This is a genomic window from Rhodococcus sp. WS3 (assembly GCF_003797085.1).
In the GTDB taxonomy this organism is placed as follows: domain Bacteria; phylum Actinomycetota; class Actinomycetes; order Mycobacteriales; family Mycobacteriaceae; genus Rhodococcus_F; species Rhodococcus_F globerula.
The window spans coordinates 459,689-575,031 of sequence record NZ_RKMA01000001.1 but is presented as its reverse complement, the minus strand read 5'-3'; the positions used below and the strand labels follow the sequence as shown (position 1 = coordinate 575,031).

Sequence of the window (115,343 nt, the reverse complement as noted above, 5' to 3'; positions counted from 1 at the left end):
GATGGCGCTCGGCGTGGTCATCTACTTTGCGTACAGCCGTCGGCATTCGTTGATCGGAAAGCGCGAGCGCGGCGAAATCGACTGAGTGTACAAATTTAAGGATTTGTATAGTTTTTTTACAATGTTGGCAGTATTGTCTACCTCATAGTGAAGTGACTCACAGCCGTGAGTCGTTCCGGATGGAGGAGGCACGCAGTGTCGACACACGTGAGCGCAGAATCCGATCAGATATCGGGGGAGTGGCGAGACAAGAAGCGGCATCTCTGGCTGCTCGGCTTGGTTCCTCCGGTCGCGATTTTCATCGCGGTGGGAATGGTGGCCCTGTTCAACAACATTGGTTTGGGCGTCGTGTCGCCGATCTGGTGGTGGATCGGGCCGCTACTCGTGTACCTGGTGTTGCCGGTCCTCGATATCTTCTTCGGGCCGGACGGTGAGAACCCGCCCGACGAGGTCATGGAGAGGCTCGAGAACGACAAGTACTACCGCTACTGCACGTACGTCTACATTCCGTTCCAGCTGGTCAGCCTCGTCATGGCTTGCTACTTGTGGTCGGCTACCGACCTCTCGTGGCTCGGTATCGACGGCGGGCTCGGATTGGTGTCGAAGATCGGTGTGGCGATCACCGTCGGGTGTGTTGCGGGCATCGGAATCAACACGGCACACGAACTCGGCCACAAGAAGGACGATCTCGAGCGGTGGTTGTCCAAGATCACTCTGGCGCAGTCCTTCTACGGTCACTTCTATATCGAGCACAACCGTGGTCATCACGTCCGGGTGGCAACTCCGGAAGATCCCGCGTCGTCGCGATTCGGTGAGAGCTTCTGGGCTTTCCTGCCGCGCAGCGTATGGGGATCCCTGCGATCGTCGTGGGAACTCGAAAAGGCGCGTCTCGATCGATTAGGAAAGAAGCCGTGGACAATTCGCAACGACGTCCTGCATTCGTGGTTGATGTCGGTAGTGCTGTTCGCTGTACTCGCCGCCGTGTTCGGGCTGTCGATTCTGCCGTTCCTCGCATTGCAGGCCGTCTTCGGATTCTGCCTGCTCGAGACGGTCAACTACCTCGAGCACTACGGACTGAAGCGGACGAAGTTGGCCAGCGGCCGGTACGAGCGCGCCGCGCCGGAGCACAGCTGGAACAGTGACCACATCTGCACCAACATTTTCCTGTACCACCTGCAGCGGCACAGTGATCATCACGCCAACCCCACCCGTCGCTATCAAACGCTCCGGAGCATGGACGGCGCACCCGATCTTCCGAGTGGTTACGCCAGCATGATCATGCTGGCCTACGTGCCGCCGCTGTGGCGAAAAGTGATGGACCCCAAGGTCGTTGCTCACTATGGCGGCGATATTACCCGGGTCAATATCCAGCCGGGCAAGCGGGAGAAGATCCTCGCGCGGTACGGAGCGAGTGCATGAGTGCCTACAAATGCCCCGTGTGTGACTACGTCTACGACGAAGTGAACGGCGCACCGCGAGAAGGGTTTCCGGCAGGCACGCCATGGGATGCAGTCCACGACGACTGGTGCTGCCCAGACTGTGGTGTCCGGGAAAAGGTGGACTTCGAAGCTGTATCGGCAAGGGCAGGAGAGTGAATGATGAACGACTACAAGCTGTATCAGTGCGCGCAGTGCGGATTCGAGTACGACGAGGCGCAAGGCTGGCCAGACGACGGTATCGAACCAGGTACTCGCTGGGATGACATTCCGGACGACTGGAGCTGCCCGGACTGCGGCGCGGCGAAGAGTGATTTCTTCATGGTGGAGATCGAGCGGGCCTGAATGGGTCGGCGGGAGCGGCGGTAATGTCGTCATCATGATGTCGACGCCCACCCGCTTGCCTCAGAAAGAGGCGTCCCGTCTGCTGCTGCGCGGTGCGGTGCTCGATTCGATGCGGGAGTTGCTGACCGAGCGGGACTGGTCCGAGGTGAGTCTGACCGTTCTGGCCAAGCATGCGGGTGTCAGTCGGCAGACGCTCTACAACGAGTTCGGTTCGCGGCAGGGCTTGGCGCAGGCGTACGCGCTGCGGCTCGCGGACGGGTTTGTCGACGCTGTGGACGACGCCGTTGCAGCAAACGAGGGTCGGAGCGTCGACGCCCTGATGTCAGGGTTCGGGGCGTTCTTTGCCTCCAGCGCGATGGACCCGTTGGTGCGTTCGCTCCTGACGGGGGAGGCGAAGCCCGATTTGTTGCGTTTGATCACGACGGACAGCGCCGTGATCATCGATCGGGCATCAATTCGGTTGTCGGAGAGTTTTCAGCGTGGGTGGATTCAGGCGTCGGCCGCTGATGCGGGCATCCTGGCCAGGGCAATTGCGAGGCTTGGCCTGAGTTATATATCGATGCCGCCCGAGTCCGGGGCGTCGGTGGCGGAGGATCTGGGTGCCTTGCTCGGACCGTTCATCGATGTTGCCCGAGGTGCGCGCGGCACGGTGTGAGGTTCGCCGCAATCACGGTGATGTCCTACTGCGTGGGTCGAGCGGATAGCCTTGAGTGGAGTATGCACGTCAACCAGGAGAGGGACGATGACGACCTCAGTTTCAACAACGCCCGTGGCCGACAACCGTAACGGTGTCGACTTCAAAGTTGCAGATCTTTCGCTCGCCGAATTCGGTCGCAAGGAAATCCGACTGGCCGAGCACGAGATGCCGGGCCTCATGGCGCTGCGCCGTGAATACGCAGAGGTCTTGCCACTCAAGGGCGCTCGCGTTTCCGGTTCGCTCCACATGACCATTCAGACTGCAGTTCTGATCGAGACGCTGACCGCGCTCGGCGCCGAGGTTCGTTGGGCTTCGTGCAACATCTTCTCCACCCAGGATCATGCTGCCGCCGCTATCGTCGTCGGTCCCCACGGCACCCCGGAAGAGCCCAAGGGCGTTCCGGTGTTCGCGTGGAAGGGCGAAACCCTCGAGGAGTACTGGTGGGCAGCCGAGCAGATGCTGACGTGGCCGGGTGAGCCTGCCAACATGATTCTCGACGATGGTGGCGACGCCACCATGCTCGTCCTCAAGGGCGCGCAGTTCGAGAAGGCCGGCGTTGTTCCGCCGACGGACGACGATCAGGATTCCGACGAGTACAAGGTCTTCCTGGCTCTCCTGCGTCAGTCCCTCGAGGCCGACAAGGGCAAGTGGTCGGCAATCGCCGAATCCGTCCAGGGCGTCACCGAAGAGACCACAACGGGCGTTCTGCGCCTGTACCAGGTCGCTGCTGCCGGTGAACTCACGTTCCCCGCGATCAATGTCAACGACTCGGTCACCAAGAGCAAGTTCGACAACAAGTACGGCACACGCCACTCGCTGCTCGACGGCATCAACCGCGGCACCGACGTCCTGATCGGCGGCAAGGCTGCACTCGTCTGCGGTTACGGCGACGTCGGCAAGGGCTGCGCCGAGGCGCTTCGTGGCCAGGGCGCTCGCGTCGCGGTCACCGAGGTCGACCCGATCAACGCACTCCAGGCATTGATGGACGGCTTCGAGGTCAAGACCGTCGAGCAGGCCATCGGCTGGGCCGACATCGTGATCACGTCCACCGGCAACAAGGACATCATCACGTTCGAGCACATGAAGGCCATGAAGCACCAGGCCATCCTGGGCAACATCGGTCACTTCGACAACGAGATCGACATGGCCGGACTCGAGAAGTCCGGTGATGTCACGCGGATCAACATCAAGCCGCAGGTCGACGAGTTCACCTTCGCCGACGGTCATTCGATCATCGTGCTGTCCGAAGGTCGTCTGCTCAACCTCGGCAACGCGACGGGCCACCCGTCGTTCGTGATGAGCAACAGCTTCTCCAACCAGGTCATCGCGCAGATCGAACTGTGGACCAAGCCGGAGGAGTACGACAACGAGGTTTACCGTCTCCCGAAGCATCTCGACGAGAAGGTCGCCAAGATTCACGTCGAGGCCCTCGGTGGCACACTGACCAAGCTCACCAAGGAGCAGGCAGAGTACATCGGCGTCGACGTCGAGGGCCCGTACAAGCCCGAGCACTACCGCTACTGATGTAGCAGTGCCGGTCTGAAGTAACAGTGCCGGCCTGAAGTAACAACGCCGTCCCCCGGTCTGACTCGACGGACCGGGGGATCGGCTTGTCAGGCTGCGGGATAGGCTTGTCAGCCGTGGGAATACTCGTGGCGTTGGAAGGGCTCGACGGAGCCGGCAAACGGACGTTGATCGGCAAAGTGGTGGACGAGCTTCGGCGCTCGGGGACCACCGTCGCCACGCTCGATTTCCCCCGCTACGGACAATCGATCCATGCCGATCTTGCGGCCGAAGCCCTCAAGGGAGCGCACGGAGACCTGGCGCAGTCCGTGAACGCGATGGCGGTGCTGTTTGCGCTCGACCGCGCGGGAGCGGCAGAGAAGGTCGCAGAGTTGTTGAGTACCAACGACATTGTTCTGCTCGATCGGTACGTCGCGTCCAATGCGGCGTACAACGCGGCGCGGATGCATCAGGGCGTCGACGGCGAGATGGTGGCGTGGGTTGGTGATCTGGAACTGGGTCGCCTCGGCCTCCCGGCGCCTGATTTGCAGATGTACCTCGACGTGCCGATCGCACTGGCAAACGAGCGTGCGCGCAGTCGTGAGGTGGAAGATTCGACGCGCGAGCGTGACGCCTACGAGCGCGACGGAGACCTCCAGGTCCGAACTGGCGAGCTGTACTCACAGCTCGCGGCAGCCGAGTGGGTATCACCGTGGTGGGTCATTGGTCCCGATACGGACCCGTCGGACCTTGCCCGCAAACTGGTCGATTTCGGGTGATGCGTCACGATAGCCACCCGATTCGGAAGTTTCCGGCACAGTAGAGGGAACACGCGGCACGCCGCACAGTCACGTAACGGTCTTAATTACGACTCGAAGATGCAACGATAGGGATATGAAACCAAGGATTCTGGTTGTCGACGACGACACGGCACTCGCCGAGATGCTCACGATCGTGCTGCGGGGTGAGGGTTTTGATCCCTACGTGGTAGGCGACGGAACTCTTGCACTTGCTGCGGTGCGCGAGACTCGGCCCGACCTTGTCTTGCTCGATCTGATGCTGCCCGGCATGAACGGCATCGACGTATGTCGGGTCCTGCGTGCGGATTCCGGCGTTCCCATCGTGATGTTGACCGCGAAGACCGACACCGTGGACGTTGTCCTCGGCCTCGAGTCCGGCGCGGACGACTACATCATGAAGCCGTTCAAGCCCAAGGAACTCGTCGCTCGGGTTCGCGCTCGCCTGCGCCGGACCGAGGAAGAACCGGCGGAGCTGCTGAGTATTGCCGACATCGTGATCGACGTGCCGGCGCACAAGGTCAGCCGAGGCGGCGAGCAGATTTCGCTCACACCCCTCGAATTCGATCTCCTCGTCGCTCTTGCGCGCAAGCCCCGACAGGTGTTTACCCGTGAGGTGCTCCTCGAACAGGTGTGGGGTTACCGTCACGCCGCTGACACCCGCCTGGTCAACGTCCACGTCCAGCGTCTGCGCGCCAAGGTCGAAACCGATCCCGAGAATCCCGAAGTGGTTTTGACGGTGAGGGGTGTCGGCTACAAGGCCGGACCGCCGTGACCGGTGGCGTTTCCCGTTGGCGTCGCCGCCTCAATCGGTGGCTGACGCCTTTTCTCCGGTGGTGCCACTCACTGAGTAACACCCTCGCCCACATGTGGCGACGATCACTGCAATTACGGGTTGTCGTCTCCACGTTGTCGTTGTCGCTGATTGTGATCGTGATCCTCGGTGTTGTGCTCACGAGCCAGATCACCGACCGGCTGCTCGAAGCGAAGATCACCGCCGCCACGGAGGAGATGGATCGCGCCCGAGGCGTCGTCGAAGATCAGTTGGCCGGCGTCGACGGCAGTGCAGCCCTCAAAGACCAACTCGAGAGTGCGGCGTCAAGTTTGACGAGCCGCAATCAGGCGGGCGGTCAAGCATCGGGTTCTGCGGGCACCTTCGATCCCGCACTGATCGTCGAGCAGGACGGGCCCCGAGATCCGGTGTTTGCCGGGCCGGCTGATCAGATCCCCGACAACTTGCGTGAGTTCGTTCACAACGGACAGATCGCCTACCAGTTCGCAACGGTCTCGGATCCCGAAGGGTATTCCGGCCCGGCCTTGATCATCGGCAGTCCCACGGCGTCGTCGATCTCCGGCCTCGAGTTGTATCTCGTGTTCCCACTTGCCAGTGAGGATCGCAGCCTGTCGCTGGTCCGCAGCACCCTGTTGATCGGTGGCGCTGTCCTACTGGTCCTGTTGGCAGCGATTTCTCTGCTCGTCGCGCGGCAGGTAGTGCTGCCGATCCGATCGGCGTCGAGGATCGCGGTGCGCTTCGCCGACGGCCGACTCAAGGAACGTATGCCGGTTCGCGGTGAGGACGACATGGCTCGTCTCGCAATGTCTTTCAACGAAATGGCGGAGAGTCTCTCGAAGCAGATCACGCAGCTCGAGGAGTTCGGCAATCTGCAGAAACGCTTCACATCGGATGTCAGCCACGAACTGCGCACCCCGCTCACCACAGTGCGGATGGCCGCGGACCTCATCCACGACGGCAGCGAGAGCCTCGATCCGATACTCCGCCGCTCGTCGGAACTGCTTGTTGCCGAACTCGACCGGTTCGAAGGTCTGCTGGCCGATCTGCTCGAGATTTCCCGGCACGACGCCGGTGTTGCGGAACTTGCGTCCGAGCAACTCGACGTCCGTATGTGTGCGCGGGCCGCAGTGTCCACCGTCCGCCACCTCGCCCGTGAATCCGGCACCGAATTGATAGTCGACATGCCAGACGACCCGGTGATCGCCGACGTCGATCCGCGGCGGGTCGAACGGGTCCTGCGGAACCTACTGGCCAACGCCATCGATCACGGAGAAGGAAAACCCATCCTGCTGCGCTTGCGAGCCGACGACGACGCTCTGGCCTTCATCGTTCGCGACAGTGGTGTCGGACTGCGTCCCGGCGAGGAGAAACTTGTGTTCAACCGCTTCTGGCGATCCGATCCGTCGCGGGTCCGTCGTAGCGGCGGCACAGGTCTCGGCTTGGCGATCAGCGTCGAGGACGCCAATCTGCACGACGGCAAACTCGAAGCCTGGGGTGAGCCCGGTGTCGGCGCGTGCTTCCGTCTGACGTTGCCGCGAGTGCGCGGCAAGAAGCTGGTGTCCAGCCCGCTACCGCTGAAGCCGACGACGGCCAAGTTCGTGCGCACACCCTCCAACGCGGACATCGTCGCCGAAGAGGTCGGTGAGGTCACGTCGTCGATTCCGACGCCGCACGAGACCGAATCACGAACCGGCTCGCAAGGGGGTGAGCGTTCGTGATGCAGCGATACCGCCGTGGTCTCTTGGCGCTGAGCCTGAGCGCGCTGCTGTTGACCGGTGCGTGCGCGAGCTTGCCTGCCTCGTCGTCGCCGCAGGCGATCGGGACGCTTGCCACTGTGGCGCCGGGGACTCCCGTTGCTCCGCCGGCCTCGGGGCGTGAGCCCGATTTGTTGGTGCGGGACTTCGTGAAAGCGAGCACCGAACCCGCGAACCGGCACCTCGCGGCACGGCAGTACCTGACTCCCGAGATGTCCGCAAAATGGGACGACGCAGCAAGCGCCATCATCGTCGACAAGGTCGACACGCTCTCGGAGTCGCGGACCGATCAGGAAGCGATCTACACGATTCGAGTCAACAAGGTCGGGCGTCTCGAAGCCGGGGGAATCTACGTTCCCGAGGACGGCAGTTACGAAGCCAAGATGACGCTGACTCTGGTCGACGGCGAGTGGCGGATCAGCGATCTTCCTTCGGGTGTGATCATGGAGCGCGCGGCGTTCCTCGGTGCGTACCAACGGAAGTCGTTGTTCTTCCCGGATCCCAGCGGACAGACCATGGTTCCGGATCTGCGGTGGATATCGGGTTCCCAGGACCAGATGACATCGCAGTTGGTCGGCCTGCTGATCGAGGGGCCCAAGCAGGCGCTCGCGTCGGCGGTCCGCAACGAACTGGGCGCAGGCGTCGCGGTGATCGGGCCCATCACGAAGGCCGACGGTCGATCCGGTCAGGTGGGAGTCGGTCTCGGGGGCATCCGCATCGATTTCCGGATCGGTCAGTCGATGGACCCCGAAACTCGCGCTTTGTTTGCCGCCCAGATCATCTGGACATTGGCCGGCGCCGACATCGCCGGACCCTACGTTTTGCTGGTGGACGGGGCGCCTTTGGACGCAGCGCATCCGGAAGGCTGGACAACGGCCGACGTCGCCTCCACGAATCCGCTGGCGACGACCGGTGCGACGGTCGGGTTGCACGCCCTACGCGACGGTTCACTGGTCAGTGTCGGTGAACAAGCGGTCACACCCGTGCCCGGATTTGCCGGAACTGCAGGCAATCTTGCGTCTGTTGCGCTCTCTCGCGACGGCAAGACCGTCGCCGCAGTGGCGGATACCGCGAATCCTGATCCTGCAAAACGATTTTCGCTGACACTCGGTCCATACACCGAAGGTGCAGCCCCGGTCCTCGACGCCCCGGTGATCACCAGGCCGACGTGGGAAATCGACAACAACACGATCTGGGCGGCGGTGAACGGCAACACCGTGGTGCGCGTGGTTCGCGAGCCCACTACCGGTCGGACGTCGGTCATGAACGTGGACGTGGGCGCTTTGATCCCACTGGGATCGAACATTACCGAGCTGCGCCTGTCCCGCGACGGAGTTCGAGCGGCGATGATCATCGACGGCAAGGTGTACCTGGCGACCGTGGTCCGCCTGCCCAGCGGCGTTTTCGCGTTGACCAGTCCGCGGGCTGTGGCTCCGGGATTGGGCAGCACAGCGCTCTCACTCGACTGGAGCAACAGCGACACCATTGTGATCGCACGCAACAACTCCGATGTACCCGTTGTGCAGGTCGCGATCGACGGTTCTCGAATGGACTCGTTGCCCCGGGGCAATCTCACGGCGCCGGTGGTGTCCGTCGACGCGTCGCCCACCACCGAGTACGTTGCCGATGCCCGAGCAGTTTTCCAGTTGAACAACAACGATCCCGCGGGCGACAGGTTGTGGCGTGAGGTGCCTGGATTGACGGGGCAGAGGGCGATTCCGGTACTGCCCGGCTGAGTTTCCCGGTGGTGCACGGGGGTTGCTGTCGGTGGGCGCATGCACACTGACAGGCATGGGGGTCGGCGGTTTTCGGACATGGAGCAGTATCGGTGGGGCAGCGCTCGATCTGGTGTTGCCGCGTGAGTGTGGGGGATGCGGACGGATCGGTGTGCAGTGGTGCGAGGACTGCGTCGCCATGCTTCGCGATCATCCGATCCGGCTCACACCTCGAGTCGATCCCGGCGCGCCGGCGTGGGCGCTCGGTCCATACAGTGGCGCGAGACGGCGCAGTGTGATCGAGATCAAGGAGCGCGGCCGACGCGACCTCGCGGCGCCTTTGGGAGTCGCTGTGGCCGAAGCGTTGACGCATCTGGCGCGGTGGGGTGAGCTCCACCATCCGACGCGTCGGACTTTGGTCCTGATCCCGGCCCCGTCCCGTTCGCGCGCCGCTCGTTCGCGCGGCGGGGATCCGGTCCGCCGCATTGCTCATGCGGCCTGTGAGGTCTTGCCGCCGCGCCGTGCCGAAGTTCATTCGGCATTGGCCATGACGCGTGGCGTCCGCGATTCCGTCGGGTTGTCTGCCGCTGCTCGGGCCACCAACGTTGCCGAGAAAATCGTCGTGACACGCGCGGGGGCCGGATTGGTGGATCGAGACGTCGACGTAGTGCTCCTCGATGACGTGCTGACGACGGGAGCGACTGCGGCAGAATCGATTCGGGTGCTCGCGAGGATCGGAATCCGGACAACTCTCGTGCTCGTTGTTGCCGGTGTGTAAATGAATTTCGGGCTAACAGTGGCACTCGCGCGGATTACGTACTAGCGTCGGCGGCACACCCGAAAACAGGTGGGAGGTGGTACTTCAATCCTGATGCCGGGCGGATCCCCTCTCGGTACTTGAAGAACTTGCCGCCGCTCAAACACTGAGCGGGGCCGTAATTGGGAGGTACGAGTGACGACCCCTTCGCAAGCCTCGTTTTTCATCGAGGACGCCACGACCGAGCGTTCCACGCAAACCACCGTTCCGAAGTCCGACATCGTCGTCAAGGGACGCAATGTCGAGATACCCGATCACTTCCGAGTTTATGTTTCGGACAAGCTGGCGCGACTGGAACACTTCGACCCCTCCATATTCCACTTCGACGTGGAACTTCAGCACGAACGCAATCGACGTCAGTCCAAGAACTGCCAGCGAGTCGAGATCACGGCCCGCGGCAAAGGACCGGTAGCGCGAGCAGAAGCCGCCGCAGACAGCTTCTATGCCGCATTCGAATCGGTGATCGACAAACTCGAGAGCCGCCTCCGTCGAACCAAGGACCGCAAGAAGGTCCATTACGGTGACAAGCGACCGCTGTCCGTCGCCGAGGCAACCGCCTCGCTAGTCGACGCAGACTCACTCGGTGCCACGCCCGATATTTCGCTGAACGGTCAAGAACCGGACGAATACGACGGCCCGGGCCGCGTGGTCCGCACCAAGGATCACCCAGCCGAGCCGATGAACATCGACGACGCTCTCTACGAGATGGAACTGGTCGGTCACGACTTCTTCCTCTTCCATGACAAGGAGTCCGACAAGCCGTCCGTCGTCTACCGTCGGCACGCATTCGACTACGGCCTGATCCGCCTGACGTGACCGATCTGTAGGTGGGTTGCCTCGCAACCTCGAGTTAGCGCCTACCATGGAATCCGGCCGGAGTTTTCGGACCCCGGCCGGATTTTTACTGTGTCACCCATTTGTTGCCGAAGATTGAGGACGAACAAGACTGTGCCGTCGCTGTCGCTATCGAAGCTGCTCCGTGTTGGTGAAGGTCGCATGGTCAAGCGCCTCAAGCACATTGCTGAGCATGTCGAATCACTGTCGCCCGAGGTAGAAGGCCTGACAGACGATCAACTCAAGGCCAAGACCGACGAGTTCCGCGAGCGTTACGCCGCTGGTGAGACGCTGGACGAGTTGCTGCCCGAGGCCTTTTCCGTCGCGCGTGAAGCGTCGTGGCGAGTCATCGACCAGAAGCACTTCCACGTGCAGATCATGGGTGGCGCGGCACTCCACTTCGGCAATGTCGCGGAGATGAAGACCGGTGAGGGCAAGACCCTTACCTGTGTGTTGCCGGCCTATCTCAATGCCATCGCGGGTGACGGTGTTCACGTTGTCACGGTCAACGACTACCTCGCCAAGCGCGACTCCGAGTGGATGGGCCGTGTTCACCGCTCGCTCGGACTCGAAACCAGCGTGATCCTCTCGGGTATGACGCCGGCCGAGCGTCGAGTCGCGTATGCAGCCGACATCACGTACGGCACCAACAACGAGTTCGGGTTCGACTACCTGCGTGACAACATGACGCACTCCCTGGACGATCTGGTCCAGCGTGGACATGCGTTTGCCATCGTGGACGAGGTCGACTCCATCCTGATCGACGAGGCCCGCACGCCGCTGATCATCTCGGGTCCGGCCGACGGCTCCAGCAAGTGGTACAGCGAGTTCGCACGTATCGCGCCGCTCCTGAAGAAGGACGTCCACTACGAGGTGGACATCCGCAAGCGCACCATCGGTGTCCACGAGGCCGGCGTCGAACTCGTCGAGGATCAGCTCGGCATCGACAACCTATACGAGGCAGCGAACTCGCCGCTGGTGAGCTACTTGAACAACGCCATCAAGGCCAAAGAGCTCTACACCAAGGACAAGGACTACATCGTCCGCGACGGTGAAGTCATCATCGTCGACGAGTTCACCGGCCGCGTGCTGGTCGGCCGTCGATACAACGAGGGCATGCACCAGGCAATCGAGGCCAAGGAAAAGGTCGAGATCAAGGCTGAGAACCAGACCCTCGCCACGATCACCCTGCAGAACTACTTCCGTCTGTACGAAAAATTGTCCGGCATGACGGGTACCGCCGAGACCGAGGCCGCGGAGCTGCACCAGACGTACACCCTCGGTGTCATTCCGATCCCGACCAACCGCCCTATGATCCGTGTCGACAACGGCGACCTCATCTACAAGACCGAGGAAGCCAAGTTCGACGCAGTGGTCGACGACGTCGTCGAGCGTCACGAGAACGGTCAGCCGGTTCTGATCGGTACCACCAGCGTCGAACGCTCGGAGTACCTGTCCAAGCAGTTCACCAAGCGCGGAGTGGCGCACAACGTCCTCAACGCCAAGTTCCACGAAAAGGAAGCGACGATCATCGCCGAGGCCGGTCGTTCCGGTGCGGTGACTGTGGCCACCAACATGGCTGGTCGTGGTACCGACGTGGTGCTGGGCGGTAACCCGGACATCATCGCCGACATCGCACTGCGCAAGAACGGCCTCGACCCGGTCACCACGCCGGAAGAGTACGAAGCCGCGTGGGACGACGTCCTGAACCGCGTCAAGGAAGACGTCAAGGCCGACGCCGAGAAGGTTCGCGATGCCGGTGGCCTGTACGTGCTTGGCACCGAACGCCATGAATCGCGTCGTATCGACAACCAGCTTCGCGGCCGTTCCGGACGCCAGGGCGACCCGGGAGAATCCAGGTTCTACCTCTCGCTCGGTGACGAGCTCATGCGCCGATTCAACGGTTCCGCACTCGAGTCGATCATGACGCGCCTCAATCTTCCGGACGACGTTCCGATCGAAGCCAAGATGGTCTCCAAGGCCATCAAGAGCGCGCAGACTCAGGTCGAGCAGCAGAACTTCGAGATTCGCAAAAACGTCCTCAAGTACGACGAGGTCATGAATCAGCAGCGCACCGTGATCTACAAGGAACGCCGCCAGATCCTCGAAGGTGAGGATATGGAGGGCCAGGTCGAGCAGATGATCACCGACGTGGTCACCGCGTACGTCGACGGCGCGACTGCTGAAGGATATGTCGAGGACTGGGATCTCGAGCAGCTGTGGACGGCACTCAAGACCCTCTACCCGGTGGGTATCGACTACAAGGCTCTCGTGGGCGAGGACGGTGGGATCACCAGCGACCTCACCCGTGACGAGCTGCGCACCGCACTGCTCGACGACGCACATGCCGCGTACAAGAAGCGTGAAGCCGAAATCGACGCGATTGCCGGCGAGAACGGAATGCGCGAACTCGAGCGCCGGGTATTCCTGTCCGTGCTCGACCGCAAGTGGCGTGAACACCTCTACGAGATGGACTACCTCAAGGAAGGTATCGGCCTGCGCGCGATGGCGCAGCGTGACCCGTTGGTCGAGTACCAGCGCGAGGGCTACGACATGTTCATCGGCATGCTCGACGGCTTGAAGGAGGAGTCCGTCGGATTCCTCTTCAACCTTCAGGTCGAAGCCACTCCTGCGCAACCTTCTTCGGGTATCTCGGTCACGGCCGGTTCCGCTGCCGCGGCGTCCGCGACCGCACCGAAGCCGCTGCCGACGCAGCAAGCGGCGGCAGGTTCCACGGGTACGGCAGCTCCATCGGCCTTGCGCGCCAAGGGACTTGACGACGACGGCCCGTCGAGGCTGACGTACACCGGCCCGGACGAGGACGGGAAGGCAAAGGCCACACGCGATCCGGCTGTCGACGCGGGGGACACCGCGTCGCGTCGTGAGCGTCGTGAAGCCGCTCGCACGCAGGCAAAGGGCAACCGCGCACCCAAGTCCAAGCGCAAGCGCTGATTCTCAGGCGCTGACTTTTCCACCCGACAAAGGCTGGATGCTCACACCACGTGTAGTGCGGTGACCATCCAGCCTTTGTTGTCGGTGTTCTCGATCCTGGCGGCAATCGCAAAGGTTCGTGGGCCGCGTCGAAAGGTCGCGCACACTTCGGCCGCGTGGGGCGAGGCGGTGTTCACGTGTGTGCGGTGGGTTCGAGCGGCGCCGAGTCCGCGCGTCGGATCATGCGAAATGGAAAGGCGCTGAACAAGTTCCATCACCGTTGGAGACAGTACTGATTTGAGGTGTGCGGGACTTCGTCGTTGGTCGAGGACTTCGAGGACAAGGCGCAGAGACGTGTTCCAGAAGACATCGGCACCGGGTGCGACGGGCTCGGCAGTGAGGCTGGATTGCCCCGATGTTCCACTGTGCCCTGATGTTCCACTGTGCCCGGATGTTCCACTGTGTGGTGTTCTGCGTGCGGTGCCCAGCACTCGTTCGGTTCGGGCAGACGGTCGCCTGATCATCAGGGAATCGGCAGGCGGTTCGCACTGCGGCGCGGGTTGGAGAAAGCGTTGTGGTGTGTGGAGTTGGTCGATGGTCATGATGTATCCCCCGGATATTTTTTGCATCGCTCCCCCGAACGATGGTGAGAAGTATGACACGAACCCCTGCAGATGTCGCAGAGATCACGGCCGCACCCTAATGTAATTCTGGTGCGGGGACTTCTGTTGGATGTGGGTGGCGTGCTGTTCGGTCCGGGGTCCGACCTGGACGGTCTCAGCGCGGTGGTTCGGCGGGCTCGTAGCGCGGGCATCGCGACGGGAATCGTGAGCAACGACCCGGGCGGAGCGGACGCCCAGTGGCTCCGTGACCTCGGCGACGGGGTGTTGGTGGACGACGTCGTGCTCTCCGGTGACGCCGGCATGGCAAAGCCGGATGCCGATATCTACCTTCTGGCCGCAACACGGTTGGGTCTGCGTCCGGCGGACTGCGTGTTTGTCGACGACCTCGAGGTGAATGTTCGAGGCGCCGTCGACGTCGGCATGGTGGGTGTCCATCACTACGACGCGGCCGACACGATCGAGGAGTTGTCGATCCTGCTCGATGTGGACGGTGCGGCGAGTTCGGATGGTGTTGCTTTGAAAGACACGCCGGCGGGTGATCAATCATGGTGAACAGATTGACGACTCAGGACGCAGCCTTCTACTTCCTCGAAGCCGGCAGCACTCCGATGCACGTCGGTTCGTTGGGGATCTTCCGGCAGCCGGGCACCGGGATCGATCACAACGAATTGCTGCGGCTTGTCGAAGAGCGACTCAGTCTGGTGCCGCGGTACCGGCAGAAGGTCCGGGAAGTTGTTCTGGGTCTGGCACGTCCGGTGTGGGTCGACGATCGAGATTTCGACATCACGTACCACGTGCGTAGGTCGGCCCTTCCGAAACCGGGATCGGCCGAACAGTTGAACGATCTGATCGCGCGCCTCATTTCCCGGCCGCTGGACAACACCCGGCCGCTGTGGGAGATGTACCTCGTCGAGGGGCTGGCGGACGACAGGTTTGCCATCTTCACAAAATCGCATTCGGCTTTGGTCGACGGTGAAACCGCGCTCGAGATCAGTCAGGTCTTGTTCGATCCGCAGGAGAAGCGTCAGCCCGGCGCAGAAGAGTTGTGGATGCCTGCCCCACCGCCCAGTGATCTGAATCTGCTCATCGGTGCGCTCGCTGATCTGGTGACGAGTCCGGGTGAAGGGGTGGCTCGCGCGAGGGCCGCGTTGGGCGACGTGACGACGTCGATGACGGAGGCGGTCAGTGCTGTCGGCAAGATTGCCGCAGTGGTGCGTACGGCCGCGCAGGTCGCCCCTAACAATCCACTCAACGCGCCGATCACGCGCAGTCGACGATTATCCGTCGCCAAGACTCCGCTCGACGACTACCGACGGATTCGGGCGAAGTACGGGTGCGAGATCAACGACGTGATCCTCACGGTGGTCGCCGGGGCATTGCGGAACTGGCTGTTGTCGCGGGGGGAGCCGGTTACCGAGGCGAGCGTTGTCCGCGCGCTGGTGCCGATGTCCGTGTACATCGACGGGCCGGACAACCCGGACGTCGAAGACCCGCAGGCGCCCGGCCATGTGTCGTCGTTCCTGATCGACCTGCCGGTGGGGGAGCCCAATGCTGTCGTCCGGTTGTCGCACGTCGCGCATGCAACGGAAGCTTTCGCGCGTCAGGGCCGTCGGGTGACCGCTCAGACCATGGTGAAGATGTCCGGGTTCGCGCCCGCCACACTCCATGCGATGAGTGCGCGCGCGGCGAGCAGTCTCTCGCAGCGCATGTTCAACCTCATGATCACCAACGCGCCGGGTCCGCAGTTTCCGCTGTACATCGGTGGCGCGCGGATGGAGGAGATGTATCCGGTCTCGCCATTGCTGAAGAATCAGACACTCAGTATTGCCTTGACGTCGTATGACGGGAATGTCTACTACGGTTTGAATGCCGACCGTGACGCGATGTCGGACGTCGACGTGGTGCGTTCGTTGCTCTTCGAGTCTCTCGAGGAGTTGACCGACGCCAGTCGGTAGGTGTTTCTCGCGCGTCGTGACAGTCCAACGAAGGTGGTCTCATGAGGGTGTACGTACCGGCAACTGTGGAAATTCTGCAGCGTTTGGTTGCCGATCAGGAGTTCGACGCGATGAGTCGGACTGCGTTTGCCGTCACTCCGGCACTGCGTGAGGCCTATGCGGCCGGGGACGACGACGAGTTGGCGGAAGTCGCGATGAGTGAGGCGGCGCGGGCGTCGTTGCGCTTGATTGCCGGCGCTGACGGACCGGTGACGTTCCGGCGTGCGGTGGTTGCCGCGGATGTCGACGACGCGAAGTTGCGTCCGGATCTCGATGACGCGGTAGTCCGCTTGGCCGGCCCGGTCACGATGGCGCAGGTCGCGTCCGTTCATGTTGATCTTGCGCAAGCCGAACCCGATATCGAGCGGGCGGCGGCGATTGTCGATGCTGCCGATCTCGGCGACACGGATGCCGAGTTCACCCTCGGTGACGCGGAAGATCACGAGTTGGCGTGGTACGCGGCGCAAGAGTTGCCGTTCCTGCTCGACCTGCTCTGAAATCGGACACCCGCTGTCCTTACTATGAAGTAACCTACGGTACCGTAACCTGATAACCTACGATAGCGTAGGCATAGGTAGTGCGGGTGAGCATTGCAGGTGAGAGGTGGAGGTCTGATGGGTCTGAAGGACTGGATCGAGGCACCGGCAGCGTCGGTAGTTCCGGCAGCGCGGTCGAAGCTCAATTTGCTGCGCGGTGCCGCAGCGCGATTGACCACACCTCTCTTGCCTGACGACTACCTTCATCTGGCAAATCCGTTGTGGTCGGCGCGCGAACTGCGTGGCCGGATCGTCGAGGTTCGACCGGAAACTCAGGATTCCGCGACGATCGTGATCAAGCCGGGTTGGGGTTTCGACTTCAATTACCAGCCGGGGCAGTACATCGGTATCGGCTTGCACATCGACGGGCGATGGCATTGGCGGTCGTACTCGTTGACGTCGCCGCCCAACTGGGAGAACAAGAAGATCTCCATCGCGGTGAAGGCGATGCCCGAGGGTTTCCTTTCGAGCCACCTGGTCAGCGGAGCTGTTCCGTCCGGCACGATCGTCCGTCTGGCCACGCCGGCCGGTAACTTCGCGTTGCCGGACCCGCCGCCGGAGAAGGTCCTGTTCATCACCGCCGGCAGCGGAATCACGCCTGTCATGGGCATGCTGCGCACGATGAATCGTCGAGGGCAGTTGCCCGACGTCATGCACGTGCACTCCGCTCCCACGGAATCCGATGTCATGTTCGCGGACGAACTGACGGCACTACATGCCGAGCATGAGGATTTTGTCAGCCACATTCAGCTGACGCGCCGCGACGGAAAGTTCAAGCTCAGTTCACTCGATCAGGTGTGCCCGGATTGGCGTGAGCGTCACACCTGGGCCTGTGGACCCCTGCCGTTGCTCGACGAGATCGACGACGTGTGGAAGGCCGAGGGGATCGAAGACCGCCTGCACATGGAGCGGTTTGCGGTGTCGAGGATCGATGCGTCCGCAGACGGCGGCACTGTCACGTTCGAGAAGTCGGGAAAGACCGTCACGGTGGACGGTGCGACAACACTTCTCGAAGCCGGGGAACAGTCCGGCGCTCTGATGCCTTTCGGTTGCCGAATGGGCATTTGCCAGACTTGTGTTGTACCTCTCGTTTCCGGTCATGCAATCGACCTACGCTCGGGAAAGCAGCATGTCGAGGGTGAACGCATCCAGACATGCATTTCCGCCGCGGCGGGCGACTGTACGCTGGACGCATAGCTTCTAGGCACACGGAGGACAACGGTGGCAATCACCGACATCAAAGAGTTTTCGCACCTCACCGCAGCTGATGTCGAAGCGCTCGGGCGTGAACTGGACCAGATTCGACTCGATGTCGAAGACTCTCGTGGAATCCGGGATGCTCGCTATATTCGTCGGGTCATTCGCGTCCAGCGCGCCTTGGAACTCGGCGGTCGTATCGCCCTGTTCGGTAGCAAGTACCGTCCCGCCTGGTTGGCGGGCACGGCGCTGCTGAGTATCTCGAAGATCATCGAGAACATGGAACTCGGGCACAACGTGATGCACGGGCAGTGGGACTGGATGAACGATCCGGAGATTCATTCCTGTTCGTGGGAATGGGATCAGACGGGCCCGTCCGAGCACTGGAAACGTGCCCACAACTACCAGCATCACACGTACACCAATGTTGTCGGGATGGACGAGGATCTTGGCTTCGGGATCCTGCGGATGACGCGGGACGAGGCGTGGAAGCCGATCAATCTTCTGCAGCCGATTGCCAATGTCATTCTTGCGGCGACGTTCGAGTGGGGCATCGCCCTGCATGACCTGACTGCGGCTTCCGAGTTGGAAGGTGCTGCGAAGGGGCAGCTGAACTCCCAGGCCAACAAGGATTTTGCACGCAAGATCGTCCGACAGGTCGGCAAGGATTTTGTGGTGTTCCCCTTGCTGACCGGGCCCGCGTGGAAATCGACGCTGACGGCTAATGCGACGGCAAATCTCGTTCGTAACCTCTGGGCGTACGTGGTCATCTTCTGCGGCCATTTTCCCGATGGTGCGGAAAAGTTCACCGTCGCAGAGTTCGAGCAGGAAACACGTCACGAGTGGTACCTGCGTCAGATGCTCGGTAGCGCCAACTTCAATTCCGGAAAGCTCATGGGGTTCATGAGCGGCAACCTGAGTTACCAGATCGAGCATCACGTCTTCCCGGATCTGCCGAGTAATCGCTATCCGGAGATTGCTGTGAAGATGCGTGCGCTGTGCGAGAAGTTCGATCTTCCGTACACGACAGGTTCGTTGTTCAAGCAGTATCTGCTTGCGCTTCGCACCATTCACAAGCTGGCCCTGCCGGACAAGTGGTTGATCGCGACCTCGGACAATGCGCCGGAGACTTCCTCGGAGCTGCGGTTCCGGGAGCCGGGACTCAAGGGTGCTGCGATGGCGATGGTCGACGATCTGCGTACCGATTCGGTGACCGGCAAGCGCTTGGGTCTGTTGACGGCTTTGAAGTCGCAGGCGCGTTCTCGCCTGCCGAAGCGCAAGAAGTGATATAGATTACATCGAGCAAAAGCTAACCTACGGTGCCGTAACTTACGCTAGAGTAGGTCGTGTTGAATCCGTTCGGCATGAACTTTTCGACAAGAACTCACCGTAGGAGGCCCGCATGGCGATTGCAGACGTCAAGGAATATGCGCATCTCACCGAAGCCGACGTCGAAGCGCTCGGTCGTGAACTCGATGCGATCCGTCGCGACATAGAGGATTCGCGTGGCGAGAAAGACGCACGCTACGTCCGTAACGTCATTCGTCTTCAGCGGACCCTCGAGGTCAGTGGTCGCGCTATCCTGTTCGCCAGCCGCAAGCGCCCGGCGTGGCTGCTCGGCACCGGCGTTCTCGGTGTCGCGAAGATCATCGAGAACATGGAACTCGGCCACAACGTCATGCACGGGCAGTGGGACTGGATGAACGATCCGGAAATCCACTCGAGCTCGTGGGAGTGGGACGTCACCGGCCCGTCGGCGCACTGGAAGCAGACCCACAACTTCCTGCACCACAAGTACACCAACGTCCTCGGCATGGACGACGACGTCGGATACGGACTGCTCCGCGTCACCCGCGACCAGCGATGGAAGCCGTTCAATGCCGGCAACCTCGTGTACAACACCCTGCTTGCGCTCTTCTTCGAGTGGGGCATCGCCGCGCAGCATCTCGAACTCGGCAAGGTGGCCAAGGGCCGCGCGGACATGGACGACACGCGTCGTAAACTGCGTGAGGTCGGCGAGAAGGTCGGCAAGCAACTGGTCAAGGACTACGTCGTCTACCCGGCACTCACGGGACCGGCATGGAAGAGCACTCTCAGTGCGAATTTCACCGCGAACATCATTCGCAATCTGTGGACCAACGCCATCATCTTCTGCGGGCATTTCCCGGACGGCGCCGAGAAGTTCACCAAGGCAGACATCGACGGCGAATCGCAGGCGCAGTGGTACCTGCGTCAGATGCTCGGTAGCGCCAACATCGAGGGCAGCAAGCTGATGGACTTCATGTCCGGCAACCTCAGCTACCAGATCGAGCATCACCTGTTCCCCGACCTGCCGAGCAACCGGTACCCGGCCATCGCGGTCAAGGTTCGTGAGCTCACCGACAAGTACGACTTGCCTTACACGACCGGGCCTTTCCTGGTGCAGTACGCCAAGTCGTGGCGCACCATCGCCAAGTTGTCGCTGCCAAACAAGTACCTCAAGGACACCGTCGACAATGCGCCGGAAACGGCATCCGAGTTGATGTTCGACGGCAACGCCGCCTCGAGCGTCGATCCGGTCACCGGCCGTCGTCGTGGACTCAAGAGCGCCATAGCGCAAAAGCGTAAGAGCGGAAAGCTGCGGAGCCTGCTCGGCTTGCGCTGATCAACTACCGAAAAAGCCCAGACACCGAAATCGGTGTCTGGGCTTTTCTCGTTTGTCAGTACTGGTCGTTGGATTTGATGGCCTCGAGGAGTTGCCGCACGGCAATCACACGACGGGCCGATTTTCCTTCGAGAAGATCCAGCTTGCACTCCGGGTCCGCGGGCGGGCCGAGGTGCGTGCATCCGCGAGGGCAATCCTCGATCTGTGCCGCGAGGTCGGAGAAAGCGGCGACAACATTCTCCGGTGAAATGTGGGCCAAGCCGAACGATCGGATGCCCGGCGTGTCGATCACCCAACCACCCTCGGCGAGGGGGAGGGCCACAGACTGCGTCGACGTGTGCCGTCCCTTGCCGACGCCCGAGACGATGCCGACGGCTCGATTGGCGTCGGGGACAAGGCGATTCACCAACGTCGACTTACCGACGCCCGAGTGCCCGATCAGGGCCGTCAACTTGTCGTGCAGGATGGCGGTGAGTTCGTCCAGCGGATCGTCACGACCGGCCACGACCACTTGGATGTCGAGGTCGGCGAAGGTGCTGGCGAACTCCTCCGGCGGTTCGAGGTCGCTCTTGGTGAGGCACACGATCGGCGTGAGACCGCCCACATATGCCGCGACCAGGGCGCGCTCGACAAATCCGGTGCGCGGCGGCGGATCAGCCAAGGCAACCACGATCAGTAACTGCTGCGCGTTGGCGACCACGATGCGCTCGAACGGATCCGTATCGTCAGCGGTGCGTCGAAGCACGGTCGAACGCTCGGAGACCCGGACGATGCGAGCGAGGGTGTCGGTCTTGCCAGACAGATCGCCGACGATGTCCACCTGATCACCGACGACGATGGGCGTGCGGCCCAGTTCACGGGCGCGCATCGTCACGATCAGCCGGTCGGGATCGCCGCCGAGGACGCAACCCCACCGGCCACGATCCTTCGAGACCACCATCCCCGACTCGGCAGAGAGATGCTCAGGGCGGGTCTTGGTGCGGGGGCGTGATCCGCGACCGGGGCGGACCCGGACGTCGGACTCGTCGTACTGCCGCGGACTCAGAAGCTTGCCTTTCGCGCGGAGGGTGCCAGCATGTCTGTCCACATGTTCTCGAAGCCCGGCAGCGTCTTGGCCGTGGTTGCGACGTCGTCGACCTCCACGCCGTCGACGACCAGGCCGATGATCGCGCCGGCCGTGGCCATGCGATGGTCTGCGTACGAGAGCCATTGCCCACCATGCAGTTTCGCGGGGACAATGGTCAGGCCGTCATCGGTTTCGGTGACGGACCCGCCCAGCTTGTTGATCTCGTCCGCCAGTGCCGCCAGTCGATCCGTCTCGTGGCCCCGCAGGTGTGCGATGCCGCGCAGATGAGACGTTCCCTCTGCCAGCGCGGCGAGCGCCGCAACCGTCGGGGTGAGTTCACCGACGTCGTGCAGGTCGATGTCGATGCCGCGCAACGTTTCGGGACCTCGCACAGTAAGGATGCCGTCGGCGAGGGTGACCTCGGCTCCCATCGAGGCGAGAATATCGCGGATCGCGTCGCCGGGCTGCGTTGTCGACGACGGCCACAACGGCACGCTGACGGTACCGCCGGTAACAGCCGCTGCTGCCAGGAATGGTGTGGCATTCGACAGATCGGGTTCGATGACCCAGTCGATAGCGCGCACCGGTCCGGGTTCGACCCGCCAGGTGTCGGCGTCGCCGCCCGTGGCCGGAGTCGTGACGGACACTCCGGCTTCGCGCAGCATCTCGACGGTCATGTCGATGTGTGGCATCGACGGAACCGGCTTGCCGGTGTGGTGCACGGTGACGCCCTGCTCGAACGCTGCGGCCGAGAGCAGCAGGCCTGAGACGAACTGTGACGAACCGGACGCGTCGATGGTGACGGTTCCGCCGCGCAGCGACCCGGTTCCGGTCACGGTGAACGGCAGAGCGTCGCCTTCGATCTGCGCGCCCAGGCCTCGCAGAGCATCGAGGATAGTGCCGAGTGGCCGCGTCCGGGCCTGCTCGTCGCCGTCGAAACGGACGACGCCGTCAGCCGTTGCAGCCAGGGGCGGGAGGAATCGCATGACGGTACCGGCGAGCCCGCAGTCGACGTCGGCGCCGCGCAGCGGTCCGGGTGTGACGGCGAGCGTGCTGGGATCGCCCGCTTCCTCGATACCGATCCCGAGGTTACGCAATGCCGCGATCATGAGGTCTGCGTCACGGCTGCGGAGGGCGCCGGTGAGGGTGGACGGACCGTCCGCCAACGCTGCCAGGATCAGGGCTCGGTTGGTGATGGACTTCGATCCGGGCAGTGTCACCACTGCGTCGACCGGCGTTTGGGCTAGAGGGGCGCTCCACAGACTCAGACTCACGAGGTCTATCTTCTCTCATCAGTGGGAGATTGGTCGAAACCGTGCCACCCTGGGTGTCATGTGCGGAAGGTATGCGACCACAGCGGACCCGGCGAGCCTGGCAGTCGAACTCGATGCGATCGACGAGACCGATCACTCGTCAGCCGTCGCCGAGGATTTCAACGTGGCACCGACGACGCCGGTGCTGACGGTTGTCGAGCGCCACGATCGCGAGAACCCCGACAGCGATCCGGCCAAGCGGATTCGGCAGATGCGATGGGGGTTGGTGCCCTCGTGGACGAAAGAATTGGGCAAGGGCCCGGTTCTGTTCAACGCGCGCGCCGATTCCCTGGCGGAGAAACCGGCATTCCGAACGTCATTCAAATACAAGCGCTGTCTCGTCCCGATGGATGGTTGGTACGAGTGGCAGACCGAACCGCAGGGCGGCAAGAAAGCGTCGAAGATCCCGTACTACATGCACCGCGGCGACGGATCGAGGCTGTTCATGGCCGGAGTGTGGTCGGCGTGGCGCGATCCACGGATCGAGAACGCCGATCCGGTTCTGAGCTGTTCGATCGTCACCGTGGACTCGCTCGGCCACCTCGAACAGGTACACGACCGGATGCCACTCGCCCTGCCCCGGGATCGTTGGGACGCCTGGCTCGATCCCGATCACGGAGCGAACCCGTCACTGCTCGAACCGGTGCCCGAACTGTTCTCGGGGATCGAGATCGACCGAGTGAGGCCCCTCGTCAACAGCGTCAAGAACAACGGGCGCGAATTGATCGAGCCGGACGTCGACCGCGCAGGGGAGCAGATCAGTCTGCTCTAGTCGAGCGCCACGTCATTCAAGGCCACGTCATTCCAAAGCCACGTCATTCCAAGGCCCACGTCACGGTGACCTCGAAGGATACCTGCTGGGTTCCCGGTGCAATGGCCATGTCGAGCATCGCGCCACCGGGCGCCCTCATTGTCTGGTCGCCGGTGGTGCCGGGTGCTTCTGTGATGGTGATGACGTTCGACAGCGAGGTTCCGGAAAGATCGGCGTATTGCTCCGCGCGGTTCTGTGCGTCCTCGAAGGCCCGAGTCCGAGCGTCGGCGAGTAGCGCCGAATCGTCGTCGATGTCGAAGGCGACGGTATTCAGGCGTGCCGCATCACCGCCGGCGGCGATCCCCGCGTCGAGCACGGCCGACGCTTTACTCAGATCCCGGACGACGATCCGCACCGAGTTGGTCGCGCGGTAACCCGTCACTGTTGCGCCGCCGAAGGGCCCACCGGATCCGTCGTACTGCGGCTGGACGGACAGATCACTGGTCTGAATGTCTTCGGCAGCCGCACCCGCGGCGACCATCGCGTCGATCATCGCCCGGGCCTTCTCGTTCGCTTGGGATACCGCTCCCGACACATCCGGCGCAACAACCTCGACGCCGATGCCCGCACTGAGAATGTCAGGGGCCCCGCGAACTTCACCTGTTCCGACGACGGTGACCTCCTTGGTTGTGTTGTCGCTACTTGCGCAGGCGGTGAGCGAGATCGCGAGCGCAGCGGCCACTGCAAGCGTTGTCAGGTGTGGTCGGACAGACGTGAGGTTCATGGCCCAGAGGCTAGCGACTCCCACTACGCCGCGTGGTCGAATCCCTCATCGAGCCAGGGCGCCGGTGATCTCGGCGTAGGCAACAAAGTTCTTCGACGACAGCGTTGTTCCGTTCTCCAGGTAGCACGTCACGAGGACGAGCCGTCCAGGCTGTCGAAGGCGTAGTTCCGGCGACTCCTGCGCTTCGCCGAACTTCTCGTACAGCGCAGTCGAACGCACTGTGTACTCGAGTGTGCCGGAATCCGTTTCGATCAGCACCCGGCTGCCGGCCACGATGTCCGGCAGGGTGTCGAACACTGCCGCAGTCCCGGCGCCGGCGTGGCCGATCACGAAAACCGTTCCGTCACTGTCTGTTCCAGGCTCGCTGCGGCAGCCGACCCAATACGCGTCCGCCAGGGTCGGTGGATCGAGCACGGGGCAGGCGCCTGCAGGCATCGGGAGCACTGTCGTGTCGATCCCCAGATCGGCGATGGATAACCGTGTCGGCTGGGCCATCGGGACCGACTGCGATTGCAGAGAATCGGCAGGAATCGTGTCGACCGATGTGTGCGCGGCCTCGAGGCGAGCCTGTCCGGAGACCGCGCACCCTGGCAGTAGCAGAAAGAGCATTGCCAGGATCAGGACACGACACTGATCAGTGCTGGTTCGGCGCATTCTTACGGCGCAAAACAAATGCACCCGCGGCGGAGACCAGCAATGCCGCGCCGCCGATTCCGGCGATCAGCACACCGGACGGTCCGGTGGACTCACTTGCCCCGGTCTGGAACACCAGAGCGTCGTCGTAGGCCAGGGGTACAAATGTGCCCTGCGGATCGTCGTAACCGTGGACCTTGTACCCCTCGGGGGTAGTGACCACGTACACCGGTTCCTTCGACGGTCCCGTCGTGGGCGCCGGGGTCCCACCGTCGATCTTCGGGATTCCCACGAGAATCGGGGGAAGAACGATCACCCGAGTGGTGGTTGTGGGAATCGACGTTGCCGACGGTGTCGACACTGCGGAGGACGTGGTGACTCGCGCAGACGTCGTGGTAGTCGGTTCCGTCGTCGTTACTTCGGTGGTGGTCGGTTCGGTGGTGACCGTGGTGGTGGTCGGTTCTGTGGTCGTTACTTCGGTGGTGGTCGTGACGGGTGTTGTTGTGACGGGGGTTGTCGTCACCGTTGTGGTGGTCACGGGTGTTGTTGTGCTGGTTGTTGTTTCGGGTGTCTTGGGATCGGAGGGCATCGGCGGTTCACCGTGCTCGCCGTAGTGGTAGTTCTGGCCGTCGACCTGCACCCAGGTGATATCGAAGTTCTCCCACCCCGGGAAGTTCGGGTGTGAGGAAATATCGAGCACCCAGGGGGATTGGCCGATGAACTTTTCGGTCCACTGCCCGTTGCCGTCGATGTGTGTTCCCAGTTGCATGGTCTCGCCGGTGTCGGGGTTCGTGATCGTCAGGTTGATGTGCTGGCCCATCGCAGCGCTCTGGCCGTCGGGGTAGTAGACCGTCACAGTTCCGGGAGAGACGGAATATTCACGCCCACCTGCGGCGATGCCGTCTGTCGGCGTGGTCCATGTCGGGGTCGACTTTGCGGCAACCGACGGCGTTGTTGTGCTTGCCGAGGGGGTTGTGGTCGCTGCCGTTGTGGTCTCCGAAGTTGCCGACGACGTTGCTGGAGTTGTTGCTGGCGTGGACTCGGAAGGCGTTGCCGACTCGGTGGTGGAGGGTGACTCGGCGGTTGTCTGCGCCGTTGTCGCCTCGCCGTTGTCGTCATCTGTTGCCGCTGCCGGAGCCGCAGCCGCGAATGCGGTGAAACTGGCGACGGCTACTGCTGCTGCGTAGATCTTGGTACGTCCGCGCTGATTGTTCACGACAGTATGGCCTTTCGGTCCCGAAAGCGGCGGCGCACAGGCTCGGATGGACGCACGGCACAGCAAGGCCGGGCAGGTCGAATCGAAGAGTGTGCCGATGGCGGTGGGTAGTTGATCAATCCTTCAATTACTAGGTAACTCGATGGTCGCTATGTCCGTCAAGTCCGATTTGCTGATCGTGCGCCATTTCACAGAAATGCGCTAATCCATTGCGTCGGAACATATTTCGGATGCGTCGCAAAGGGTGATTTCGGGGGTGAATCTCTCCGGGAAACGTCCCGCCGACTGGCTATCGACGGGACCTTAGGTGTAGGCGGGTTCGGGACTTTAGGCCCACGGCTCTGTTCGAGTAATTGTCAGCCGGCAGTAATCGACGCTGTCGTCGCGCCGCACAGATCGACAAGGTCGCCAGGTGCCAGTTCGATTTCGAGTCCGCGCCGGCCCGCGCTGCACAGGACGCGATCCCACTCGAGTGCTGACGCATCGATCACCGTCGGCAGTTTCTTGCGCTGCCCCAGCGGGGAGATGCCACCGAAGACGTAGCCGCTCGAGCGCTCTGCGTCGGCGCGGTCGGCCATGACGGCTTTGCTTGCGCCGAGCGCGGCGGCAGCGGCTTTCAGCGAGAGTTTCTTCGGGACGGGGAGCACGGCAACGGCCAGTTTCCCCGTGTCGAGTTTGACGACCAGAGTCTTGAATATCTGACCTGCGGTGACACCGACAGCCCCGGCGAGGGCGGTGACCGCCTCGTCGCCGAAGGATTCCGCGCGCGGGTCGTGGTCGTAGCTGTGAACCTGATGGGCGGTCTTCGACTTCTCGAGGAGTTTGGTCGCAGGGGTCGCAGTTCCGGCCATTGCGACACTCTATTCCAGAGGGGGCTGAGCGAAGCGGGGGGAATGTTGTCCGAGGTCGAGCGAAGCGAGGGGGAATGTTGTCCGGGGTAGTGGTGTTGGTACTGGTTGATCCATCCGGAAAAAGTGAAGGAGCGACCGTGCTGGCTGTGTGCGAGCCACGACCGGCCCATAGGTCGGAACTGACGATGGCGGTAACCTTGATCCCCACGGCTAGTGAAGGGATCAGAGTGCTGGAACACGACCGGCCCAAGGACGAACAGTCGGAGGTCACCGAACCTGCCGATGCCGTTGCGTCCGAAACGCCCGAAACTGCGGATGAGTTGATTGCCCGTTTCGAGCGGGACGCGCTGCCTTTGCTCGACCAGCTCTACGGTGCCGCGCTGCGTATGACGCGTAATCCCTCGGATGCCGAGGATCTGGTTCAAGAGACGTACATCAAGGCGTACACGGCTTTCCGATCGTTCCGTGACGGAACCAATCTCAAGGCGTGGCTGTACCGGATTCTCACCAACACGTACATCAACTCGTATCGGAAGAAGCAGCGTCAGCCGGCGCAGTATCCGACCGACGAGATCACCGACTGGCAGTTGGCTGCTACGGCGGAGCACACGTCGACCGGGCTGCGTTCCGCTGAGGTCGAGGCGCTCGACGCGCTTCCCGACGACGACATCAAGGCCGCTCTGCAGGAGCTGCCGGAAGAGTTCCGCATGGCGGTGTACTACGCGGACGTCGAGGGTTTCCCGTACAAGGAAATCGCGGAGATCATGGGCACGCCCATCGGAACGGTGATGTCACGGCTGCATCGCGGACGTAAGCAATTGCGCGGATTGTTGGGCGACGTCGCGAAGGACCGCGGGTTCAACCGGGGCGAGAAGGACGTAGCTGCCGAAGCGGAAGGTGTTACCCGATGAGCACGCAGGACGAATTCGAAAGGCTCGACTGCTCAGCGGTCATTGCCGACGTGTGGTTGATGCTCGACGGTGAATGCGACGATGCCAGTCGTGCGCGTCTGCAGCGGCACATCGACGATTGTGGTTCCTGCCTCGCAGCGTATGGAATCGAGGAGAAGGTCAAGAGTTTGATCAGTCGCAAGTGCGGTGGCGAGCATGCGCCCGAGAGCCTCCGTCAGAGGCTCACCATCGAGTTGCGACGCACGATCATCGTGACGACTACCGAAACCGACAAATAGTCCGGCTGGGGGCGTCTGAGACGTCAACAACAACAAGGGGCGGGGAAGCAATGATTGCTTCCCCGCCCCTTGTTGTCGGTGCACTACATGTCAGGCGTTTGGACGCTTGCCATGGTTAGCTGCACTGCCCTTACGGCTACGCTTCTTACGACCGCGCTTACCCATGATTGGTCTCCCTTCTGTTTCTTTCGCGTCATTCTTTCACGCCCACCTCGGTGTGGTTCCATTGGCAGGTCGATCGGGTCTCCCGGCGGCGGAAGTCCTACCGGTTCTCGGCAGAAGTGAGGTTCACGATGGCAGAAGACGTGCGCGCGGAAATGGTTTCCACGGTGTTCCAGGTTGTCGTGAGTGAGGGCGATGTTGTCGCGGACGGCGACACGCTGGTCATCCTGGAGTCCATGAAGATGGAGATTCCGGTGCTGGCGGAGGTTGCGGGCACCGTCACCACCGTGGGAGTCAAGGTCGGCGATGTCATCCAGCAAGGCGACTTGATCGCCGTGATCTCCTAAGCGTTCGCGAATGTCCACTCTCAGCGACCTCCTGGCAGAACACACCGACCTACCCGGCACCGCCGTCGATCATCTGCAACGGGTGGTGGGCGAGTGGCAGCTCCTCGCCGACCTCTCCTTCGCCGACGTCCTGCTGTGGGTGGCCGCCGAATCGGATCAGTCCGCGCCGTCCGGAAGCGTGATCTGCGTCGCGCATTGCCGCCCGACCACCGCGTCGACGGCATTCCCGGAAGACGCTGTCGGGACCCTTGTGTCGGAGTCCGAGCATCCGCAGGTTCTGCGCGCGTTGGTCGAGGGACAGGTGGTGCGGACGGAGGACGCTGACTGGCGCGAAGGTATGCCGCCGCGCCGGGAGGCATTGCCGGTGCGATTGGACGGCCGTGTCATTGCCGCCCTGAGTCGCGATACCAACCTCTCGCATCAGCGGGCGCAGAGTCCGTTGGAAGTGGCGTATCTGGATTGCGCTGCCGACCTGTGTCAGATGATCAGCGACGGCACGTTCCCGGTTCGGGAATCGCGTTCGGATACCAACTCGAGTCCGCGTGCGGGCGACGGTTTCATCCGGCTCGATACCGAGGGGCGGGTGGTGTACGCGAGCCCGAATGCGTTGTCCGCCTATCACCGCATGGGGTTGAGTGCGGACCTGGTGGGCCAGGATCTCGCCGCGGTGACGCGGATGTTGGTGACCGACCCGTTCGAATCGCAAGAGGCTGCCGGCTACATCCGAGACACTTTGGCGGACAAGCCCGGTCGACGGATGGAGATCGAAGCGCGTGGTGCCACGGTGTTGCTGCGTGCATTGGTCCTCAAACCGGGTGGACGCCATGTGGGGGCTGCTGTTGTCGTCCGCGACGTCACCGAGGTGAAGCGGCGAGATCGTGCCCTGCTCAGCAAGGACGCGACCATCCGCGAAATTCACCATCGTGTGAAGAACAACTTGCAGACCGTCGCGGCGCTGTTGCGCTTGCAGGCTCGGCGAACCGGCAATGACGAAGCACGCCAGGCCTTGACCGAATCGGTACGGCGCGTTACGTCGATCGCGTTGGTGCACGACACGTTGTCGATGTCGGTGGACGAGGAGGTCGACCTCGACGAGGTGATCGACCGGTTGGTTCCGATGCTCTCCGATGTCGCGGGAGTCGGTGCGCCCGTGACGATCCGGCGTGAGGGTAGTTTCGGTGTGTTCTCCGCCGAGCGAGCGACGCCGCTGGTGATGGTGCTGACGGAGTTGGTACAGAACGCGATAGAGCACGCGTTCGATCCTGGCGTCGCGGGCACCGTGACTCTCAGCGCGGAGCGTTCGGCGCGGTGGCTGGACGTGATCATCCACGACAACGGGCGTGGTTTGCCTGCGGGTTTCAGTCTCGAGAAATCCGACCGTCTGGGCTTGCAGATCGTGCGGACACTGCTCGGTGCAGAGCTCGGAGGTTCACTCGGATTGCACCCGGGAAGTGGTGGCGGAACCGATGCGGTTCTCCGTGTGCCGCTCGGCAGGCGAAGTGCGCGTTACTGATTCGCCTCGATCGCGATATTTCGAGCAGACAAAAAGCCCGGCACCATGGTGTGCCGGGCTGTCGTCTTCGACGGCAAAACGGGAGGAGCTGTACTCGCGTTCGCGTCGGACGTCTGAAGTACTCGAGTACTTGCCTAGACGGAAGTGCGTGCGCGAGTGCGTGCGTTGCGACGCTTGAGTGCGCGACGCTCGTCTTCGCTCATTCCGCCCCACACGCCTGCATCCTGACCGGACTCGAGAGCCCAGGACAAGCATTCGGCGGTGACGGGGCAGCGGTTGCAGACAACCTTGGCATCAGCAATCTGTGCGAGGGCCGGTCCGCTGTTTCCCACGGGGAAGAACAGTTCGGGATCCTCGTCGCGACAGATTGCGTTGTGGCGCCAGTCCATCTTTTTCGCTCCTTAAGCCGGGTGTGAATACACCGTTTGGTACCAATGAGTTTGTGTGTGCGTAATCAATGTTTCCGCACTGTTACTTGTGAATGCTTTCACGAACTCGCGGTATGTCAATAGATTTGGACAGGTTCGTGGGCCAACTCACTAAAATCGGACGTACCGATTGGCAACCTTGTAGTCATCGGCATTTTACCCGAGAGTAACGACGGTTTTCCACTGTTTTTGCAGGTCAAGACAGTTGTGTGGATCACGCAGGCAGTGGAGCGAAGACCTCGAGTGCGTCCGGTACAGCGGTAAATTCGACCGATTTGCGAAGTCCGATGAAATCTCCGTCCATTTGAAAACCGATCGGCCGTGACGACTCGATGGTGATGGCCGCGACGTCGTCGGTCCGTACGAGGACTTTCGATTTCGGCTCTGCGCCCTTCGCCAACAGTTGCCGGACAACCTTCAGGGAGGGAAGGACTTTGGTGCTCGTCATCGCGAAGAGTCCGAGCCCGGAGTCGAAAGTCGTTCCGGGATTGGTGTGTACGGGGCGCGCTTCGAGATAGGTCCACGGGCTGGAATTGGACACGAATGCATAGTGGACGCCCGGAATGGGATCCTGACCCGGAAGCTGGACCGTCAGTGCAGGTTCGGCTCGCTTGGCCCGGAAGAACGCGGCGATCGCGGTGCGCACGTATCGGCTCGGCGTCGCGGGATCACCGTTCTTACGACTGGCGTCGACGGCCTCGCACACATCGGCGTCGAGGCCCATCCCGGCGTTGAACGTGAACCATCGGTTGTCTGCGTGGGCAAGTCCGATGCGTCGACGAGTCCGCTCGCTCAAGAGATCGATCAGTTGATTGGTGGCATCGACAGGATCGGGTGCAATGCCCAGTGAACGGGCAAACACGTTGGCGGATCCACCGGGAACAACCGCGACGGTCGGAATGGGTCCTACGGGCACGGCTTTCATCGATGTCGGATGCGGCGATCCGAGGAGGCCGTTGACCACTTCGTTGACGGTGCCGTCGCCGCCGTGGACGATCACCACACCGAAACCGTCTTCGTGCGCTTGCCGCGCGAGTTCGGCGGCGTGACCACGATGGGTTGTGTGCGTCACGGTCAGTCGCACCCGACTCTCGAGAGCGTGAGCCAACAGATCACGACCGGCCGCGGTGGTCGAGGTGGCATTGGGATTGACGATCAGCAGTGCGCGCACGGGGCATGAGCCTATCCGGTGTCGTGTTCTAGGCTGGTCTCGTGCCGAATACTGCCAGTCCGAATACCCTTCCCAACACAGTCAGGTGGGCGGGTGCCCTCGTGACGCTGCAAGGTCTGGTTGCGGCCGGCTTTGCCGTAGTCGCCGTAATTCGGGGTCTGACCGGGCACGACCAGAGCGTGACCAACGGTTACGGGTTTGCCGCGTGGGTGGCAATTCTCGGTGGTGCCGTGTTGGCTGCCGGTATCGCGCTGCTGACGGGTCGGCGGTGGGGACGCGCGATTGCCGTCGTTGCGCAGTTGCTGCTTCTGCCGGTTGCCTGGTCGCTTTTGACCGACTCGCACCAGGTATTTCTCGGTGTTGTCCTCGGAGCGGTTGTTCTCGTGACGCTGGTTTTCCTGTTCTCCGCGCCCACGTCCAAATGGATGGCACTGGAGTACGGATCATTCTCCGACGAGATCGCGACCGAGGAGACCGAATCGACCGAGGGTCGGGACAAGACCGACAGCTGACGCTCTAGCGAGCCTGCGCGGCCAACGAACCCAGGTGGTCGCCCGTCAGTCGGTAGGTGGTCCACTCGGTTTTCGCCTCGGCGCCGAGTGATTCGTAGAACCCGATGGACGATGTGTTCCAGTTGAGCACCGACCACGACAGGCGTGAGTAGTTGTTGTCCGTGCATTCCTTCGCGAGAGCAGCCAACAAGGCTTTGCCGTGGCCTGATCCGCGCTCGGAGGGCTTCACGTACAAGTCTTCGAGGTAGATGCCGTAGACGCCTTCCCAGGTCGAGAAATTGCGGAACCACAGCGCCATACCGACAACATCTCCGCTCTCGGAGACCGCGACATGGGCAAAAGCGGACGCCGCATCACCGAAAAGTGCTTCGCCGATCTGAGCGGGTTTGACGGTGCACTCGTCGAGCGCCTTCTGATAATCGGCAAGTTCGTAGATCATGTCGGTGATCGGCTGGACGTCGGCGGGAGTGGCGCGTCGGATCATGGCACTCAGCCTTCCACGAGCGGTGGCACGTTGTGGTGCAGGAGATGCGTCGATCCGTGTTCGTACCCGAGCACCGAGTAGGCGCCGGGGGAGAGGGCAAATCGTCGGCCCTCGGAGACGGGCAGTTCGAGCCACCGCGCGATGAGAGCGCGGGAGAAATGCCCGTGCCCGATCAGGATGACGTCCCGTTCGGCCAGCTGAGACGTCACCAGGCTGAGCACCATGTCCGTGCGGGCGCCGATCTCGTCGGCATGCTCGCCGCCCGGGCAGGGATGACTCCACACCGTCCAATCGGGGACGCTTGTGCGAATTTCAGGCGTGGTGAGTCCCTCGTAGTCACCGTAATCCCACTCGGACAATGCATCCCAGGTCTGCTCGTCCGGCAGCCCTGCGAGCTCGCCCGTGCGCTGGGCGCGCAGCCGTGGGCTGGTCAGGATCATGGGATTGCGGAGGCCGAGTGCTCGAATGCGATTACCGGTGGCGGTGGCCTGGATCTCGCCGAGCGCGGTGAGCGGGACTTCGGTGCGACTGGTGTGCTTACCGCTGCGGGCCCATTCGGTTTCGCCGTGACGCAAGAGAATGACGCGGGGATTGGACGTGACGGTGCTGCGAACCGAGGAGGCCATGTGCCCATCATTGCAGGACAACTCGTGACACGACATCCGCGTGTAGCGTTCGCCTCTTCGCTCGAAATGCGCAAGGATCTATCTGTGACGACGGTTCTCGCAGTGGCAAATCAAAAGGGCGGCGTGGCCAAGACCACGACCGTCGCCTCCCTCGGTGCGGCTCTGTCCGCTCTCGGTCAACGTGTACTGGTGGTGGATCTTGATCCTCAGGGGTGCCTGACGTTCTCGCTCGGGCACAATCCCGATCGGCTCGAACGTTCGGTCAACGAAGTCCTGGCGGGTGATCTCGACGCCGCCGATGCGATCCTGTCTACCGGTGACGGCATGGATCTTCTGCCGGCAACCATCGATCTGGCGGGAGCGGAAGCGCTCCTGCTGATGCGTCCGGGCCGAGAGTTCGCGCTCAAGCGTGCGCTGTCTCCGCTGCTCGGGAACTACGACGTCGTCATCATCGACTGCCCGCCCTCGTTGGGTGTGTTGACGCTCAACGGATTGACTGCCGCGCAGTCGGTTCTTGTTCCGCTGCAATGCGAAACGCTGGCGCATCGCGGTGTGGGGCAGCTTCTGCGTACCGTGCGCGAAGTGCAGGCGATCACCAACCCCGACCTGGTTCTGCTCGGTGCATTGCCGACGCTGTACGACGCTCGGACTACACACAGCCGCGACGTTCTCGCAGATGTGAGCGACCGCTACTCGCTGCCCGTGCTCGCTCCGCCGATCCCGCGGACGGTAAAGTTCGCCGAGGCGTCGGCGTCCGGTGCGACGGTATTGGCCGGCCGGAAGAACAAGGGGGCCGACGCCTATCGCGATCTGGCGGCGAACCTTGTAAAGCATTGGGCGGGAAGCGAAATCGTCACCTTTGTGCCGGACCCGACGGTCTGAGGCAAGTCAGCGCAGCGCAACCAGGGTGCCGTCGCGCTGTTCGAGAATGGTGTCGCCGGCGCTCGCGATGACGATCGGTGACGTGACGTCGCCGCGGTCGACGCCGATCATGCGGATGACGGCGCCGTCGGTGGGGTTGATCACGGCAATTCCGTTGGGTACGGGAACAAGAAGCTGATCGGAGACCAGCGTGCCCGGACCGGCAGTTCCCTCGACGATCCAGGTGGGGGTCAAGTCATTCGATCGAAGATTGATCGTCTGGGTGCCCGTCCACCACGTGATGCTGTTCTTGTCGGTGCGGAGGGTTGCGCGCTGAGAGTCGACGCCGTTCACGGGGTAGTCGACCAGTGCGGTGCCGGCGCCGTCGAAAATGCTGAGGCGAGAGACGGTTCCGTTTGCGCCGGGTAGATAGACGGCGGTCTTCTCACCGGACACGGCGACGACGCGGGCACCCTCGGAATCCGGAAGCACGACCGTGCCGTATTCCTGTGGTTCCTGAGCATCCTTCGGGGCGGGATTCATGATCGTCAGACGGTTCGATGCGTCGCCCTCGCATTTCTGGAGGACGGACACGCGGCTGGAACTTGAAGCGGCGCTGAGTAATTCGCAACCTGCGTGCGGTTGCTTGTTGGGATTGACCGGGGCGTCGACGCGGCCGTACTCGAGCGTGCGCACAAGGTCCGAGCGCCACAGTTCCATGCGGGTGTCACCGAGGGAGATGACATAGGTGCCGTCGGCCGACAAGGTGACCGCCGGATCGGCGTCACTGTTGCGCTGGTCTTTACGTGCTCCGGTGTCGGCTACCAGCGAGGTGACTTGTGAGCACCCACGGTCGTCCTGGTATACCGCCACGACTCGATCCCAGGAACCGATAGCTCCGCACAGCGGATAGTTGCGGGAGTAACGCCATACTTCGTCCCCGGTGGCGGGGTCACGGCCGACGACGTCGGAGCCGTCCGCTGTGACTGCGGCGTTGCCCACGGCGATCGGAGCTGTGGAGTCCGCGCTCGGGAATGCCCACACCTCGCGCAGAATGTCCGGAAGAACCGCGGACGTCGTCAGCGGAGGGAGAGCCGTGTCAGCGGTGACCGAGGTGGTTCCGCGCGCATCACTGCGCAACCACACCACGGTCACCGCCACGATCACGGCCAGCGCGATACCGAGAGCCGCGATTACATCAGAGCGAGTACGCCGTTCAGGTGCCAGCACATGGGGAGCTTACTCTGCTGCGGCTGCCGCAACGGCCTGCGCCGGGCGACGACGACGGCGACGGCGCGGCTTGGATGCGGCATCGGAATCGGCTGAAGTGGCAGCATCGTCGGCGGGTGCAGCAGCATCCGCCGTGGGTGCAGTTGTCTGAGTTGCGTCAGCTGATTCGCTGCCGGCCCGGGTACGGCGACGGGTCCGGTTGCGACGAGGAGCGGCCTTCTCTTCGCTTCCGTCGGTGTCGGCAGCAGCCTTCGTGTCCGCGCTCGCCTTTTCGGGCGCAGCTTGCGCCTTCGCAGGCGCAGCCTTGCGGACGGTGCCCTTCGCGTCGGCCGGGATGGACAGCTCTTCGTACAGGTGCGGCGAGCTCGAGTACGTCTCGACCGGGTCGGGAATTCCGAGGCTCAGTGCCTTGTCGATGAGCTGCCAGCGAGGGATGTCGTCCCAGTCGACCAGCGTGACGGCGATACCGGTGCGTCCTGCTCGGCCGGTACGGCCGATGCGGTGGACGTACGTCTTCTCGTCCTCGGGGCACTGGTAGTTGATGACGTGGGTGACGTCGTCGATGTCGATACCGCGAGCAGCGACGTCGGTGGCGACAAGAACGTCGACCTTGCCGTTACGGAAGCCCTTCAGGGCCTTTTCACGGGCGATCTGTCCGAGGTCACCGTGGACGGCACCGACGGAGAAGCCGCGCTCGGCGAGATCGTCGGCGACTTTCTGGGCGGTGCGCTTGGTGCGGGTGAAGATCATGGTTGCGCCGCGACCTTCGGCCTGCAGCACGCGGGCGACCATCTCGGCCTTGTCGAGTGCGTGTGCACGGTAGATGTGCTGGCTCGTGCGATCGTGCACGGCGGACGATTCGGCTTCCTCGGCACGGATGTGCGTCGGCTGCGTCAGGAAGGTACGCGCCAGGGTGATGATCGGGCCCGGCATCGTTGCGGAGAACAGCATCGTCTGACGCTTGTCGGGGACCATGCCCATGAGGCGTTCGATGTCGGGCAGGAAGCCGAGGTCGAGCATTTCGTCGGCTTCGTCGAGTACGAGAACGCCGACCTTGCCGAGAATCAGGTGCGACTGGTTCGCGAGGTCGAGCAGGCGGCCCGGGGTGCCGACAACAACGTCGACGCCCTTCTGGAGTGCCGAGATCTGAGCTTCGTAGGGACGGCCGCCGTAGATGGGCAGAACCTGGAGACCGCGATCGCCGACGCGGAGGTACTTACTGGCGTTCTCGAGGTCGCGAGCAACCTGGATGCACAGTTCGCGGGTCGGGACGATGATCAAGGCGCGGGGCGTGCCGTCGAGGGCAGCGGTGCCATTGGAGGCAGTGGCGATGCGGTGCAGCAGCGGGACGCCGAAACCGAAGGTCTTGCCCATTCCGGTGCGGGCCTGACCGATGAGGTCGTCGCCGGCGAGAGCCAACGGAAGTGTGAGTTCCTGGATGGCAAAAGTGCGTTCGATGCCGATCTCGTTCAGCGCGCGGACGATTTCGTCGCGGACACCGAGTTCGGCAAACGTCGGGGGTACATGGGTGTCGTCGAGCTGGACGGACACGGTGTTTTCTGTTGCTTCGTCTTCGTGGTCGATCGTGATCTTGCTCAGGGGACTAGCCTTTCCTCGTTGCGGTACGCACGCACAAGGTAAGGGGCCTGGCCGTAAATCGGCCGAAGTCGATGCCCTCTTGTTCGTCGGCTCTGCCTACGCCTCAGCACTGGGGTTTCGCGGACCGATGTTCTGATGCCGTCCGTGAAATCTCGGCGAAGCGGGCAACAACCTTCGATGCAGGTGCGCGCACATTATCTGTGGGGTCCGTGAGTACTAGATCATCCCCGCTGAATGAACGGGCGGGGGAAACTAAGCGGACTCCCGAAACCATTGTAACGGTAACCGGGCAATTCCCAGCAAAGCATGGCCTAGATCACCCCTGTCGACATGGGGTGATCGAGGGGACCGAGCGGGGATGTGGCACTAGAGTTCGTAGGCATGGGCGCACACGATCTTGATGCTTCGACTGACACTGGAACCGCCGGCCGGGTGCCTTCCGACCATCCCGGCGTGATCGATTTGTTCGCGGTACTCGCGTACGGCGAGATATCAGCGTTCTATCGCTTGTCCGAGGACGCGCAGATGGCTCCTGACCTGCATGGAAAGGTTGCTTTTGCCAGCATGGCGGCGGCGGAGATGGCGCACTTCGAGACGTTGAGCGCGGCTCTGACGGAACGTGGGCACGAGATCTTTGCGGTCATGGATCCTTTCGTTCGCGCGCTGGACAACTACCACGCGTCGACGACTCCGTCGACGTGGATGGAATCCCTCGTGAAGGCCTATGTCGGCGACGGAATTGCCGCCGACTTCTATCGGGAAATCGGTCATTCGTTACCGGAAGACGTGGCCGAGATCGTCGAGGACGTTCTCTCCCAGACCGGGCATTCCGAATTCGTGGTCCTCGAAGTGAAGGCCGCCGTGGAGTCGAGCAGCCGGGTCAAGGACCGCCTCATGCTGTGGGGACGCCGGCTGCTCGGTGAGGCGATCACGCAGGCACAGTTTGTTCTCGCGCAGCGCGACGATCTCACGGACCTGGTGATTTCCGCCTCCGGTGATCTCAACGGTGTGGTCGCATTGTTCGACGGTATGCAGGAAAAGCATGCCGAGCGCATGGCCACGCTCGGACTGGTCTGAGCCTGTTCGCTATCGGCACAGCGCGGCAGCGAGCATGTGGGAGTGATGCTGCATTAGCCTGGCCAGGACAGCTGATGTATTTCACAAACAGTTCGGAGGTTGACCGTGGAGGTCAAGATCGGTGTAATCGACAGCCCGCGTGAGCTCATCGTCAACAGCGAACAGACCCCGGACGAGGTTGAGGCATTGGTCTCAGGCGTCCTCGGTGGCGGCGAGCCGGTTCTTTCGCTCGTCGACGACAAGGGCCGCAAGTTCCTGGTGCAGGCGAGCCGCGTCGCATATGTGGAAATCGGTCCGTCCGATATCCGCAAGGTTGGGTTTGCGCCTACCGTCTGATGCGTTAGGTAAGAAAAAGGGCGGGCAGTCTCAGCTGAGACTGCCCGCCCTTTTCTGCAAGAAACAGGACTGCCGTAAAGATCAGGACTGCTGTGTCTTCAGGACTGCAAGGGCACTCTCGAGAGACCGCCCCAGGCCAGGGTCACCGTGATTTCGATGGCTTCTTCCTTGGGGATCGGGCGAGCTGCTTCCAGCCAGTAGCGAGCCGTGAACTGGCTGGCGCCGACCAGGCCGACGGCAAGGATGCGCGCCCGGTAGGGGTCGAGGCCGGAATCGTGGCTGACCAGGTCGAAGACCGCGTCGACGCACGCTTCGGTGGCTTGCTCGACCCGCGTCTGCACCTGCGGCTCACCCATGATGTCGGACTCGAAGACGAGGCGGAAGCCCTGTGAATCGTTGTCGACAAAATCGAAGAATGCCTGAACAGCGGCACGCACACGCTGTTTGTTGTCGGTGGTAGAGCGCAGGGCTTGGCGGACACCGGAGATAAGGCTGTCGACGTAACTCTGCAGAACCGCTACATACAGTTCGAGTTTGCCTGGGAAATGCTGGTACAAGACCGGCTTGCTCACGCCTGCGCATTCGGCGATCTCGTCCATACCCGCAGAGTGGTAGCCGTTGGCTACGAACACCTCGCTGGCAGCGGCGAGGAGCTGGAGCCGGCGTGCATCTCGCGGAAGGCGGGTGCTGCGACGGGTTCCAGCCGGCTTACCGGCCGATGTACCGCGATCGGATTCTGTCCGATCCGCGAGTTCTGTCATGTCGCTGTCCAATCTGAGCAAAAGTAAAATTCGGCCGCGGCACGAATATGTCGAGTCGCGAATGCGTACTCGCCAGTATCCTCCGTCACATCAGCCGTAGCTGCATGAACGATACCGTGTGTCGCGCGCTCGCGTTTTTTCGTCTCGGCAAGCGGAACCTCGCGCGGCGTGATGTGGTGGATGGCACATCTGACACGCCCTTGCCTGCGGGTTTCGTGCGGTCGGAGCCTGCCGCTTGCGGGATGTGAGATTCTGGAGCCGTGACTGACCCAGGGGGACCGCGCATGCGTGGACGAACTACGCAGAACCCTGACCGTGACGAGCTTCGAATGCGCAGCGGAGTGAGCGAGCCGTGGGGCAACCAAGACGGTGAGAGCCGTGCGCACGAGGACCGGATGTACGGAGAGCGCGACTACCGAGGAATTGCGTCGCACCAGCCGTTGCGAGCGCAGTGGGATCCCACGAAGAGGCAGGTGGGCAAGACCCCACGCACCCCACGGCCGGATCGCAGTGCCCGTAAGCAGAGTCGGCTCGGCAAGTTCGTTGCGACGTACGGGTGGCGTGCGTACGCGATTCCCGTGCTCGCGATTCTGACGATTTTTGTCATCTTCGACGCTCTGCGTGCGGACCCCGTCACGGATTCCTCGTCGTCTACGACGGCTACTGCCGACCTCGCGCACAGCACCGACGGGACCGATGTCATCGGGGCTCCGCCGGCTGCCGACGGCGAGTTCGCGGCATCGATACCGTCCGGAGCACTTCCGGATGGGGGACCGTTTGCGGTCACCGGTGGTGGCACGTGGCACATAGTCCCCGGAACTACGGGCAAGGTCGGGCAGGGCACCGAGCGTGAGTTCACGTACACCGTCGAAATCGAGGACGGCGTCGACACCACCGGATTCGGCGGCGACGAGTCGTACGGCCGGATGATCGATCAGACGCTGGCCAATCCCAAGAGCTGGACCAACGATCCGAAGGTCGCATTCCGGCGTATCGATTCCGGTTCGCCCGATTTCCGCATCTCGTTGACTTCTCAGATGACCATTCGCGACGGCTGTGGATACGAGATCGAACTCGAAGGCTCGTGCTACAACCCGGGTATGGATCGAGTCCTGCTCAACGAGCCGCGATGGGTTCGCGGAGCAATCTCGTTCCAGGGTGACATCGGTTCGTACCGGCAGTATCAGATCAACCACGAAGTCGGCCATGCCATTGGATACGCCCAACATCAGCCGTGCGAAACCGAAGGTGGTTTGGCGCCGATCATGATGCAGCAGACGTTCGGAACCGCCAATAACGACATCGCGGTCCTCGATCCCGACGGCGTCGTACCGATGAACGGACTGACCTGCCGTTTCAATCCGTGGCCGTATCCGAGAGCGTAAGTAGATAATTCAGGAGTTCGTTCGTGTCCGCATCACCCGTCGTCCTGCCACCTCTGGTGGAGCCTGCCGCTGAGTTGAGCCGGGAAGAAGTCGCGAGGTACAGCCGGCATCTGATCATTCCGAACGTCGGGATGTCGGGTCAGAAGCGGCTCAAGAACGCGAAGGTCCTGTTCATCGGTGCCGGCGGACTCGGCTCGCCGGCATTGCTCTACCTCGCTGCGGCGGGAGTGGGAACGATCGGCATCGTCGATTTCGACGAAGTCGACATGTCGAACTTGCAACGGCAGGTCATTCACGGCCGCTCGGACGTCGGCCGCTCCAAGGCGGTCAGTGCGCGCGAGTCGATCCTCGAGATCAACGACCACGTCGACGTGCGCTTGCACGAGTTCCGCCTGGACAACTCCAACGCGGTCGAACTGTTCTCCGAGTACGACCTGATCCTCGACGGCACCGACAACTTCGCGACGCGGTACCTCGTCAACGATGCCGCCGTCATCGCCGGTAAGCCGTACGTGTGGGGTTCGATTTATCGCTTCGAAGGCCAGGTCTCCGTGTTCTGGGAAGACGCGCCGGGCGGTGTGGGCCTGAACTATCGGGACCTGTACCCCGAAGCTCCGCCGCCAGGCATGGTGCCGTCGTGTGCGGAGGGTGGAGTGCTCGGTGTCCTGCCGGCGACTGTGGGTTCGATCATGGCCACGGAGGCCGTGAAACTGATCACGGGAATCGGCGAACCGTTGCTCGGTCGCCTGATGATGTACGACGCGTTGTCGATGACATTCCGCACAATTCGGTTGCAACGTGACCCGTCGCGGGCGCCGGTGACGGAACTGATCGATTACGACGAGTTCTGCGGTGTGGTGTCCGAGGAGGCGAGCGCGGCAGTGGCGCAGTCGACGATCACGGCGCCGGAACTCGCGCAGCTGATCGAGAGCGGTCGCGAGTTGCAGCTCGTTGACGTGCGAGAACCCGTCGAGTGGGACATCATGCACCTGCCGGGGGCGGTTCTGATTCCGAAGGGCCGGATTGTCTCGGGTGAAGCGTTGGCGTCGTTGCCGCAGAACAAGCAGATAGTTCTTTACTGCAAAACCGGTATCCGGTCGGCTGAGGCGCTTGCCGTCCTCAAGAGCGCCGGGTTCGCGGATGCCGTTCATGTGCAGGGCGGCGCGGTCGCGTGGGCGAAACAGGTGGATACTTCTCTGCCCCTCTACTAGGCGTGCCTTGCACCCCGTAGCGGGTTCGCACCGGTAGCGTTGGGGTGGTGAGCACAGGCCAACCTCCCCAGCACGTGTGCTCCACCTTCGGCCTCCGCGAAGTCGAGCCCATCCCACTCGGTGCGGATTGGGACGGCGGTTGGTTGTGTGGAGACGTCGTCCTCTCTGCCGTCGCGGATCATGCGCGCGCGGCCTGGTCGGCAAAAGTGCGTGAGAATCTCGAAGTCGACGGGGTGCGTTTGGCCCGTCCGGTCCGATCCACCGACGGCAGGTATGTCGTATCCGGTTGGCGCGCCGACACTTTCATCGTCGGAACGCCTGAACCGCGGCACGACGAGGTTGTGTCCATGTCGTGCAGGCTCCACGCTGCTACGGCGTCGCTGGAGCGTCCGCGATTCCTGGCGCAGCCCCCGGTCCCACCGTGGGCGGAGGTCGACGTGTTTGTTGCCGCTGACCGCGCGGCCTGGGAAACGGTTCCGCTGAGAATTGCGAAGGGCGTCGAGCAGCTCGAGTCGCCGACTCCCGACGGGCGAAAGAGCCTCGAACTGATCGCGGGTCTGGCCACTCTCCGTAAACCGGTTCAGAGTCCTGATCAATTGGTGCACGGTGATCTGTTCGGCACCGTTCTGTTCTCGGGCAGCATGGCTCCCGGGATCACCGACATCACGCCGTACTGGCGACCGGCGGCCTGGGCCGCAGCTGTCGCGGTTGTCGACGCCATCTCGTGGGGCGGCGCCGACGAGGCTCTGGTCGGCCGGTGGGAGGATCTGCCGGAGTGGCCGCAGATGCTGCTTCGAGCCGTGATGTTCCGATTGGCTGTTCATGTTCTGCATCCCCGGTCGACGGCGGACGCGTTTCCCGGTCTGGCCCGAACCTCCGATATCGTCCGGTTGCTTCTCTAGCTCGCGTGGTCAGCCGAAGTCGGCGACCAGGCCTTCGAACAGATCACGCGCTGCATCCGATGCGGCCCGTGTATCGCCCGCGATGACCGCCGTCACGAGGTTCTGATGCCGGCTGTGGAATCCTTCGCCGGTGGCGTCGATGTGCTGATGGATCGTTGATTCGATGACGGGCAGCAGGGAGTCGTAGAACTCCAGGTACACCGCATTGTGGCTGGCTGCGACAATCGCGCGGTGCAGTGCCGCGTCGGCCACGGCGGCCGCTGTGGTGTCGTGACCCTCCCAGGTTGCTGCCCGTACCGCGAGTAGGCGTGTCAGTTCGGCGACGTCGTCATCGGTGCGCCGGGCGGCGGCGAGTGTCGCAGCGGTGATGTCGAGTGCTCGACGCAGTTCGAGTACGTCGCGCTCGTGCGCTCCGGCGAAGTAGTTGCCGAGGGTGCCACCGAGATCGGTGAGTGCCACAACGTAGGTTCCCGAGCCCTGTCGGCGCTCGAGCATGCCCGCGTGCACGAGTGCTTGCACAGCCTCGCGCACGGTGTTCCGCCCGGTGCCGGTCAGTTCGGTCAGTTCGGGTTCGGTGGGAATCCTTGTTCCGACGGGCCACGTTCCGCTCCGTATTTCGTCGCGGAGTTGTTCGGTGACCTGTGAGATGAGGCTGGCGCGTCGAACTGGTTGCACGTGGTGTTCCTCGGTTTCCGGTAACTGATCGGTGGTGACGCTAGATTATCTCCCTTGTGTCATTTCGTCCGGTCATCCTATGATTTCTCGGTGACTGCTCAACTGGAGAGAACAGAACGCCGCCCGCTCGTCAAAGGCCGTGTGCTCGTATTCGCTGCCATCGCGATGTCTGCGCTCGTACTGCGACTTGCGGTGACGTCGTTCTCTCCGCTTGCGTCGCAGATCCAAGACGAGTTCGGCTTCTCCGGTTCGGTGGTCGGTGTCTTCGGGATGGTGCCGACGGCGATGTTCGCCGTCTTCGGTCTGCTCACGCCTGCCCTGGCCAAGCGCCTCGGCCTCGAACGCACCGCGTTGCTGGCCATGATCATGGCTGCCGTCGGAATGCTGTTGCGCGCCATGATGTCTCAGACGTGGTCGTTGCTGGCCCTTTCGGCTCTCGCGTTGGCGGGCATGGGTATCGGCAATGTCGTGATCCCGCCGTTGGTCAAGCGATACTTCTCCGATCGTCTTGCCACCATGAGTTCGGTCTACATCGTCGCCGTGCAGATCGGCACCATCGTTCCGGCATTTGTCGCGGTTCCCGTGGCCGACGCCTTCGGATGGCGGTTCTCCATCGGATGGTGGGCTGCATTCGGCTTTGCCGCAGCCGTACCGTGGCTGATCACCCTGGCACGGTCGCGGAAAGCCGAAGCCGAGACAGTTGTTGCACCGGCAGTCGACGCGAGTCGCCGCGGTCAGGTGTGGCGTTCACCGGTTGCGTGGGGGATGGCCGGCATGTTCGGTATGACCTCGCTGATCACGTACTCGATGTTCACCTGGATTCCGTCGATCCTCGCCGACGCCGGTGCCAGCGATGCCTTCGGCGGAACCATGGTCGGTGTCTTCTCGGTGATGGGTCTGGTCGCGGCTTTCGGTGCCCCGACGCTCTGTGCTCGTATCGCTAATCCGTTCCCCGTGGTGATCGTCTGTGCTGCTTGCTATCTGATCGGCTTTGCCGGCCTGTACTTCGCGCCGATGGCCGCGCCGATCGTCTGGGTTGTCGTTCTGGGTCTTGGTCCGAGTACGTTCCCGATGGCGCTGACGCTGATCAACCTCCGCACTCGTTCGCACGTCGGATCATCGGCATTGTCCGGCTTCACGCAGGGCATCGGTTACACAGTGGCGTGCCTCGGACCGTTGCTGTTCGGCGTGTTTCACGATGCGACGGATGGATATGCGGCACCCTTCGGACTGCTCGTCGTTGCCGTCGTCGTAGTGCTGGTCGGTGCATATCAGGCCTGCAAGCCGCGGATGCTCGAGGACTCCTGGCACGCCCGATAGTCCTCACATCAAGTCCTGTTACCGGGTGAGGATCAATTGACTTCTCGGTCACCGCGCGCAGCACCGGCGCAATAACCGTTTTCTACCTTTAGGTCTCCCACACATTCAGGAGGCCCTGGTGAGTCATTACATCGAGCATTGGGATGCAGAGGACGTCGACGCCTGGGAATCCGGCGGCAAGGACATCGCGAAGCGAAACCTGATCTGGTCAGTGGTAGCCGAACACGTCGGCTTCTCGATCTGGTCGATCTGGTCCGTCATGGTGTTGTTCATGCCCACTGATATCTACGGCATCGACGTGGCCGGAAAGTTCTTCCTCGTCGCGGTTCCCACCTTGGTGGGTTCCATCCTCCGCATTCCGTACACGGTTGCAACCGCGCGTTTCGGCGGTCGCAACTGGACCGTCATGAGTGCGCTGTTCCTTTTCATACCAACACTTCTCACGCTGTACCTGATGATGAACCCGGGTGCGTCGTACACCACGTTCATGTTGGTGGCGGCTACCGCAGGCATCGGCGGCGGTAACTTCGCGTCGTCGATGACCAACATCAACGCCTTCTACCCGCAGCGGCTCAAGGGATGGGCGCTCGGTCTCAACGCGGGCGGCGGCAACATCGGTGTTCCGATGATCCAGCTGATCGGCCTGTTGGTGATCGCCACCGTCGGTAACCGTGCGCCGTGGATCGTGTGCGCCGTCTACCTCGTGTTCATCGCGGCTGCTGCCGTCGGCGCTGCACTGTTCATGGACAACCTGGGTAACCAGAAGTCTGACCTGCGCTCGATGGCCACGGCGCTGAAGTTCTCCGAGTCCTGGGTGATCAGCTTCCTGTACATCGGCACGTTCGGTTCGTTCATCGGATTCAGCTTCGCCTTTGGTCAGGTTCTGCAGATCAACTTCCTCGCCGGCGGTGCCACTCCGGCCGCGGCGGCGCTGCATGCAGCCCAGATCGCCTTCATCGGTCCTCTCCTCGGTTCGATCGCTCGCCCCCTCGGCGGCAAACTCGCCGACCGGATCGGCGGCGGAAAGATCACGATGTGGACGTTTGTCGGCATGGCCTTCGCGGCATCGGTCCTCGTGACGGCCGGGACGATGGACGACAACACCGCAGGCGTTGCAAGTGCCGGGATCATGGTGACGTTCGTTCTCGGATTCATCGCACTGTTCCTGCTCTCGGGCATCGGCAACGGATCGGTCTACAAGATGATCCCCGCGATCTTCGAGGCGAAGGCGCAGAGCTTCGACCACATGGATCGGGCGGAGAAGGCAACGTGGTCGCGCAGTATTTCCGGTGCTCTCATCGGATTTGCCGGTGCGGTAGGCGGTTTGGGCGGTGTCGGCATCAACCTGGTGCTGCGCGCGTCGTACACCAGCCCCGCGAAGTCGGCGACGATGGCGTTCTGGGTGTTCCTCGCCTTCTACATCGCCTGCATCGCAGTGACCTGGTTCGTCTTCCTGCGCAAGCCGTCCACGCTCACTACAGACGTCGACGACGCGAAGGTTGCGGTCACGGCATAACGCCCGGCTCGCAGAATCTCCAGAACTCTCTCGTTACATCAGGAAGTAGGCGCGTCATGAGCAAGTCGGTTGTTGTCATCGGACACGGAATGGTCGGACACCGCTTCGTCGAGGCGCTCCGTTCGCGCGACGAGGCAAACACCTGGTCGGTGACCGTACTCTGCGACGAGCAGTACGCAGCGTACGACCGAGTCGGGCTGTCCTCGTACGTCGGAGCCTGGGACCCCAAGGAATTGGCGCTGGCCGGCAACGATTACATCGGCGACAGCCTGGTCGACCTTCGAGTGGGGGAAGGCGCGCTCTCGATCGACAAAGATGCACGCACGGTCACGACAACCACCGGCGACACGCTCTCCTACGACGCACTGGTGATGGCGACGGGTTCATACCCATTTGTTCCGCCGGTACCCGGTCACGACACCGACGGATGCTTTGTCTACCGCACACTCGACGACCTGGACGGTATCCGCGCTGCCGCCGAGAAAGCCGGCAAGGGCGCAGTCGGTGTAGTGGTCGGCGGTGGTCTTCTCGGACTCGAGGCCGCAAATGCTCTCTCGCTCATGGGAATGACGGCACACGTCGTCGAGCACAATGCGCGTCTGATGCCGATGCAGGTCGACGAGGGCGGAGGCGCTCTGCTCGCTAGACTCGTCACCGAGTTGGGGCTCACCGTCCACACGGGTGTCGGAACGGCGGGAATCTCGCAGGCCGACAACGGAATTGTGGTCGAACTGTCCGACGGCTCCACCATCGACGCGTCGTTGCTGGTCTTCTCGGCCGGAGTCCGTCCGCGTGATCAGTTGGCTCGCGACGCCGGCATCGCAGTGGGTGAGCGCGGCGGAATCCTGACCGACCTCGGCTGCGTCACGTCGGACGAGAACATCTACGCAGTCGGCGAATGTGCTGCGGTGGAAGGCCGTTGCTACGGACTGGTCGCACCCGGCTACACGACAGCCGAGATCGTGGCCGACCGTCTGCTCGGCGGCGCCGCAGATTTCCCCGGTGCCGACATGTCCACCAAGCTCAAGCTCATGGGTGTCGACGTCGCCAGCTTCGGTGACGCGATGGCCACCTCGCCCGGTGCTCTCGAAGTGGTCCTCAGCGACGCAGCCAAGGGAACCTACGCCAAGCTTGTCGTCTCGGACGACGCGAAGATCCTGCTCGGCGGAATTCTTGTGGGGGACGCGTCGGCGTACGCGTCACTGCGCCCGCTGGTCGGTCGCGAACTGCCCGGTGACCCAGCGGCATTGATCTCGCCTGCGGGGGAGAAGCCGGGTGCGGGATCGCTGCCGGATGATGCCGAGGTGTGCTCGTGCAACGGCGTGACGAAGGGCGCCATCTGCGGCGCGATCGCGGCGGGTGCGTGCGACATCGCTTCGGTGAAGGCGTGCACCAGCGCGGGAACCACCTGCGGCGGGTGCCTTCCGACTGTCAAGCAGTTGCTCGCCGATTCGGGCGTCGTGATGTCGAAGGCGCTCTGCGAGCACTTCGCGCAGTCACGCGCAGAGTTGTTCCAGATCGTCCAGTCGACGCAGACTCGAACCTTCTCGGCTCTGATTGCCAAGTACGGCAAGGGTTCCGGTTGCGATATCTGCAAGCCCGTCGTCGCGTCGATCCTGGCGTCCACGGATTCCGATCACATCCTGCACCGTCAGCAGGCGTCGCTGCAGGACACCAACGACCACTTCCTGGCCAACATTCAGAAGAACGGTACGTACTCGGTCGTACCGCGCATGCCCGGCGGCGAGGTCACGGGAGAACAGCTCATCGTGATCGGTGAGGTAGCGCGTGATTTCGGTCTATACACCAAGGTGACCGGCGGCCAGCGCATCGACTTGTTCGGCGCTCGAGTCGAGCAGTTGCCGGCAATCTGGAAGCGCCTGGTCGACGCGGGAATGGAGTCGGGACAGGCGTACGGCAAGTCCCTGCGAACGGTCAAGAGTTGCGTCGGATCGAGCTGGTGCCGCTACGGCGTCCAGGACTCGGTAGGAATGGCCGTCGACCTCGAGAACCGCTACCGCGGCCTGCGCTCGCCGCACAAGATCAAGTTCGGCGTCTCGGGATGTGCCCGCGAATGCGCCGAAGCCCGTGGCAAGGACGTCGGCGTCATCGCTACGGAGAACGGTTGGAATCTGTATGTGGGCGGCAACGGCGGACAGTCACCCAAGCATGCTCAGTTGCTCGCTGGTGGCCTCGACGACGTCACCCTGGTCAAGTACATCGACCGCTATCTCATGTTCTACATCCGCACGGCTGATCGACTTCAGCGCACCGCACCGTGGGTGGACTCGCTGGACGGCGGACTCGACCACCTCAAGTCGGTGATTTGCGAGGACAGCCTGGGTATCGGCGAGGAACTCGAGGCGCTGATGGCCAAGCATGTCGAGGGCTACCAGGACGAATGGGCCGGTGTGCTCGGTGATCCGGAGAAGTTGTCGCGGTTCGTGTCGTTTGTCAATGCGCCGGAAGAAGCCGACCCGACGGTCGTGTTCGACGAGACCGGAGTGCGCAAGGTTCCCGTATTGATGGGAATGCCGAGCATCCCTACGCGCCGGTAATCGCTGCGTAACCCGTGGGTAACACGGGGTCCGTACAAACTAATACAAGAACCCGTGCGGCGTTGTCGCCGGATCGACAGGAGGACTTCGATGAGTGTCATCGATGCGCAGATCGCCAAGCTGGATTCCGAACGACTGGAATGGACTTCGGCGTGCCCACTGAGTCACCTCATCCCTGGACGCGGGGTAGCAGTGCTGCTCCGCGGCGGTGAGCAGGTGGCGCTGTTCCTCCTCGAGGACGGCACTTTGCGTGCCGTCGGCAACTTCGATCCGTACGGACGCGCCTCGGTGATGTCACGCGGACTGGTCGGAGACCGTGACGGTGAGCCGATCGTGGTGTCGCCGTTGCTCAAGCAGGCGTTCTCGCTGGTCGACGGCCGGGCCCTCGACGACGAATCGGTGTCGCTTCCGGTGTACGAGATCAGGGTCTGGGCCGGCGTGGTGCAGGTGCACAGCACTATTCGGGCTGTCGAATCCGTCTCGTGAATGACAACATGCCACTAGCGGGGTTCACGGTCGGGATCACGGCATCGCGCCGTGCCGATGAATTTGCGATGCTGCTGACGCGTCGGGGAGCAGAAGTGGTGCACGCTCCGGCTATCCGCATCATCCCACTCGCCGACGACCGTGAATTGGAGCGGGTGACGCAGCAGATCATCGCGAGTCCGCCCGAGGTGGTTGTTGCCACGACCGGTATCGGATTTCGTGGTTGGCTCGAAGCTGCGGACGGGTGGGGCGAGGCCGAGAATCTCTCCGCGGCACTGACTTCGGCACGTCTACTGGCCCGCGGGCCCAAGGCCAAAGGTGCGATTCGCGCAGCGGACCTGCGCGAAGAATGGTCTCCGGCCTCCGAATCGTCGGCTGAAGTACTCGAACACCTGCTTGCGGAGGGGGTTGCGGGAAAGGTCATTGCCGTCCAGTTGCACGGCGCCACTACGGAATGGGAACCGATTCCCGATTTCTGTCAGGTGCTGCGGGACGCGGGTGCCGAGGTCATCGCAGTGCCGGTCTACCGCTGGGAACCTCCGGAAGATCCGACTCTGCTCGACCGGATGATCGAGGCCATCGCGTCATCTGCAATTGATGCTGTCAGCTTCACGAGTGCACCGGCGGTGGCGTCGATCCTGATGCGGGCCGATACGACGGGGCGACTCGACAGCATTCTCGATGCCATGCGCGGACCGGTGACGGCAGTGTGCGTCGGGCCGGTGACCTCCGCGCCGCTGGAGGCATTGCAGGTCCCGACCACAGCACCGGCCAGGGCTCGCCTTGGAGCCTTGGCGCGACACATTGTCGACGAACTTCCGCAGCGTGCCAACCGTATTCAGGCCGGCGACCACGAAATCAGTATCCGCGGTGGTTGCGTTGTCGTAGACGGTGAAGTCCGAGCAGTGTCGCCGGCCGGTATGTCTCTCATGCGATCTCTCGGAGCGAGGCCGGGGCACGTGGTCTCTCGTGCCGAACTGTTGGCCGCCCTTCCGGGGAGCGGCGACGACACACACGCCGTCGAAACCGCCGTCGCACGCCTGCGCGCGTGCCTCGGCGCTCCCAAAGCCGTTCAAACCGTTGTGAAGCGAGGTTATCGTCTTGCACTCGATCCCACCGAATACGCAGAACTCTAGCGACGTCCTGGTCCTGGTAGCGCACGGCACACGAAGTGCGCGGGGCGTGGAAATGATTGCGGCACTGGCCGAAGCGGTCAGTGCCCGGGTAGGTGCAACTCGGGTGGCCTTTGTCGACGTCCTGGGTCCGTCGCCGTCGGAGGTTCTCCGCGACATCCCCGGCCGGGCAATTCTCGTGCCCGCGTTCCTGGCGTCGGGATATCACGTTCACACCGATGTGCGACGCGAAGTGGAAGTCAGTGGGCACCAGGGCGTCACGGTCACGCCTGCGCTCGGTCCCGATCCCGCGTTGGCCACCGTCCTGATGCGTCGATTGCGCGATGCCGGTTGGCGCAACGGCGACGCGATAGTCCTTGCCGCAGCAGGATCTTCCGATTCGCGCGCCCTGCGCGATGTCGAGCGCGCCGCCCTGATGTTGGCGGAGCAGGCCGACACGCGAGTCGATATCGGGTATATCGCAACCGGAACACCCAAGGTGGCGGATGTTGTTGCAGCAGCCCGAGTTCGCGGCGCGCGCCGCGTGTTCATCGCGTCATATCTTCTTGCGCACGGATTGTTTCACGAACGTCTTGGTGCGGCAGGCGCTGACGGCGTCACCGAACCTCTCGGAGTAGATCCCGGTGTCGTGGACCTTGTGGTCAACCGGTATTCGGCGGCTCGCCGCGGCGTTGCGGTGATCTGAGGCTGCTCGGGACCAGTGCGCCGTCGACGTCGTACCAGGAATGGTGAGCCTTATCCCAGCAGAACGAGTTCGGCCACGACGTTGTCGGGTGCCGATGCGGGCACAAGCGCAAACGCTGCCTTGCCTATCAAGCCCGCCAGATGTGAGGTGCGCACCGAAGGGTCTGCGTGCCAGCGGCCGTCATCGGTCTGTGTGACCGGAAGTAGTCGCACGGCATCGGAGCTGACCTCGGAGGCATTCGCGACAATTCCGAGCAACGGCGGCAACGGAGTTCGCCCGGTGAGCGCACTGACAATGGTGGGCAGCACCGTCAACAGAGTCGTGACTGCCGCATAGGGATTGCCGGGAAGGCCGAGCACCACCTTTCCGGTGGGCAGGACTGCCGTGATCTGTGAACCGCCCGGACGCGACGCGACCCTGCCGACAACAATGTGGGCACCGAGACGGTCAAGGGCAGAGCGCATTTCGTCGGCAGCGCCGCCGCCCGTCGCACCGACGATCACGATGAGATCGGCGCCGTCGTCAGCACCCAGAGTGGTCTCGAAACCATCTGCGGTATCGCGTAAATGGGTGTCGGAGATGCATGCCGCGCCGCATCGCCCGAGAAGAAGCGGGAGGATGCCGCCGATGGAATCGCGTGTCTGGCCTTCGCGCAGTGGCCCGTCTCGTCGGATTTCGTCGCCCGTTGTCACGACCCGCGCACGCACCGGGCCGCGAACCAGGCCTTCGACAACTTCACCGCTGGTGGCCGCGGAGACGAGTACCGGTGTCACCGGTGTACCTGCCGGTGCGATGGTGAAACCGACGGTCCAGTCTTCGCCCTGCGGCCGAGCGTCGTTGCGCTGCGGTGTGTTCGGCAGCAGCGTCAGTAATGGGGGAGTGCCGTCGGCGACCACGTGTTCGTCCCGGATTACTGCGCTTGCGCCGGTGGGAAGGTGTGCGCCCGTCGCGATGCGGATTGCTTCACCGTCTGCCAACTCGAGAGTGGCGTCGGCGCCGGCGACGCGGACTTCCCGGCGAATCCGCCAGGGGCCGTCACCTGCAACGGCATAGCCGTCCATCGCGGAGACGGAAGATGGCGGTAGATCACCCTGTGCAACAAGAGGTTCGGCGAGCGTCGCGCCGAAGCTTTCGGCCAGCACTGCTCGGCGGGGGCGCAGTGGTGTGAGCGACTCCAGAACCGCGGCGCGGGCCCCCGCGATTGTCAGTCGAGGTAGCTCCCGTGCCCGTTCGAGATCCTCGGGAGTGTCGCAATCGGCTGTGCCACTCACCTGGAGTGCCGAGAATCCTTGGGTCAGTAGCTTCTTCATCGGCTGATTGTCGAGACCGGCACTCTCCCGAAGTGTCGCGATGCGCTCACGTAGTTCATGGAATACCCAGGCGGACAACAGAAATTGCGTTCGGTTGTTCTCGTCGACCGCGCACGTCACTGGGCCCAGGTGTGACGTTGAGTCGATCAGGGAGTCGACGACCCCGCGACTGACGTGTGGCAGATCGGCTGCCAGGACGACCACTACTGCGTCGTCGGGTAGTTCAACGGCGTTCAATCCTGCCCAGAGTGCCGACACCGGCCCACCGCCGATTGGCGACTCCTGGGTTTGCACGACCCCGGTGTCGAGGTCGTCGCGATGCGGTCCGACCACCACCGTCGTGCCTAAATGTGCTGTTGCAGCGAGTGCAATGTCGAGCAGACGGTGACCGTGCACCACAAGTCCGGGTTTGTCGACACCACCCATCCGGGTGCCGCGTCCGCCGGCAAGTATCAGCGCACAGGTAGGCGGATGGGCGTTCATGCGTCCATGCTGCCTTACGGGAAGGTGTGCCGTGCGCGCGCCATGTCGATCCGGCCGTCCTTGATCGGCACGCCCTCCAATTCCAGCTTCGCAATCTGTCGATGCGCCAGGTGAGTTGCGGGTTTCCCGGATGCACCCAGAACCCGATGCCAGGGGAGATCCGAGGAGTCGGTACGCATGATCCACCCGACCGTGCGTGGGCTGGAAAGCCCTACAGCATCGGCAATATCGCCGTAGGTGGCGACACATCCGGCGGGTATGGACGCGACGAGTCGGCGGACTTCTTCGATCTGTTCGTCTGTGGTGGCGGCCATTGTCTGAGTCTCAGAGTAGTTTGCGGATCAGGGCCGCAACCTCGTCGGCGCGCACGTGCGGCACCATGTGGTCGCAGTCGAACTCGACGCTGGTCAGGTTCGGGCCGAGGTGCTCGGTGATTGCCGTGCGGAACTCGTCGGTGACGTACGGCGGTTGCACCTTCATAGCTTGGACGATCACCGTCGGCATGGAACTCGGTGGCAGTACCGGTGGCCGAGCGAGTTCTCCCCACGCCGTGACGACGGCGGGAGTGGAGAGTCGCCAGTTGACGCGTCCGTTGTCGAGGTGGATCAGATGCTCTTCGAATTCCTCGTCCAGTACCGCCGTGGGAACTTCTCCCCATGAGCCGTGAACCTTTTCCGAACGCGCCTCGGCTGCATCCGTGTAATCCGGTGAACCGATGGTGAGTTCGGCCACTCGGCCCATGAACTCCGGATCGAGTCCGATAGCAGGATCGAGCAATACCAATCCGCGGACGCGGTCCGGCGCAGTCGCCGCGAGATGCAGCGCCAGAGCGCCGCCGAACGAGTGGGCAACGATCAGGACCGGGCCGGACGCATGCTCGTCCAGGGTATCGATCAGGCTGGCAACATGCGCCTCGATATTCCACGGGGGAGACCAGGTCGAGCGGCCGTGACCACGCAGATCGGGAGCGATCCAGCGAGCGTCGGGGAGCTGATTCTCGGCCATCGACTGCCACCGTCGGCCGTGGCCGGTCAGACCGTGCAACGAGAGTATCTCCGGCGCACCGGCCGGGCCGTACAGATAGGTGTGGAGTGCGGGCACAGGCCAATCTTGCCCGACGCGGGCGATGTGTGCCGTGTCGGTGCCCTCTGATGGAATGCCTGGGTGAGTGAGACGATTGTGGCGCCACCGCCGGCGCGCACCAAGAACACCATCCCGCGGGCGCGGTTGGTGCACCGGGCCGCGCCCTCACTCGTTCCGCGGAAGTGGGACGCCGCCGCTGCGCAATTGTTCGCGGAGCCTGCCGACGATCCGTTCATGCTGGCCTTCGGCGGTGAGCAGTGGAATCCCTGGCAGGTGCTCGGCGGTCCGGGAACCGGCAAGTCGTCACTACTGGTCGATCTGGCGGTCGCCAAGATTTCCGGCGGCGAAGACCCGGAATCCGTTCTGGTCCTCACACAGTCGCGTCGGGCGGCAACAGCGGTGCGCGAACAGATCACCGCGGGCCTGTTCGGGTTCGAACGCGAGCGTGGCCCGCAGGCAACTCGGGAACCGCTGGTCCGCACCGTGCACTCCTACGCGTTTGCGGTGCTGCGGTTGCAGGCAGCAGCGCACGGCAACGCTCCGCCGCGTTTGATCACCGGGGCCGAACAGGACGCGGTGTTGCGTGAGATGTTGCGCGGCGACATCGAGGACGGCGCGCGGTACTGGCCGGAGCGACTGAGGCCGGCACTGGGCATGAACGGGTTTGCCGTCGAACTGCGCGATCTGATGTTGCGCGCCAACGAACGCGGCCTCGGACCGGAAGATCTGATCAAGCTCGGCAAGCGTAAAGGCCGTCCGGAATGGGTGGCTGCCGGACGATTCGCCGAGGTGTACGAGCAGGGAGTTCTGTTGCGCGCGTCCGTGGGAGTCGAAGCCCCGGAGGCGACGGCGCCGGCACTTGATGCCGCCGAGTTGATCGGTGCTGCGCTCACCGCGTTTGCCACGGACCCCGAGTTGTTGCGATCCGAGCGCGCCCGCATCCGTCACCTCCTTGTCGATGATGCTCAACACTTGGATCCGCAAGCCGCGCAATTGGTTCGGCTGATCGGAACCGGAACGGCAACGACGGTGATCGCCGGCGACCCGGATCAGTCCGTGTTCGGATTCCGCGGGGCTGATTCCCGTTTCCTGCTCGACCTGGCGGACAAGGGCGACGAGCGGGCAGTCATCCTGCCCACTACGTACCGCAACAACGCCGACGTCGCGGCCATTGCGGCGAAGGTCGCCGCACGATTGCCCGGCAACCTCGCTCACCGGATTGCGGTACCCGCCGACCTGTCGGATGACAATCCCGCTCACGCGTCGGTGCGAGTCTTGGGCACCACAGCCAAGGAAGCGGCAGTGGTCGCGGACACCTTGCGGCGCGCGCACCTCCTCGACGGCATTGCGTGGTCCGACATGGCCGTCATCGTGCGTTCGGTTCCGCGAACCTTGGCTCCGCTTCGACGTGCCTTGCTGGCGGCAGGCGTCCCAGTCACCACCGCAGCCACCGAACTCCCACTTGCCCGTCAACACGGAGTGTCCGGGCTTCTCCTGCTACTTCGGGCGCTCGGGCGAGACGGGTTCACCGGCGACGACGCCTTGGCGCTCATGTCCGGCCCCGTCGGCGGCGCCGAACCGGTGACGCTGCGGCGGTTGCGGCGCGGTCTGCGCCGCATCGAACTTGCTTCGGGGAAGGATCGCGATTCCGCAGAACTGTTGCGGCTCATCCTGATCGACGAGGACCGAGCGCAATCCAAGCGATTGACCGCAAAGCTGACCGACGTCGAATCTGCCGCGCTGAATCGAGTGCTGTCGGTATTGCGCAAAGCCCGGGTGCCGCTCGATCGTGGACTCGGCGTCGAGGAAGTTCTGTGGGCGGCGTGGCAGGCCACCGGGCTCGAACGCCGCTGGGCGGCCGCGTCGGCGCGCGGCGGGCCGATCGGCTCGCAGGCCGATCGCGACCTCGACGCAGTAGTTGCGCTGTTCGATGCCGCAGCCACTTACGTGGACCGCTTGCCGCGTTCGCAGCTCGCGGGTTTTGTCGACTACCTCACCAGTCAGGAGATCCCCACCGATTCGCGCTCGCGCTCGGTGATCGCGCCGGATGCGGTCACTGTTGTCAGTGCGCACGCGGCGGCCGGACGTGAGTGGGCTGTTGTCGCGGTGGCCGGTGTTCAGGAAGGGCTGTGGCCCAGCTTGCGGGCACGCGGTTCGCTCCTCCGGACGGAGGCGCTGATCGATTTGATCAACGGTGTCTCGGACGGCAGCGATTCCGCCGAAGAGCGGTTGTCGAGAACTGCGCCGCTGCTGGCCGAGGAGCGTCGACTCTTCCTGGTGGCATGTTCTCGCGCACGCCGCCGGTTGTTGGTGACAGCCGTCGAATCCGCCTCGGGTGATACCGATCTGGTGCCGTCACGATTTGTCGACGAGCTTCTGCGCGGCGATCAGTTCGATGACGACGGCGCAGCTGAACCGGCGGTGCCCGCTCCCGAACCCGGTGACACCCGGGTGTTGTCCTTGCCTGCGTTGGTCGCCCAATTGCGCAGTGTGGTGTGCGATCCGGACCTCGCCGCGGGCGATCCCGAGAAGCATGCGCGTGCAGCTCGTCAATTGGCGCGTCTGGCTGCAGCGGGAGTGCGCGGCGCGCACCCCGATCAGTGGTACGGCACCAGCTCGCCCAGCACTGTCGAACCGTTGTGGCAGCCGGAGGACGGGCCGGTGGCGCTCTCGCCGTCCACCATCGAGTTGCTCGAAACATGTCCGCTGCGTTGGGTGTTCGAACGTCATGGCGGTTCCGATGGCGACAATACCCATGCCATCGCGGGCACGCTCGTCCACACTCTCGTTCAGGCACTCGCCGGGCGTATCCCACCGGATCAGGTCGAGAAGGCACTCGAAAATGCCTGGGAATCCATCGACTTGGGTTCGCAGTGGTACTCGCGCCGGGAACTCAATCGCACCCGCGAGATGCTGGCCACGTTCACGGCCTGGATGAGTTCCACCCGCGGCGAACTCACCGAAGTCGGTGTGGAGGTCGCGGTCGAGGGCATTCTCGAACCGCGCGAGGAGGGGGAGCCGGCCGTCAAGCTCCGCGGCCGCATCGATCGACTCGAGCGCGACACCGAGGGGCGTCCCGTCGTTATCGACGTCAAGACTGCGCGAAACCCGGTCAGCAACGACGCGGCGCAGTCCCATGCGCAGTTGGCGGCCTATCAGGTGGCGGCAGCGGAAGGCGCGATAGCGGGAGAACCGGCGGCGCAACCCGGTGGGGCCCGGCTGGTATTCGTGGCGAAGTCCAACAAGAAAGACGGTGCGACGCAGCGTGTTCAGCCGCCGCTGACCGCCGAGGCCGTCGAGATGTGGCGTGATGTCATCCACAATGCCGCTGCCGCAACGCAGGGGCCGCAGTATCTGGCCCGGGTCAACGACGGATGCCGCCACTGCCCGGTGCGGTCCAGTTGCCCCGCCCACGACGAAGGACGGCAGGTGAGTTCCTAGATGGCATCCAAGGCGCGGCGACCCAAGATCAGCCCGGTCGATCTTGCGCTCGCTCTCGGCCAGCACCCGCCGACGCCGGAACAGGCAGCGGTCATCGCCGCACCACTGGGCCCGACGCTGGTTGTTGCCGGCGCCGGCGCCGGCAAGACCGAAACAATGGCTGCCCGCGTCGTCTGGTTGGTGGCCAACGGATTTGTCGACCCCGAGGCCGTGCTGGGTCTGACGTTTACCCGAAAAGCCGCGCAGCAGCTCACCACTCGTATTCGCAAGCGCCTGGCCCGGCTTGCCGGTTCCGATGTTCTGCGCGCCCTCGACCCAACCGGGGGAGTGCGTGCGCGGATACTGGCCGGCGAACCCGAGGTCAGCACGTATCACGCGTATGCGGGCCGGCTGTTGTCCGAACACGGGCTTCTTCTGCCTATCGAACCGTCGGCGACTCTGCTCTCGGAGACGGAACTGTGGCAGGTCGCGCACCGAGTTGTCAGCGGCTGGGACGGTGATCTCGATACCGACAAGAATCCGGGGTCGATCACCGAAACCGTTCTGGCACTTGCCGGTCAGCTGTCCGAGCATCTTGTGGACCCAGATCAACTGCGCGGTGCGCACGCGGAACTCGACGCGTTGATCCACACGTTGCCTGCCGGGCCGAAGCAGCGCGGCGGACCGAGCAAGGAACTGCTCGGATACCTCGAGGTCCAGCACAAGCGTGTCGAACTCCTGCCGCTGGTTGCGAGGTTGTCCGAGACGTTGCGGTGGGAAGGAGCCCTCGACTTCGGTAGTCAGATGTCTCTCTCGGCGCGCGTTGCTTCGGGGCACCCCGAAGTGGGAGAAGCAGAACGGAGTCGCTTCCGGGTGGTGCTCCTCGACGAGTATCAGGACACCGGTCACGCTCAGCGTGTGTTGCTGTCCTCGTTGTTCGGCGGCGGCACTGACGCCCGCCTGGCGTTGACAGCCGTCGGCGATCCGATGCAGTCCATCTACGGGTGGCGCGGCGCATCGGCAGCCAACCTCCCACGCTTTGCGACGGATTTCCCACTCGCGAACGGAAACCCGGCTCCGACCCTCGAATTGTTGACAAGCTGGCGCAATCCGCCGGAGGCACTCGAACTTGCCAATCTCTCGTCTGCGCCGCTTCGTCGACGCGGCGTTGCCGTCAGCACCTTGCGAGCCCGGCCTGGGGCAGTTGCCGGCGATGTCCGGCTCGCATTGTTGCCTGACGTCGAGCAGGAACGAGAGTGGGTGGCGCAGAAAATTGCGGAGCAGTACGACGCTGCGCGCGCCGACGATCGACCGCCGCCTACCGCAGCGGTGCTGATACGTCGAAATGCCGACGCCGCGCCGCTGGCCGAAGCACTGCGAGCAGCCGGCTTGCCGGTCGAGGTGGTCGGCCTCGGTGGACTCCTGCACACCCCCGAAGTTGCCGACGTAATTGCGATGCTGCGGGTAGTAGCCGATCCGTTGGCGGGCAGCGCCGCGGTGCGCCTGCTGACGGGGGCGCGCTGGCAGATCGGTGCCAAGGACGTTGCCGCACTGTCGAAGCGATCTCGGGAGCTTGCGATTTCTGCGGGTTACGGTACGGCGGGTGCCGTCACCGATTCGGCTGCGTTGGCCGAGGCCGTGCAGGATTCGCTGCCCGGTGAGCAGGCCGAGCAGGCGGGGCTGGTCGATGCGATATCGGATCCTGGTCCGGCCGAGAACTATTCGGCGCTCGGCTATGCGCGAATCGGCGCCGTGGCCGGTGAGCTGGCCTCGTTGCGTGAACGCATCGGACAACCGCTCACAGAATTGGTGGCAGAGGTCGAAAGGGTGCTCGGCATCGGAATCGAGGCCGGTGCACGGACGCGACTCGGTGTGCTTGGTACCGCAGGTCGTGAGCACCTCGACGCCTTTGCCGATGTTGTTGCCAACTACGCGACGCGTCCCACCGCCAATCTCACCGGTATGTTGTCGTTCTTCGCAGCCGCCGAACAGATCGAAAAAGGGCTGACGCCCGGCGAAGTGGAGGTGGCGCCGGATCGGGTCCAGATTCTGACGGTGCACTCCGCGAAGGGACTGGAATGGGAAGTTGTTGCCGTTCCGCACGTCAGCGACGGTGTGTTCCCGTCCTCGACGGCGTCCGGTTCGTGGCTGGGTGCGCTTGCAGAATTGCCGCCTTCGCTGCGCGGTGACCGTGCCGTCGACGCAGATTCGGCCGACGGTGTTCCCGTGCTCGACCTCGAGAATGTCTACAACCGCAAGGATCTGCAGAACGCGATCGACGCGCACAAGCAGGCTCTCGGAGATCGCCGACTCGACGAGGACAGGCGCCTGTTCTACGTTGCCCTCACGCGAACCGAACGGGCACTGTTTATTTCGGCGCACCACTGGGCCGAGTCGGGAGCCGATCCCAAAGGACCGTCGGAGTTCCTGGCCGAACTGCACCAGACGGTTACCGAAACCCCGGACGTCGGCGTTGTCGAGACCTGGGCGCCTGACCCCGAACCCGACACCGAGAATCCGTTGGCATCCACACCGAGAACTGCTCAGTGGCCACCGGATCCGCTCGGTTCACGGCGCGGCGCGGTGGAGGCCGGCGCAGCCGCTGTACTGGCAGAGCTGGCGAAGCCCACTGAAACCAACCCTGACGACGCTGAAGTCGACCCTGAAGACGACCCGGAGAATTGGGCGTCGGATGTGACGGTGCTCCTGGCAGAACGAGAGGCCCGCGCCAATGCTCGTGCCGAAGTGATTCTCCCGGCACAACTTTCGGTGACACAGTTGGTCGACCTCAAAGCTGATCCCGACGAACTCGCGGCTCGATTGCGTCGGCCTCTTCCGTATCCGCCCAACCCGCTGGCCAGGCGAGGTACGGCATTCCATGCGTGGATCGAGCGACGCTTCGGCGCAACACGGTTGCTGGATCTCGACGAATTGCCGGGCGCCGCCGATACCGGAGCCGGCCCGGAAACCGATCTGATCAAACTGCAGGATGCGTTCCTGCGTTCTCCGTGGGCTAACCGCAGTCCCGTCGAGGTGGAGGTCCCGTTCGAAACCTCCATCGCCGGAACGGTTTTGCGCGGCCGAATCGACGCGGTGTTCGCGGACTCGGACGGAGGCTGGACGGTCATCGACTGGAAGACCGGAGCTGAACCGTCCGCCGCCAACGAAGATGCTGTGGTCATGCAGTTGGCCGCCTACCGCGTGGCGTGGGGCGAATTGATGTCCGCGCGCGCCCGCGCGTCGGGACGGAAGGAAGAGTTTCCACTGCACAAGGTTCGCGCGGCATTCCACTACGTGCGGACCGGCCGCACCATCTCGCCCGAGAACCTGCCGGACGGTGAAGCGCTGGCGCACCTCATCCGCACGGCAGGAGCCCGCGAGGACAGCTCGAGCTAGCCGGCGTTACGACGCGCCTTGAGAGCTTCGGTCACCAAGGGGATTTGCACTGGAAGGCGCGCGATCGAACCGACCTTCTGCGCAGTGGACGTCTTGTTGCTGCGGCACCAGTCCACTGCCATCTGAATGTTGGCGGGGAACACCGCAACAAACAGCGCTGCTGCCAGACCGGCTCCCAATCGGCGAGTTTTCGGAATGGCCAGAGCGGCCCCGATTGCCAATTCTGCGACACCGGATACCTGGGTGTATGTACGGGCTTCGCCGGGGAGTTGGCGGGGGACGGTGCTGTCGAAGAACGATGGCGCAACAAAGTGCATGGTTCCCGCGCCGAGCAGTAGAGCGGAAAGTCGAAGTGCGGCGGCCTGGCTGGATGTCGAACTTTTCGAAGACATTGACCTACCCTGCCTTACAGAGCCTGTGCGTGCCACTACTGTGGTGCGTCTGCGTAGTTACTAGTGAGAGAGTTGCAAGTATGGCCGGAAAGCTCCGGGCGCGTTTTTCCAGGTCGGAATCATTGGCCGACCAGCCTGACTTTGCCCTTGTCGGGGTGCTGCGGATTCCGCAGCTGCAGACCAGTCCTGCCCGCGCTATCTACAAGCGCGTTCTGGTTGCGCTCGGCGCGCTCGCAGCCGCAGTGCTCATCGTGTACATCGATCGTGCGGGGTATCGGGACGCGCAGGACAACGAGCTCTCGCTTCTCGACTGCATCTACTACGCCACAGTGTCGCTCTCGACCACCGGCTACGGCGACATCACGCCGTTCACCCCGTCGGCTCGTCTGGTCAACGTTTTGTTGATCACGCCACTTCGTATCTTCTTCTTGATCGTGTTGGTCGGAACCACACTGTCAGCTCTGACCGAGAGTTCGCGTCAGGCGTTCAAAATTCAGCGTTGGAGGCAGCAAGTGCGTAATCACACCGTCGTCGTCGGATACGGCACCAAGGGGCGCACAGCAATTGAAGCCATGATCGGTGACGGTGTTTCCGCATCCGAGATCGTGGTCGTGGACACGGACCGGGCTGTGCTGGACGCCGCTGAGGCCAAGGGCCTGGTGACCGTATTCGGTTCGGCAACCAAGTCCGACGTTCTTCGTCTCGCCGGGGCGCAACGGGCAAATTCGATCATCGTCGCGACCAACCGCGACGACACAGCGGTGCTCGTGACGCTCACCGCCCGCGAGATTGCGCCGAAGGCAAGAATCGCCGCGGCCATCCGGGAGGCGGACAACGCGCATCTCCTGCGTCAGTCGGGTGCGGACTCCGTGGTCCTCTCGTCGGAAACCGCAGGCCGACTCCTCGGCATCGCCACCACCACACCAACCGTCGTCGAGATGATCGAAGATCTCCTGACACCCGAGGCTGGATTCGCGATCGCCGAGCGTGCTGTCGAACGTGACGAGGTCGGCGGATCACCGCGTCACCTGTCCGACATCGTGCTGGGCGTTGTTCGCGACGGGCGACTGGTCCGGGTCGGTTCACCGGAGGTTGACGCTGTCGAGGCAGACGATCGCCTGCTGTACATCCGTCGCGTTGTCAGCTGATAGCTGGAACCCGGTATTTCGGCGCCCAGTAATGTCGTCAGCGTGAACGACTTCCAGCTGACCGAAACGCCTCTGCTTTCCCGCTCGAGTGTCGGCCGCGCCGAGGAATTACGGTCCGACGCAGCCGCACTGACCGCAGGGTGGAGTGACGCGTCGCTCTTGCGAGTCAACTCGCGCGGTCAGGTGAAGGTGTCCGGCGGGCAGTTGGTGTTCGGCGAGGCCACCGACCTGGGTGCGGAACCTGTCCGCGGCGCAGTGTTTCTCGGAATTCGTGACAACAAGCATGTATGGGCTGTGCGCGTGTCACTCCTTGCCGGAGAACTGTCGGATCTGCGGATGTTGGGCGGAACGCTCGACGACGCGGACGCAGGTCTTCTGACGGGCGCGATCGCCATTCTCAACTGGCACGACAGTGCCGGATTCAGCTCGATCGACGGGGCTCCGAGTGAGCCGACGATGTCCGGGTGGTCACGCATTTCGACGACCACCGGCCACGAAGAGTTCCCGCGCACCGACCCGGCAGTGATCTGCCTGGTGCACGACGGCGCAGATCGAGTACTGCTGGCTCGCCAGCCGACGTGGCCGCCGCGACGATTCTCGATCCTGGCCGGCTTCGTCGAAGCGGGGGAGTCACTCGAGACGTGTGTGGTGCGCGAGATCAAGGAAGAAGTGGGCGTCGACGTCCACAGCGTCCGGTATCTGGGCAGTCAGCCGTGGCCGTTCCCGCGTTCGGTGATGCTGGGATTCACGGCGATCGGCGACCCCGCCGATCCGCTGGTGTTCGCGGACGGCGAGATCGCCGAGGGAGCGTGGTTCACCAAGGAAGAGGTGCGATCTGCTCTCGAACTGGGGGACTGGGCGTCCGACGCCGACGCGCCGTTGCTCCTACCCGGTTCCATCTCGATTGCGCGAGGAATGCTCGAGAGCTGGGTCAAATAGAGCCCTACAGTCCGAGGGCTTGCTTCACCTGATTGAGCGACGGGTTGGTCGCGACACTTCCGTCGGCGTACTTCACCGTCGGGACGATGTGATTGCCGTCGTTGACGCTGCCGACAAATTCGGCTGCCGACGGATCGTTCTCGATGTCGATTTCGGTGTACTCGATGCCCGACGCGTTGAGCTGGGTCTTGAGGCGGCGGCAGTAGCCGCACCACGTGGTCGAGTAGATGGTGAGGGCAGGAGCTTTTTCGGAAGTAGTCACGGCGCATATAACACCACGAGTTCGGTTGTTGTTCCGTAACCGGCCGTGTTCGCTTGCCCACATACGCTCGGGCACGCGGCGGCGCTGTCGGTACGTCCTGCCATGATGGTGCTCATGCCTGCGGACACCGGACTGGACCCGGAACAATCAGCCGCCGTGCTCGCTCCACGCGGCCCGGTATGTGTACTCGCGGGTGCCGGAACAGGCAAGACACGCACGATTACCCGGCGAATCGCCCACCTGGTTGCCGACGGTCATGTGCAGGCCGGGCAGGTCCTGGCGGTCACGTTCACCGCGCGCGCAGCCGGTGAAATGCGCGGCCGACTGCGGGAGTTGGGTGTTGGTGGCAGCGGCCCCCAGGTACAGGCGCGCACGTTCCACGCTGCTGCGCTGCGGCAACTCAAGTACTTCTGGCCGCAGGTGATCGGCGATACCGAATGGCGTCTGCTGGATCGAAAATTCGCTGTTGTCAGCAGTGCCGCAGCCCGGGTGGGTTTGCCGACCAGCACCGAAAGCGTGCGCGACCTCGCGAGTGAGATCGAGTGGTCCAAGGCGTCGCTGATCGCGCCGGAGGATTACCCGCGCACCATTGCCAAGTTCCGCCGGGAGGCACCGGCCGATCCGGCAAAGGTGGCGCAGGTTTACGCGGCGTACGAGGAATTGAAGGCGCGCGGCCAGGACGGCATGCTGCTCGATTTCGACGATCTTCTCCTGCACACCGCTGCGGCACTCGAGGAGCACTCGTCCGTGGCCGACGAGTTCCGTGAGCGCTACCGCTGTTTTGTCGTGGACGAATATCAGGACGTCACGCCGCTGCAGCAGCGGGTTCTCGACGCGTGGCTCGGCGACCGCGACGATCTCACGGTTGTCGGCGACGCCAACCAGACCATCTACTCGTTCACCGGAGCTACACCGAATTACCTGCTCGACTTCTCGCGGAAGTTTCCCGAGGCAACAGTGGTCCGGCTCGAACGTGACTATCGCTCCACACCCGAGGTCGTCTCGCTGGCCAACCGGGTCATCGGCGCTGCCACCGGGCGAATCGCCGGTACCCGATTGCAACTCATCGGACAGCGCGCGCCGGGTCCCGAGCCCGAGTTCGCGGAGTTCAACGACGAACCGTCCGAGGCACTCGCGATAGCCCGGTCGGTGAAACGTCTGATCGCCGCAGGCACACCGGCGGCGGAGATCGCGATCCTGTACCGGATCAACGCGCAGTCCGAAGTGCACGAGCAGGCACTCACCAAGCTCGGCATCCCGTTCCAGGTGCGCGGCGGCGAGGGATTCTTCACTCGTACCGAGGTTCGTCAGGCGGTGACGGCGCTGCGGCAGGCCGGCGGTCGTGACGACCTTCCTGAGGGGGCAGACAGCGGCTCAGGACTTCTCTCGCTGGTCCGGGCGGTACTGGCACCACTCGGACTGACCAACGAGGAACCAGCCGGTACGCAGGCGCGCGAGCGCTGGGCGTCACTGACCGCGCTCGTTGCGCTCACCGAGGAGCAGTTGGTGCACGATCCCGAACTGACGCTTCCCGGTCTCTTGCAGGAGTTGACGGCGCGGGCCGAAGCGCGGCACCCACCGACGGTCCAGGGCGTCACGTTGGCGTCGTTGCATGCCGCCAAGGGCCTCGAATGGGACGCCGTTTTCCTCGTGGGTCTCAACGACGGCACCCTCCCCATCCAGCACGTGCTCGGCGATTCCAACTCCGCCCCCGATGAGGCAGCGGTCGAAGAAGAGCGTCGACTCCTCTATGTCGGTGTCACGCGCGCCCGTGAGCATTTGCACTTGTCCTGGGCATTGGCGCGCAACGAGGGCGGCCGGAAATCCCGACGCCGCTCACGGTTCCTGAACGGGTTGATCCCCGAGGACTCGCCGGCCTCACGAATTGCCGCGCCCGCGCAGTCTGGCAAGAAGCGTCAGCGTTGCCGTGTCTGCGGAAAACCGCTCATGGGAACGTCGGCCACGATGCTCGGTCGATGCGAGAATTGTCCGTCCAACATCGACGTCGAATTGCTCGAGAACCTGCGTGCGTGGCGTCTCGACAAGTCACGCGAGAAAAAGGTGCCTGCCTACGTCGTGTTCAGCGACAACACGCTGACTGCGATTGCCGAGCAACGACCACAGGACGCTCGGGGCCTGGTTGCCATTAACGGAATCGGACCGAAGAAACTCGAAGACTACGGCGAAGACGTCCTCATTATTTGCAAAACTGCAGGTCAAAAATAGGTTGTGCAGTTTCCGAGAATTCTCTAGTCTGGTTTCCAGTGCTACGGGGAGACTCGTGCGCTGAAAATTATCCGGACCGATCAGAAATGGAGGTGGCAAAAATGACGAACATGATTTCGTACCCCGTGCGTGAACAGTTCGCTGTTGCCGCCGCCCAGCTGCACCCAGCAGCAATCAGGTCCGTGTCTCTAAGCCATCGAGAAAATCCTCGATAGGACACATCCGTTCACTTACGGCCACGGACCCCGCATTACGCGGACCGTGGCCTTTGTGTTGGATCCCGTGCTTTCCGGTTTCCCGCTCGGTTGTGGTTCGCACCCATCGAACCCATTTTTTGCGACACGCCTGTCGCATCCAAGCTAGGAGAGACGAGTTGTCTACCCAGACATGTCGAGCCGTCACATTCATCGAGATCGCTTCCACCCGCCACGACCTGCCGTGCCGCGTATCCGATCCCGATCTGTGGTTCGCGGAGTCCCCGGCAGAACTCGAAAAAGCCAAGGCGCTCTGCGCGCAGTGCCCCATCCGCTCCCTCTGCCTGGGTGCAGCTCTCGACCGCGAAGAGCCGTGGGGAGTGTGGGGCGGAGAAATCCTCGACCACGGTGCCGTCATAGCAACCAAGAGGCCGAGGGGCAGACCACGTAAGCAACTCGTGTGCGCCTGAGGAGCTGGTTACACCTGTTACACCTGTGGCTCCGCAAATCCCGGCAGCCACCGGGTCAGGATCTCCATGTACGGGGCGTACGCGTCCAACTGGGCACAGATGCCCACCGAGCCGAGGAGGACTCGGAAGATCATCAGGTACTCGGGCGGCAAGTTGAGTGCCCGGGCCGTCCGGAACTGCGCGCTGTTGAAATCGGTCGCAGTTCCGGCGGCTCGTTGAAGCCAGGTTCGAGTGAAGTGAAACGACTCGGTCTGAATCGGATCGGTGAACGGACGTAGGTAGTCGGCGATTTCCTGTTCGGTGACGGTGCGGCCCGGAATGACAAAACCGTTGGCGCGCAACAGTTCTGTCAGTTCGTCGAATCGTTCGTCGACCGCCAGTCTGACCATTGTTCCCAAGACGGTGGGTAGCCCGCCCGGGAACGGGGCCGCCGCACCGAAATCGATGACACCCAACCGGCCGTCGTCGAGCAACATGAAATTCCCGGGGTGCGGATCGCAATGCAGCAGGCCGACGCGCGCCGGTGACGCGAAGTGGAACTCGGCGAGCAGCGCACCGGCTGCATTGCGCTGGTTCGGCGTTCCGCTCTCGATGATCCTGGTCAGCGGTGTTGCCGTCATCCATTCGGTGACAACAACTTTCGGTGCGCTGGCAACGACGCGCGGGATGAGGAACTGTGCATCGCCGTCGAATTCCGCGGCGAATGCTCGCTGATTGTCAGCTTCGATCCGGTAGTCGAGTTCTTCCTCGGTGCGCGCGGTGAACTCCTCGATGACCGGACGCACGTCGACGCCGGGCATCACCGATCCGAACAGGCCGGCAAATCGGGCGAGGGTCTTGAGATCGGCGCGCAGGGCTTCGTCGGCGCCGGGGTACTGCACCTTGACGGCTACGTCGCGTCCGTCGGACCACACGGCCCGATGGACCTGCCCGAGGCTGGCCGACGCGGTGGGGGTGTCGTCGAAGGACTGGAATCGATCGCGCCACTTGGTTCCCAGCTGCTGATCCAGCATCTTGTGGACCTGCTTGACGGGCAACGGCGGCGCCGCGGCCTGGAGCTTGTTCAGGGACTCGCGATACGGCTCCGCGAATTCCTCCGGAATGGCCGCTTCCATGACGCTGAGCGCCTGGCCCAGCTTCATGGCGCCGCCCTTGAGTTCACCCAAAACCGAGAACAACTGCTCCGCGGCCCTGGCGCTGAGCTGGGCGTCGATCTGGTCCTTGTCACCACCGGCGAGCTTGCGTCCGAAGCCCATTGCGGCCCGCCCGGCCATCCCAATCGGAATGCTTGCGAGTTTGGCAGTACGGGCAGAGCTTTTGCGCGGGATGTCGGACACCCCACCATCATGTCTGACGGATGCCACCGGCGCCCGTCACGGGTGCGAGGTAATGGCAACTGCACGACGTTTGTCGAGGCCAGCGACGTGTCGTGATGCGATATGGGACAAGATCGATCTCGAGGGTAGAGAACAAGCTGGCCGGCGCCGTCGCTTCGGACGCACTGATCGCCGACTCGATCTCGGACAGAGCGAGCGCGGTGGTCGCATGAATCATCGCGGGATCGGCGTAACCGGCGCTACCGAGCAACTGCGCCGCCAGGTGCAGCCAGTCCGGATCATGGGCCGCCCGGGTGATGTCGGCGCATCGCAGACAACTCGAGTGCCCGGGCAGCACCATTGGCCCGACAACGCCGCAGCCGTCGCGCAGGTGAACGGCAAGGTGGGGTATGCCGTACCGGACGAGGTCGGCACATAGACGAGGATCGGTGACCACGTCATCGGTCAGGACAACAAGTGCATTCCGCCACCCGGCAACGACGTGGCTGCTTCGGTAGCCGTGTGAGCGATGGACGGAAGAGCTGCCGTGACGCAGAGCCTGGGCTATGGAGTCGGACAGCGGTCCTTGCCCGTGGACGCGAATCGATCCTGTGTCGGCGCGCTCGCCCCGACTTGCCCGGAGGTATCCGCCTGCGGTGAGTTCGGCGAGCAGTTCGGTCATCACTGCGGCGCTGATACCGCGCCCCGTCGCAGTCCACATGATGGTCGCGATACTCGTGTGTCCGTCCATCAAGCGGAGTAGGGCTTGCAGGTCCCTGCCGTCGATTCCGTCAGGGGGAGTCAGGATCACAGCTTTCCCCGGGCGCCATCCGAGTTGAAGCCGGCCGTCCGGGCGCAGAAGAACAACGATCCGTGGATCCCATTCGGGACCCACGGATCGTGTGGTGTTCGGTGTGCTCATTCACCGATAGTGACAGTGAGCTGAGCTCTCCGGATTGCGAAAATCGTAGTTATCCACAGGCTTTCGAAGCGCTGACCTTGCACTTCAGCGTGGATCGCAACTTTTCGGTTTACTTGTCGTCCTGGCCGTCGTCAGCCGGCTTGTCCGATTTCGGCTTGTCTGTTTTTGTCTTGTCCATGGCTTCTTCAGCGGCCCGTTCCTTGGCCAGCAGAGCCTCGAGCTGAGCCATCGGATCGTCGAAATTGCCGGACTCGCCACCACCGGTGACGCGTTCGATGAACGAGGTCGGGGCATCGAGGTCGCTGGAATCAGGCAGCAGATCCGGGTGCGACCAGATACCGTCGCGGGCTTCCATTCCGGCTTCGGCAGTCAAGCGCTGCCACAGAGTTGCGGCTTCGCGGACCTTGCGCGGACGCAGTTCGAGTCCGACGAGTGTTGCGAACGTCTGCTCTGCCGGTCCGCCGGTGGCGCGTCGACGGCGAAGCGTCTCGCTCATCGCGGCAACACCGGGCAGGCGTTCACCGAGTCCGGCGGTGACTACCGTCTCCACCCAGCCCTCGACCAGAGCCAACAGCGTTTCGAGGCGCTCGAGAGCGGCCTTCTGCTCCGGAGTGGTCTGCGGTTCGAAGGTGCCCTGTTGCATCAGGGCTTCCAACTTGGCGGGATCGGCCAGAGCCGACGGGTCGAGATCCTTGGCGAACTCTTCCATCGCCGAGAAGTCCATGGTGATCCCGCGGGCATATTCCTCGACGGTGGAGAGCACTCGCTGGCGCAACCACGGCACATGGCTGTACAGGCGATGGTGAGCAGCCTCACGTGCGGCGAGGAACACCAGGATTTCCTGATTGGGCTGTTCGAGCCCGTCACTGAACGACTGAACGGCCGCGGGAAGAAGAGCGGCGGTCCCTGCCGGGCCAAGGGGGAGGCCGATATCAGTGGAGGACAACACTTCCTTGGACAACTGGCCGAGAGCTTGGCCGAGCTGTGAACCGAATGCGAGTCCGCCCATCTGCGTGAGCATTCCCATCATCGGGCCGGCCATCTGAGCGGCCTCGGGCGGCAGGCCCTGAGCCCACATCCCCGACACCTTCTCGGCGACCGGATCGCACAGGCGCTTCCAGGTGTCGATGGTGTTGTCGAGCCAGTCGTTAGCCGTCCACGCAACGGTCTTGGTGGCGCCGGCGGGCAGCGTCGTTGCAGCGTCCAGCCACAGTTCCGCAAGGTGGGCCGCGTCGGCGATGGCCTTGACGTTGCCCTCGGTGATCGGTGTGACAGAACCGATCTGCTGGCGCGCGAGTTTCTTCGCGACGTCGTAATTGACAGGACCCGATCCGCCGGAACCCATCGACGAACCCATGCCACTGAGCATCTGGCCGAATTGCGTCAGCATCTGCCCGAGTTGTGCGGGGTCGAAACCTTCACCGCCCGCACCGAATCCGAACGGCATGTCACCACCCCCGAAGGGATTGCCACCGGCCGCGTTCTTGTCACGGTCGGGATCGTCGTCGGAGTTGGAGAAGCCGAACGGCATGTTGCTCATACCTCAACGGTACAAGGGTTGGAGGCCTCGAGTAATGCGCGCTGTCACGCTGATGGCGAACAGCGGAGGCAATGGCTCTACCCTGGACAAGGTGAATCGACGGATCGTGACTCTCCTGGCCGCCCTAGCTCCCATCGTCGTCTTGGGCATCGTCGGATCGCTCGTCACCGTTCCGTACGTCGCGCTCGGGCCGGGACCGACGTTCAACACGCTGGGCACAGTCGACACCACCGTCGACGGCAAGCAGGTCACGAAATCCGTGGTCGACATCGAGGGCACCGAACTCGATCCGACAACCGGCAACCTCAATATGACCACCGTCTCCGTTCGTGACGGCCTCAATCTCTTCGAGGCTTTTGGTCTCTGGGCCAGCGGCGAGCACGGATTGGTTCCCCGTGCCGAGGTGTATCCGCCGAGTAAGTCGAAGGAAGAAATTCAGCAGGCCAACACGGCTGACTTCCAGCAGTCCGAGAACAGCGCGGAACTCGCGGCACTCAACTTCCTGGGCAAGCCAGTCGCGTTGACCGTCACGAAGGTCACTCCCGACGGTCCCGCCAGTGGTGCATTGGTCGAAGGTGACACGCTGGTGAAGATCGGTGATACCCCCGTCGACACCGTCGGTGCGGTGCAAGAAACCGTTGCGGCGATAGCGCCGGGCACGCAGGTGCCGGTCACCGTGATTCGCGGCGGTGCCGAAACGACAGTGCCCGTGACTGTCGGAGCCCGGCCGAACCAACCCGAACTCGGATACCTCGGCATCACGCCGGAAGAGGTTCCCGACGTTCCGTTCGACGTGACGTTCAACCTTGCCGACATCGGTGGACCGTCAGCCGGCCTGATGTTCACCCTCGCGCTGTTGGACAAGCTGACGCCAGGTGAACTCAACGGAGGTCAGTTCGTCGCGGGAACCGGGACCATCGATTCGGACGGCACCGTGGGGCCCATCGGAGGAATCCGCTTCAAGCTCATCGCAGCCGCGGACGCCGGTGCTTCGACGTTCCTCGTCCCTGCGCAGAACTGCGACGAGGCAAAACAGAACGCGCCGGACGGGCTTCGACTGGTGAAGGTCGACAACCTGTCCGGCGCGGTTGACGCACTCGACAGCCTCAACTCGGGCGGCGAAGCACCCAGCTGCTAATCCTCTGCTAGTCGTCTTCGACTTCGTCCAGCGTCGCGTACAACGCATGAACGATGTGAGGAGCCAAACCGTCGTACGTCAGAAGCGCCGGCTCGGCGTAGGGATCTGCGTCCTCGTCCGGGCGCATCTGCAACAGCGACAGGGACGGGCCGTCGCGGAGGACGCCGACAAACAGGCGTGCCGCTCGTCGGTCCGGGTGCGCGTCGGCCGTCAGTCGGGCAATTTCGTCAGCCGCGTGTTCGTCGGTCAAGACCGGCTCGACGGCATGGTCGAGATCCGATTCCGCGGCGGGCGGCAGAACCACGATTTCCTGCACGAGGATGCAACCCTCGACGGAGTCGGGCCAATTGGTCGTGGCCAGGAACTCGTCGAGTGCGCGTGATCCGCCGATGATGTCGTCGGGGAGTGGCTCCTGTTCGATCGGGGTGTATTCGGCCCCGTCCTCGAGTTGGTCGAGCAGGCCCGGTTCGGCTGCGGCAAGCAGCTCGGTGGGTACCAGGGCATACAACTTGGGTGGCTGATCCCAGCCTTCGGCGTCGATGTGGTCGACAACTTCATGAACGCACCGGGCTAGCGCCTTCGGTGACCTGTTCGGATTTTCTTCACTCACCCGTTCATCCTTGCACCTCGTGTTGTCACGCCGTGACTGTTGTTACGTAGAGTGGTCCGAAACGGCCAAGTCCACTCGGGCATGGCTGCACTGATCGATGCACTCGGTTGCGGCGCCTCGGCGTCGCCGAATCTTGGAGCGTGGCACGTGGGCATGCGGCCCCCCGCAGGTTTACCCTCTCTGTCCAGACGCAGTCGAATCCTGTTGGGGGTAGCCGTAATTGTTGCGGTCCTCCTGCTGATCGGTCCGCGACTGATCGGCATGTACACCGATTGGCTGTGGTTCGGCGAAGTCAATTTCCGAGGTGTTTTCACCAAGGTTCTCCTGACCCGCGCGCTGCTCTTCCTCGTCGTGGGTGTTGTGGTCGGTGCCATCGTGTGGTTGGCGATGATGCTCGCGTACCGCTCGCGTCCTGTTTTTGTTCCGGTGTCCGGTCCGAATGATCCGATCGCGCGCTACCGCACCACCGTCATGTCGCGTCTGCGTCTGTTCGGTGTGATCATCCCGATCGCAATCGGACTGCTGTCCGGGTTGATCGCGCAGGCCAACTGGGTCACGGTCCAGTTGTTCTTCAACGGTGGTTCGTTCGGGATCTCCGATCCGCAGTTCAACCTCGACGTCGGTTTCTACACCTTCGATCTGCCGTTCTACCGCTTCGTGCTGAACTGGCTGTTTGTCGCGGTTCTCCTGGCGTTCGTAGCGAACCTTCTCACGCACTACATCTTCGGCGGCATCAAACTCGCCGGTCGTGCGGGAACGTTCACCACGGCTGCTCGCATCCAATTGGCAGTCTTGGCAGGAACTTTCGTTCTGCTCAAGGCAGTTGCGTACTGGTTCGACCGGTACTCGCTGCTCTCGAGCGATCGTAAGGAGCCAACGTTCACTGGCCCCGGTTACACCGACATCAACGCGGTGCTGCCGGCCAAGCTGATCCTGCTGTCCATCGCAGTGATCTGTGCGCTGGCGTTTTTCGCAGCCATCTTCACGCGGGATCTCCGCATTCCGGCGATGGCTGTCGCTCTGCTCGTGCTGTCGTCGGTTCTGGTCGGTGCCGTGTGGCCGATGATCGTCGAACAGTTCTCGGTCAAGCCGAACGCCGCAGACAAGGAAAGCGCATACATCGAGCGGAACATCGCCGCCACCAGGCAGGCGTACGGCATCACCGACGACAAGGTGACCTATCAGCCGTATTCGGGTGACGGCACCGCAATTCCGCGCGACGTTCCGGCGGACGTCACGACCATTGCAAACGCACGCTTGCTGGATCCCAACATTCTTTCGCCCACGTTCACACAGCAGCAGCAGCGTCAGAACTTCTACGGATTCCCGCCGTCGCTCGACATCGACCGCTACGAGGTCGCGGGCGAAATGCAGGACTACATCGTTGCGGCGCGTGAACTCTCGCCCAACAACCTGCAGGGCAACCAGACGGACTGGATCAACAAGCACACCGTCTACACACACGGCGACGGCTTGGTGGCAGCGCCGGCCAACAGGATCACCGCTCCGGTCCTCGATCCGACCAAGGAAGCAGCCAACAACAACGCGGGTTACCCGATCTACACGGTAAGCGACATCGCGTCGTTGGCCGCAGGAACGCAGGTCATTCCGGTCGATCAGCCACGCGTTTACTACGGCGAGGTCATCGCTCAGGGCACCGCGGACTATGCGATCGTCGGTGGGGCGAGCGGCTCCGAACCGCGTGAGTACGACACCGAGCAGACCAAGTACACGTACACCGGATCCGGTGGTGTCGATATCGGAAACTGGTTCAATCGGTTGGCGTTTGCCGCCAAGTACACCGAGCGCAACATCCTGTTCTCCGGTGCGGTCGGCTCCGATTCCAAGATCATCTACAACCGTGACCCGCGCGATCGCGTCGGCCAGGTTGCTCCGTGGCTGACAATGGACGGCGACGCCTACCCGGCTGCTGTCGACGGCAAGATCGTCTGGATCGTCGACGCGTACACAACGCTCGAGAACTACCCGTACGCGCAGCGCAGTTCGCTCGAGGGCCTGGTGGCCGACAGTGTCGACGCCACCACTGGCCGACTCCTCCCGAAGAAGGAGGTGTCGTACATCCGTAACTCGGTGAAGGCCACCGTCGACGCTTACGACGGCACGGTCACGCTGTACCAGGTCGATGACAACGATCCCGTCCTCAATGCGTGGAAGGGTGTGTTCCCGAACACCGTCCAGCCGCAGAGCGCGATTTCCGACGACCTGCGTGCGCACTTCCGGTACCCGGAGGATCTGTTCAAGGTCCAGCGCGAGATGTTGGCGAAGTACCACGTCGACAACCCGACCGAGTTCTTCACCAACAACGCGTTCTGGTCGGTACCCAACGAGCCGACGGTCGAAGGTTCCAACCAGAACGAGCCGCCGTTCTACGTGATGGTCGGTGATCAGGAGACCGGTGAGCCGGCGTTCCGCCTCATCAGCCCGATGGTCGGCTTCCGTCGTGAGTTCCTCTCGGCTCACATTTCGGTGGATTCGGATCCAAAGAACTACGGCAAGATCACCGTCCTGCAGTTGCCGACGGACAAACAGACGCAGGGTCCGTCGCAGTCTCAGAACTCGATGATCTCGGATCCGCGAGTGGGTTCGGAGAAATCGATCCTCGAGAGAACCAACACCATTCGATACGGCAACCAGTTGGCGTTGCCGATCGCAAAGGGCGGCATTCTCTACGTCGAGCCGATGTACACCGAACGCAGTAACGCCAGCACGTCGTTCCCGCAGCTCTCTCGCGTCCTGGCCAGTTACCAGGAACCGGGTGTGTCCGGGCGTGTTCGGGTCGGCTACGCGTCGACGCTGGCCGAGGCTCTCGGTCAGATCTTCGACAACGGCGGTGCTGCCGGTGTGGCAACGGCTCCGGGCGGAACGGCCGAGACCGCCCCGACTCCGGATACGAGCACGGAAACCAATCCGACGCCCGGCGCCCCGGCCCCGGCTCCGACCGACACCGCGGCGGTTGTCGCGGAACTCGATGCAGCGCTGGTAAATCTGCGAGCTACCCAGCAGAGCGGCGACTTCGCTGCATACGGTGCGGCGTTGGATCGTCTGCAGAAGGCAGTTGACGCCTACCAGGCGCTGCCGAAGTAAGGTTGTCGTAGCAGAACGCGAAGGCCCACCATCGAAATCGGATGGTGGGCCTTCGCGTTTGTGCTTGTGCGTTGTGGGTTGTGCTTGTACGCCGGTATCAGCGCAGTGCTGCGAGCACCTGCGGGTTGGTGTCGGCGAGCTGCTGGAACTGCGCGCCGAAACCGTACTGGTCGGCAAGTGCGCGAGCGGAGTCGTAGGCCTGCTGTGCGGCGGGCTTGACCTCGGCCGGGATCTGGACTGCGGCGATGGGTGCTTCGACGACGGCCGGTGCTTCTTCGACGACCGGAGCGGGCGCCGGAGCCTGCTCCTCGGATGCGACGGTCAGGTGCCTGCCGCAGCTGGGCCATGCGCCCGGGCCCTGGGACTGCAGGGTGTTCTCGGCGACGCGGATCTGCTCTTCCTTCGACGCGTTTGCGGGGGAGCCGGAGCCGCCGTTGGCGGTCCAGGTGCTCTGCGAGAACTGAAGTCCGCCGTAGTAGCCGTTTCCGGTGTTGATGTTCCAGTTTCCGCCGCTCTCGCACGCTGCGACGCCGTCCCAGTTGTGGGTGGCTGCGGATGCGGTGCCGGTGGAGATGGTGAGGGGTACTGCAACGAGGGCGCCGGCTACGGCCAATGTGCCTACTGCACGCTTGCTGATGCTGGTGTAAGACATGGGGTAAATCCTCTCCGCGCTCGCTGACAACGGCGGGCCTGCGGGTCGAGGTGATGCTTTCGTCCCGGGCGCTTCTCTCTCCGTGTCTCTGCCCCTCGAAGGTTTCGGGGGTTCCGATCCCGCGGGGCAGAGTCAGGCAGCGGCGGGTCGGCGTTCGCCCGGTTGATTCGGGCCGGGATCGACCGTACGGGAGTTGCTTTCAAGGTTCACTTCACAGTTTTACGAGCTGACTGTTCGGTATCGGTCCGGAAAATTCGGACAATCGCCAGGTCAGATCCCAGCGATGCGGATTCGAGGTGACTCCGTTACACGTCTGTTATGTGTTGATGGTCACGGGGAAATTGTGAAGCCGGTCACTGGAAATTATGGTTCAGGGCTCGGATGTGACTCTGGCGCAGGCGATTTGCATTCTGTTCACCGGCTCGTGTAGTTTTATCCATGCATCGCGGGGTGGAGCAGCTCGGTAGCTCGCTGGGCTCATAACCCAGAGGTCGCAGGTTCAAATCCTGTCCCCGCTACTAAAGAAAGAACCGCCGCACTGGAATCCAGTGTGGCGGTTCTTTTTTGTCAGTGTGTGTTGGTGTGTGTCGGTGTTCAGCAGCGCGTCGTACGGACGAGTAGTCCCGCGACGTGAGCGCTCGCCGCGGCGCGGGCAGCAACAGCGTCACCGGTCTCGATGGCCGAGACGATCCGGGCATGCTCGGCCACGGCGAGCCGCCGGTTCAGATCCGAACCCCACATGTCCGTCCGAAACAGATGAGATTGACCATCCAGGCGGTGCAGAGCGTCACGGAGTGGGTCGTTGGCCGCTGTTTCCCGAATCAGATTGTGGAACTCGAGGTCCAACGCGGAATCGCGACGCCGATCCGGTGCGGTGTCCAACAATTCACGTTGTTCCTCGACCATCTTGTTCAGTTGGGAGACGATGTCGTGAGTGGCGCGGGTTGTAGCGCTGAAAGCCGCAAGGCCGTCCAGGACCTCGCGGACCTCGAACACCGCGCGCAGTGAGTCCGCATCGAGCGATTCGACCTTCGCACCGGCGTTGCGGGTGTGTACCGCGATGCCCTCGTAGATCAATTGCTGAACGGCCTCGCGAACCGGCGTTCTACTGACATTCAGCTTGGATGCGAGTGCGGGGACACTGAGCGGCGTGCCTGGGGCGAGTTCGCCGGAGAAGATGAGCTCTCGCAGAGTCTCGTGTACCGACTCGGTCAGCGGTGCACGTTCGGTTGTGGTCATGATTTCTTCTTCGTCATGGATTTCGTGGTCCCCTTGCACAGTGCTGACATTACCCGGCCGCGCGTACTCGTTCGGCTTCTCGAAAGTCCCCACCCGGGGCAATCCCACCTTTCAATCCTGCGACCTTGGCCGCGATGTTCTCGGCAATCGTGATTGGCGGATACCCGACCTCGCCGGGCTGCAATGTTCCCGGTAGCGCCTCGATGACGGCGTCGTAGTTTCCGTCGAAAAAGAATGCGGCAGAACGCCGTCTGATGATCCGACCGTCGACGATCGGCGGATCGACGCGGTGAATCGTGGACCGCCAGCGGTCGTTGGTCCAGCGAGCCATCGCGTCGCCGAGATTGATCAGCAGGGCGTTGTCCGCTGGTTGGGCGTCATGCCAGAGATTGTCGGCGCCCAGGATCTGAAGGCCGGGCACCTGATCTGCCCAGAGGATGGTCAGAATCCCGAAGTCGGTGTGAGCGCCCATACCGGTCATTTCGCCGGGCAGCGCGATCTCGCTTTCGGGGAGCGCGTAATTGTTCATTTTCAACGCATTGATCGAGTGGTCGAGCATGGAGTCGAAATATCCTTGCTCCAATCCCAGCGCATCGGTGAACGCGCGCATCAGGATTGCAGCCAAAGTCTGTGCGTGGGAGAAGTATTGATCGACAGCAGGTCTGAATCCAGGTGCCGCATCCGGCCAGGTGTTGGCGGCGTAACTGGATTCGGGGAGGTCAAGGTCCGGGTAGTCGGCGGCCTCGGTTCCGACGACGACGGCTTCGTAGAAATCGTTCATCATATTCGCGGACGCGACACCCAGGCTCATGCTCAACGACTCCGACTTCGGCGGAGAGTATCCACGGTTCTCGGACGACGAGCGGGCGTACGTCTTCTTCACGTCCAGGGGCAGGGCGAAGAACTCGTCCAGCGCGCCGGCCAGTCCGTCGATCGATTCGCGTGGAATTCCATGTCCCACAATCTGAATGAAGCCGACTTCGCGGCAAGCCCGGTCCAGGTCGGTAGCGACGGCAGCGCAGGCAGCGTCGTAGCGCTCGGCCGGCGAGTTCATGACGTATGGGCTGATGTCGATGGTGGGAATCTCGAAGCTCATGTCAGTAGGTCCTTGTTTCGATGGGGAGTAGGTCGATCAGCGGCCGGACGTGTGCCACTTACCGACCAGAATGCGGGAGAGGTATCCGAAAGCGGAGAAGACCAGGACACCGAACAGTGAAGCAATGACGATCGCGCCGATCAGATCCTCGGACTGAAGTCGGCTGCGGTAGACGTCGAGAAGGGTGCCGATGCCGGGTTGTCCTTTTGCGAAGAACATGTCGCCGATAATGGCACCGACCACAACAAGTCCGGACGCGGTGCGGATGCCGGTGAGAATGGCAGGCATCGCCGCTCGCAGTTCGAGCTTTACCAGCCGATCCCAGCGCGATGCGCGTCCGAGGGTGAAGAGTTCATGCAGTCCCCGGTCCACGGACTGCAAACCGAAGTGGGTGTTGGTGATGATGGGGAACGCCGCGATCAGTACACACACCAAGGTGCGGGCAGTCATGCCGTAGCCGAACCACAGGCCGATCAACGGGACTATCGCGAGAATGGGAATGACCTGAAGCACAACGGCATACGGGTAGACGATCCGCTCGATCCACTTGGCCTGACTCATCAGTACACCCGTTCCGACGCCGATTGCAACGGCGACGACAAATCCCACCGCCGCGACCTGCGCGGTGACGGCCAGCGCTTCGAGCATCGGACCGAGGTGTTTCCAGTCGAGTAGCGACTGGGTGAGCACCCGACTTGGGGGCGGCAGCATGAACTGGCGTTCGGGTGAGAGGACCAGGTTGCTCACTATCGACCAGAGCGCGAGAGCGCCGGCCAACGAGAGAAGGGGAAACGCGATCATGCTCCCGATCCTCTTCAGGCGTTGCTTCCAGAGCTGCGTGGGTAGGGAAGTTGCTGTGGTGCTTACTACTTCGCGGCGAAGTGTCAGTGCTTCGGTCATCGGAGGCTCCCGTGCAGACTGGCCGAAATTTCGGCGACGTATTCGGTGAAACGGGCGTCGTACCGCAGTTCCGGGCTGCGTGGGTAACCGAAGCCGATGTCGACGACAGAATGGATGCGACCAGGTCGCGCGGTCATGATGACAACCTTGTTGGCGAGATACACCGCCTCGGACACCGAATGCGTGATGAACATAGCGGTGAATCCCTTGTCCGCGTATAGCCGTTGAAGTTCGACCTGCATGTCGAGGCGCGTCATTTCGTCGAGAGCACCGAACGGCTCGTCCAGGAGCATGACCTCCGGAGCCAAGGTCAGAGCCCGCGCGAGAGACACTCGCATCTTCATACCGCCGGACAGTGCATTGGGCAATTGCCCCGAGAAGTCTCGTAGGCCGACAGCGTTGATGGCTTCGCCGGCGCGTTCACGACGGAGGGCTTTGGACACGCCGCCCAACTCGGCCGACAACTCGACATTGGATTGCACTGTTCGCCAAGGTAACAGCGTCGGCTCCTGGAAGATGAAGCCAACCGATTCGGTGTCGAGGGCAACGGATCCGCTGGTAGGACGCTCGAGGCCGGCTGCCATGCGCAATAGTGTCGACTTGCCGCAGCCGGACGGGCCGACCACGGCCACGAAGTCGCCACGGCGCACATCGAGATTGATGCCGTCCAGTGCCACCGTGCCGGTGTCGAATTTCTTCACTACATCGGTGAAGGCCATCTGCATGGACGTGGTCAGTCTGCGTGCGTCGGTGTCCTGCATCGTGTTTGCGAGTTTCATCCGTGCCTCCGGATCGTGTGATGCATGCAAAATATCTGCGTTCTGATGGGATTGAGTGTGGATTGCATGTATGTCGGGCGGATTTCTCAGTGTTAATTGATTGTGACATTGCAGGTGAATCGGTTATCTCGAATGATTAACCTGCGAGAAACAAAGCGGTATCTGCATGTAATCGAAGTGCTACAGACTCTGCTCATCCCCAATCTGCATGTCAGAGTCACTTCATTTCGAGGAGAACCCGTGAATTCCAAACGCACAACCGTGGGAACCGCCAGTATTGCCCTCGCCTTGCTTGCTGCATTCGGGTTGAGTGCATGCAGTTCGAGTGACGCCGACACGGCGGTTGCGTCGGAAGCGCTCGAGCCCGCTGCGGATGCGCAGACACTAGCCGGCGTGTGTCCGGAAAACGTTGTAGTGCAGCTGCAATGGCAGCCGCAGTCGGATATGGGTGCGCTGTTCGAGATGCTCGGGCCGGGATACACCGTCGACACAGACGACAAGTCGGTCAGTGGCACTCTGGTCGCGGGCGGCAAGGATACCGGCGTCGATCTCACGCTTCGGGCAGGTGGCCCGGCGATCGGGTTCCAGTCCGTCAGTTCTCAGATGTACGTGGATGATTCGATCACGCTGGGTCTGATCCATGGTGACCAGGTGATCGCCGCGTCGGCGAGTCAGCCCGTCATGGCGGTGACTCCACTACTCAAGTACAGTCCGGCAATCGTGATGTGGGACCCTGCGTCGCACCCTGATTGGAAGAGTGTTGCCGACATCGGCAAGACCGATGCAAGCGTCGTGGTGTCCAAGGAACAGTTGTTCCCGCAGTGGCTGGTTGCGAAGGGGTTGTTGAAGCAGTCTCAGCTCGACACTAGTTACGACGGCGCACCGTCGCGCTTCGTCGGCGACCCGACCATTGCGCAGCAGGGATTCGCGAATTCCGAACCGTACACGTACGAGAACGAGACGCCGGCCTGGGACAAGCCGGTTTCCTTTGACCTGCTGAAGGATTCAGGCTTCGACATCTATGCGTCCAATGTGTCGGTCCGCGCTGACAAAGTAGAATCGCTCTCGTCCTGCCTGACCAAATTGGTTCCGATCATCCAGCAAGCGAGTGCCGACTACATCACCGATCCGGCTGCGGCCAACAGCGCGATCGTCGACGTTGTCTCCCAGGATATTTCGTTCAGTCCCTACACCGAGGGCGAGGCTGCCTTCAGTGCTCAGATGTTGAAAGACGAAGGTTTGATTGCAAACGAGGCTGACGGTTCGGTAGGAACCTATGACATGGCCAGGGTCACCCGAAACGTCGCTGACCTGACGCCCGTTCTGGTGGCCGGCGGTGCAGCGATTCCGGATTCACTGACCGCAGAACAGATCTACACCAACAAGTTCACCAACCCGTCCATCGGAATCCGCTGATCAGGAGACTGGAAAAATCATGACGTACGAGATGACCGAACTCAACCGTGAGAGCCGTATGGGCGGCCTCGGTACCGAAACAACCGACCGCGAAGTGCGACGGATCGATCTCTCCGACTTCGAGAACCGCCGCAGCGAGATAGCGGACGAGTTATGGTCGGCTGCAACAGATATCGGATTCTTTCAGGTTGTCAACCACGGAATCGACATCGGTGAGGTTCGCAAGGCGTTCGCTGCCACGGAGAACTTCTTTGCGCTACCCGATGAGGTCAAGGCCCGATATCCACTCAAGAAGGGATTCAATTCCGGCTGGGAGAGCATGTCGCAAGTGCGGCCGTCGATCGGGACGCCCGATCAGAAGGAGTCCTACCAGGTAACTCGCCCCCACATGGGTGACCTGTGGCCCACCGACGACGAACTCGAGGGCTTCCGCGAAACGATTCTCGATTTCGAGGCACGGTGCTGGGGCGTCGCGATGGCCCTGCTCTCGTGTTTCGCAGACAAACTCGGATTCGAGCGGGACTTCTTTGCGAAAGCCCACGATCCGTCGGTGACCAGTTACCAGAGCACCCTCCGGTTGCTGCACTACTTCCCGCTCGCTCCCGATGCCGATGTCGCAGGAATGTGGCGAGCCGGCGCGCACACCGATTTCGACTGCCTGACCTTGCTCTTTCAGCGCGACGGTCAGGGCGGGCTGCAGTTGTGCCCTGGTAAGGAGATGGAGGCCCAGGAATGGACGTCGGTGGAACCCGCCGAGGAAGCGATCACCTGCAACATCGGTGACATGCTGATGCGATGGAGCGACGATGTGCTGCCGTCGAACTTTCATCGCGTCAAGAGCCCAGGCCTGAACGACTACCGGGGCCCTCGATACAGCCTGGCTTTCTTCGCGCAGGCCAACCGCGACATCATGATCGAAGGTCCGGCCGGGAAGTATCCGCCGATCACCGCCGAGGATTATCTCTACCAGCGCGTGAATGCCAATTTCGCCCGCTGAGCCGACTGAAGACGCCGACCGAAGACACGGAGAAAACGATGAATACCGCACCCGCCAGCATCACCATCACCGACGTCACCGTCTACAGCGGCAGGCAATGGCTCGAAGGTCGAGACGTCGTGGTGACTGACGGAATTGTCACCGCGATCGAGGCGTCGCACGGTACGTCGGCTCTCGGTGACCCGAAGGCCGGAAGTGTTGACGGATCCGGTGCTTACTTGATTCCCGGATTCGTCAACACGCACACGCACATTCAGCAGTCGCTGATGCGGGGGATCGCGGAGGGAACTCCACTACTCGAATGGCTGCTTGCCGTTGCCGAGGAATCCGTGCTGATCACCCCGGAAAAGGCGTACACCGCAACAGTTGCGGCCAGCCTTGAGGCCTTGCGGAGCGGTACCACCACATTGGTGGAACACATGTGGCCGCACCCGTCGAGCGAGGTACACGACGCTGTCATCCGAGGATTGCACGACACCGGGATTCGCGCCCTGCTGGGGCGTGGGGTGGGGGATCGATCGGACCCGACGCGTAAGTGGGGCTTCGATCCGCGGCTTTTGCAGCCATTGGGCGAGGTCCTCGATCACACCGATCAGATCATGCGAGACGTTGCCGGATCGCGCATCGATGCGGCTGTGGCAGTGCCGAATCCGAGATCGTTGACTCCGGAGGGAATGGCGCAGGTGCGTGAATTCGCTCAGGCGCGCGGACTGACCGTATCGATACACCTGCTCGAGACACAGACCGACAATATGATGTGTACCGAACATACGGGGATGGGTGCGGTCGACTTTCTGGACGCTAACGATTTCCTGTGGGATCGAGTTCTCGCGGTTCACTGCGTCGAACTCGATGATCGTGGTCAGAAAGTGCTGGCAGAGAGAGGAGTTGGCGTTTCCTACAACCCGGTGAGCAACATGCGACTCGGTAGCGGGGTCGCACCGGTGCCGAGCTTCCTGGAAGCCGGCCTCGCAGTGGGGCTGGGGGTGGACGGCGCCGCCAGCAACGACACGCAGGACATGCTCGAAACCTTGCGTACCGGTGCCTACGTGCAGCGGGCCACCCGAGCGCGTGCGGACTTACTCGGATTTGGTGCCATGATCGATATCGCCACCGGCGGCGCCAACAGTGCACTCGGCTTGCCGCCGCGATCAGGCGGTGTGTCTGTCGGAGATACTGCTGATCTCACCATGATTCGGTTCGAGAGGGACTTCGGATGCCTGCCGGTGCGCGACCCGGGTGCATCCATTCTCACAACCGGAACCCGGCAGATCGTCGACACCGTTCTGGTTGCCGGCGAGGTTGTCATCCGGGACGGGCACTCGACGCGGGTGGACGAGGCTGAGCTGATCAGTGCACTGTCGGCCTAAGTCTTGTCGACGTCCATCTCGATCAGTACGCGGCGCAACAGCTTTCCCGTTGCGTTGCGGGGGAGTTCGTCGATGAACAGGACTTCGCGGGGTACCTTGTATCGCGCCAGGTTGGAGCGGACGTGAGATTTCAGATCCTCGGCGTTCTTGTCTGCACCGCTGGCGATCACAACGAAGGCGCGCAGTCGATGCCCGAAATCCGCGTCCTCCACTCCGATCACCGCAGCTTCCAGCACGTCCGCATGATCAGCTAGGAGGTTCTCCACTTCGAGAGGATATACATTTTCACCGCCCGAGACGATCATGTCGTCGTCGCGGCCGTCGACGAACAACAGGCCGTTGGCGTCGAAGTGCCCGACGTCGCCGGTGGAGAGGAGTCCGTTGATGCGCTCCTTGTCGCGGCCGTCGGTGTAGCCCTCGAAGCTGAGGCCGCTCGAGACGAAGATTCGTCCGATCGTGTGGGGGGAGTTGATCTTCTGATTGTTGTCGTCGAACAGTTCGACGTGGCACGTGACGGGCGCCCGGCCGGCAGTGCCCGGCGCGATGGTGAGATCTTCGGGCGTGGCGACAGTGGCGACCGCTACTTCGGTGGAGCCGTACAGGTTGTAGAGGACGTAACCGAATGCCTCCGTCACTCGTTTGCAGAGATCAGGTGAGAGGGACGACCCTGCGGAGAAAATGATCTTCAGCTGTGAGGTGTCGTATTTCGACAGCACTTCGGGGCCGAGATCGATGATGCGGGTCAGCATGGTGGGAACCACGACAAGGCTGTCGCACTTGTGTTGCGCCACAAGCTTGACCGTGTTCTCGGGATCGAATTTCCGGTGCATCACGACGGTTTGTCCCAGGCCGAGGGCGAGCGCGAACTGGGAGACGCCGGTGCCGTGGAAGGCCGGCGCCGCCATCATCATTGTCTGCCCGCGGCGCAGTGGTACTCGGTCGAGGAACTGCGCTGACGCCAACGGCGAGGTGTGGCTGCGCGGCGCGCCTTTCGGGGTTCCGGTGGTTCCGCTGGTCAGAAGTACAAAACCGCCACTGCGTTCCGGCGCCGGCACTGCGGAGGTTCCTCGTCCCGCAATGACGTCGTCGAGTGTGCGGATGGTGGTGTTTTCGCGCTCTGCCCACGCCCGGTATCGCCTTGTGTCCGCAGGGAGGGCGTCGGCGACTTCGGTGAACTCGTCGTCGTAGACAAAGGCCGCGACATCTTCACGGGCCGCGACGTCGACCAGTTGAGGGCGCGCAAATCCCGTGTTCATGAGGACAAGTTTGGTGCCGTTCTTGGCTGCCGCGAGCATGGTCAGAACCAGGCCACGATGGTTTCGGCACATAGCGCCCATCACCGAATCGGATGTGATGCCATCGGCCTGCCAGGCCCGTACCAGTGCGTTGCTCTGCCGTTCCAGTTCGGCGTACGTGATGGGTCCACGTTCGTCGATGATGGCTACCGCATCGAGGCCGTTCTCGGCATGCGCGTGGACGGGACCGGCAAATGGTCCGTACTTGTCCACAGCTGCAATGGATTTCAGACCCTTGTCGAGGCGGGGAAACGGAATCAGTCCCGCTCGTGTCATGACTCCCACGGCGCCGATGGTGTCTGTGATCTTGGTGACCAATCCGGGCATGGGTAAACCTCTTCCGAGCGTCGGTGAAAGGACCGGATCTCAGCCTAATCGAAACCGGACGCTTTCACCGACGATCTCGGTGCCGTGTTTTTACTTCAGTTCGGCAGACGTCTTTCCCAAGAGACGACGGGCAATGATCAGCTGCTGAATCTGCTGAGTGCCCTCGAAAATGTCGAGAATCTTCGAATCCCGACCCCACTTCTCCAGCAGTGGACGCTGGGAGTAGCCGTACGTTCCGGCGAGTTCCACTGCCTTGAGGGTGATGTCGGTGCCCGTGCGGCCCGCCTTGGCCTTGGACATCGACGCCTCGAGGGAGTTCGGCTTCTTGTTGTCTGCCATCCAGGCTGCGCGCAATGCGAGCAGGTAGGCGGCTTCCCAATCAGCTTCCATCCGAAGGAACTCGGCCGCCGCGGCATGCTGGTTGTAGGCCGGTGTGTCGTACGAGATCTCGACGCCGGCTTCCGTCAGGATAGTGCGCAGTTCTTCGAGTGCGGCGCGGCCGACGCCGACAGCCATGGCGGCGACCATCGGGCGGGTGTTGTCGAACGTCTGCATGACGCCGGCAAAGCCCTTCTCCACGTTGACCTCTGCGCTGCCGAGGATGTTGTCCGCGGGGATTCGGCAGTCCTGGAGCAAGAGTACGGCGGTGTCGGACGCTTTGATGCCCAGCTTGTGCTCGAGGCGGGCGACGCTCAGGCCCGGCGCGTCGCGCGGCACGACAAACGACTTGATTGCGGCTCGGCCCTTGGATTTGTCGACCGATGCCCAGACGACGATGTGGGTGGAACGCTCACCGGCGGTGACAAAGATCTTCTCGCCGTTGAGAACCCACTCGTCGCCGTCCAGAACTGCTGTTGTGGTGACTGCAGCCGAGTCGGATCCGAAGCTGGGCTCGGTGATGGCCATCGAGGCCCACACCTTGCCGAACCGTTCGAGTTGCTCGTCGGTGGATACGGCTGCAATCGCGGCGTTGCCGAGGCCTTGGTAGGGGATCGAGAGCATGAGACCCACGTCGCCCCAGGAGGTTTCGAGGGAGTTGAGCAGTGCCGACATGTTGCCACCGTTGGCATTGCCGGTCTTGCCGGAGTCAGCTCGGCCGCCGGCAGCGCCGCCGATGTCGCCACCCGAGTCGGACAGACCCTCGACCATGGCGGCCATGGTGTCGAGTTCGACCGGGTACTCGTGTTCGGCTAGATCGTATTTACGTGAGATGGGTCGGAAGATCTGAGCTGCGACCTGATGCGCCTGGTTCGCGGATGCTTTGAGCTTCTTGGGAAGTTCGAGATTGATCATCGTGGTTCTCCTGAAAAGTCAGCGGCGTCAGATGAGGACAATGCCCTCGGCAACGCCGATGGCTCGAAGGTCGCGGTACCAGCGCTCGACCGGGTGTTCCTTGGTGAATCCGTGCCCACCGAGGAGTTGCACGCCGTCGAGGCCGATCTGCATGCCCTTTTCGGAAGCCAACTTCCGGGCGAGGGCCGATTCACGAGCAAAGGACAATCCCTGCTCGGCACGCGAAGCGCCACGCAGCGTGACCAGGCGCATTCCGTCCAGTTCGATGGCGATGTTGGCCACCATGAACGCAACTGCCTGCCGATGGCTGATCGGCTCGCCGAATGCTTCGCGCTCGTTCACGTACGGAATCACGTAGTCCAGCACGGCCTGGCTGGTGCCAACCGCCATCGATGCCCATCCGAGACGAGCGAGGCGGATCGCGTCGGCGTACTCGGCCTTGCGCTGATCGGCGTCGCCGTCGCCGAGAAGTGCGGATTCGGGGACCGAGACATCGGTGAGGATCAGGCGACCGAGCGATGCGGCCCGCAGTCCCATGCTGGGGTCGGCTTCGACGACAAGGCCTTTGGTGTCCGACTCGACGATGAAGAACGACGGCTTGCCGTCGAGTTCCGCGGCGATGACAAAAAGTTCCGACGTTGCAGCGGCCGGTACCAGGCTCTTGACGCCGTTGAGGCGGTATCCGCTGGGGGAGCGAACGGCCTTGGTCTGCAGTGCAAAGGGATCGAACAGCGCGCGAGGCTCGTTGACTACCACTGCGGCACCGGGAACCTGCTCACCGGTGAATGCGGGGAGATACGTCTTCTGCTGCGCGTCGGTGCCCCACTGAGTAAGGGCGACAGCTACGCCGCTGGGAGCGAGGATCGGCAGTGCCAGCCCCATGTCTCCGTGTGAGAGCGCCTCGGCGACAAGCGAGTTGGTGACCGCGCCGCGATCGGATGCGGCGCCGTCGAGTTCCTCGGGGACGTTGATCAAGGTGATCCCGAGTTCGGCCGCCCGCTTCGTCAGATCGGCAGGAGCGGCGGCGGACGCATCGGCATCGTGTGCTGCGGTGCGCAGGATTTCCGATGCAAAGTCGCGCACGGTTTCGACGATCATCTTCTGGTCGTCGTCGGGCGTGAGGTCGAAGTAGTCCGAGTTTTTGGCGGGGTTGTCCGGCAGTCGCTTGGGCGCGTCGTTGCCGGCCACCTTCTTGAAACCGCGCGTAGCGGCGCCGAGAGTCTTGAAGCCGGTCTTGGTGCCCTCGTAGGTAACCCGGTCGATGGTCTGGCGCAGGTTGAACTTTTCTGCGAATTCAGAACCGGTGATCTTGGTCAGCACGCGCATGGCGGTACCCATCGCATCGCGCTTGACGGGGTTGAGGCCGACTGCGGACGTGTCGCGAGGGTGCGCCGTGGCATGGCTCTTGCTCGGGGCCACACTGTCTTGCTTGGTCATGATCACCAGGGGTTTCTCGGTGTCGGGGCGTTGGACTCCCTTATCTTACTCAGGAGTAAGGTCGGATGTCGAGCATCCCTCGAAATGACGCGAGTCACGTCTACTCCTCCCTGAGTAGGAGGTGCCACGACCCCGAGCGTCATAGGCTCGACAGGTGAACCGGACAGAGGTGCCAGATCGGATTCAGCGGTATGTGCGCTACTCGCCGCTGGTATTGATTCCGTGCTTACTGATTGCCAGCACGTATCCCGGGGAGTATCGGGTCCCCGTCGGCTATTGGATCGTCTCGATGCTGTCGGCGATCATCTTCGTGGCTGGTCGCCGGTGGCCGGTACTTGCTTCGCTGGTCATCTCGGCACTTGCGGTTCCGATGTTCGTCGCCGACGCGTGGGGTCTGTCCGAGCTCGTGCCGTATCTCGGAGCGGTAGCCGTTGTCGATGTCACGATGCGGGCCGAGCGCCGGGAACTGGTTGCCGTATCTGTAATCGGATGGTGCGGTTCCGTACTGGCAGGGATCTGGTTCGAATCTCACGAAGCATTCTTCTCGGTCACCACTGCCGTGAAAGTGCTTGCGTACGTGGGCTTACCGCTGCTGCTCGGACTATATCTGCGTTCGCAGCGTGAATTGGCCGCGAACAATCTCGCGCACACCCGAGCTGCGGAACGAAGCGCTCTGGCCCGTGAGCTGCACGACCTTGTTGCACACCACATGGCGTCGATCGTCCTGCGGATCGGAGTCGCTCAACACGTATTGGCACCGCAGGACGAGGCCGTGCGGGAAGTCCTCGCCGACGTGCGCGCGACGGCGTCGGATGCGCTGACCGATATTCGCCGTCTTCTCGTCGCATTGCGCGATCCCTCGCTCGGCGAGGTTGCTCTGGTCGAACCGGACGCCGTCGCCGCGGAGATCGAGGCTGCGCTCGATCGTGTGCGTGCAGCCGGCTTCCAGGTCAAGGCGCACGTCGAGTCGGGCGCAGGTGACCTCGACGCCATCGGCCGGTTGACGCTGTTACGGGTAATTCAGGAGTCGCTGACCAACGTCATGAAGCACGGAGACAGGAAGGGGCCCGTCTCGGTATCTGTTCGTCGCAACGCCGGTCGGGTCGACGTCAAGGTGATCAACAATGTCGAGGGGTCGGCAAAGGGCGCCGGACACGGCCTCGTCGGAATGCGGGAGCGTGCAGAGTTGGCCGGCGGTGAGATGACCGCAGGTACGCTCGGTGACGGAAGGTGGGAGGTGCACGTGAGTATTCCGCTGTTGGCCCATCCGCTGTCGGTCAAGGGTGACGACTCGTGATCTCAGTGTTGGTTGTCGACGACCAGCGGCTGGTACGAGCAGGTTTGCGGATGCTGTGCACTGCGGACGAGGACATGACCGTATCCGGTGAGGCGTCGAACGGCGTCGAGGCGGTAGCGCTTGCCGCCGAACTGGATCCCGACGTAATCCTGATGGACTTGAGGATGCCCGGCCTCGACGGGATCGGTGCCACGCGGCAGATCGTCAAGTCCGGGCGGCGCGCACGCATTCTCGTACTCACCACCTTCGACGACGACGATCATCTGTATCCCGCGCTTGCTGCCGGCGCTTCGGGGTTTCTCGTCAAGGACACCGAACCCGCCGAGTTGCTCGGTGCCATTCGCCGGACAGCCGAGGGCGACATGGTGTTCTCCCCGGAACTGCTCCGCCGCGTCGTGGATCGGGCGGTGATCGGCACCGCCGCGGGCACTGCTGTGACAGAGGCGGTTTCGCTGACCGAGCGCGAATCGCAGGTTCTCGCCCTGGTTGCGGAAGGGAAGAGCAACCAGGAAATCGCGGACGCGTTGCATTTGGGTGTGACCACGGTCAAGACTCACGTGGCGAACCTGATGTCGAAGACCGGTTGCGACAATCGGGTTCGCCTCGCCGTGTACCACTTGCAGAACTTTCAGTGACCGGAGTGCGAACCAGGCGAAGGCATCGGCATGTCCATCTGCATCGGAGCTGCCTTCTGTCCCGGTTCGAGGACGAGGAATTGGCCCATCATCCCTTGATCCTCGTGCATCAGCAGGTGGCAGTGGAACATGTAAGGGAACGTGGGATCGGTGTACTCGGACCACTGCAGTGCGACGCGAATCCTGCTGCCCGGCGGCGTGTAAACGGTGTCCTTGAGGCCGCGCAGGTGCGGCGGGGGAGTGCGACCGTCGACGTCGAGGATCTGGAACTGCACGTCATGGACGTGGAAGTTGTGTGGCCAGTTGTCCTTGTTGGTGATCGTCCACACTTCGGTGGCGCCGACCTCGGCCTCGAAGTCGATGCGGTTCATGTCCATTCGTTGCCCGTTGATCATGTACCACTGCAGATCGAAGGTTCGGGAGACGCTTGCCTTCGACGGATCGAGATGCGGCAGTACGGCCAACTGCGCCGGGAGAGTCGACCGTGACGCGCGGCTGGCAACCCCTCGCAGCTCGATGATGTCGAAGCGGTCGTTCATGCCGAAGTTCTCGGCGTCGGAGGAACTCACGCCACCGCCGTCCTCGATCGGGAACGACACCAGTGTGGTCGTCGCACCGGGGTCGACGCGAACCACGATCTCGGCTCGTTCGCCGGGGCTGAGCTGAATCCGCTTGATCGCAATCGGTGATTCGAGCAGTCCGCCGTCGGTGGCAATCAGATCGAACGTGCGGTCGTCGGGGAACCCCAGGTTGTAGAGACGGCCGGAGGAACCGTTCAGGATGCGCAGTCGCACAACGCCGGTAGTGACGTCGAGGTAGGCATCGGCGATGCCGTTGGCGACGATCGTGTCGCCGAGCAAGCCGACGTCGGTCGGGTCGGTCTCGTCGAAACTGCCGTCCGCGGTGAATCGTCGATCCTGGATGATCAGTGGAATATCGTCCACTCCATAGGTTTTCGGGAGGTCCAGCGTATCGGTGTCGGCGTCGTCGATCAGGAACAGTCCGGCGAGTCCGCGCTGTACGTGCCGCTCGGTGGATCCATGCGGATGTGGGTGATACCAGAGCGTAGACGCCGCTTGGTCGATGGTCCACGCCGGTTCCCACCGCCCGCCGGCTTCGATGGTCTGGTGCGGTCCGCCGTCGAACCTGGCGGGTAGATGCATGCCGTGCCAGTGGACGGTCGTGGGCTCTGCCAGTGCGTTGTCGATCGTGAATGCGACAGATTCTCCGCGTCGGGCTCGGACCGTCGGACCGAGGATAGAGCCGTTGAAACCCCAAGTGTCAGTGATCTTTCCCGCGACTATCTCGGTGGTTCCGGCGCCGGCGCGGAGGGTGAAATGGCGGACGCCGGAGTCGTCGACCGTGGATGCAGCCAGCGGCGGAATCGGTAACGGACGTGAAGACCCTGCTGCTGCCGTAGGCCGCGAGGCGCCTGCGGAGTCGGCGGAGTCGGCGCCGCAGCCCACCGCAAGTCCGAGGGGCGCGGCAGCCAGACCGAACAGTATCGAGCGCCGGGAAATCCGGTTCATCATTCTCCTGAAGTAGTGCGTGATCGACTACTCCAAGTCAACGTGCCCGGATGCCGCGCCGAATCCTGCCGACGGGCCTGCCGGGACTCCTCCCTCAGGCCGTTGCGGCGAGTGGGGAGTTCTGCTACCTGGCCGGCTACCTCAGGCGAGCAAGAACATCTTCGTGCAGCAAGCCGTTGGTGGCAACGGCACTGCCACCGTGCGGGCCACTCCCGCCGGCCAAGTCGGTGAAGGTTCCGCCGGCTTCGCGGATCAGCACGTCCAGAGCGGCGAGGTCCCACAGGGAAACCTCGGGTTCGGCAGCGATATCGACTGCACCTTCGGCGACGAGGCAGTACGAGAAGAAGTCTCCGTACCCGCGGACGCGCCACACATGATCGGTGAGATCGATGAACTGATCGCGGATTCCGCGGTCCTTCCAGCCGGACAGGCTCGAAAAACTCAGGCTTGCGGATTCACTGCGGTCGACGGCGGACACCTCGATCGTTCGGGCGTCGCCGCCGTCGTAGGCGGTAAAGGCACCCAAACCTGTTGCCGCCCACCAGCGTCGGTTCAGTGCGGGCGCGCTGACGACACCGACGACGGGTACGCCGTCCTCGAGCAAACTGATCAGGGTCGCCCAGACCGGCACGTTGCGCACGAAGTTCTTGGTGCCGTCGATCGGATCGACCACCCACTGCCGTCCCTCGAATACCGCGTCGCCGCCGAACTCTTCGCCCAGCACCGAGTCGCCCGGTCGAGCCTCTGACAAGCTCGCGCGCACGGCGCGTTCGACGGCGAGGTCGGCGTCGGAGACCGGGGTGAGGTCGGGTTTGTCGTCCACTCGCAGATCGAGAGCGCCGAAGCGGGCGCGAGTGATCGCGTCGGCCTCGTCGGCGAGACGCAGGGCCAGAACAAGGTCGGAAGCGAGGTCGGTCACGGGTAGACAACTTACCGTCTTGCCCGCCCTGTCCCATCTACGCGCCCATCTGTGCGCCTACCTACGCGGGCAGAACTTCGTTCAGCTTTCCGGTCGCCACATCGAAGACAAATCCGCGCAGTGAGGTCGTTGCAGTGATGAACGGACTGCTCTCGATTCGGCGTAGTGATTGCCGTACGTCTTCGTCGACGTCGGGGAACGATTCGGGCGACCAGGACGGTTTGACGCCGATCTCGTCCTGGATGGAGCGCTTGAAATCGTCGTCCGTGAACGTCAGCATTCCGCAGTCCGTGTGGTGGATGAGGATGATCTCGGTGGTGCCGAGGAGGCGCTGGCTGATGGCAAGCGACCGGATCTCGTCGTCGGTGACCACACCGCCGGCGTTGCGAATGACGTGTGATTCGCCTTCCTTGATGCCGAGGGCACGGTAGACGTCCAGACGGGCATCCATGCAGGCGAGAACGGCAACGTGTTTGCTCGGCGGCAGGGGGAGTGGCCCGGAGAATTGCGCGGCGTATGCGGCGTTGTTCTGTAGATATTCGTCGGTGACGGTCATGGATACGCCTTTCTGGTTCGGGTCCTGATTCGAGTCGCGGTTATTGCAGGGTTTGGCACCCGGTAGCCTTGAGAACCGTGCATCCTGACGTAATTGCAGACCTGAACGCGCTCGACACCACCCTTCGCACCTGCGAGTCGGTCGTGGACGTCGAAGAGCTGCGTCGACGCATCGACGAGCTCGAACATCAGGCTGCCGATCCCGGCTTGTGGAACGACCAGGATCACGCTCAGCAAGTAACCAGCCAGCTGTCGCATGCCCAATCGGAGCTTCGTCGAATCGTGGCGCTGCGAGAGAGGCTCGACGAGATGCCGATTCTCTACGAATTGGCAGAAGACGAAGGCCCTGACGCGATTGCCGACGCCGACGCCGAACGCGCCAGCCTGCGCGAGGACATCGCGGCGATGGAAGTCAAGACCATGCTGTCCGGCGAGTACGACGAGCGTGACGCGCTGATCAACATCCGCTCCGGCGCAGGCGGCGTCGACGCAGCGGACTGGGCCGAGATGCTCATGCGCATGTACATCCGTTGGGCGGAAAAGCACGACTACGGCGTCGAGGTCTACGACACGTCGTACGCCGAAGAAGCGGGACTCAAGAGCGCGACGTTCGCGATCAAGGGGCCGTACACCTACGGCACGCTGTCTGTGGAAATGGGCACGCACCGCCTGGTCCGGATCAGCCCGTTCGACAACCAGGGCCGCCGTCAGACGTCGTTTGCCGAGGTCGAGGTTCTGCCGGTCGTCGAGACTACCGACCACATCGAGATCAACGAGAACGACATCCGCGTCGATGTCTACCGTTCGTCCGGTCCGGGTGGTCAGTCCGTCAACACCACGGACTCCGCGGTTCGCCTGACACACATCCCGACGGGCATCGTCGTGACGTGCCAGAACGAGAAGTCGCAGCTCCAGAACAAGGTGTCGGCGATGCGCGTCCTGCAGGCAAAGCTGCTGGCGGTCAAGCGTCTGGAAGAGCGAGCCGAGATGGATGCGCTCAAGGGCGACAGCGGAAGCTCCTGGGGCAACCAGATGCGTTCGTACGTCCTGCACCCGTACCAGATGGTCAAGGACCTGCGCACCGAGTACGAGGTCAACAACCCGTCCGCAGTGCTCGACGGTGACATCGACGGTTTCCTCGAGGCCGGCATTCGCTGGCGCATGAGCGAGAACCAGTCCGCATAAGCGGCAACCGAAAGGCACGATGACTTTTCTCAGACCTGGGCAGAACCTGCTCGATTGGCTCCAGAACCCTGGATTGTCGGTCCTCATGACCGTGCTCGGAGCGATGATCCTTGCCCGTTTGGTCAGCTGGGGCGGCAACAAGGTCACCGACCAGATCGACGCCAACTATCAGTTGGGTGACGCTCTGGTGCGGTCGGAGGCGACCAAGCATCGTCACTCGGTCGCGCAGGTCATCACATGGGTGATCATCACGTTCATCTACGTGATCGCGACACTCAAGGTTCTCGACCAACTGAACCTGCCGATCGGCAGTTTGGTCGCACCGGCAACGGTGCTCGGCGCGGCACTGGGCTTTGGTGCGCAGCGCGTCGTGCAGGACATTCTGGCGGGCTTCTTCATCATCACCGAACGCCAGTACGGATTCGGCGACACCGTGAGACTGGCGATCACTGGCTCGTCCGACGACGCCGAAGGTGTCATCGAGGACGTGACGTTGCGAGTCACTCGAATGCGGAACGCCGACGGTGAAGTGATCACCGTTCCCAATGGTCAGATCGTGAAAGCGACCAACCTGTCCAAGGATTGGGCACGCGCGGTCATCGACGTTCCGGTTCCCGCCACTGCCGATCTCAACCGCGTCAACGAGGTCTTGCGTCAGGTCGGCGTCGATGCAATGTCCGACCGTGGACTCAAGAAGCTTCTCCTGGACGAGCCGACGGTCATGGGCATCGAAAGCCTCGAAGTGGATCAAGTCAGCATTCGGATGGTGGCGCGCACGCTACCCGGCAAACAGTTCCAAGTCGGCCGGGCACTGCGTGTGCGAGTTGCCGCGGCACTGCGTCGACAAGGAATCACCGTCACGCCGGGACTTCATACGGGCGACATCGAGGAGGCGAGCGAATGACCGAGCAGGAACCCCGGCGCGGTCTCGACCGGCTCATCCATCTCGACTGGATGCCGTCCCGCTTGTTCGGTGGCCGGATGCGGACGTCGACATTCATCTTGGTCGTGGCCTGGATCCTCGCCTACGTCGCCAACGCGTATCTCAACCCGGCGGAGCCAACCGTGGCCACGCCCGCGCCGGCCGCAGGATCGTCGGTGACGGAGCCGTACACGCAGCCTCCGGTGGCGACAACGACAACAGCTGTCCCGGAATCTTCGACGCCTCCGTCCTCGGAATCGGTGCCGTCGACGACTGTGGTTCCCGGTTCAGCAACTCCCGGTTCAGCTCAGAGCGGTGTTTCGACGACGGTGACGACGACAGCACCGCCTCCAGGCCCTCCGGTCGGTAACTCCGGCAACGAAAATTCCGACTCGGGCAATTCCAACAGCACAGTCACGACAATTCCGAGCACAACAGCCGCGACAACCAGTGGAGCCGGGTAATACGGGCGCACTCGCCGCGCGTTGCTCCAAGGTCACTGTTCGATAACGGCTAGACTGGCTTGTTGTGATCAGCATGAAGAACGTGTCGAAGTCCTACAAGGCCTCCACCAGGCCGGCGCTCGACAATGTCAGTGTGGAGGTGGAAAAGGGGGAGTTCGTCTTCCTCATCGGCCCCTCCGGCTCTGGCAAGTCGACCTTCATGCGTCTACTGCTGAAAATGGAGTCGCCGACGTCCGGTGACATCGAGGTCGCGGATTTCCACGTCAACAAGTTGTCGGCACGTCGAGTTCCGAAGCTGCGGCAGGCCATGGGTTGCGTTTTCCAGGACTTCCGACTGCTGCAGCAGAAGACGGTGTCCGAGAATGTCGCGTTTGCATTGGAAGTGATCGGTAAGCCACGCGACGTGATTGCGCGCACCGTTCCCGAGGTCCTCGACATGGTCGGCCTCGCCGGCAAAGCCGATCGCCTTCCGACCGAACTGTCCGGTGGCGAGCAGCAGCGCGTAGCCATCGCGCGCGCTTTCGTGAACCGGCCGCTGGTCCTCCTCGCCGACGAGCCAACCGGCAACCTCGATCCCGAGACCAGCCAGGACATCATGCTGCTGCTCGAGCGCATCAACCGCACCGGCACCACCGTCGTCATGGCCACTCACGACCACCACATCGTCGACTCGATGCGTCGACGAGTCATCGAACTCGATCTCGGCAAGGTCAGCAGAGACGAAGCGCGGGGTGTGTACGGCGTCGGCAGGTAAACGCCGACTGCTCACCACTCGTCCGAACGCCCACCGGTAGCCGCGAAGCCGCCGATCATTCGAGAAGGAATCGGATTCCCCGATGCGTGCCAGTTTTATTTTCAGCGAGGTCCTGACCGGCCTGCGCCGCAACATCACGATGACCATTGCCATGATCTTGACGACCGCCATTTCGCTTGGACTCTTCGGCGGCGGCCTCCTCGTGGTTCAGATGGCCGGTAAGACGCAGCAAATCTTCCTCGAGCGCGTCGAGGTCCAGATCTTCCTGACCGACGACATTTCCGCCGCAGACCCCGGATGTGAGCAAGAAATCTGCAGCACTCTGCGGCAGGAACTCGAGCAGACACCGTCCGTCGTCGCGGTTCAGTTCCTCAATCGCGACGACGCGGTGAAGGACGCGACCGAGCGAGTGTTCAAGGACCAACCCGAGTTGGCAGCACTGGTCAGTCCGGACAGCTTCCCGGCGTCGTTCAAGGTCAAGCTCAGCGACCCGGAACGATTTGGCGTCATCAACGACACGTTCGGTTCGCGGCCAGGCGTCGAGAGCGTTCTCAATCAGCGTGAGCTCGTCGACCGTCTCTTCAGCGTCCTCGGTGGTGTCCGCAATGCCGCCTTTGCCATCGCCGTCGTGCAGGCTATTGCCGCAATTCTGTTGATCGCCAACATGGTTCAGATCGCCGCATTTACACGTCGAACCGAGGTCAGCATCATGCGGCTGGTGGGCGCAACACGCTGGTACACACAGCTTCCGTTCCTGCTCGAGGCAATTGTTGCCGCATTGATCGGTGCGGTGCTGGCGATCGCCGGGCTCTTCACGGCAAAGAATCTGTTCATCGACGGAGTGCTGGCCGACGTCTACGAAGCCAACATCGTCGCCCGTATATCCAACAGTGACATCCTGTTCGTCTCACCCTTCCTGGTCCTCGCCGGTGTGGGAATGGCAGCGATCACCTCGTATGTCACGCTTCGTTTGTACGTGCGCGAGTAATTGGTTTGCACGGCCTTCTATGCTGAGAGCAAGAGTTGTTTGCATTATTGGGTAAGACAGCGGACTGAGAGGCCCGGACAGTGAAGGAAAAGGGCCGCAAGGTCATTGCGACCAATCGCAAAGCGCGTCACAACTACACGATCATCGACACCTACGAAGCGGGAATCGCGCTCGTGGGCACCGAGGTCAAGAGTTTGCGCGAAGGTAAGGCGTCACTCGTGGACGCATTCGCAACCGTCGACAACGGTGAGGTGTGGCTTCGATCGCTGCACATTCCGGAATACACACAGGGCTCGTGGACCAACCACTCGCCGCGTCGGACCCGGAAGCTGTTGCTGCACAAGCGCGAGATCGAACACCTCGTAGGCAAGACCCGCGAGGGCAATCAGACGCTGGTTCCGTTGTCGATGTACTTCTCCGACGGCAAGGTCAAGGTCGAACTTGCTCTCGCCAAGGGTAAGCAGGACTACGACAAGCGTCAGGACATGGCCAAGCGCACCGCCGAGCGTGAGGTGACCCGCGAGCTGGGGCGTCGGATCAAGGGCATGCGCGGGTAGTAGTCGGCCTGATCTCAGCCGCGGCGGTCGGCCGGCGCAGCGCGTAGGTGTACTCGTTCACCTTGCTTGCCGAACAGGCTGATCACCTCGGCCGGGCGGCCGTCTGCGGCGCTGAATCGGTGGGGGATATGAGTGTCGAACTCGGCGGCTTCACCCGCGCCCATGACAAAATCGCGATCACCGAGCTGTAGCCGGACCCGGCCCGACAGCACGTACAGCCACTCGTACCCTTCGTGCGTACCCGGCTCGCGGATGTCCTCTGTGGGCGCGAGGATCATCTTGTAGGCCTGGAGGTTTCCCGGCTGGCTGGTCAACGGAATGATCGTCATCGATCCCACCTTTTGCGGTTCTTCCCGCACCCTGGGGTCTGCGATCTTGCTGTTGACGAGGTCGTCGAGCGGGACGCCATGCGCTTTCGCAATCGGCAGCAGCAACTCCAAGTTGGCTCGGCGAGTTCCGGATTCGAGCCGCGACAGCGTGCTGACGTTGATACCCGTGGCCTCGGAGAGATCGGTCAACGTCATGTCGGATTGTTGGCGCAGTGTGCGCAGACGCGGGCCGATTCCCGCGAGGACGGCGTCGAACGATGATTCGGTCATTCTTCCATTTTGCCAAATCAGCAATCATGTTTGTCAAGTTGGCGTTGCGATGCAATCCTGAATTCATGACACAGACCTCTTACGACGCAGCAGACACCTACGACGTGGCAGTGATAGGAGGCGGCGCTGCCGGACTCAACGCCGCGATCATCCTCGGTCAAGCCCGCAGATCCGTTGTGGTTTTCGACAACGGCGCTCCGCGCAACGCAGCCGCAGATCACATGAACGGATTCCTCTCTCGTGACAGGATGAATCCAGCCGAACTCCTCGCCATCGGACGCGACGAAGTCCGGAAATACGGTGGAGAGTTCCATGACGGGACCGTCGTGGCGGTCGACCGAGATGAAGGTTCCCGTGGGAGTGGATTCGCGATCACCCTTGCTGACGGCGCTCGAATCTCGGTGCGCAAAGTCCTGGTGGCGACAGGATTGACCGACAGGTTGCCGGATGAACTCAGTGCCTTCGGTGAGCGGTGGGGCCGCGACGTCCTGCACTGCCCGTACTGCCATGGATACGACGTGCGCGATCAGCCTTTGGGTGTCATTGCCAAGAGCGTCGAGTTCGCGATGCATCAGGCCCCGATGATCCGTCAATGGTCGGACGATGTGGTGCTGTTCCTCCATCGGATCGAGGATCTCAGCGCCGAGGATCGGGAAAAGCTTGCAGCGCTCAATATTTCGATCGTCGAAGGCGAGGTGGCAGCGCCCGTGCTCGAGGATGATCGTCTCGTTGGAGTGCAACTGGCCGACGGTAGAACTGTTGCGCGGTCGGCAATCTTTGTCGGAGGCGCGGTCACGATGGATCCGAACGATTCGATTCTGCGATCGTTCGGCGCAGCGACGGCGGCGACGATGATGGGTGAGTTCGTCACCGTCGACATGATGGGTGCCACAAGCGTGTCCGGCGTCTTCGCGGCAGGCAACGTTGTCGATCCGAGTGCGCAGGTCATCATGGCCGCAGCAGCTGGCGCGAAGGCCGGAGCCGGAATCAACATGGCGCTTACGGCCGATGATCTGGAGGCGGCGTTGGCGCTCCGAGGTTCGATTTCTGCGTAGCAGTTGGTTTTCTGCGTAGCGTGGTGTGATGGATACGGTGCGAGTGTTGATCACAGGAGCTACCGGCTACATCGGCGGGCGTCTGGCTCCCAGGCTGGTTACAGCGGGGCATCACGTCCGGGTGCTGGTACGCAGTCCTGAGAAGTTGCGCGATGTGCCGTGGCGCGAGTCCGTCGAGGTAGTTAAAGCTGACCTGAGTGACAAGGCATCCCTTGCAGGCGCTTTCGACGATATCGATGTTGTCTATTACCTTGTCCACGCCATGGGCGGTGGTGGCTCGTTTTCCGATGTCGACAAGCGCAGCGCGGTGAATGTGGCCGAAGCGGCTGCGGCCGCTGGTGTTCGCAGAATCGTCTACCTCGGCGGACTGCATCCATCAAACGCAGAACTGTCGACGCATTTGAAGTCTCGGCTGGAAGTCGGCCGGATCCTGCTGGACTCTGCCGTTCCGACTGTCGTGTTCCAGGCCGGCGTGGTGATCGGTTCAGGTTCGGCCTCTTTCGAGATGGTTCGCCACCTGACCAATCGCCTGCCGGTGATGACCACACCGAAATGGGTGCACAACAAGATTCAGCCGATTGCCGTGCGTGATGTACTCCATTACCTGGTGGCTGCGGCGGCCACGACTCCGGAGATCAACCGCTCATTCGATATCGGCGGACCGGACATCATGCAGTACGGCGAGATGATGAACGCCTACGCCGATGTTGCGGGGTTGGTGCGTCGGCGCATTGTCGTTCTGCCGGTCCTGACCCCGAGGCTCGCCGGTCTCTGGGTGGGGTTGGTCACGCCCATTCCGCACGGGCTCGCAATGCCGCTGATCGAGTCACTGCAGAACGATGCCGTCATGCACAATCACGACATCGACGGTTTCATCCCGCCGCCCGAAAGCGGGCTCACCACGTATCGCGAAGCGGTACGGCTGGCTCTGCGCAAGATCGAGAACGGAGAGGTCGAGACTTCATGGTCGGGTGCGACCATCGCCGGCGCACCGTCGGATCCTCTACCGTCTGATCCGGATTGGGCCGGTGAAACGGTGTACGTCGACCATCGTGAACGTGATTGTGCCGCGGACCCGGAGACCTTGTGGAAGGTGGTCGAATCCATCGGCGGCGAGAACGGTTGGTACTCATTCCCTTTGGCCTGGGCAATTCGAGGATGGATGGACCGAGCGGTGGGCGGCGTCGGGTTGCGGCGGGGTCGGCGTGATCCGCGTCACCTCAATACCGGTGAAGCCCTGGACTTCTGGCGGGTCGAAGAAATCGACAGAGGAAAGTTGCTGCGACTGCGGGCCGAAATGAAAGTCCCCGGTGGGGCGTGGTTGGAGCTGAGAGTTTCGGAGGGGCAGCGCGTCTCCGAAGAGCAAGGTGGTGGATCGCGTCTGGAGCAGCGCGCTGTATTTTTCCCGCGAGGCTTGGCTGGGCGACTGTACTGGTACTCGATCCTGCCGTTCCATGGCGTCGTTTTCGAGGGCATGATCACCAACATCACCAGCACAGCAGAACGCTCGATTTAATTGGTATGACTTCCGTGCGGCAGCGCGTTATAGTAGGTAGCCCCACGAAAGACGCGGGGCACACACGGGGCTGAACGGTTTCGACTGCGTGTGTTGAGTTAGGGGAAGCGTGTCGGTGCAGGCAAGAGACCACCGTAAGCGTCGCTGCAAACCTATAAGCGCCGATTCCAATCAGCGCGACTACGCTCTCGCTGCCTAAGTAGCGAAGCGTGTCTGTCAGCCCGGGGTTGCCCTCGACCCGGATCCTGGCATCAGCTAGAGGGCTTTACTGTTCGGCTCGGTCACGGAGTTGGATGGGACATCAAACAGTGACTGGGATCGTCATCCTGGCTTGTTCGCGAGACTGGGAGATCCAAGTAGAGACTTAGCGAACTGCACACGGAGAAGCCCTAGCGATTCAACGTAGGACCCGGGTTCAATTCCCGGCAGCTCCACAAAGAGGCAGGTCAGACACTCGAAAGCGGGTGTAGGGCCTGCCTCATTTTTATGCCTGACAATGGCCCGATCAACGCTTATGTATGCACCCTGCCCGTCACGCTTTATGCTGCCCAGCCGTCGAGGAGCACACTGACTGCGTGGTCCAGGTGCAGGGGGTCGCCGCCCCAGTTCGGAATGATCGCGTTGTCCGGGATGTCGCCTCGCAGGAGCTGATCAGCCAAACCGCTGATCGGAGGGGCCGGATCGATGACGTCTCCGTTGGTCGTTTGGAACTCGAACTGTTGATCACCAAGAGCAGTGATGGTGAACTGGCCACGATGTAGCGCTCGGTGGCAGGTCCCGCACAGCAGGATCAGGTTGTCGAGGTTGGTTTCTCCGCCGCGGCCCCAGAATTGCACGTGGTGAGCGTGCAGAAATCTGGTTCGACCGCATCCTGGTGTCCGGCAGCTTCCGTCACGGTAATTCAACGCCAACATTTGTTTGTGACTGGTGACGCGGGTCTTCCGGCCTAGATTGAGCACGCATTGCTTCTTGGTCTTTGCCAGGCGCAGGTGGGCGTTACAGAGGACTTCCTCGGAATCGTTGTCGGGGAGTACAGGTCCGCCAGGAACCCGGAGGTTGTCGTGTTCGTGGAAAAACACCACTTCGGCCGAGTTGCTGACGCCGCTCGCGTTGTATGTCGGGGCTGTGGCAGCTATTTCGGCCATCGCGAGGAGCGCCGGTGCGATGTCGCCGGGTGGTTTTTTCGCAGCGTTCTGCTGAGTGATCGGCTCGTCCGATAACGCGGTGGCGTCATCGTCATTGTCGATCTTGGGCTCGTTGTCGGGTGACGGCATTGCTGTCTGTGTTCGTTCACGTTCTGCCGAGGTGAGTGCGGCGAGGATACGGGCGCCGTCCTGTGCAGCGAGGCGACCTTTGATGACAAAATCGCCCGTGTCGGGGTCCCAATGCCAGCGGACTTGAAAGCGTTCAGGCGCTTTACTTTTGCCGGATTCGTTGTCGGCGACTTTGCGTAACCCGGCAGTCAGACGGTCGATCTGTGCGGCAGGTGCTTCGCGGCCGAGTCGAACCATCTGCTTCTCATTTGAGGGAGTTGTGACTCGGGTAAGTGCGCGAACCTTCGAGTAGGACAAATTGCCTTGTTCGAACGCTTTCCGCATCGCGGGCAAAGGGCGGAGTGCTTTGGCGACACGAACGTATTCGCGTCCGGTGTGCAGGCTCATGCCACATTTCCAGGAGAGCCAGTGAGCGCATGAATGTAGGCCGGGACCGGCCCAGCCTCGTTGTTCGTCGAAGTCGGCGAGCAGCGTGAGGAATCGAGCGGTCGCTGCGGCGATTTGTCCAGCTAGTGCGCAGATTTCCACGCCGATGTTGTCGACGGCTTCACGCTTGGCCGCGAAGCCCATGACGTGATCGGTATCTCTGTCGTTATCTCTGTCGAGCTTGTCTGTGTCCATGCCAACCCCCCGGTTCGAATGTTCATTCGACAGTAGATCGAGGCACCGACAGATTTCGAAAAGCGTCCCCGCGGGGACGCTTCCGATCAAGAGAAGAAATCTCGCTAAGCCCCAATCCGCCAGGCTTTCGGTGCCGAATGCCCTATATGACGCTTCAGCATCGGACGCAGTATCGGGACGATCGCCACCTCACAGTGATGGTTCTGCCTGGTGGGAAGGTTTCGAGTCACCGCCGTTCGCGATTCTGGCATCTGTCGAACCTCCGGATGCGCCCGTTCTCGGCAGCGATTCGGCAACGTGGATTCGATGTCGTGGCGGTCAGGTATCGCACACGAGGGTGGAACGGTCGGGAGCAGAGCCCGGTTGCAGATGCGCGGCAGGTACTCGATCGGATCAAGGCACAAAACTCTGACGCGCAGGTGATTCTGCTCGGACATTCGATGGGTGGACGGGTAGCCGCCGCTCTGTCGGGTGACGCGGCAGTCATAGGAGTCGTCGCGCTGGCGCCATGGTGGACGGCAGGGACGGACTTCGGACTGCGACAGGGTTGCCTGCTGCGGGTAGTGCACGGCACGGTTGACCGCTGGACCGACCCGGATCTTTCCCAAGCGGCGGTCGAGCGAGCGCGTAGATCCGGCCTCGACGCCGAGTGGATCGGCGTCGAAGGTGCCGGACACTTCATGCTGCGGCGGCCATCACTGTGGCACCGACTGGCAGCAGATGCGGTCTCGGAAATCGCAATGGTCTCGGAGAGCGCAGAGAAAACTACCGAAGCGAAGGCAGGCGAGCGACGATGAATTCGGGCAGACGGAGTTCGGTGAAGCGGAGTTCTGACAAGCGCAAGGTTGCAGTCGTCGGCAGCGGGGTCGCAGGTCTTACAGCGGCGTGGGTGCTGAGTAAGGACAGTGACGTCACGCTCTACGAAGCGGATTCGCGGCTCGGGGGACACGCCGACACACATGCGGTGACCGATCCTGAAGGTCGCAACTTCGCTGTCGATACAGGGTTCATCGTGCATAACGACCGCACCTATCCGACACTGTTGAGATTGTTTGCCGAACTTGGTGTCGTGACACAGGAATCGGACATGAGCATGTCGGTCCGCTGCGAGGGCTGTGGCCTCGAGTATTCCGGCGGGCAGGGGCTGCGCGGGGTCCTGCCAACGCCTGGACTACTGGTGAACGGCAGCTTTCTGTCGATGTTGATGGAGGTCAAGCGGTTTCATCGACGAGCGCGTGCACTGCTCGAGCAGCCCGAGGAGTCGACTGCCTCGACTGCCTCGACTGCCTCGACGCTCGATCAGACGCTCGGCGTATTCCTGCGTAACGGCAGATTCTCGGACTACTTCACCGCGCACTTCATGACCCCGCTGGTATCCGCGGTGTGGTCGTGTGACCCGTCGGCCGCTCTCGAGTATCCGGCGCGGTACCTCTTCGCGTTCCTCGATCACCACGGCATGCTTACTATCTCCGGTTCGCCGACCTGGCGGACGGTAACCGGTGGTTCGGTCGAGTACGTGAAAGCTGTGGCACAGAGCATCAGTGCCGTTCGCCTGAACACGCCGGTTCACGCGGTGTACCGGCACGGTGATTCAGTCGAGATTCGTGGGGGAGATGATCGGCTCGAGACATACGACGCGGTGGTAATCGCGACGCATCCGCAGCAAGCGCTGAAGATTCTCGCCGATCCTACGGCCACGGAGCACGAGGTTCTCGGGGCTATGCCGTATTCGATCAATCACACCCAATTGCACACAGACGAGACTGTGCTGCCCGACAATTCGAATGCGCGGGCGTCGTGGAACTACTACCTGCCGCATTGCGATGCGAGGCCAGATCACGTGCTCGTCAGCTACGACATGACCCGGTTACAGCGTCTACCGGAGACCGGTCGACGGTACATCGTGACTCTCGGTGGCAAGGACATGATCGCCGCGGATTCCGTCATCGACCAGATGACCTACGAGCATCCGCAATACACGCCGACTTCCGTTGCAGCTCAAAGCCGGCTTTCCGAGTTGGACTCGGATGTGCTTGCTTTTGCAGGCGCGTACCACGGGTGGGGTTTCCACGAGGACGGTGCATTGTCGGGTTTGCGTGCCGCGGAGCGGGTCGGAGGTCGGTGGCAGTGACCGGGCCGATTACACCGTCCATCGTCTACACGAGTATTCGCCACGTGCGAACAGAACCGCTGCACAACACATTCGAGTACAAAAGCTACAGCTGGCTGGTCGATGTGGACAAGTTGCCGCATCTGCCGAAAGCATTGCGTCCCTTGGCGAGGTTCACGGCTGCAGATCATCTCGGCGATCCCACCCTATCGATTCGCGTAAACGTCGAGTCGTTCTTGCGGGCCAACGGAATCGAGTTCGGCGGCGGCCGGATCCTCATGCTCGCGAATGCGCGTGTACTCGGCTATGTGTTCAACCCGTTGAGTGTGTTCTGGTGCCTGAATGACGATGGCGCCGTGCGGTGTGTGGTGGCTGAAGTTCACAACACCTATGGTGAGCGGCACTGCTACCTGCTCGAGACCAACGACAATGGTGCGGCACGCACGCCGAAGGAGTTCTACGTCTCGCCGTTCAATGACGTTTCCGGCGAGTACCGGATGAGGCTACCGCTTCCCAAGGAATCGGTGGAGCTGTCGATAGTGCTTGCCAGACCGGATCAGGCACCCTTTGTCGCCACGGTACGTGGTCGATGTGTTCCGGCCACCGCGGGCGTGATAATTCGGAGCTTTCTCGCGATTCCGACTGCACCACTGAGGGTCTCCGCGCAGATTCGATATCAAGGCATCAGGTTGTGGGCCAGACGATTACCGGTAGTTCCACGGCCGCAACATCAACCGCAGGAGGCAGTGTGATGACAACCGTGATGACAACAATGACTCGTAGCGCTGAGGTCGAACGCTGGCCAGGAGTTGCCACCGTTCCCAGCGGCCTCAAGGTGCGGGTGGCGTCGCCGGTTGCACGGGCGCTGTTCCACAAGGCAGTCGCGCGCTTGCCCCTGTGCGTTCAGATGCCGAACGGTGATTTCTCGGGCGGCGGTGGACCCGATTCGCCGTTGATGGTCATTCATCGCCCGGATGACTTTGCTGCTCGGGTGGGCGACAGTGGTCTGATCGGATTCGGTGAGTCGTACATGGCGGGTGACTGGGAAGCCTCCGATCTCACCGCAGTCCTGGAAGTTTTTGCCTCTCGCGTGGCGACACTGATTCCAGACTTTCTGCAGCGGTTGCGTGGCCTCTACATTCCCAAGCAGCCACGTAGTGAACGCAATTCGACGCAGAACACCCGCTCGAACATCTCGCGGCACTACGACCTCTCGAATGAGTTGTTCGAACTATTCCTCGACGACACGATGACCTATTCCAGTGCCCTGTTCGACGACCTGTCAGTAGGGGACTCCCAGTCATGGGACGTGTTCGCAGCCGCCCAGCACCGCAAAATTGATCGGTTGCTGGACGGTGCGGGCGTCGGGCCTGGTTCGCGAGTGCTTGAAATCGGCACTGGGTGGGGGGAATTGGCGATCCGAGCAGCCCAGCGTGGTGCGACGGTGCGTTCGGTGACGCTGTCGGTGGAACAGCAGGAACTGGCAGCCAAGCGGATAAGCGCTGCGGGACTGGCGGATCGCGTTCAGGTCGACCTTCTCGATTACCGGCAGGTGCAGGGGGAGTACGACGCAGTGGTGTCGGTCGAGATGATCGAGGCGGTCGGCCACCAGTACTGGGGAAGTTACTTCCAGAAGATCGACTCCCTGTTGGCGCCGGGTGGGCGTGCCGCGATCCAAGCAATCACGATGCCGCATGATCGGATGTTGGCTACCCGCAACACCTATACATGGGTGCACAAGTACATCTTCCCGGGAGGTTTCCTGCCCTCCATACGGGCGATCGAGGACGTCACTGAACGCATGACCACTCTTCGTGTGCGTGAACGCATGTCGATGGGTGATCACTACGCGCAAACGCTCCGCCTCTGGGATGAGCGGTTCAGTGCCCGCGCGGAGGAGGTCGCAGCGCTCGGATTCGATGACGTATTCACCCGCATGTGGCATTTCTATCTCTGCTATTCCGAAGCGGGTTTCCGTTCCGGATATCTCGATGTGCAGCAAGTGATTCTCGATCGGAGGAACCCGCGATGACCACCACGATAGATCGATCGATACAAGGCGCCGGCGTTGCTGGTCGTCTGTCGGAAATCCTCAGTCCGCTTGTCGGCGGCGAACTTCCGGTTCGGCTGACGGCGTGGGACGGCAGCGCAGCAGGGCCGGTCGATGCGCCGAAAGTGACGCTTCACAGCGCAAACGTGCTGCGACGACTCTTGTGGAATCCCGGAGAGTTGGGTGCGGCGCAGGCGTATGTTCTGGGCGAACTCGACGTCGAAGGCGATCTTGGCGAAGCACTCACGCATGTGTGGAAAGTGTCTGCCGAGCGTGGGCTGGGGTCGATCTCGCCGTCACCGTCGGTTATCCTCGCCGCGGTTAAGGCCGCGAGATCCTTGGGGGTGTTCGGGCGCCCGTTGCCACCTCCCGTGTCGCAGGCGCGGGTCAAGGGTCGCTTGCACAGTATGTCGAGGGATCGGGCGGCGATCGGTCATCACTACGACTTGTCGAACGACTTCTATTCGCTGATCCTCGACCAGAACATGGCGTACTCCTCGGGGTACTGGACTTCCGATGCACCGGAATACACTCTCGAAGACTCTCAGAAGGACAAGCTGGACTTGGTATGCCGCAAGATCGGACTCGATCGGGCGCGCGGGCAACGCTTACTCGACGTTGGTTGCGGGTGGGGTTCGTTGAGCGTCCACGCAGCTCGCGAGTACGGTGCCCACGTTGTCGGAGTGACGATCTCGGCGGAGCAGAAGGCGTTTGTCGACTCGAGGGTCCGATCGCTCGGCCTCGAAGATCGGGTCGAGATCCGACTGCAGGACTACCGTGAAATTCCGGACGGACCCTACGACGCCGTCGCGTCGATCGAAATGGGCGAGCATGTCGGCGAGGACAATTACCCGACGTATGTGAAAGCGCTGCACGACAATGTGATCGAGGGTGGTCGCGTGCTGATCCAGCAGATGTCGCGGACCGGGCCGCATCCGGGTGGTGGGCCATTCATCGAGTCGTTCATTGCGCCCGACATGTATATGCGTCCAGTTGGGCGCACCGTGGCGATGATCGAGGAGGGTGGGCTGGAAGTGCTTGACGTTCAAGCGCTTCGGGTGCACTACGTGCGCACAGTCGACTCATGGATCGAGACGTTCGAGTCCAACTTCGATCGTGTCGTCGAGCTGGTCGGCATGGAGGTCGCCCGGGTGTGGCGTCTCTACCTCGTCGGCGGTGGCATGGCATTTCGTGACGGGCGGATGGGTGTGGATCAGATTCTTTCGGTGAGGCCGTCATGTCTTCGATGACGCTCGGTCCGATGTTGTTCGCGAGCTTTCTGGCGGTTGTCGTCACGATGGCGGTTACGGCGTCGATCGGTATACGTATCGGCCGGCACAATGTTGTCGACGTGTCCTGGGGTGTGGGCTTTGTCGTCATTGCCGCAGTATCGGCAGTAGTCGGTGCGGGCGATCTGTGGCGCCGTCTACTGATGCTCGCGTTGGTCGGCATCTGGGGCCTGCGATTGGCGTGGCACATGGCTGTGCGCTCGCGCGGTAAGGGCGAGGATCCTCGGTACGAGCAGATGCTGGGAAAGGCGTCCGGCAGTCGAACTCTGTATGCGATACGGAAAATCTATGTGACGCAAGGTATCTCCCTGTGGTTTGTGTCGCTGCCGATTCAGGTGTCCGCGGTGTCGTCAGGTGGGTTCAACCTGTTGGTACTCCTGGGCGTCGTGTTGTGGCTGGTCGGTGTGACGTTCGAGGCGGTCGCCGATCGTCAGATGGCCGAGTTCAAGTCCGATCCCGGCAGTTCCGGGCACATCATGGATCAGGGACTGTGGGCGTGGACGCGTCATCCCAATTACTTCGGTGACGCCTGCGTGTGGTGGGGCATATTCCTCGTCGCGGCATCGGTATGGCCAGGAGTGTTGACGGTTCTCTCACCGATTGCGATGACATATTTTCTCGTGTTTGCGACCGGCGCGCGACTTCTCGAGCAGCACATGGCGCACCGCCCCGGTTATCGTGAGTACCAGGAGCGGACGAGCTACTTCATTCCGCGGCCGCCGAAGTAGGTCTGGCTCAGAAGTGGGTCTGGCTCAGTAGTAGATCTGGCTCGAGCGAGTGAGGAGCGCGAATGAGTGAACTGGGCTTGCCGGCGGCTATCGGAGCGGTGGCCGCCGGTGGTGCGCTCGGGGCGATGACGAGATACGGGTTGGGCGAGTGGTTTCCCCATATCTGGACTACTCTCGTGATCAATGTCGTGGGGTCGTTGATCCTCGGAGTGCTTGCGGCACTGCTGATTCACGACAAGGTCTGGTACATCTTCTTGGGCACGGGATTCTGCGGTGGCTTCACGACGTTCTCGTCGTTTGCGGTTCACGCGGTTACCGAAAGTCCGATGCGATCTATTCTGTACGTCCTCGGCACTTTGATTCCGGCGATCTTGGCCGCAGCGTGGGGCAGAGCCCTTGGCGAGCGCTGGATGCGTCGTAGTGAGGGGGCGAACGTATGACCGTTCTCCTCGTAGCGATCGGCGGAGGCGCCGGAGCGACCGGTAGGTACCTGCTCGCGAAATACGTCCCGACATACCGGGGATTTCCGGCAGCAACATTCGCGGCTAACGTCCTGGGTTGCTTTCTCCTCGGATTGTTTACCGGCGCAACACTCTCCACCGCTATGGCGGCCTTGCTTGCAACCGGGTTCTGCGGCGGTTTGTCCACGTACTCGACGTTTGCGACCGAAAATGTGGGCATGCTGGACAAGCGTCAGACGGCGATGTCGCTGGTGTACATCATCGCCAGTCTTGTCGTTGGGCTGAGCGTCGCCTGGTTGGGAATTCAGATCACAGGGTAGAGAATGAGCGGCAGTCGTGTCGGCTGCGTAGTCGACCACCGGGCTTAGGGGGATTCGTGGCGCACGAACGAGCAGGACAGGTGGCGCAACCACAGGATTTGATCGACGTTCCGCACTTGGTTTCCGCGTATTACACACGGACACCTGATCCTGAGGATCCGATGCAGCAGGTGCTGTTCGGGACGTCGGGGCATCGGGGTTCCAGTCTGGACGGCGCGTTCAACGAAGCGCATATCCTGGCAACTACGCAGGCGATCGTGGAGTACCGCGCGTCGCAGCGCATTGACGGGCCGTTGTTCATCGGCCGCGACACGCACGCGTTGTCCGAGCCGGCCTGGCTGTCTGCGCTCGAAGTTCTTGTTGCCAATGACGTAGTGGTGCTGGTTGATTCGCGCGACGCCTATACCCCCACACCCGCTGTGAGTCACGCGATTCTGCGATACAACTCCACTGCGCCCGAGGCCAAGGCCGACGGAATTGTCGTGACGCCTTCGCACAATCCGCCCCGTGACGGTGGGTTCAAGTACAACCCGCCCCATGGCGGCCCGGCTGATACCGATGCCACGTCGGTCATCGCGGACCGTGCCAACCAACTGCTCCGCGACGGACTGGCCGGCGTCCGGCGCGTCACGACGGAACAGGCGCTGGCCAGGGTCGAGCGGTACGACTTCCTGCGCTACTACGTCGACGACCTGCCGTCGGTGCTCAACCTCGACGCCATTCGCGACGCGGGTATCCGCATCGGCGCAGATCCGCTCGGCGGCGCCAGTGTCGACTACTGGGGAGCTATCGCCGAGACTCATCACCTCGACCTCGAGGTCGTCAATCCTCTGGTCGATCCGACGTGGCGATTCATGACGCTCGACACCGACGGCAAGATCCGCATGGATTGCTCCTCGCCTGACGCGATGGCGTCGTTGATCGGTATTCGGGATCGCTACGACATCGCCACCGGAAACGACGCGGATTCCGATCGGCACGGAATCGTCACCCCCGATGGCGGTTTGATGAACCCCAATCACTATCTGGCCGTTGCCATCGAGTACCTCTTTGCTCACCGCCCACAGTGGGCTGCCGGCACGAAGGTCGGGAAGACGCTGGTCAGCTCATCGATGATCGACCGCGTTGTGAACGGACTGGGACGCGAACTCCTGGAGGTACCCGTCGGCTTCAAGTGGTTCGTACCCGGGTTGCTCGACGGTTCGGTCGGGTTCGGCGGCGAGGAAAGCGCGGGAGCGTCCTTCTTGCGTCACGACGGTTCGGTGTGGACGACGGACAAGGACGGCATCATTCTTGCACTGCTCGCGTCCGAGATCACGGCGGTGACCGGCAAGACGCCGTCGGCGCACTACACAGCGTTGACCGAGAAGTTCGGTAGCCCCGCCTACGCCCGTATCGACGCGCCCGCGAGCCGCGCGCAGAAGGCGGTACTGGCAAAACTGTCACCGGAGCAGGTCACCGCGACGGAACTGGCGGGGGAGCCGATCACCGCGGCGCTGACGGCAGCGCCCGGAAATGGCGCCGCGATCGGCGGATTGAAGGTGACCACCGAGAACGCGTGGTTTGCGGCCAGGCCGTCGGGAACCGAGGACGTGTACAAGATTTATGCCGAGTCGATGAAGGGCGCCGATCATCTGGCTCAGGTTCAGTCGGCAGCGAAGGACTTGGTGTCAGGTGTCTTGAACGCGAACTAGCTCGCGGCCCGCTCGTGTCGCCCGGCTAGAATCCCGGGCGACATGAAAACTCGCGCAGCCAGGCTGCCACAGGAAATCTGGGTGCTGGTTTCCGCCAGCTTCGTCATCGCTCTCGGATTCGGCATCGTTGCCCCGGCGCTACCGCAGTTCGCCCGCAGCTTCGATGTGTCGGTTACGGCCGCCACAGTCGTCATTTCGTCGTTTGCATTTATGCGCTTGGTGTTTGCGCCGATGAGCGGCACCTTGGTGCAGAAACTCGGCGAGCGCCCGGTGTACATCCTGGGACTGTTGATCGTCGCGCTGTCCACCGGAGCGTGCGCGTTTGCGCAGGAGTACTGGCAACTGCTGCTGTTCCGGTCACTTGGCGGTATCGGTTCCACCATGTTCACCGTGTCGGCGCTTGGCCTGCTTATCCGGATGTCGCCGCCCGACCATCGGGGACGCGTATCCGGTCTGTATGCGACGAGCTTCCTGATGGGTTCGATTACCGGTCCGATATTTGGCGGCGCGCTGCTGCAGTTCGGCCTGCGGATGCCGTTCCTCATCTATGCGGCAACGCTGGTCATCGCTGCCGCTGTGGTTTTCTTCAGTCTGCGTGGTTCACATCTTGCGTCGCCGGACAAGGGTGCGGCGATCACGCCTATGACGTTGGCCGAGGGTCTACGTTCGCCGGTCTATCGCGCTGCTCTGGGCTCGAATCTGGCATTCGGTGGTGTCATTTTCGGCGTCCGCGTCGCGATGGTCCCGCTTTTTGTCGTTGAGGCTCTCGGTCGTGAAGACTCGGTGGCCGCATATGCGCTGGCAGTTTTTGCGGTCGGAAATGCGCTGGTTCTGACCTTCTCGGGTCGGCTCTCGGACAAGTACGGACGTAAACCGTTTGTGCTTGCCGGGCTGGTTGTCTGCGGCGCCGGCACGATGGCGATCGGATTCACGCACAACTTGGTGGCGTTTTTCCTGATTGCTGCCGTGACGGGCGCGGGCTCCGGTTTGATGAGTCCGTCGCAGCAGGCTGCGGTTGCCGACGTCGTCGGGTCCAAGGCGCGCGGTGGTCCCGTTCTGGCGGTGTTCCAGATGATGTCCGACGTTGGTGGTGTGGTCGCGCCGATCTGCGCCGGACTACTGGTTGAGCATTTCTCGTACTCGGCAGCCTTCGCGACGATGGGAGCTGTGGTGATCATTGCGAGCGTGGGTTGGCTGCTGGTGCCTGCGAAGGCTGTGACCGCGAAAACAGTCAGTTCGGAAGTCCCTCTGTAGGCTCGGCTCGTGGCTATTCGCATCGTGAGTCTTGTGGCCCGCTTGGGTTTGGCAGCCGTGTGGCTGATTTCGGGTGGCATCAAATTCCTCGATCCCGTTCAGACGAAGATCGCCGTCCGGGCGTATCAATTGTTGCCCGAGAGCCTGGTCGGCCCCGTGGCGATTGCGATGCCGTTGGTCGAGATCGTTCTCGGATTACTGCTGCTCGTAGGCCTCGCCGTACGAGCGTCGGCTGCAGTGTCGGTTCTCATGCTGGTTGTGCTCATCAGCGTGATCATCTCGGTCTGGGCACGCGGATTGTCCATCGACTGCGGCTGTTTCGGGGGAGGTGGAGCTGCCGACGTCGACGCGTGGGACTACCTCAGCGAGATCCTGCGCGACATCGGATTCCTGGCATTGGCCCTGTGGTTGTGTTTCTTCCCACGGTCACCGCTCGCATTGGGACAGGGATCACGTACCGCATTCTCAGTTGAAGCACAGTCTTCAATGGCAAGGTGAATACCCGGGGAAGGTAACCCCTCGGTAAAATCGTTTCGACGCACGAAGGACTGCATCAGCGTGAGCGCCAAGAACAACAAGTACAAACCGGAACCGGTGTCGAGTCGGTCCACCTATGTCATCGGTGGAATCGCGGTCCTGGTGATCGCAGCCCTCGTCATCGGCGGTGTCCTGTGGCAGTCGAGCAAGAACAAGGTGCAAAACGACGGCTACGGCTCGGTTCAGAACTCCGAGGTGGTTGTCACCGTGGAGGACAACGGCGTCGTGCTGATCGGAAAACCGGACGCACGTACCACTCTCGACATCTTCGAAGACCCGCTGTGCCCGGCGTGCGCTGCACTCGAGCACTTGAGTGGCCAATCGGTATCGGCAGCTATCGACGCCGGTGACGTTGCTGTTCGCTATCACATGCTCAACTTCCTCAACCGGGCATCGAGCAGCGGTGATTACTCCACCCGCGCGGGCGCCGCATTGCTGTGCGTCGCGCAGGACGGCGACGCGATTGCCTACTCGAATCTGCACACCACACTCTTCTCTCCGGACAACCAACCGTCTGAAGGCGGCAAGAGTGATCACACCAACGACGATTTGGCTCGGATAGCCGGCGAAGCCGGTGCATCGGATGCAGCTACTACGTGCATCTCCTCTGGAGCCAACGTGGAGGCCGCTGCGGCCAATGCTGCTGCAGCCAGCGAGGCACTCTCCGCCGCCGGCGGAACGGGCACCCCGACGGTTATCGCCGACGGCAAGATCGTCAGCACCAAGAACAGTGACTGGGTTTCGCAGTTCACCTCCTGAAGCAGTGTGCGGCCGCTCTGAAACCCGGAGCGGTCGCACCAGCTTGACCAGGCGATTTGTTGCTCACCGCGCAAGTGGTGTAACTTTCTTCAAGCAAGCGGCAAGCAGAACAACCGCCTGCGAGTTCGAACTGAATACGGGGCTATGGCGCAGCTGGTAGCGCACCACACTGGCAGTGTGGGGGTCAGGGGTTCGAGTCCCCTTAGCTCCACCAAAAAGAGCAGGTCAGACAAAATGTCTGACCTGCTCTTTTTTGTCGCTTCGGCCGTTAGCTCAATGCCCGCTCGAGTGCCTCGCCAGTAGCAACGGCGTACGGGGCCCGCAGAATGTCTTCGTGCGATCCGGCTACATCCTCGAAAGTGATCTGGCCGGTGGCGATGGCCGACCAATCGTGTGCATCCTGTCGGTTGTTGTCGCCGCGGATGACCGTAACCGAACCGCGATACGGGCTTGGCGCGTACTTGCGCAGGGACGCCAGTCCGCGATGGTAGAAGAGGTACCACTGCATCGACGGGTCGAACTGCATGATGCCCGCGACTTGGTACCGGAGCCAGATACCCAGAACCGATGTTTTCGAGGTCCGGGCTCGGGCATTGAGCACCGGCTCGCCGGATTCCGATGGCGCCGGCGGCTCAGTGGTGTCAGGCCGCGGCCCGATCATGTTCTCCCGCAACCGAGTGTCCAGAATGACCACCTGTTCGACGATCTCGCCTTCCGCGTGGAGGCGATTCGCAATTTCGAGGGTGACAAACCCGCCGTGGGAGTAGCCGCCGAGCACATACGGGCCGTGCGGACGGACCTTCCTGATCTCACGGATGTATCGGTCGGCCATCTTGGCAACGGTGCGATCGGGGAGCCCGCGAGATTCCATCCCGTGTGCTTGCAATGCGTACACAGGTCGATCACCGGACATCGCCTGCACTGTCGCGAGAAAGCTCAGTGCAGGCGCACCGGCTCCGGTGATCAGGAAGAGCGGAGTTCGGGAACCGCTCGTGGCAAGGGGAACAAGCACAGATGCCCGGCCTTCGTCACGCTTCTTGTTGCGCAGCATCGCGTCGACCAGCGCGGCGAGTTCGCGGATGGTGGTGGCGCCGGCAAACTGGGCGGCGCTGACGGTGA

General features: G+C 62.5%; 109 protein-coding genes, 2 tRNA genes and 1 other RNA gene (2 of these 112 running past the window's edge). 73 read left to right on the top strand and 39 right to left on the bottom strand.

Features of this window, described 5'->3' with window-relative positions:
* The 13 genes from EEB13_RS02620 to secA form a co-directional block, all read left to right on the top strand.
* Positions 1–85, top strand: partial view of an amino acid permease gene (locus EEB13_RS02620; protein ID WP_045070584.1) — the 3' end only. The gene continues 1,409 nt to the left of window position 1, outside the view; 85 of the gene's 1,494 nt are visible here — the last part of the coding sequence; its start codon lies beyond the left edge, outside the window; the stop codon is at positions 83–85.
* Between the two features lie 110 nt (positions 86–195).
* The gene (locus EEB13_RS02615; RefSeq protein WP_141484517.1) at positions 196–1,419 is read left to right on the top strand and encodes an alkane 1-monooxygenase; all 1,224 of its coding nucleotides are present in this window, start codon (positions 196–198) and stop codon (positions 1,417–1,419) included.
* The gene (locus tag EEB13_RS02610; protein WP_084703039.1) at positions 1,416–1,595 is read left to right on the top strand and encodes a rubredoxin; all 180 of its coding nucleotides are present in this window, start codon (positions 1,416–1,418) and stop codon (positions 1,593–1,595) included. Before EEB13_RS02615 ends, EEB13_RS02610 begins: the two co-directional genes overlap by 4 nt.
* A 3-nt stretch (positions 1,596–1,598) precedes the next feature.
* Positions 1,599–1,781, top strand: a complete 183-nt coding sequence (locus EEB13_RS02605) for a rubredoxin (protein WP_033231503.1) — start codon at positions 1,599–1,601, stop codon at positions 1,779–1,781.
* 34 nt (positions 1,782–1,815) lie between these two features.
* The gene (locus tag EEB13_RS02600; RefSeq protein ID WP_045070579.1) at positions 1,816–2,436 is read left to right on the top strand and encodes a TetR/AcrR family transcriptional regulator; all 621 of its coding nucleotides are present in this window, start codon (positions 1,816–1,818) and stop codon (positions 2,434–2,436) included.
* An 87-nt stretch (positions 2,437–2,523) separates the two neighbouring features.
* Positions 2,524–4,002 (top strand): adenosylhomocysteinase, encoded by a 1,479-nt coding sequence (gene ahcY / locus EEB13_RS02595; protein ID WP_033231196.1) that lies wholly within the window; start codon positions 2,524–2,526, stop codon positions 4,000–4,002.
* A gap of 116 nt (positions 4,003–4,118) precedes the next feature.
* The gene (locus EEB13_RS02590; RefSeq protein ID WP_033231195.1) at positions 4,119–4,760 is read left to right on the top strand and encodes a dTMP kinase; all 642 of its coding nucleotides are present in this window, start codon (positions 4,119–4,121) and stop codon (positions 4,758–4,760) included.
* A 115-nt stretch (positions 4,761–4,875) separates the two neighbouring features.
* Positions 4,876–5,553, top strand: coding sequence for an MtrAB system response regulator MtrA (gene mtrA, locus EEB13_RS02585; RefSeq protein WP_033231194.1), 678 nt, complete (start codon positions 4,876–4,878; stop codon positions 5,551–5,553).
* Positions 5,554–5,645: 92 nt separating this feature from the next.
* Positions 5,646–7,289 (top strand): MtrAB system histidine kinase MtrB, encoded by a 1,644-nt coding sequence (gene mtrB, locus EEB13_RS02580; protein WP_233365392.1) that lies wholly within the window; start codon positions 5,646–5,648, stop codon positions 7,287–7,289.
* Complete coding sequence (gene lpqB, locus EEB13_RS02575; RefSeq protein ID WP_141485521.1) at positions 7,289–9,061, top strand: MtrAB system accessory lipoprotein LpqB; 1,773 nt, start codon at positions 7,289–7,291, stop codon at positions 9,059–9,061. Before mtrB ends, lpqB begins: the two co-directional genes overlap by 1 nt.
* 55 nt (positions 9,062–9,116) lie before the next feature.
* Positions 9,117–9,818, top strand: a complete 702-nt coding sequence (locus EEB13_RS02570; RefSeq protein ID WP_045070568.1) for a ComF family protein — start codon at positions 9,117–9,119, stop codon at positions 9,816–9,818.
* 174 nt (positions 9,819–9,992) lie between these two features.
* Positions 9,993–10,673: a ribosome hibernation-promoting factor, HPF/YfiA family gene (gene hpf, locus EEB13_RS02565; RefSeq protein WP_033231192.1), complete on the top strand. Its 681-nt coding sequence runs from the start codon at positions 9,993–9,995 to the stop codon at positions 10,671–10,673.
* Between the two features lie 132 nt (positions 10,674–10,805).
* Positions 10,806–13,643 (top strand): preprotein translocase subunit SecA, encoded by a 2,838-nt coding sequence (secA, locus tag EEB13_RS02560; protein WP_033231191.1) that lies wholly within the window; start codon positions 10,806–10,808, stop codon positions 13,641–13,643.
* Positions 13,644–13,684: 41 nt separating this feature from the next.
* Here the strand turns inward: secA and EEB13_RS02555 are convergent, their stop codons facing one another.
* Positions 13,685–14,224, bottom strand: coding sequence for an Rv3235 family protein (locus EEB13_RS02555; RefSeq protein WP_095886570.1), 540 nt, complete (start codon positions 14,222–14,224; stop codon positions 13,685–13,687).
* Positions 14,225–14,335: 111 nt separating this feature from the next.
* Between EEB13_RS02555 and EEB13_RS02550 the strand changes: the two genes are divergently transcribed.
* From EEB13_RS02550 to EEB13_RS02525, 6 genes are all read left to right on the top strand, one after another.
* Positions 14,336–14,797 (top strand): HAD-IA family hydrolase, encoded by a 462-nt coding sequence (locus EEB13_RS02550; protein WP_141484516.1) that lies wholly within the window; start codon positions 14,336–14,338, stop codon positions 14,795–14,797.
* The gene (locus EEB13_RS02545) at positions 14,791–16,200 is read left to right on the top strand and encodes a WS/DGAT/MGAT family O-acyltransferase (RefSeq protein WP_045070556.1); all 1,410 of its coding nucleotides are present in this window, start codon (positions 14,791–14,793) and stop codon (positions 16,198–16,200) included. Before EEB13_RS02550 ends, EEB13_RS02545 begins: the two co-directional genes overlap by 7 nt.
* A 41-nt stretch (positions 16,201–16,241) precedes the next feature.
* Complete coding sequence (locus tag EEB13_RS02540; protein WP_033231187.1) at positions 16,242–16,736, top strand: DUF6912 family protein; 495 nt, start codon at positions 16,242–16,244, stop codon at positions 16,734–16,736.
* Positions 16,737–16,853: 117 nt separating this feature from the next.
* A complete protein-coding gene (locus tag EEB13_RS02535; RefSeq protein WP_033231186.1) occupies positions 16,854–17,972 on the top strand; it encodes a ferredoxin reductase in 1,119 nt (372 codons plus the stop codon).
* A gap of 24 nt (positions 17,973–17,996) precedes the next feature.
* Positions 17,997–19,259, top strand: a complete 1,263-nt coding sequence (locus tag EEB13_RS02530) for a fatty acid desaturase family protein (protein WP_033231185.1) — start codon at positions 17,997–17,999, stop codon at positions 19,257–19,259.
* Positions 19,260–19,374: 115 nt separating this feature from the next.
* Complete coding sequence (locus EEB13_RS02525; protein WP_033231184.1) at positions 19,375–20,616, top strand: fatty acid desaturase family protein; 1,242 nt, start codon at positions 19,375–19,377, stop codon at positions 20,614–20,616.
* A gap of 55 nt (positions 20,617–20,671) precedes the next feature.
* Here the strand turns inward: EEB13_RS02525 and rsgA are convergent, their stop codons facing one another.
* Positions 20,672–21,703 (bottom strand): ribosome small subunit-dependent GTPase A, encoded by a 1,032-nt coding sequence (rsgA, locus tag EEB13_RS02520; protein WP_045070554.1) that lies wholly within the window; start codon positions 21,701–21,703, stop codon positions 20,672–20,674.
* Positions 21,658–22,965, bottom strand: a complete 1,308-nt coding sequence (aroA, locus tag EEB13_RS02515) for a 3-phosphoshikimate 1-carboxyvinyltransferase (RefSeq protein WP_141484515.1) — start codon at positions 22,963–22,965, stop codon at positions 21,658–21,660. The genes rsgA and aroA overlap by 46 nt, the downstream gene beginning before the upstream one ends.
* 49 nt (positions 22,966–23,014) lie before the next feature.
* On the opposite strand from aroA, the gene EEB13_RS02510 reads away from it, so the two are divergent.
* Positions 23,015–23,767 carry an SOS response-associated peptidase gene (locus tag EEB13_RS02510; RefSeq protein ID WP_045070552.1) on the top strand — a complete coding sequence of 251 codons (753 nt, stop codon included), beginning with the start codon at positions 23,015–23,017 and terminating at the stop codon, positions 23,765–23,767.
* A 43-nt stretch (positions 23,768–23,810) separates the two neighbouring features.
* Here EEB13_RS02510 and EEB13_RS02505 read toward each other — a convergent pair whose 3' ends face one another.
* The 4 genes from EEB13_RS02505 to ybaK all read right to left on the bottom strand — a co-directional run bounded on the left by EEB13_RS02505 (position 23,811) and on the right by ybaK (position 27,230).
* Positions 23,811–24,530, bottom strand: coding sequence for an SIMPL domain-containing protein (locus EEB13_RS02505; protein ID WP_141484514.1), 720 nt, complete (start codon positions 24,528–24,530; stop codon positions 23,811–23,813).
* A 45-nt stretch (positions 24,531–24,575) separates the two neighbouring features.
* A complete protein-coding gene (locus EEB13_RS02500; protein WP_187328473.1) occupies positions 24,576–25,139 on the bottom strand; it encodes a class F sortase in 564 nt (187 codons plus the stop codon).
* Positions 25,140–25,164: 25 nt separating this feature from the next.
* Entirely contained in the window at positions 25,165–26,379 is a 1,215-nt protein-coding gene (locus EEB13_RS31365; RefSeq protein ID WP_187328472.1) for a hypothetical protein, read from the bottom strand.
* A gap of 356 nt (positions 26,380–26,735) precedes the next feature.
* Entirely contained in the window at positions 26,736–27,230 is a 495-nt protein-coding gene (gene ybaK, locus EEB13_RS02490; RefSeq protein ID WP_045070546.1) for a Cys-tRNA(Pro) deacylase, read from the bottom strand.
* Positions 27,231–27,415: 185 nt separating this feature from the next.
* Between ybaK and EEB13_RS02485 the strand changes: the two genes are divergently transcribed.
* Together EEB13_RS02485 and rsrA are read left to right on the top strand one after the other, a co-directional pair.
* A complete protein-coding gene (locus tag EEB13_RS02485; protein ID WP_202025927.1) occupies positions 27,416–28,141 on the top strand; it encodes a sigma-70 family RNA polymerase sigma factor in 726 nt (241 codons plus the stop codon).
* Positions 28,138–28,419 carry a mycothiol system anti-sigma-R factor gene (rsrA, locus tag EEB13_RS02480; protein ID WP_092801145.1) on the top strand — a complete coding sequence of 94 codons (282 nt, stop codon included), beginning with the start codon at positions 28,138–28,140 and terminating at the stop codon, positions 28,417–28,419. Before EEB13_RS02485 ends, rsrA begins: the two co-directional genes overlap by 4 nt.
* A gap of 90 nt (positions 28,420–28,509) precedes the next feature.
* Here rsrA and EEB13_RS32370 read toward each other — a convergent pair whose 3' ends face one another.
* Positions 28,510–28,584: a 50S ribosomal protein bL37 gene (locus EEB13_RS32370; protein WP_095887907.1), complete on the bottom strand. Its 75-nt coding sequence runs from the start codon at positions 28,582–28,584 to the stop codon at positions 28,510–28,512.
* Between the two features lie 128 nt (positions 28,585–28,712).
* Here EEB13_RS32370 and EEB13_RS02470 point away from each other — a divergent pair, with 128 nt between their 5' ends.
* Positions 28,713–28,928, top strand: coding sequence for a biotin/lipoyl-binding carrier protein (locus EEB13_RS02470; RefSeq protein ID WP_033231176.1), 216 nt, complete (start codon positions 28,713–28,715; stop codon positions 28,926–28,928).
* Between the two features lie 10 nt (positions 28,929–28,938).
* Entirely contained in the window at positions 28,939–30,441 is a 1,503-nt protein-coding gene (locus EEB13_RS02465) for a sensor histidine kinase (protein WP_033231175.1), read from the top strand.
* A 134-nt stretch (positions 30,442–30,575) separates the two neighbouring features.
* Here the strand turns inward: EEB13_RS02465 and EEB13_RS02460 are convergent, their stop codons facing one another.
* Together EEB13_RS02460 and EEB13_RS02455 are read right to left on the bottom strand one after the other, a co-directional pair.
* Complete coding sequence (locus tag EEB13_RS02460; RefSeq protein ID WP_003940950.1) at positions 30,576–30,830, bottom strand: WhiB family transcriptional regulator; 255 nt, start codon at positions 30,828–30,830, stop codon at positions 30,576–30,578.
* 253 nt (positions 30,831–31,083) lie between these two features.
* Positions 31,084–32,040: a diacylglycerol/lipid kinase family protein gene (locus EEB13_RS02455; protein ID WP_033231174.1), complete on the bottom strand. Its 957-nt coding sequence runs from the start codon at positions 32,038–32,040 to the stop codon at positions 31,084–31,086.
* A 41-nt stretch (positions 32,041–32,081) separates the two neighbouring features.
* Between EEB13_RS02455 and EEB13_RS02450 the strand changes: the two genes are divergently transcribed.
* Positions 32,082–32,552, top strand: coding sequence for a hypothetical protein (locus EEB13_RS02450; RefSeq protein ID WP_033231173.1), 471 nt, complete (start codon positions 32,082–32,084; stop codon positions 32,550–32,552).
* 4 nt (positions 32,553–32,556) lie between these two features.
* On the opposite strand, the gene EEB13_RS02445 is transcribed toward EEB13_RS02450, so the two are convergent.
* Positions 32,557–33,036, bottom strand: coding sequence for a GNAT family N-acetyltransferase (locus EEB13_RS02445; RefSeq protein WP_033231172.1), 480 nt, complete (start codon positions 33,034–33,036; stop codon positions 32,557–32,559).
* 5 nt (positions 33,037–33,041) lie between these two features.
* Positions 33,042–33,662: an acid phosphatase gene (locus EEB13_RS02440; protein WP_051730206.1), complete on the bottom strand. Its 621-nt coding sequence runs from the start codon at positions 33,660–33,662 to the stop codon at positions 33,042–33,044.
* A gap of 84 nt (positions 33,663–33,746) precedes the next feature.
* Here EEB13_RS02440 and EEB13_RS02435 point away from each other — a divergent pair, with 84 nt between their 5' ends.
* Positions 33,747–34,544 carry a ParA family protein gene (locus EEB13_RS02435; RefSeq protein ID WP_033231497.1) on the top strand — a complete coding sequence of 266 codons (798 nt, stop codon included), beginning with the start codon at positions 33,747–33,749 and terminating at the stop codon, positions 34,542–34,544.
* Between the two features lie 6 nt (positions 34,545–34,550).
* On the opposite strand, the gene EEB13_RS02430 is transcribed toward EEB13_RS02435, so the two are convergent.
* Both EEB13_RS02430 and EEB13_RS02425 read right to left on the bottom strand, forming a co-directional pair.
* Positions 34,551–35,753, bottom strand: coding sequence for a PQQ-binding-like beta-propeller repeat protein (locus EEB13_RS02430; protein WP_141484512.1), 1,203 nt, complete (start codon positions 35,751–35,753; stop codon positions 34,551–34,553).
* A 9-nt stretch (positions 35,754–35,762) separates the two neighbouring features.
* The gene (locus EEB13_RS02425) at positions 35,763–37,304 is read right to left on the bottom strand and encodes a DEAD/DEAH box helicase (protein WP_239654805.1); all 1,542 of its coding nucleotides are present in this window, start codon (positions 37,302–37,304) and stop codon (positions 35,763–35,765) included.
* Positions 37,305–37,733: 429 nt separating this feature from the next.
* Between EEB13_RS02425 and EEB13_RS02420 the strand changes: the two genes are divergently transcribed.
* Together EEB13_RS02420 and EEB13_RS02415 are read left to right on the top strand one after the other, a co-directional pair.
* Positions 37,734–38,429, top strand: coding sequence for a ferritin-like fold-containing protein (locus EEB13_RS02420; RefSeq protein ID WP_033231169.1), 696 nt, complete (start codon positions 37,734–37,736; stop codon positions 38,427–38,429).
* A gap of 105 nt (positions 38,430–38,534) precedes the next feature.
* Positions 38,535–38,765, top strand: coding sequence for a DUF3107 domain-containing protein (locus tag EEB13_RS02415; protein WP_033231168.1), 231 nt, complete (start codon positions 38,535–38,537; stop codon positions 38,763–38,765).
* Positions 38,766–38,863: 98 nt separating this feature from the next.
* Here EEB13_RS02415 and EEB13_RS02410 read toward each other — a convergent pair whose 3' ends face one another.
* A complete protein-coding gene (locus EEB13_RS02410) occupies positions 38,864–39,526 on the bottom strand; it encodes a TetR/AcrR family transcriptional regulator (RefSeq protein WP_033231167.1) in 663 nt (220 codons plus the stop codon).
* Positions 39,527–39,921: 395 nt separating this feature from the next.
* On the opposite strand from EEB13_RS02410, the gene EEB13_RS02405 reads away from it, so the two are divergent.
* The 3 genes from EEB13_RS02405 to EEB13_RS02395 are packed head-to-tail and all read left to right on the top strand — an operon-like array spanning position 39,922 to position 43,024.
* A complete protein-coding gene (locus EEB13_RS02405; RefSeq protein ID WP_230589980.1) occupies positions 39,922–40,911 on the top strand; it encodes a DUF3152 domain-containing protein in 990 nt (329 codons plus the stop codon).
* Between the two features lie 23 nt (positions 40,912–40,934).
* Entirely contained in the window at positions 40,935–42,122 is a 1,188-nt protein-coding gene (gene moeZ, locus EEB13_RS02400; RefSeq protein WP_045070524.1) for an adenylyltransferase/sulfurtransferase MoeZ, read from the top strand.
* 47 nt (positions 42,123–42,169) lie between these two features.
* Positions 42,170–43,024 carry a TIGR02569 family protein gene (locus tag EEB13_RS02395; RefSeq protein WP_033231496.1) on the top strand — a complete coding sequence of 285 codons (855 nt, stop codon included), beginning with the start codon at positions 42,170–42,172 and terminating at the stop codon, positions 43,022–43,024.
* A gap of 9 nt (positions 43,025–43,033) precedes the next feature.
* Here the strand turns inward: EEB13_RS02395 and EEB13_RS02390 are convergent, their stop codons facing one another.
* On the bottom strand, positions 43,034–43,699 hold the full coding sequence (locus tag EEB13_RS02390) for a FadR/GntR family transcriptional regulator (protein WP_033231164.1): 666 nt from the start codon (positions 43,697–43,699) through the stop codon (positions 43,034–43,036).
* A 90-nt stretch (positions 43,700–43,789) separates the two neighbouring features.
* On the opposite strand from EEB13_RS02390, the gene EEB13_RS02385 reads away from it, so the two are divergent.
* The 6 genes from EEB13_RS02385 (at position 43,790) to EEB13_RS02360 (ending at position 51,397) form a co-directional block, all read left to right on the top strand.
* Positions 43,790–45,019: an MFS transporter gene (locus EEB13_RS02385; RefSeq protein WP_045070522.1), complete on the top strand. Its 1,230-nt coding sequence runs from the start codon at positions 43,790–43,792 to the stop codon at positions 45,017–45,019.
* Positions 45,020–45,134: 115 nt separating this feature from the next.
* Entirely contained in the window at positions 45,135–46,535 is a 1,401-nt protein-coding gene (locus tag EEB13_RS02380) for an MFS transporter (RefSeq protein ID WP_141484511.1), read from the top strand.
* A gap of 56 nt (positions 46,536–46,591) precedes the next feature.
* Positions 46,592–49,093 (top strand): nitrite reductase large subunit NirB, encoded by a 2,502-nt coding sequence (nirB, locus tag EEB13_RS02375; RefSeq protein WP_045070519.1) that lies wholly within the window; start codon positions 46,592–46,594, stop codon positions 49,091–49,093.
* 90 nt (positions 49,094–49,183) lie between these two features.
* Positions 49,184–49,579, top strand: a complete 396-nt coding sequence (gene nirD / locus EEB13_RS02370; RefSeq protein WP_033231161.1) for a nitrite reductase small subunit NirD — start codon at positions 49,184–49,186, stop codon at positions 49,577–49,579.
* Positions 49,576–50,715, top strand: coding sequence for a uroporphyrinogen-III synthase (locus tag EEB13_RS02365; RefSeq protein WP_033231160.1), 1,140 nt, complete (start codon positions 49,576–49,578; stop codon positions 50,713–50,715). Before nirD ends, EEB13_RS02365 begins: the two co-directional genes overlap by 4 nt.
* Entirely contained in the window at positions 50,690–51,397 is a 708-nt protein-coding gene (locus tag EEB13_RS02360) for a sirohydrochlorin chelatase (RefSeq protein ID WP_261984530.1), read from the top strand. The genes EEB13_RS02365 and EEB13_RS02360 overlap by 26 nt, the downstream gene beginning before the upstream one ends.
* A 50-nt stretch (positions 51,398–51,447) precedes the next feature.
* Here EEB13_RS02360 and EEB13_RS02355 read toward each other — a convergent pair whose 3' ends face one another.
* The 3 genes from EEB13_RS02355 to EEB13_RS02345 are packed head-to-tail and all read right to left on the bottom strand — an operon-like array spanning position 51,448 to position 54,291.
* The gene (locus tag EEB13_RS02355; protein ID WP_141484509.1) at positions 51,448–53,190 is read right to left on the bottom strand and encodes an NTP transferase domain-containing protein; all 1,743 of its coding nucleotides are present in this window, start codon (positions 53,188–53,190) and stop codon (positions 51,448–51,450) included.
* A gap of 14 nt (positions 53,191–53,204) precedes the next feature.
* Positions 53,205–53,504 (bottom strand): MGMT family protein, encoded by a 300-nt coding sequence (locus tag EEB13_RS02350; protein ID WP_033231158.1) that lies wholly within the window; start codon positions 53,502–53,504, stop codon positions 53,205–53,207.
* Positions 53,505–53,514: 10 nt separating this feature from the next.
* Positions 53,515–54,291 (bottom strand): alpha/beta fold hydrolase, encoded by a 777-nt coding sequence (locus EEB13_RS02345; protein WP_095886558.1) that lies wholly within the window; start codon positions 54,289–54,291, stop codon positions 53,515–53,517.
* A gap of 63 nt (positions 54,292–54,354) precedes the next feature.
* Between EEB13_RS02345 and EEB13_RS02340 the strand changes: the two genes are divergently transcribed.
* Complete coding sequence (locus tag EEB13_RS02340; RefSeq protein ID WP_261984429.1) at positions 54,355–57,714, top strand: ATP-dependent helicase; 3,360 nt, start codon at positions 54,355–54,357, stop codon at positions 57,712–57,714.
* On the top strand, positions 57,715–61,089 hold the full coding sequence (locus tag EEB13_RS02335) for an ATP-dependent helicase (RefSeq protein ID WP_141484508.1): 3,375 nt from the start codon (positions 57,715–57,717) through the stop codon (positions 61,087–61,089).
* Here the strand turns inward: EEB13_RS02335 and EEB13_RS02330 are convergent.
* Positions 61,086–61,481, bottom strand: a complete 396-nt coding sequence (locus EEB13_RS02330) for a membrane protein (RefSeq protein WP_033231155.1) — start codon at positions 61,479–61,481, stop codon at positions 61,086–61,088. The genes EEB13_RS02335 and EEB13_RS02330 overlap by 4 nt on opposite strands.
* An 80-nt stretch (positions 61,482–61,561) precedes the next feature.
* On the opposite strand from EEB13_RS02330, the gene EEB13_RS02325 reads away from it, so the two are divergent.
* Positions 61,562–62,629, top strand: coding sequence for a potassium channel family protein (locus tag EEB13_RS02325; RefSeq protein WP_033231154.1), 1,068 nt, complete (start codon positions 61,562–61,564; stop codon positions 62,627–62,629).
* Positions 62,630–62,671: 42 nt separating this feature from the next.
* Positions 62,672–63,568, top strand: coding sequence for an NAD(+) diphosphatase (gene nudC, locus EEB13_RS02320; protein ID WP_033231153.1), 897 nt, complete (start codon positions 62,672–62,674; stop codon positions 63,566–63,568).
* Between the two features lie 4 nt (positions 63,569–63,572).
* On the opposite strand, the gene EEB13_RS02315 is transcribed toward nudC, so the two are convergent.
* Positions 63,573–63,830: a mycoredoxin gene (locus EEB13_RS02315; protein WP_033231152.1), complete on the bottom strand. Its 258-nt coding sequence runs from the start codon at positions 63,828–63,830 to the stop codon at positions 63,573–63,575.
* Positions 63,831–63,932: 102 nt separating this feature from the next.
* On the opposite strand from EEB13_RS02315, the gene EEB13_RS02310 reads away from it, so the two are divergent.
* Entirely contained in the window at positions 63,933–66,056 is a 2,124-nt protein-coding gene (locus EEB13_RS02310; RefSeq protein WP_033231151.1) for an ATP-dependent DNA helicase UvrD2, read from the top strand.
* Between the two features lie 373 nt (positions 66,057–66,429).
* Positions 66,430–66,720 (top strand): WhiB family transcriptional regulator, encoded by a 291-nt coding sequence (locus EEB13_RS02305; RefSeq protein WP_045070502.1) that lies wholly within the window; start codon positions 66,430–66,432, stop codon positions 66,718–66,720.
* 17 nt (positions 66,721–66,737) lie between these two features.
* On the opposite strand, the gene EEB13_RS02300 is transcribed toward EEB13_RS02305, so the two are convergent.
* The 3 genes from EEB13_RS02300 to EEB13_RS02290 form a co-directional block, all read right to left on the bottom strand.
* A complete protein-coding gene (locus tag EEB13_RS02300) occupies positions 66,738–68,057 on the bottom strand; it encodes an ABC1 kinase family protein (RefSeq protein WP_045070499.1) in 1,320 nt (439 codons plus the stop codon).
* A 7-nt stretch (positions 68,058–68,064) separates the two neighbouring features.
* Positions 68,065–68,958: a hypothetical protein gene (locus EEB13_RS02295; RefSeq protein ID WP_141484507.1), complete on the bottom strand. Its 894-nt coding sequence runs from the start codon at positions 68,956–68,958 to the stop codon at positions 68,065–68,067.
* Positions 68,959–69,067: 109 nt separating this feature from the next.
* The gene (locus EEB13_RS02290; protein ID WP_033231148.1) at positions 69,068–70,498 is read right to left on the bottom strand and encodes a zinc-dependent metalloprotease; all 1,431 of its coding nucleotides are present in this window, start codon (positions 70,496–70,498) and stop codon (positions 69,068–69,070) included.
* 91 nt (positions 70,499–70,589) lie between these two features.
* Here EEB13_RS02290 and EEB13_RS02285 point away from each other — a divergent pair, with 91 nt between their 5' ends.
* Positions 70,590–71,636: a PDZ domain-containing protein gene (locus tag EEB13_RS02285; protein WP_179300731.1), complete on the top strand. Its 1,047-nt coding sequence runs from the start codon at positions 70,590–70,592 to the stop codon at positions 71,634–71,636.
* Between the two features lie 7 nt (positions 71,637–71,643).
* Here the strand turns inward: EEB13_RS02285 and EEB13_RS02280 are convergent, their stop codons facing one another.
* Positions 71,644–72,246 carry a PPA1309 family protein gene (locus EEB13_RS02280; protein WP_033231147.1) on the bottom strand — a complete coding sequence of 201 codons (603 nt, stop codon included), beginning with the start codon at positions 72,244–72,246 and terminating at the stop codon, positions 71,644–71,646.
* A gap of 147 nt (positions 72,247–72,393) precedes the next feature.
* Here EEB13_RS02280 and EEB13_RS02275 point away from each other — a divergent pair, with 147 nt between their 5' ends.
* On the top strand, positions 72,394–75,351 hold the full coding sequence (locus EEB13_RS02275; RefSeq protein WP_033231490.1) for a UPF0182 family protein: 2,958 nt from the start codon (positions 72,394–72,396) through the stop codon (positions 75,349–75,351).
* 97 nt (positions 75,352–75,448) lie between these two features.
* Here the strand turns inward: EEB13_RS02275 and EEB13_RS02270 are convergent, their stop codons facing one another.
* Entirely contained in the window at positions 75,449–76,003 is a 555-nt protein-coding gene (locus EEB13_RS02270) for a transglycosylase family protein (protein ID WP_116101544.1), read from the bottom strand.
* A 444-nt stretch (positions 76,004–76,447) separates the two neighbouring features.
* Here EEB13_RS02270 and EEB13_RS02265 point away from each other — a divergent pair.
* Positions 76,448–76,521: transfer RNA gene (locus EEB13_RS02265), tRNA-Met, on the top strand.
* Positions 76,522–76,597: 76 nt separating this feature from the next.
* On the opposite strand, the gene EEB13_RS02260 is transcribed toward EEB13_RS02265, so the two are convergent.
* Genes EEB13_RS02260 through EEB13_RS02245 form a run of 4 tightly spaced genes read right to left on the bottom strand, consistent with a single transcriptional unit; the run spans position 76,598 to position 80,017 of the window.
* The gene (locus EEB13_RS02260) at positions 76,598–77,242 is read right to left on the bottom strand and encodes a GntR family transcriptional regulator (RefSeq protein WP_045071140.1); all 645 of its coding nucleotides are present in this window, start codon (positions 77,240–77,242) and stop codon (positions 76,598–76,600) included.
* A 49-nt stretch (positions 77,243–77,291) separates the two neighbouring features.
* Positions 77,292–78,338: an isopenicillin N synthase family dioxygenase gene (locus EEB13_RS02255; protein WP_141484506.1), complete on the bottom strand. Its 1,047-nt coding sequence runs from the start codon at positions 78,336–78,338 to the stop codon at positions 77,292–77,294.
* Positions 78,339–78,374: 36 nt separating this feature from the next.
* Positions 78,375–79,238, bottom strand: coding sequence for an ABC transporter permease (locus EEB13_RS02250; protein WP_033231144.1), 864 nt, complete (start codon positions 79,236–79,238; stop codon positions 78,375–78,377).
* Positions 79,235–80,017 carry an ABC transporter ATP-binding protein gene (locus tag EEB13_RS02245; RefSeq protein WP_033231143.1) on the bottom strand — a complete coding sequence of 261 codons (783 nt, stop codon included), beginning with the start codon at positions 80,015–80,017 and terminating at the stop codon, positions 79,235–79,237. The genes EEB13_RS02250 and EEB13_RS02245 overlap by 4 nt, the downstream gene beginning before the upstream one ends.
* Before the next feature lie 240 nt (positions 80,018–80,257).
* On the opposite strand from EEB13_RS02245, the gene EEB13_RS02240 reads away from it, so the two are divergent.
* Genes EEB13_RS02240 through EEB13_RS02230 form a run of 3 tightly spaced genes read left to right on the top strand, consistent with a single transcriptional unit; the run spans position 80,258 to position 83,800 of the window.
* Positions 80,258–81,433 carry a nitrate ABC transporter substrate-binding protein gene (locus EEB13_RS02240; RefSeq protein WP_141484505.1) on the top strand — a complete coding sequence of 392 codons (1,176 nt, stop codon included), beginning with the start codon at positions 80,258–80,260 and terminating at the stop codon, positions 81,431–81,433.
* Positions 81,434–81,452: 19 nt separating this feature from the next.
* Positions 81,453–82,430 (top strand): isopenicillin N synthase family dioxygenase, encoded by a 978-nt coding sequence (locus EEB13_RS02235; RefSeq protein ID WP_033231141.1) that lies wholly within the window; start codon positions 81,453–81,455, stop codon positions 82,428–82,430.
* 38 nt (positions 82,431–82,468) lie between these two features.
* Complete coding sequence (locus tag EEB13_RS02230) at positions 82,469–83,800, top strand: amidohydrolase family protein (RefSeq protein WP_141484504.1); 1,332 nt, start codon at positions 82,469–82,471, stop codon at positions 83,798–83,800.
* Here the strand turns inward: EEB13_RS02230 and EEB13_RS02225 are convergent.
* From EEB13_RS02225 to EEB13_RS02215, 3 genes are all read right to left on the bottom strand, one after another.
* On the bottom strand, positions 83,797–85,422 hold the full coding sequence (locus EEB13_RS02225; RefSeq protein WP_141484503.1) for an acyl-CoA synthetase: 1,626 nt from the start codon (positions 85,420–85,422) through the stop codon (positions 83,797–83,799). The genes EEB13_RS02230 and EEB13_RS02225 overlap by 4 nt on opposite strands.
* A 90-nt stretch (positions 85,423–85,512) precedes the next feature.
* Positions 85,513–86,715, bottom strand: a complete 1,203-nt coding sequence (locus EEB13_RS02220; RefSeq protein WP_045070480.1) for an acyl-CoA dehydrogenase family protein — start codon at positions 86,713–86,715, stop codon at positions 85,513–85,515.
* Positions 86,716–86,742: 27 nt separating this feature from the next.
* Positions 86,743–88,158: an acyl-CoA dehydrogenase family protein gene (locus EEB13_RS02215; RefSeq protein WP_141484502.1), complete on the bottom strand. Its 1,416-nt coding sequence runs from the start codon at positions 88,156–88,158 to the stop codon at positions 86,743–86,745.
* A gap of 148 nt (positions 88,159–88,306) precedes the next feature.
* Between EEB13_RS02215 and EEB13_RS02210 the strand changes: the two genes are divergently transcribed.
* Both EEB13_RS02210 and EEB13_RS02205 read left to right on the top strand, forming a co-directional pair.
* A complete protein-coding gene (locus EEB13_RS02210) occupies positions 88,307–89,449 on the top strand; it encodes a sensor histidine kinase (RefSeq protein ID WP_230589964.1) in 1,143 nt (380 codons plus the stop codon).
* A complete protein-coding gene (locus EEB13_RS02205; RefSeq protein WP_141484501.1) occupies positions 89,446–90,084 on the top strand; it encodes a response regulator in 639 nt (212 codons plus the stop codon). The genes EEB13_RS02210 and EEB13_RS02205 overlap by 4 nt, the downstream gene beginning before the upstream one ends.
* Here EEB13_RS02205 and EEB13_RS02200 read toward each other — a convergent pair.
* From EEB13_RS02200 to EEB13_RS02190, 3 genes are all read right to left on the bottom strand, one after another.
* Entirely contained in the window at positions 90,078–91,613 is a 1,536-nt protein-coding gene (locus tag EEB13_RS02200; RefSeq protein ID WP_141484500.1) for a multicopper oxidase family protein, read from the bottom strand. The genes EEB13_RS02205 and EEB13_RS02200 overlap by 7 nt on opposite strands.
* 136 nt (positions 91,614–91,749) lie before the next feature.
* Positions 91,750–92,532 (bottom strand): histidinol-phosphatase, encoded by a 783-nt coding sequence (hisN, locus tag EEB13_RS02195; RefSeq protein WP_045070469.1) that lies wholly within the window; start codon positions 92,530–92,532, stop codon positions 91,750–91,752.
* 61 nt (positions 92,533–92,593) lie between these two features.
* The gene (locus tag EEB13_RS02190; protein WP_116101531.1) at positions 92,594–93,088 is read right to left on the bottom strand and encodes a beta-class carbonic anhydrase; all 495 of its coding nucleotides are present in this window, start codon (positions 93,086–93,088) and stop codon (positions 92,594–92,596) included.
* A gap of 77 nt (positions 93,089–93,165) precedes the next feature.
* Here EEB13_RS02190 and prfB point away from each other — a divergent pair, with 77 nt between their 5' ends.
* The 6 genes from prfB to smpB all read left to right on the top strand — a co-directional run bounded on the left by prfB (position 93,166) and on the right by smpB (position 97,957).
* Positions 93,166–94,272, top strand: coding sequence for a peptide chain release factor 2 (gene prfB, locus EEB13_RS02185; protein ID WP_033231132.1), 1,107 nt, complete (start codon positions 93,166–93,168; stop codon positions 94,270–94,272).
* Between the two features lie 19 nt (positions 94,273–94,291).
* Positions 94,292–95,176, top strand: coding sequence for a mechanosensitive ion channel family protein (locus EEB13_RS02180; protein WP_033231131.1), 885 nt, complete (start codon positions 94,292–94,294; stop codon positions 95,174–95,176).
* Complete coding sequence (locus EEB13_RS31360) at positions 95,173–95,658, top strand: hypothetical protein (RefSeq protein WP_181317460.1); 486 nt, start codon at positions 95,173–95,175, stop codon at positions 95,656–95,658. The genes EEB13_RS02180 and EEB13_RS31360 overlap by 4 nt, the downstream gene beginning before the upstream one ends.
* Positions 95,659–95,731: 73 nt before the next feature.
* Positions 95,732–96,412 (top strand): cell division ATP-binding protein FtsE, encoded by a 681-nt coding sequence (ftsE, locus tag EEB13_RS02170; RefSeq protein WP_202025995.1) that lies wholly within the window; start codon positions 95,732–95,734, stop codon positions 96,410–96,412.
* 82 nt (positions 96,413–96,494) lie between these two features.
* Positions 96,495–97,400, top strand: a complete 906-nt coding sequence (gene ftsX / locus EEB13_RS02165) for a permease-like cell division protein FtsX (RefSeq protein WP_033231129.1) — start codon at positions 96,495–96,497, stop codon at positions 97,398–97,400.
* A gap of 80 nt (positions 97,401–97,480) precedes the next feature.
* A complete protein-coding gene (gene smpB, locus EEB13_RS02160) occupies positions 97,481–97,957 on the top strand; it encodes an SsrA-binding protein SmpB (protein ID WP_033231128.1) in 477 nt (158 codons plus the stop codon).
* Between the two features lie 14 nt (positions 97,958–97,971).
* On the opposite strand, the gene EEB13_RS02155 is transcribed toward smpB, so the two are convergent.
* A complete protein-coding gene (locus EEB13_RS02155) occupies positions 97,972–98,556 on the bottom strand; it encodes a helix-turn-helix domain-containing protein (RefSeq protein ID WP_092801048.1) in 585 nt (194 codons plus the stop codon).
* A 65-nt stretch (positions 98,557–98,621) separates the two neighbouring features.
* Between EEB13_RS02155 and EEB13_RS02150 the strand changes: the two genes are divergently transcribed.
* From EEB13_RS02150 to ssrA, 3 genes are all read left to right on the top strand, one after another.
* On the top strand, positions 98,622–99,611 hold the full coding sequence (locus tag EEB13_RS02150) for an NAD(P)/FAD-dependent oxidoreductase (RefSeq protein ID WP_261984428.1): 990 nt from the start codon (positions 98,622–98,624) through the stop codon (positions 99,609–99,611).
* 28 nt (positions 99,612–99,639) lie between these two features.
* A complete protein-coding gene (locus EEB13_RS02145; protein WP_141484499.1) occupies positions 99,640–101,127 on the top strand; it encodes an SDR family oxidoreductase in 1,488 nt (495 codons plus the stop codon).
* Between the two features lie 66 nt (positions 101,128–101,193).
* Positions 101,194–101,564: a transfer-messenger RNA gene (gene ssrA / locus EEB13_RS02140) on the top strand.
* A 102-nt stretch (positions 101,565–101,666) separates the two neighbouring features.
* Here the strand turns inward: ssrA and EEB13_RS02135 are convergent.
* Complete coding sequence (locus EEB13_RS02135; protein ID WP_261984427.1) at positions 101,667–103,022, bottom strand: HNH endonuclease signature motif containing protein; 1,356 nt, start codon at positions 103,020–103,022, stop codon at positions 101,667–101,669.
* Between the two features lie 146 nt (positions 103,023–103,168).
* Here EEB13_RS02135 and EEB13_RS02130 point away from each other — a divergent pair, with 146 nt between their 5' ends.
* The 13 genes from EEB13_RS02130 to EEB13_RS02070 all read left to right on the top strand — a co-directional run bounded on the left by EEB13_RS02130 (position 103,169) and on the right by EEB13_RS02070 (position 114,438).
* Complete coding sequence (locus EEB13_RS02130; RefSeq protein WP_141484498.1) at positions 103,169–103,819, top strand: alpha/beta hydrolase; 651 nt, start codon at positions 103,169–103,171, stop codon at positions 103,817–103,819.
* Positions 103,816–105,153 carry an NAD(P)/FAD-dependent oxidoreductase gene (locus EEB13_RS02125; protein ID WP_141484497.1) on the top strand — a complete coding sequence of 446 codons (1,338 nt, stop codon included), beginning with the start codon at positions 103,816–103,818 and terminating at the stop codon, positions 105,151–105,153. The genes EEB13_RS02130 and EEB13_RS02125 overlap by 4 nt, the downstream gene beginning before the upstream one ends.
* Positions 105,144–105,884 (top strand): DUF1365 domain-containing protein, encoded by a 741-nt coding sequence (locus tag EEB13_RS02120; RefSeq protein WP_141484496.1) that lies wholly within the window; start codon positions 105,144–105,146, stop codon positions 105,882–105,884. Before EEB13_RS02125 ends, EEB13_RS02120 begins: the two co-directional genes overlap by 10 nt.
* An 11-nt stretch (positions 105,885–105,895) precedes the next feature.
* Positions 105,896–107,164 (top strand): SAM-dependent methyltransferase, encoded by a 1,269-nt coding sequence (locus tag EEB13_RS02115; RefSeq protein ID WP_141485517.1) that lies wholly within the window; start codon positions 105,896–105,898, stop codon positions 107,162–107,164.
* The gene (locus EEB13_RS02110; RefSeq protein WP_141484495.1) at positions 107,161–108,432 is read left to right on the top strand and encodes a class I SAM-dependent methyltransferase; all 1,272 of its coding nucleotides are present in this window, start codon (positions 107,161–107,163) and stop codon (positions 108,430–108,432) included. The genes EEB13_RS02115 and EEB13_RS02110 overlap by 4 nt, the downstream gene beginning before the upstream one ends.
* Positions 108,420–109,199 carry a DUF1295 domain-containing protein gene (locus EEB13_RS02105; RefSeq protein ID WP_141484494.1) on the top strand — a complete coding sequence of 260 codons (780 nt, stop codon included), beginning with the start codon at positions 108,420–108,422 and terminating at the stop codon, positions 109,197–109,199. The genes EEB13_RS02110 and EEB13_RS02105 overlap by 13 nt, the downstream gene beginning before the upstream one ends.
* A gap of 62 nt (positions 109,200–109,261) precedes the next feature.
* Positions 109,262–109,639, top strand: coding sequence for a fluoride efflux transporter FluC (locus EEB13_RS02100; RefSeq protein WP_116101523.1), 378 nt, complete (start codon positions 109,262–109,264; stop codon positions 109,637–109,639).
* Entirely contained in the window at positions 109,636–109,980 is a 345-nt protein-coding gene (gene crcB, locus EEB13_RS02095) for a fluoride efflux transporter CrcB (RefSeq protein WP_033231120.1), read from the top strand. Before EEB13_RS02100 ends, crcB begins: the two co-directional genes overlap by 4 nt.
* 56 nt (positions 109,981–110,036) lie before the next feature.
* A complete protein-coding gene (pgm, locus tag EEB13_RS02090; protein WP_045070447.1) occupies positions 110,037–111,674 on the top strand; it encodes a phosphoglucomutase (alpha-D-glucose-1,6-bisphosphate-dependent) in 1,638 nt (545 codons plus the stop codon).
* Between the two features lie 42 nt (positions 111,675–111,716).
* Positions 111,717–112,928, top strand: a complete 1,212-nt coding sequence (locus tag EEB13_RS02085; protein WP_033231118.1) for an MFS transporter — start codon at positions 111,717–111,719, stop codon at positions 112,926–112,928.
* 9 nt (positions 112,929–112,937) lie between these two features.
* Positions 112,938–113,426: a MauE/DoxX family redox-associated membrane protein gene (locus EEB13_RS02080; protein ID WP_033231117.1), complete on the top strand. Its 489-nt coding sequence runs from the start codon at positions 112,938–112,940 to the stop codon at positions 113,424–113,426.
* A 60-nt stretch (positions 113,427–113,486) separates the two neighbouring features.
* Complete coding sequence (locus EEB13_RS02075; RefSeq protein WP_033231116.1) at positions 113,487–114,224, top strand: DsbA family protein; 738 nt, start codon at positions 113,487–113,489, stop codon at positions 114,222–114,224.
* A gap of 138 nt (positions 114,225–114,362) precedes the next feature.
* Positions 114,363–114,438: transfer RNA gene (locus EEB13_RS02070), tRNA-Ala, on the top strand.
* Positions 114,439–114,492: 54 nt separating this feature from the next.
* Here the strand turns inward: EEB13_RS02070 and EEB13_RS02065 are convergent.
* Positions 114,493–115,343, bottom strand: partial view of an alpha/beta fold hydrolase gene (locus EEB13_RS02065; protein WP_141484493.1) — the 3' end only. The gene runs 1,684 nt beyond the window's last position; the window shows 851 of its 2,535 coding nt (coding positions 1,685–2,535); the start codon falls outside the window, past its right edge — the gene reads right to left on this strand; the stop codon is at positions 114,493–114,495.

Bases quoted from the DNA above. Each gene is read 5' to 3' on its own strand.
- EEB13_RS02325 (WP_033231154.1), top strand. From the start codon at position 61,562: ATGGCCGGAAAGCTCCGGGCGCGTTTTTCCAGGTCGGAATCATTGGCC.
- EEB13_RS02100 (WP_116101523.1), top strand. From the start codon at position 109,262: ATGAGTGAACTGGGCTTGCCGGCGGCTATCGGAGCGGTGGCCGCCGGT.
- crcB (WP_033231120.1), top strand. From the start codon at position 109,636: ATGACCGTTCTCCTCGTAGCGATCGGCGGAGGCGCCGGAGCGACCGGT.
- EEB13_RS02460 (WP_003940950.1), bottom strand. From the start codon at position 30,830: ATGGACTGGCGCCACAACGCAATCTGTCGCGACGAGGATCCCGAACTG.
- EEB13_RS02150 (WP_261984428.1), top strand. From the start codon at position 98,622: ATGACACAGACCTCTTACGACGCAGCAGACACCTACGACGTGGCAGTG.
- EEB13_RS02255 (WP_141484506.1), bottom strand. From the start codon at position 78,338: ATGAGCTTCGAGATTCCCACCATCGACATCAGCCCATACGTCATGAAC.
- EEB13_RS02085 (WP_033231118.1), top strand. From the start codon at position 111,717: ATGAAAACTCGCGCAGCCAGGCTGCCACAGGAAATCTGGGTGCTGGTT.
- EEB13_RS02570 (WP_045070568.1), top strand. From the start codon at position 9,117: ATGGGGGTCGGCGGTTTTCGGACATGGAGCAGTATCGGTGGGGCAGCG.
- EEB13_RS02115 (WP_141485517.1), top strand. From the start codon at position 105,896: ATGACAACAATGACTCGTAGCGCTGAGGTCGAACGCTGGCCAGGAGTT.
- EEB13_RS02505 (WP_141484514.1), bottom strand. From the start codon at position 24,530: ATGAACCTCACGTCTGTCCGACCACACCTGACAACGCTTGCAGTGGCC.
- EEB13_RS02105 (WP_141484494.1), top strand. From the start codon at position 108,420: ATGTCTTCGATGACGCTCGGTCCGATGTTGTTCGCGAGCTTTCTGGCG.
- EEB13_RS02190 (WP_116101531.1), bottom strand. From the start codon at position 93,088: ATGACCGTCACCGACGAATATCTACAGAACAACGCCGCATACGCCGCG.
- EEB13_RS02485 (WP_202025927.1), top strand. From the start codon at position 27,416: ATGGCGGTAACCTTGATCCCCACGGCTAGTGAAGGGATCAGAGTGCTG.
- EEB13_RS02355 (WP_141484509.1), bottom strand. From the start codon at position 53,190: ATGAACGCCCATCCGCCTACCTGTGCGCTGATACTTGCCGGCGGACGC.
- EEB13_RS02295 (WP_141484507.1), bottom strand. From the start codon at position 68,958: ATGAGCACACCGAACACCACACGATCCGTGGGTCCCGAATGGGATCCA.
- EEB13_RS02465 (WP_033231175.1), top strand. From the start codon at position 28,939: ATGTCCACTCTCAGCGACCTCCTGGCAGAACACACCGACCTACCCGGC.
- EEB13_RS31360 (WP_181317460.1), top strand. From the start codon at position 95,173: ATGACCGAGCAGGAACCCCGGCGCGGTCTCGACCGGCTCATCCATCTC.
- EEB13_RS02525 (WP_033231184.1), top strand. From the start codon at position 19,375: ATGGCGATTGCAGACGTCAAGGAATATGCGCATCTCACCGAAGCCGAC.
- EEB13_RS02335 (WP_141484508.1), top strand. From the start codon at position 57,715: ATGGCATCCAAGGCGCGGCGACCCAAGATCAGCCCGGTCGATCTTGCG.
- nirD (WP_033231161.1), top strand. From the start codon at position 49,184: ATGAGTGTCATCGATGCGCAGATCGCCAAGCTGGATTCCGAACGACTG.
- EEB13_RS02250 (WP_033231144.1), bottom strand. From the start codon at position 79,238: ATGACCGAAGCACTGACACTTCGCCGCGAAGTAGTAAGCACCACAGCA.
- EEB13_RS02235 (WP_033231141.1), top strand. From the start codon at position 81,453: ATGACGTACGAGATGACCGAACTCAACCGTGAGAGCCGTATGGGCGGC.
- ftsX (WP_033231129.1), top strand. From the start codon at position 96,495: ATGCGTGCCAGTTTTATTTTCAGCGAGGTCCTGACCGGCCTGCGCCGC.
- EEB13_RS02270 (WP_116101544.1), bottom strand. From the start codon at position 76,003: ATGTCTTACACCAGCATCAGCAAGCGTGCAGTAGGCACATTGGCCGTA.
- EEB13_RS02225 (WP_141484503.1), bottom strand. From the start codon at position 85,422: ATGCCCGGATTGGTCACCAAGATCACAGACACCATCGGCGCCGTGGGA.
- EEB13_RS02420 (WP_033231169.1), top strand. From the start codon at position 37,734: ATGGGCGCACACGATCTTGATGCTTCGACTGACACTGGAACCGCCGGC.
- EEB13_RS02445 (WP_033231172.1), bottom strand. From the start codon at position 33,036: ATGATCCGACGCGCCACTCCCGCCGACGTCCAGCCGATCACCGACATG.
- EEB13_RS02470 (WP_033231176.1), top strand. From the start codon at position 28,713: ATGGCAGAAGACGTGCGCGCGGAAATGGTTTCCACGGTGTTCCAGGTT.
- EEB13_RS02310 (WP_033231151.1), top strand. From the start codon at position 63,933: ATGATGGTGCTCATGCCTGCGGACACCGGACTGGACCCGGAACAATCA.
- EEB13_RS02535 (WP_033231186.1), top strand. From the start codon at position 16,854: ATGGGTCTGAAGGACTGGATCGAGGCACCGGCAGCGTCGGTAGTTCCG.
- EEB13_RS02130 (WP_141484498.1), top strand. From the start codon at position 103,169: ATGACGCTTCAGCATCGGACGCAGTATCGGGACGATCGCCACCTCACA.
- EEB13_RS02180 (WP_033231131.1), top strand. From the start codon at position 94,292: ATGACTTTTCTCAGACCTGGGCAGAACCTGCTCGATTGGCTCCAGAAC.
- EEB13_RS02555 (WP_095886570.1), bottom strand. From the start codon at position 14,224: ATGACCATCGACCAACTCCACACACCACAACGCTTTCTCCAACCCGCG.
- EEB13_RS02135 (WP_261984427.1), bottom strand. From the start codon at position 103,022: ATGGACACAGACAAGCTCGACAGAGATAACGACAGAGATACCGATCAC.
- EEB13_RS02510 (WP_045070552.1), top strand. From the start codon at position 23,015: ATGTGCGGAAGGTATGCGACCACAGCGGACCCGGCGAGCCTGGCAGTC.
- EEB13_RS02260 (WP_045071140.1), bottom strand. From the start codon at position 77,242: ATGACCACAACCGAACGTGCACCGCTGACCGAGTCGGTACACGAGACT.
- EEB13_RS02200 (WP_141484500.1), bottom strand. From the start codon at position 91,613: ATGAACCGGATTTCCCGGCGCTCGATACTGTTCGGTCTGGCTGCCGCG.
- EEB13_RS02540 (WP_033231187.1), top strand. From the start codon at position 16,242: ATGAGGGTGTACGTACCGGCAACTGTGGAAATTCTGCAGCGTTTGGTT.
- EEB13_RS02330 (WP_033231155.1), bottom strand. From the start codon at position 61,481: ATGTCTTCGAAAAGTTCGACATCCAGCCAGGCCGCCGCACTTCGACTT.
- rsrA (WP_092801145.1), top strand. From the start codon at position 28,138: ATGAGCACGCAGGACGAATTCGAAAGGCTCGACTGCTCAGCGGTCATT.
- EEB13_RS02500 (WP_187328473.1), bottom strand. From the start codon at position 25,139: ATGCTCTTTCTGCTACTGCCAGGGTGCGCGGTCTCCGGACAGGCTCGC.
- EEB13_RS02230 (WP_141484504.1), top strand. From the start codon at position 82,469: ATGAATACCGCACCCGCCAGCATCACCATCACCGACGTCACCGTCTAC.
- ahcY (WP_033231196.1), top strand. From the start codon at position 2,524: ATGACGACCTCAGTTTCAACAACGCCCGTGGCCGACAACCGTAACGGT.
- ftsE (WP_202025995.1), top strand. From the start codon at position 95,732: ATGAAGAACGTGTCGAAGTCCTACAAGGCCTCCACCAGGCCGGCGCTC.
- mtrA (WP_033231194.1), top strand. From the start codon at position 4,876: ATGAAACCAAGGATTCTGGTTGTCGACGACGACACGGCACTCGCCGAG.
- EEB13_RS02545 (WP_045070556.1), top strand. From the start codon at position 14,791: ATGGTGAACAGATTGACGACTCAGGACGCAGCCTTCTACTTCCTCGAA.
- EEB13_RS02600 (WP_045070579.1), top strand. From the start codon at position 1,816: ATGATGTCGACGCCCACCCGCTTGCCTCAGAAAGAGGCGTCCCGTCTG.
- EEB13_RS02410 (WP_033231167.1), bottom strand. From the start codon at position 39,526: ATGACAGAACTCGCGGATCGGACAGAATCCGATCGCGGTACATCGGCC.
- nirB (WP_045070519.1), top strand. From the start codon at position 46,592: ATGAGCAAGTCGGTTGTTGTCATCGGACACGGAATGGTCGGACACCGC.
- EEB13_RS02220 (WP_045070480.1), bottom strand. From the start codon at position 86,715: ATGATCAATCTCGAACTTCCCAAGAAGCTCAAAGCATCCGCGAACCAG.
- EEB13_RS02155 (WP_092801048.1), bottom strand. From the start codon at position 98,556: ATGACCGAATCATCGTTCGACGCCGTCCTCGCGGGAATCGGCCCGCGT.
- EEB13_RS02245 (WP_033231143.1), bottom strand. From the start codon at position 80,017: ATGAAACTCGCAAACACGATGCAGGACACCGACGCACGCAGACTGACC.
- lpqB (WP_141485521.1), top strand. From the start codon at position 7,289: ATGCAGCGATACCGCCGTGGTCTCTTGGCGCTGAGCCTGAGCGCGCTG.
- EEB13_RS02110 (WP_141484495.1), top strand. From the start codon at position 107,161: ATGACCACCACGATAGATCGATCGATACAAGGCGCCGGCGTTGCTGGT.
- EEB13_RS02610 (WP_084703039.1), top strand. From the start codon at position 1,416: ATGAGTGCCTACAAATGCCCCGTGTGTGACTACGTCTACGACGAAGTG.
- EEB13_RS02405 (WP_230589980.1), top strand. From the start codon at position 39,922: ATGTACGGAGAGCGCGACTACCGAGGAATTGCGTCGCACCAGCCGTTG.
- EEB13_RS02350 (WP_033231158.1), bottom strand. From the start codon at position 53,504: ATGGCCGCCACCACAGACGAACAGATCGAAGAAGTCCGCCGACTCGTC.
- EEB13_RS02145 (WP_141484499.1), top strand. From the start codon at position 99,640: ATGGATACGGTGCGAGTGTTGATCACAGGAGCTACCGGCTACATCGGC.
- EEB13_RS02125 (WP_141484497.1), top strand. From the start codon at position 103,816: ATGAATTCGGGCAGACGGAGTTCGGTGAAGCGGAGTTCTGACAAGCGC.
- EEB13_RS02440 (WP_051730206.1), bottom strand. From the start codon at position 33,662: ATGGCCTCCTCGGTTCGCAGCACCGTCACGTCCAATCCCCGCGTCATT.
- ybaK (WP_045070546.1), bottom strand. From the start codon at position 27,230: ATGGCCGGAACTGCGACCCCTGCGACCAAACTCCTCGAGAAGTCGAAG.
- EEB13_RS02290 (WP_033231148.1), bottom strand. From the start codon at position 70,498: ATGAGCAACATGCCGTTCGGCTTCTCCAACTCCGACGACGATCCCGAC.
- EEB13_RS02605 (WP_033231503.1), top strand. From the start codon at position 1,599: ATGAACGACTACAAGCTGTATCAGTGCGCGCAGTGCGGATTCGAGTAC.
- mtrB (WP_233365392.1), top strand. From the start codon at position 5,646: ATGTGGCGACGATCACTGCAATTACGGGTTGTCGTCTCCACGTTGTCG.